The organism is Nocardiopsis sp. JB363 (assembly GCF_900143625.1).
GTDB lineage: Bacteria > Actinomycetota > Actinomycetes > Streptosporangiales > Streptosporangiaceae > Nocardiopsis.
Genome location: NZ_FRFF01000097.1, coordinates 1 through 115,343, shown reverse-complemented (window position 1 = coordinate 115,343; position 115,343 = coordinate 1). Strand labels below are relative to the sequence as shown.

The window sequence follows — 115,343 nt, the reverse complement described above, 5'->3', positions numbered from 1 at the left end:
CCTCGCGTGAAAGGGCTCGGTTCGGTCTGGAGGAAGTCAGCGAGCTGCTTGCGGTTGGCGAACCCGAGGTTCTTGTGCCCGCTGGTGACCATCTGCTCCAAGGCGTTCGTCAGCGCGGTGCCGTAGCCCTGCTCGAGCGTCGCCGCGGCCTCCGGGTTGAATGCGCCGTCGGTGAAGACGGGGAAGTTCACCGTGCCCTCGCCGACGTCGACGCCGATGGTGTTGCGCACACCCACCAGTGCTTCGGCGGTGACGTCGGCCAGCCCCTCCGCCGCCGCCGGGTCCGAGGTCCGCAGATCGTCGAGCAGGGCCTGCGCCAGGCCCAGGCCCTTGTCGGCGATGGCGAACTGCGCGCTCGCGCCCTCGGGCAGGACCTGCACGTCCTCGAACTGCAGGCGCACCGCCACCGGAGTCGAGAAGTTCTTGACCGTGACCATGTGCACCGCCGGGTCCGCGCCCCCCACAGCGCCAATGAACTGCGCGGCGTAGGCCGACCGGCGCTGGACGTACTCGGCGATCGGTAGCGCCAGGCCCGCGCGGACGGTGACCCGCAGCTCGGCCTCGGGCAGAGTGCCGTGAGCGCGCACGTAGTCGCGCAGGGCCTTGGCGGCGAAGACGCCGAGGACCAGGACGGCCGAGAGCTCCTGGTCGGCCTTCGACCGGGTACCAACGACCTCGAACTGGGTGAACTTCGACCCGCGCATCGTCAGCGCAGCCCGGCCCATGGTGCGCAGATCGGAGTGGCCGACCAGGGGAGTGGTGAACGACCCGGAGAACTTGTTGAAGAAGTCGTCGTCGACAGCCACGGTCATCGCGTGGGTGTCGGCCTCGGGGACCTTCGGCATCGACCGGGACGTGCTCGAGACCGCTGAGGGCAGATCGACGGAATCGTAGACCGTCTCGCCGTCCACGGTGCCGCGTACGACCCCCTTGACGTAGCCGTTGCCGACGTCGATGCCGCCGGTGAGCTTCATGCTCGTGTCCTGCGTGCTCATGCTGCGAGGAACCTCTCAGTAGTTGTCGTCGTGGAATGCGCGTTCGTCGCGGCGGACCCTCACGAACCGGTGAGGAAGGAGGCGAGGCCCGAGGGGGCCTGGGGCTTCTTGGTCTTCGGCTCCTCGGCCGGCGGCATCCGATCGGCCCGCTCCTCGGCGTCCTCCGCCTCGTAGCGGGGCTCGTCTACCGGATCGGCCTCGACGGGATCGGGGCCGTCGATCTCGTCGTCGTCAGCGGCGAGCTGCGGCAACTGCGCGAGGGGCTCCTCCTCGCCTTTCGGCGGCCGTCCCCGGCGGGGCTGCTGCTCGACGGGCCGATTGACCACGTCGACGTAGCCGTCGCGCTGGATTGATTCGCGGATGAGCATCCGCATCGAGGTCGACGGATCGTCCTGAAGGTCGATCCACGCCTGCGACGACTCATCGGCGGCGGGGACCGTCAGCCTCACCCGCTTGGGCTCCGGCTTCGCCTTAGCAACCATCTCGAAACCCTCGCGTCGTGATCATCTGTCTCTCCTTCCTCTGCGCTCGGCGACGAGTCGCTCATCGATTTTGTTACTCGCTAAACATCATACTAATGGTCATTAATGGTCAATAGCAATCCATCCATGGCCAGATCCGGAACGGGTGCGGTACCTGCGCAGAGCGTCCCGCACACGGCCGCCCCACGGCGGTCGACCATGTGCGGCCAGAACAGACCTCATCTCGGACGCTTCGCACCCGGCTTTGACCACGACTTCCGAACGCCGTCCATGGCACACCCGGTCATGGCCTGTCACTGGCCAGCCATGGCGGTATTTTGGGCAGGGCGCGAAACGGTCACGCACCAACCCCGGTCACATCACGCCCGGCAGTGATGCACCATCCGGGCGGATCATGGGCTGGTTGTGGTCGAAGAAGAGCCCCGCCCATCAATGGCCACATCATGGCCGGTTCATGGCCGCCGATGACCCGATTCGAACCGGCAATGGCCGGGCGATTCGATATTGGCCATGCATGGCCAATACCTGGGCGTTAAACGACATGCACCCGGCCACGGCGTTGCCGGATCAGGTACACGACGGCTGGAGGTCGCCACAAGGATCGAATTCCGCAACGATCCGGGCACGTCATTGACAAGCATGGCCACATCGATCCCAAGTCCGACCGAATCGTTGCAACGGATGACCTGATCCGGCACGCGAAAACAGGGCCGTTCCGAGGGTGGAGAAGAGTGCTGGAGGCCCTCGGGTGCACACTGACGACGACGGCCGCAGTGAATCTCGCAGCGGTGCCTAGGCGGTGCTGCAGCAGGAGCTCGTCTTCGGTGCCATAACGGCGCAGCCAGAGAAGACGGACATGCCGAAGCGGGGGAGAGGCCCGCGCATGCAACCCGAAGAAGAGTAATATCGCGCTTCCGCAGGGAGGCGATGGATAGCGGTGAAGGAGGTCCGCTTCCCTGCTGAAGTGCTTGCCGGGACAGCCTGCCATGGCACTGATGAGGAGGTGACGACGCGAGTAGTGCGAGGAGGAAGAAAACGAGCGGTGTTTCACCTGGTGAAAAGCACTAATCTGCGGCTGCGACCGCCCGCTTAACGAACCGTCCCTTGCCATGGACGGCGATGACAAGCCCGATTCCCTCCAGTTCAGAGAGGGCTTGACGGGCCGTCCCGCGGGAGACGTCGTACTGGTGGACGAGGGCAGCTTCGCTGGGTAGGGCGTCCCCGGGGGCGAGGTCACCGCTGGCGATCCTCTCCCGCAGTTCGGCGGCGATGCGCCGGTACTGGGAGGGAGGTGGCCCGTTACCGGGGACGCTCTCGCGCTCCTCAGCGGTGCACACGACGCGTCCGGTCCCCGGAATGGCCTTGATCAGTTGCTCCGACTCCAGTTCGGCCAGGGCCCGGCGCACGGTGGTGCGAGCGACGCCGAACTCTTGGCCGAGGGCAGCTTCGGAGGGGAGCCCGTCACCTGGGGTCAGATCCTCGCTGGTGATGCGAGAGCGCAGGATATCCGCGATCTGGTGGTAGGTCCCCCACGGGGTGCGCGGACTCATTGGCGGGCGCGCGAGGTGGCAGCAGGCGGGTCGTGGTGCATGGCAGCACCGTACCGGGAACCGGTCGCGGCCGCGTGAGGGCGCTTCCATCACCGAATACCGCAGCCACCGAATACTGCACCTGCCCCAGTAGCAGCACGCTGGAAGCGGGGCGTTCTCTTCCTCATACGCCCACGTCGATCACCCCGACCGCGCGGTGCGCGACGAGCTTGTGACGGGACAGACATCCCGCTCCGGCGACGACAGGGCGGCAACGGGCGGAACCGGCCTCGGGCGCGGTGCGACAAGGTGCCCGGCAAGGGGGTGAAACAGGCACCGCGACAACGGGTGGAGCGACAAGCCGCGTTGTCAGAACTACGGCTGGAGCAACAGCCGGTGACAACGGATGCAGCGGTTTCGAACGACGACTGCCACGAGAGTTATCCACAGGCTGTGCAGTCATCGCGACGACGAAGAGGAGATCGCGGCAACGCCTGCGGCGACAGCTGCTGCACGATATCGATACAAGGAACGCAGCAGTGGGAGAACAACCGTACGGTCACCCGCTCGTGCCTCGCTGAAGCGAAGAAACCCAGACCGTACGACGATGCCACGGTCGTTGAAACTGCCGTACGCCGATCTGTCGCCATGACCAGGGAAAACCCAACCGTCCGTACACCGCTTCGCGGTCGACAACGGACCGTACGGTTGATGGGTGTACACCACGTTTCCCCTGAAACACGAGCCGTTCCGGTCCTCGGCCAAGGCCTCGGACGCGGAACATGGGAGAGAAAAGGAAAGGGCATAAGTAAAGCTGGCAACCCACCCCTGCGGGGACCCTCGCTGCGCTCGGTCGGGTTGGTCGGCATAGCCGACAGCTTTATCCTCTGGATCCTCGGTCGCTGACGCTCCCTCGGCCTATGCCCATCCGCTGCGCTCTGTAGAAGAATGAGCCGCCTCGGCGCTCGCCCGGTATCCACAGGAAGACGCCCTGCGGGCGCACCCATGAGGGGAATGGCGATCGCCTCGATGGCTGCCAAACGACGGCTCATGGCCAGCACAGCTGGCACGGGAGGAAACAAGAGTCGGCGGATGTGCCCAGACCCCTGGCGACACGACGCCCGCTCCTACTACCGAGAGGTCTCGATGGCTCTCACCAAGAGCCTCCGGGAGAGGCTGCGCGACGACTGCGCGGTCGACCTCGAGACGGGCTGCGCCGTGTGACAGCGTCCACTGCGACCCGACGACTACGAACAGATCTCTGTCGACGGGCAGACGCGTCGCGTCCACAAAGTCGCCTGCGAGCTCCTCGCTCCTGTCCCTGACGTCCTTGTGCTCGATCACGACTGTAGGAACCGCGTCTGCATCCGCCCTCATCCCGATCACCTCGAGCTTGTGACGGGCGCCGAGAGCATCCTCCACAGAGACGAGTTCATGGCCGTCCACGACCGCAAGACCAACTGGCCCCAGGGCCATCCCTGCGGCGACGAGGACCTCCGGTTCAAGCCCAGCGCCAACAGCGGGGCCAGCGCTCGTCGCTGCCGTTGAACCGAATCATTCCGAGAATCATTGACCGAAAGGACGATCCACATGCCGACGCCCTATCTCACGCCCTACGACACTGGGGCCCGCTGCGAGCCCCATGTCTGGCCGACCCCGACGCAACTCGCTCTCGAGAAGTCGTCCCCCGACGCCCGCGCCATCGAAGAGGACCGCTTCGGCAGGGTCGACTTCGACAACGACGAGGCGACCACCGTGTGCACCGTCCACATCGAGCGCGTCGAGGACGGTCGGCACGTCGTGGTCATCGGCAACCTTCGTCACGAGAAGCCGACCATCGTCGTCGACGACAACGGTGCGCGAACCTTCGTCAACGCCCTGACGGACTGAGATCCGATCATGGCTCTCGACTACTCCCACGCGCTCCTCGTCACCGGCTCTCGCGCCTGGGACGACGAGGTCACCATGCGCCGGATCTTCAACGAGGTCTGGACCGACTGGACCGCTCGATGCCCCGTCGCCCGGCCCGTGCTGGTCTCGGGCCATTGCCCTCCCGACAAGCACGGGCGCGGCGCCGACGCCATGGCCGAGCGTCTGTGGAGGTCGGCGGGCCTCGACGTCATCAAGATGCCCGCGGACTGGAAGGCCCACGGCAAGAAAGCGGGGCTGCGGCGCAACGTGGAGATGGTCGACGCCGTGCTCAGGTTCTGCGAGGCGGGTACCGAAGCACGGGCCGCGGCCTTCCTCGACCTCTGCGACAAGGACGGCTGCCCGCGGACGAACGACGAGCAGCTCCTGCCCGTTCGACGGGGCCACTTCTCACACGGCACCGTCCATTGCCGCCGCGCTGCGATGGCCGCCGGGATCGGCGTCGTCGATGTCGTCCGCGCCTGAACAGCGGCATGGACGCAGAAGCCCCGGACCGCCGTCGGTCCAGGGCTTCGCCGAGCCACTAGTCTGTTAGATGGTCTACGAATCGTAGGGATCGTCCTTGGGTGGGCCGCCGTGGGCATCCCAGTACGCCTTGAAGATCCCCTTCCGGATTCTCCCGTACTCGGCCACCTCGTGGCCGTTGTCCTTGGCCCACTTCCGGATCCTTTCCCGCTCCTCTGTGGTCGTGTTGGGTACGACCTTCTTCTTCCCTGGCTCCTTGGACGCCTTGCGCCCCACCTTCATGTACTCCTTCAGCGAAACCTCGAGCTTCTCCCGCTCCTCGGTTGTCAAGTCGACCTCGTACCACTGATCACCGACTCCGAAGGTGAAGGTCGCTGCATCGGGCTCGCCGCTGATGTCTGATTCGATCACTCTTCGAATGGCCATACTGGCGAGAGTAGCCCACGAATCGATGACTGCAAAGACAGGCCTGCAGAGTCGTTGACGAGTGCCCGTTCGTGCTGCTATATGAGCATCTTCGATGCCATGTGCTGCTAGAATCACACCATCGAATCATACGCGCCGACTCGTGATCCGCGCGTGAAGAACCCTCGGATCCGAAAGGCCTTCGCCATGCCCTATACCCCCACCATCGACATCGACGACCTCGCCGGTGTCACCGGCCAGAGCCTCTTCGCCACACTCTGCGCCCGCCGGGGCTGGACCGACGAGTACCTCGCTGCCATCCAGTCCAACGAGCACGACGCCCTCAAAGACGTCGAGACGATGGTCGCCGTGCTCGAAGACGCCCGAGCCTCGGGGGCGAAGGTCGTCATCGCGCCCGACTTCGACATGGACGGCATCGCCTCCGGCGTCCTCGGCTACGCGGGTCTGTCCGAGCTCGGCTTCGACGTCGAGCTGCATCTGCCCGACTACCGTCGCGGTCACGACCTGCGCCCGGAGGACATCGCCGAGATCCACGCCGCCTGGCCCGATACTCGGGTGCTGCTCACCTGCGACGGGGGAGTGAACTCCCACGAGGGCATCGCCGCGGCCAGGTCGCTGGGGTGGACGACGCTGGTGACCGACCACCACGCCGAGCTCAAGCCCGGATCGAGCGCCGACGTTACCGTCGATCCCTGCCGCCTCGATGAGACCTACACGCTCAAGGGCATCTGCGGGGCACACGTGCTCTACCAGGTGATCGAGGCCCATGCGGCCGCCCACCGTCCCGACAAACTGTGGGAGGTCCGTCTGCTGCGGCTCTTCGCCGGCCTTGGCACCGTCTCCGACGTGATGCCGCTGCTGTACGAGAACCGCCAGCTCGTGCGCGACTCGCTCTCGCTGGCCCGCCTGCTGTGGGTCACGCCCCCGAAGACGGTCCCCAACCGGTTCGGCGGCCTCGACCCCGACCTGAAAAGGATCGACGTCGACCGGGCCGTCCTACTGCAGTTGCTGTGCGCCGACGACCACCACCCGGTCTTCCTCTCGGCCTTCGATGGTTTCGCGCTTCTGCTCAAGGCCTTCACCCAGGCGGGCAAGATCCGCGAGGTCGACTCGATCGACGAGGGGCTCTACGGCTTCTATCTGGCACCGGCGATGAACTCGCCGCGGCGCATCGAGGCTCCGCTGGCCCCGTGCTTCGAGGTCTTCACCGCCCCGACGCCCGAGGCCAAGCTTGACGCGGCCTGGGCGGTCATTGAGGGCAACGAGCGCCGCAAGGAGCTCGCCGCCGCCTACACCGAGGAGATCCTCGGTGCCGACCAACCGCTGGCCCCCTGGGTCTACTTCTCCTCGGCCCCGGCGGGCATGTACGGGCTGCTGGCCAGCCAGATGATGCAGCGGACCGGCCACCCGACCGTCGTCGTCGCCCGGCCCGTGCGTCCCGACGAGTTCGTCTCCGGCTCTGGCCGGGCCCCGGAGTGGTTCGACATCATCTCCAGCCTCGAGCCGCACGAGGGCCTGTCGGCCGTTGGTCACCAGCAGGCCTGTGGTGTCAAGGTCGAGCGCGCCGATCGGCTCGCACAGCTGGCCCAGGTGCTGTCCGAAGAGACCCGGCTGGGGATGCTCCGGCTCGACCCCTCGGCCTCGCCCGGCGACCTCGTCCTGGGCACGGCCGAGGGGGCCGACGCTCCGCTGACGGACATGACCCCGCTCATCGAGCTGGTCGAGCGCCTGGGGTCCCTCAAACCCTTCGGCCACGCCTTCGCCGAACCGCGGGTCGAGGTCGTGCTGCCCCCGGTCGACCTGCGCGTCGGCCGCATCGGCTCCGACGCCGACTGCAACCACGAGCGCACCCCCGAAAACGGGGAGGAAGGCAAGCGCGGCTGGTGGGTGTGCTTCCGGTGCAAGAAGCACCTGCGAGTGATCACCCGCGACGGCCTGACCTGCCTGTGGTGGAACGCCGCGGACGAGCACGCCGAGGCGCTCGCGTCCAGGGTCCGCGACGCCCAGCAGGACCCGGGCGCAGAGCCCCTTCGGTTCCTCGCCAAGCTCCAGCTCAACGAGTTCATGGGGGAGACCCGGGTCCAGCTCGTCGTCGACGAGCAACTGGCATGACGGGAGGAGGCCCGGCCATGGCCGCATCAGCGAATCCCGCAGGCCCCCGATCCCGGGCCGGGGCGCTCCTCTGGTGCCTGGCTGTCCCCTTCCTCGTCGTCGGTGCCTACATCGGCCTCGGGCTCGCCGCCGCTCGGCTCGTGGCCGACCCGATCACTGCGACAGTGGTTCTCGGCGCGGTGGTCACGCTCATCGTCGGCCTCTTGCGCTGGAGGCGTCCGGTCTGGTTTGCGTACGAGCCCACTCCCGTCCGGTCGGTGGCCAAGAGCGGAGCCTTCCGGTTCTGGGTGCGGGTAGCCGGTGCCGGGCTGCTGGCCTTCCTAGCCGGCCAGACGATGGGGCTGTGGCTCCACCTCGTCTTCGGCTCGCCGGGCTTCGAGGCCCAAGCCGCCTCCCGACACTCTGCCGGCGTGATGGCGATCATCCTCGCCCTGCTCGTCTCCCCGCTCAGCGAAGAAGCCCTCTTCCGGGGAGCGCTCTACCCGTTGCTGCGCAGGCGAGTGGCGGTCGTCGTCGCCGTGGCCGTCCAGGCTGCGGCCTTCGCGATCATGCACGCCAACATCGTCCAGATCGCCTCGGTCCTGCCCCTGGCAGTGCTCTTGGCGATCGTCTACGAGCGCACGCGCGGTCTCGTTCCCGTCGTCCTGGTCCACATCGGCTTCAACCTCGCCGCAGCTCTCGTACCGCCGGCCTGGCTGGGGTTCCTCGTCCATCCACTGGCCGTGATTCCGCTGGGCGTGGCCTTTGGGCTCGTGCTCATCGGTCTCACCCGCGTCCGCGCCACGGTCGGACCCGCTGCCTGAGAGCGGTTGGGATCCAGGACGAAGTTCCACCTCCTCTCTACTCTTGGTGATGACCGATTCCCCATAGCTGCCGCGCTCGCGCGCGAGGCTGCTCAGGGACTCGGTCGGACCGGGGTGACCGGGCCATCCGGCCACCGGGTGGGTGACTGAAAGTTGTTCATCAGTCATACTCGTGAAGAGAGGAGAGGATCATCATGGCTGTCATCGGACCCTGTGAGTACGACGCGGACGGCAAGCTGCTGCGCCCCAGTGCTTCCGCGATCGGCCGCGCCTACGTGAGCATGGACACCAGTATCGGCGCCGAAGACAGCGATGCCCTCACTCTCGACTGCGGGTGCACACACTTCGCCGTGCTGAACTTCTACGCCAAGAGCCCCGAAGTAGCCGTGCGCCGAAGTAAAAATGGCTTGGCCCGGACGTTCAGCCGCCTCGAGTTCGAGACCGGCTTCCGTAAGGTCAGCGTCGAGCGTTCCACGGGCCGCATCCCGGTCAGTCGCGACTACGTGGTCACCTACAAGTTGATCTACGCAATCGAGACTGACCGATCCTTCCAGACCGTATCCCCCAAAGTAGGATATTCCCGGGACGATGCGTCCCTGTCGGGCTTCAACCTCGCGGACTTCGCTCCGTACTGAGATCCAGCACCCGCAGTCTCTTAGACACAAGAAAGAGGCCGGAGGCTCCCTTCCCACGGGGAGGACCTTCGGCCTCTTTCTTTTTCACGTTCCTGTGCGACAACCACACGAGGGTTAAAGCTGAACAAACCGCCGTTCACCTGAATCCAACTCTACCAGGACATCCATCCTCCTAGCAATGAATCGAACGATCTCGAGAGGCGATTGTCATTCGTGCCGCTCATGGTTGTGATGGATGGGTCGATCGCATGGTCCATGAACTAAGGTATGTCGGCGTCGAGGAAGAGTCATCGCATGGGTCATTGTGTACCACTTTCTCTGGTACATCCATCATTTACGCTCTGAACTGGGTAAACGCTTCTTTCAAAGGGGGTCGCCAGGCGGTGGGTACCACATTGAATTCTCGCCGTGGTACAGGTGTTTACCCAGGTCGAGGTTGTTATTCAGCGCGTTGTACCACACGTACCAAATTTTTCTCACTCTCTTATGGGGAGGTGGCGGCATCTCGTTGGCCCCGGGTCGTCGGTGGGGGTGCGGGGGTCTGCTCACGCGTATTATTTCATGTCATTCATGTGGTACGAGTGGTACAGGGGGTATATAAAGACCTCCTGGCCTGGGGGAGCGGATGTACCACATCAAGAACGAGAAGTGGTACACGTGGTACGAAGTCCCTCCTGTTTCCCTTTTGACCTGGGCAAACGGATGTACCACACCATGGTGCACGTTCTCTGAACCCCCAAGGGGTATCTCCCCCTTGGTGTCCCTGTGTATCGATCCCTCACGAGCGAAGAGCTCTCCGCCGCGCCCTTCTGGCCTGTTGTAGGCGGCTCACGCCGCCTCCGGGCTGGTGATGCACGAGACGTCGCCCGCTCGCGCCCGGACGCCCGTGTCCGGCCTCGATCAAAGCTGCTTCTCGCAGGGCTGGATCGGCCCTGGCTGACGCTCGCCGCATCGCGGCTCGAGGATCCACTGATCATCTCGCAACAATTCAATGCATTGCTAAAGATCATTTAGGTGGCATAGTGTCGGCATTGCGTTCCATTCGATCACGAGACCAATCGGCTTCCCACACCATCGCCGGCAGGTTTCGCCCGCCAGGGAGACAACCTCATGACGACTCCTGACCAGAGCGCATCTGCGTCAGCCGACAACGCCGTCCACGACGTCGAGTCCACCCTCGACACGATCAAGGCCCACTTCGCCGAGACGCAGGCCATCTCGCCGCTGAACCAGGTCATCACCTTCGTCACCGGGGCCTACCTCGCCGATCTCGATCCCGCTCGACCACCGAGGCCGGCAGCCTTGGAGCAGCAGCTGCTGGCCATCGTCAACGGTGTCGTCGTGGGCGAGAACACCAAGACCAACATCAAGGCCATGAAGCTGCCCATGGCCAAGCACCTGACCTCCTGGCAGATCGCCCAGGCCCTCTTGCGCCTGCACCACGTCAAGCGCATCGCCCCCTCCGACAAGGACACCGACCGCGAATACGACTTGCTGGCGATGTACCAGGCCTCGGGTCCGGGCCGCGGGACCTACACGGTCAGCGAAGACGACATCCGGATGAAGGCACGCCGCTACCACGCCGGCCTGACCCTCAACGACTTCAAGGAGGTCATGGCCGTGCTCAAGGAGGACGCGCCACGGACCACCCAGTGCCTGCACCGCGACCTCATCGCCGTCGGCAACGGTGTCCTCCACTACGGCAGCGATCCTGCGATCGAGACCATCGGCGGCGCGGAGTTCTCCTTCGAACCCAAGGCCCTGGCCCCCTTCGACCCGGCCCTGGTCTTCCTGGCCAAGTGCCACGTCGACTACATTCCTGATGCCCCCAATCCGGTCTTCGTCCACCCCGTCGACGGCTCGACCTGGGACATCGTGTCCTGGATCGACGAGCTCACCGACGACGAGGGCGTGGCCGACCTGTTGTGGGAGATCATCGGCGCGATCATCCGCCCACACGTGCGGTGGAACAAGACCGCCTGGTTCTACTCCGAGGCCGGCAACAACGGCAAAGGCACGCTGTGCTCTCTCATGCGCAACCTGTGCGGGCCGCGCTCGCACACGTCGATCCCGCTGGCCGACTTCGGCAAGAACTTCGCCCTCGAGCCGCTGGTGAGGGCGAACGCGATCATCGTCGACGAGAACGACGTGGGCACCTTCATCGACAAGGCCGCCAACCTCAAGGCCGTCGTCACCGGCGACGTCATCCAGATCGACCGGAAGTACCGGATGCCGATCGCCTACCAATTCTTCGGCTTCATGGTCCAGTGCCTGAACGAGTTCCCGCGGGTCAAGGACAAGTCCGAGTCGTTCTACCGCAGGCAGCTGTTCGTACCCTTCTCAAAGTCCTTCACCGGGGCAGAGAAGCGCTACATCAAGGACGACTACCTGCAGCGGCCCGAGGTCCTCGAGTACGCGCTCTGGCACGTCCTGCACAGGGCGGGCACCTCCGAGCACAAGCCCGAGACCTCGGCCGACGTCCCCGGCAGCTACTACGAACTGGCCGAGCCGCCAGCGACGAAGATGGTGCTGGCCGAGTACAAGGAGGCCAACGACCCGGTCCGGGCCTTGTGGGAGGAGTTCCGGGAACGTTTCGCCTGGGACCTGCTGCCGTTCACGTTCCTCTACGACCTCTACAAGGTCTGGTTCGTCTCAGTCTCGCCCTCGGGCTCGCCGGTGTCCAGACAGCAGTTCGTCACCGACCTGGTCGCGATCGTCAAGTCCGACCAGGAATGGCACTGCCCGGACAAAAACCGAAAGATCCGGCCGGGCAAGCCCGACACCGGGCTGATGAGCGAGCCGGAGACCCTCATCGCCGAGTACGACCTCAAGGCCTGGAAGCAGCCCGGCTACATCGGCACGGACCCGACCAAGGTCTCCCGCCCCCTGCTCAAGCCCAACTACCGCGGGCTTCTTCGCCAGACCGTCGTCGGCGACGACGACCAGGACGCCCAGGGCTGAACCGGAACCCTCTCCAGGAGGAAGGGCACCCATGCTCAGAATCGCCAGGTCGATCGCCCGCTCGCAGCTGGTCACCGGCCACGGGCAGACGTTCCTGCTGCCCCGACTCCGCCAGGGCACGGAGGCCCCGCGCCGGCGCGCTCCGCACAACCGGCTCGAGGCCACGCCCACGAAGAACCGGCCTTAAGCCGCATCGAGAAGAAAGGCACGCCACTCATGACCACCGAGAGGACGCCCATCACCGCTGAGCAGTCACTGTTCACCTTCTACGACATCGAGTCGCTGGCCAATGTCTTCAGCCTCGTCGCCTACACGCCGTTTCCCGATGGCGCGGGCACGGTCGAGGTCTTCTACCTCGTCGACGACGCGGGTGAGGGCACCAACCTCGCCGACACCATCGACCACCAGGCCCTCGGCCACCGGCTCTTCGCGGCCAACCCGGGCCTACCGGCATTCCCCGCCACCGCGGTGACGTTCTTCGACCTACGGGCCGAGGCCAGCAACATTCGGCTCGCCGAGATCGTCGGTCTCTCCGATGCCGAGCGAGTCAACGACCCGGCTGAGTCCTCGTCCTACCCGGCGGGTCTGCGCCCGGTCTGCGACACCGACGCCGAGTACGACCCCGCGGCCCATCCGTTCCTCGCCGGGTACAACTCGACGAACTACGATACGACGATGCTCGCCCTCTACCTGCACGAGGCTTTCCAAGCCCCCGAGGGCGACGTCTTCCGGCCAACCACGGCCGCCGAGATGCGCGCGCACAACGACCGGCTCTTCAGCGACGACAACATCGAGTACATGCCCAGGTACCTGGGCTGGGACTCGACCGCCGCGTCGATCCGCCAGGCGATGCTCCACTCCGGGCGCCACATCGACATCGCCCGCCTCAACGAGCTGCAGTGGAAGGTCCCGCTCAAAGGGTTGCTCGGACTTCTCGGCCGCCAGATCAAGGAGTCCGACCGGCTGTCCCACGACACGACGCTGACCGAGCTCGACGACCTCTACGAGCTGTTGGCCTACAACGTCTCCGACTGCCTGGGCCTGGCCCAGCTGTTCGAGGAGCCGACCTACTCCTCGACGTTCGACCTCAAGATCGGCCTGCTCGCCGAGTACCCGGAAACCGTCTACGAGAAGGACTACCGCACCGGCAAGCCGGCGATCGCCCCGTCCCGAGTTCGCCGCAACCGACTGACCATCGACTCGACCTCGGCGAAGTTCGTCGGCCTCATCCTCTCGCCCTACGGCAAGCTCGAGGACATCCCCATGGTGTCCTTCACGTACCCGGCGACGTCGGTGGCCGAGGAGCAGGGCATCGAGCAGGTCGACGTGCTCGCCCAGTGCCAACGCTTCTTCGAAGACGAGGTCGCCCCCGACCGGGCGACGAATCCCGACCAGGCCGAGGCCTACCGGCAGTTCATGGACGTCGTCGCCTACTACCGGTCGATCGAAGGCGAGAACTTCAACGACTCCGACGAGTACCGCAGGGTCCACGGCGACCGCGAGGTCAAGGTGCTCAAGGAGATCGACAAGCTGCCGAACAACCTGCCCTACTTCGACGCCGCAGGCAGGTCGACCTCCTGCTTCGCCACCTTCTCCACCGGCGGCATTCACGGGGCCGAGGCGGACATGAACGCCTATGCCGCCGACAAGCTCGCCTATGCGGAGGTGGAGAACATGCTCCTGCGTGCGCAGTCGACGTTCCCCGATCCGCTCGACTTCCGCGCCGCGGCCAAGCGCCAGCACGAGCTGCTGACGTTGCCCGACGGCTCGCAGGTGACCAAGTCGCTGGTCATCATCGGCAAGAAGTGGCGCAAGCCGAAGAAGGGCGACAACGTCCAGAACGAGCAGCTGGCCCTGGCCCAGGAGCAGGTGGCCGATCCCGAGGAGCTGCTGGCCACCCAGCGACCCAAGGCCGAGGAGCTCAACGTGGTCCTGCCCACCGGCGAGGTGCTCCTCGGCAAGACGGTCCTAGCCAAGCACACGATCTCGAGTGCGACATATCGGCAGGTTCCGGCGACCAAGCAGCCGGGGCTGTTCGTCGAGAACAAGAAGAAGCCGGGCGACCGGTCGACCCGACTCGATGCCAAGTACGCCCGGACCTCGGCCGGCCACGTCATCCACGAGGATTTCAGCTCCTACTACCCGAACCTCCTGCGCAACATGCGGGCGTTCTGGAACCCGGACCTGGGCGAGGATCGCTACGCGAAGATCTTCTTCGACAAGGAGCACTACGGGAAACAGATGAAGGTCCCGGGCATCAGTCCGCAGGAGAAGACGCGGCTGAATACCCTGCGCAACGGGACGAAGCTCATCCTCAACTCGGCTTCCGGTGCCGGGGACACGACCTTCGGCAACTCACCGATCCGGATGAACAACACCATCATCTCGATGCGCATCATCGGCCAGCTCTTCTCCTGGCGGATCGGCCAGGCCCAGACGCTGGCCGGGGCGCGGATCATCTCGACCAACACCGACGGCCTCTACTCCGTCGTCGACACCTCCGGTGGGCCGGGGGCCTTCGACGCCGAGGCCAACAACAGGGTGCTCGCCGAGCAGCAGGCCGCGATCGGTATCGAGATCGAGCCGGACCCGATGTTCCTCATCAGCAAGGACTCGAACAACAGGCTCGAACTCGTCCCGACCGAAGAGGACAAAGCCGCCGCCGACGTTCGCGTCGATCACGTGCCGACCGACCCGGTCGCCGACTGGGAGATCGCCGCGGCCAGCGGAGGGACGCTGGCCTGCCACGCCGGTCCCACGCCCGCGAAGAAGCTCGCCCACCCCGCGGTGACCGACTTCGCTCTTGCCCGCTACCTGCAGACGACCGCGGCCAGGGGAGAGCGGGCCCTGTCGGAGCCCTTCGACCCCGAACTGGGGCGCATGATCCTCCAGGAGGCGATCGATCCCAACGACCCCGTGAAGACTCTGATGCTCTTCCAGAACATCATCACCGCCTCACGGGGCTCGATCACCTATCCCTTCACCGTCGACCCGCTCGGCCGGGACGAGGAGGAAGCCCTTGACGAGGACCTGGCCCTGGCCAACCCGCAGGCCCTACAGACGGTCAACCGGGTCTTCGTCGTCGAGCACGGCACACCCGGCGCCCAGAGCCTGCTCTCGGCCAGAGCGAGGGTCGTGAACGCCGACTCGAAGGACCGACGCCGCGAGCTGGGCGAGGCCCCAGTCAGACGCGAGAAGGAGGCCCTGGCCATCCTGCGCGCTCACGGCTGGGCCGGTGACCGCCTGGAGTTCGGCTCCGCCGACGGGCTCGCGCTCATCCCCGAGGACCGCGATGTCGTCGTCCAGCGCATCAGCGGCATCGATCCCTCGTGGTCGATGGCCGTGCGCAACGACGACCTCCACACCCTCGACGCCCAGGTGCTCGACGACCTCATCGCTTCGCTCGACCTCGAGGTCTACCTGGGGATGCTCGACGCGACGTTCTCGAAAAACTGGAAGAACTCCGCTTAGCGCGCCCTTTCCCTGTGGCCGCCGTAAGCCCCGCTAGCGATCCGTCGTCGTCGGCGAGGGCCGTCCTCGTCATCGGCACGACTATTACCGAAGCAACCCACTCACAGCCGAATCATCTAATAATCGAGTAGAACCAAAGATGTATTGACATTGAATGGTAATTGCCGAAAGGCTTGAATCATGCCCCAGTCCACACTGCCTGTGCGAGCAGGTGACCCCGACACCTCGTGGGCCGCCGTAGAGAAAGCCGTCCTCGGCCGCTCGACGGTCCGTCCCGTCGTCCTCGAACTGCTGCGCGAGCACGGCCCGCTCATCGACCAGTACCACCACCTCGTCGTCACTGACCCGACACTCCGAGGGCCTCCGAATCGGGCATCCACACCCGGCTCAAGGAGCTCGCCGCGGCCGACCTGGTCAAGAAGGACAACGAGAGGGTCGTTTCGACCTTCGCCAATTCGGCCAAGCGCTGGATGGCCGCCGTCTGAGACGTGGCCACCGACCACACGCTTCACGGAAAATACGAACGGCGACAGGGGAGCCCATGACCATCGCAGACCGCGCAGCGTCGGCGACCGACGCCGGCACCATCGAGAACGAGATCGAGGCGTACCTACTCGAGAACTGCAGGACCGTCGGCTTCCTCTGTTGGAAGTTCACCAGCCCCGGCAGGGCAGGAGTGCCCGATCGCGTTGTCATCACCCCTTGGGCCACGGTCTTCGTCGAGGTCAAGCGCCCCGGCGGGCGCCTCCGCCGCCTCCAGCAGGCGATCAGAGCCAAGATGCTCCGCGCTGGCGCGGCCGTCTACGTCGTCGACAGCCGATCGGCCGTCGACGCCCTCGTTGCCGAGCTCGCCGCCGACTGACCACCCAGTTCCCAAGGATCAACACCCCCCATGACAACACCATCACTTGTCGCACGGTTCCACCTGACCAAAGACCCCTCCACCGAGTGCACGATCGCCGCTCGCAAGGACGGTGGGCTCTGATGGCGAAGAAGCGGACCAAATTCGGCCAGCTCACCCACCGCGACCTCAGGGCCTTTGACCAAAGGTCCACAGACCTCGTCCTCGCCGCGATGGACGCCGGCTGCACCGGGCGCGTCTCGTCCAACGGACACGCCATCCTGCACAACAGCGCCGGCCAGACCACGTCGGTGCCGCCCAACTCGGTCTCCCTCAACCGCTCGGCCCAGAACGCCGCCGCCGATCTCAAAAGATTCCTCGAGGGGCACACGACCCAGCCGGAGGCGGCGCCCGCGCCAGCCAACCCCACCTCGCCGATCACCGTCGTCGAGGCCCTCGATCGCTACGGGATGACCTTCTCCAACTGGATGGACACCAACGGCGAACTGAGCCCTAAGGACAAGATTGAAGTCGTGCCCGCTCCGGACGGATCGCCGTTATTCTCCCTGCTGCCCGAGTCCGCTCCGACACCGGTCGAGACGCCCGCTGAAGAAACCGAGGAGGTGGTCTACCCCGTGACCGCCGTCGCCGAAGCCAATTCGGTGACCGGCAAGACCGTGCGCAACCGGCTGCGAGCCGCCGGGGGCCGTGACAAAGACGGGCGCTACCGCGCGACGCCGAGCAAGCTGCTGCGCGCCGGTCTCGACGTGCCCTCTCCGGCCGAGCCGAACCAGACGGAGAGGACCGATGACCAACAAGCCCTCTCCCCTGACGTCGATGCCGCCGAGATCCTCGACCGGATCCGCTCGCTCCTCGGGGAGGACCCACGCGTCCAAGTCCTCAAGGCCGAGAAGGAAGCACTATCCGACGAGGCGATCAGACAAGAGCGCCGTGCCGTCGCCGCCGAGGAGCGCTGTGCCGAGACCGAAAAAGAGCTCGGTGAGACCAAAGCCCGGCTGGCCCTGGTCAAGGAGGCCTTCGAGGCGTAACGGCCCGATCGATTCGTGTGCGGGCCACCCAGGAGAGCCTCTTCGCCGAAAGGTTGGTCGGCATCGCCGAAGCCGATGGTCCTGCAGGTTTCCATCGCAGATTCTGAAGTAGCGAGTGAGTCTGTTCCCGCCAATCACACCGTTGAACCGCGGCGAAACCAACGCCCAACTCCTCGCCGAGTCGGCCTCATTCGTCGCCCTCGACGAGGCCCAAGCACCCACCGCACCACGAAAGGAGGCCGACCATGGCCATCGCGCTCAAACCGCATCAGCAGCAGACGGTTGACTTCATCACCAGCCGCCCGCACTGCGGAGTCTGGGTGGACATGGGTGGGGGCAAGACGCTATCGACCCTGGTCGCGCTCATGCAGCTTCGGCCCGTTGGCCACATCCTCGTCGTCGCGCCCGTGGCGATCGCTCGGTCGACCTGGATCGAAGAGATCGAGAAGTGGCAGATGCCTATCCGCACCCGCTCCCTCATCGTTGACGACAACGATCTGCAGCTGAGCAAGGACGAGCGGCTCGCCCGCTTCGCCGAGATCTCCACCGACCCCCCGTCGATGTACTTCATCAACCAGGAGATGCTCACCCAGCCGTCCCAATCACCCCGGGTGCTCGTCGCCGCCCCTGACACAGCCGACTCCGTGCCGGTCTCCTCCGAGGCGCAGGGCGTGCTCGACCTGGGCCGCGCGCTGGGACCGCTGAAGCAGGATGAACTCGTCTCGGCCGTGAGGGCCGCAGCCGTCGAGCACGGCGAGAAGCCGGCGGCCAAGGCCCGTGTCGCCGCCTGGATCAAGGAGCTGGTCAAGGCCTCCCGACTGGTGCGAGAGGCCGTCGAGTGCCGATCCTGCTCAGGCGAGGGCTGTCGGCAGTGCCGCTTCGGCCTCGTCGATCAGATGCTGTTCGACGAGGCCGGGCCCACCTGGCCGTTCCGCACCGTGATCATCGACGAATCACAGGGGTTCAAGTCCCACTCCTCCAAGCGGTTCCAGGCGCTCAAGGCCATCCGTCCCACCGTCGACCGCTTCATCGAGCTCACGGGCACACCCGCGGCCAACGGGCTCGAGGGCCTGTGGTCACAGATGTACCTTCTCGACGGCGGTGAGACTCTCGGGCACAACATCACCGCCTTCCGCGACCGCTGGTTCACCCCGAAGATGGTCCCCGGCACGAACACCCCGGCCAAGTGGGTGCCCAACCCCGAGGCCGAAGACGAGATTCACCGGGCCATCGGGCATCTGGTAATGAGCGCAAAGAACACCGAGTTGAATCTTCCCGGCCGCACGGTCGAGGACGTGACCATCAGGCTCGCGCCGGACCTGATGGATGACTACAAGTCCTTCAAGAGAGAGCTCGTCCTCGACGTCGTCAGCCAAAACCTGGTGCCCCTCGCGCACGAGGCCTTCGACCAGTGGCTGGCCACGTCCGCTGCCGAGGCCCAGACGGTGGCCGTCGAGCTGGCAGGGCTGACGGGCGACGACCACGAGGACGCGTACCAGGGCCACCTGCAGCGCTTCCTCGACGCCAACCACGTGCCCCTGGTGACCACGGTCGTGGCTCAGAACGAGGCCGTGCTGACGAGCAAACTGCTGCAGTACGCCAGCGGCACGCTTTACACCTCCGACCCGGACGATCCGTCGACCAAAGGCCGCTACGAGGTCGTCCACACCGCCAAGGCCGAGATGGCCGAATACCTCATCCGCAACAACGGCGACTCCCCGGTGCTGCTGGCCTACAACTTCCGCTCCGACAAGGAGCAGCTGCTGGCCAGGTTGACCAAAGCCGGAATCGCCGCCGAGGAGTTCGACGGCTCGCGGACGATGACCCGACGGTGGAACGCCGGTCGAGTTGAGGTGATGCTCGTCCACCCGGCTTCGGCCGGCCACGGGCTCAATCTGCAGGACGGCGGCCACACCCTCATCTGGTACACCGTCCCGTTCAACCTCGAGCACTACCTGCAGATGAACAAGCGCCTCGACCGCCCCGGACAGACACGGCCGGTGATCATCTACCGGCTGCTGACCAAGGGCACTCATGACGAACGGGTGCCCGGTGTCCTGAGGGAGAAGCAGCACACCCAGGACACCTTGCTCGACGCGGTGTCGATACAGCACCGCGACGACCCGAAGCTCGCCGCTCTCAGCGACGAGCTCGCTGACGACATCTGGGCCCTCGCCCCCGCGTGAACGGGGTGTCAAAACGACGGGCGCGGTCCGCAGTTCGACCGGCTTCTGCGAGCCGGTCCGGTCCCGGTCTCTGGCTCCGATCTCCGCCACAGGCGGTCGGGAGCGGGGGTTCTGGCCGGCCGAGCCGGCCCGGGTTCCACAGGGAGACCACAGCGGGCACCGCTTCGCTTCCCACAACGTTCACTACTCGTCACGCAGGAGGAAGGTGTGCCCGTCATGGTCAAGCATGAGGTCCCGACCGGGTACGAGGAGCTGTACAAGGGTGTCAGAACCAAGATCGGCCGGAAACTCCTGGACGCCACGGTGGCGTACCACCGCCAACCGGATTTCGGCTGGGACATCTGGCGCGACCTGGAATATCAGCGGGTTTTCAGGGAATGGACATCGCTTGCGATCACGCCCTTCTCGACGTCGCGTGACGCGGATGCGCTCACCCGGTCAAATTTCCGCGTGATCAAGCGCAAACTGGAAGAGATCGCTCCGTACCACGTGGATACCCAGATGTCGCGTCATTGGGCGGTCGGGTGGACCGAGAACATCATGGTGGACCCGGGCCACACGCAGCTCGCCATGGCCGTTATGAAATGGGTCGAGACACTCGAAGAGTGCAGAATCATTGACGAAGACGACCTCGCTGTGCTGGAGCGGGAGGACTACATGGAGCACCTCCGCTCCGAGGTGCGCTCCGAGATCGTCGAAGAGGTCCAGGATTATCTCGCGACGGTGTACGGCGTGCATGGACTCGACGAACTGTCCTACGAATTGCTTGAGGAAACGTCCGCACGTGTTGAAGCGTCGCGCAAACACCCATGGTTTGCGGACGAAGAACACCCCGAAGACCCGTGCGATGTTTGTGGTCTCGTCCGGGACGCTTCCGTCCACCATGTTCCCGAACCGCCAATTCCGGGGCAGGAAACGCTTCCCGGCGTCTAATGCTGCCTGTGCCACAGTGGTCCCCCGAGTATTCCGGTACGGCGGGGGTCTCGCTGTGGGTGGACAGTCCATCCTGATGTGCTTCGAGGAGTGAATATGGACAAGGACCCCATTGCCGCCGCGCTGGCAGGTGGCGTCGATCCGGAGACCGCTGTTCGGCAGGAGATCCTGCGACACGCAGTGATGAAAAACATCACATGCCCTTACACGAAGCGGGTGCTCGACGTGAGCACCACAGTCCTGGTGGACATGACCAAGTCCGGTGGGAAGAACCCCGTCACCCTGGTGATGCACAGCGAAGCATTCGACGGCCTCGGCGGAACCTCGGGCATTCGGGCGACGATGGCCTCCGCCTTCAGCCACGACCCTGAGAAGATCGTGATCACGGACGGACGTACGCTGACCTGGTAGGACACAAGTCCCACATGATCCTCCAGCCGTGCTGTTGGTACGGGCAACGTCGCGTACCTTCACCTGTGTTCGAAGAGTCGTAACGTACCGGAGTAGGGGTAGGGACTTAGCTGATTGGCTCGGTTAAGGTCTTCGGGAGCGTTGATCCCAGTAGCAGCACGACTCAGGGCAGGTGACGGCGTTCTCCGTGGAAGATCCCGAAAGTGTCAAGTTTGAGGGCCGCGGACTGCAATGCCGGTGTGCTTACTTTCGGGTTATTCGAGCACATCGAATGTAGTGCCACTGAGAGCATAAAAATTCGTTCGAGTGCTCCCCCGGTGTCGGCGCATGCTGGTATCCGGTGCGCCGTGTGGGCTCATGTGCTGTGTGAAATACTGGATTTTCTGGAAACCGTTTCACCGCAGACTGTCAAGAAAGCGAAAATCAAGTTCCCCATAGGGGATTGATGTCCTGCTGTTGGGCTCGATTCCCGAAATTCGATCCCTGTAGTAGAGTGCCAAGATCCTTCTCGAAATCCCAGGCTATAGGAACCATTTCGTAGATCCTCGGGTTGCGTATATTCGGCGCGTCGCTCCTTGGGGTAATAAACTGAAATCCACCAATGTCATATTAAGGGGCATCGGCGGAATCGAAGCATCCTTATAAGTGATGCGGATCACGGCTGGGAGATCGCCGCTCGGGCCCAAGGCCATGCCGGTGGGATATCGAGTATAGCGTTTTCGACGATGTGAGGGCTGCGGTAGGGCGGGCCATGGAAATTTGAAAAGACATATTCCGAGGCAGGAGCGGACAATGACTTTCGAACTGATGGATGATCGGATAGGTGCTGCGGAAGACGAACTGCCGGGTTCCGAAACCGGAACGACGGCCCGTCTGCCTCGCCTGGGAAGAGACCTACTTCGATCACCTTTTCGAGGACTGCGTCAGCGGTAAGGGTGCAGACGGCTTGGCATGTAATGAAGCCGAACTCGCCTTCCTGTTATGTGACGGCCGGCCCGCGCCGACAACGGTGAGTGCTGGGCTGAGCTGACCACGAGCAGGCTGGTCGTCCTCGATGCGGTGCTCGCCCTGCTCATTCGGCAGGAGGTGACGCCCCCGACCCCGACACCGAATTCCCTGCGAACGACCCGGCTGCTCACCAACGGCCGGGTCGTTCGCGTCTTCTACCCAGAACAGGACGCCCACCCCATGACCAGGACGACAGCTGCGGTCCATCGCCGAGAGATCGTCGGGTTACTACGCGCCAATGCCGGGCCCCGCAGCCTCCCCGTGGTTTTCGACGACTTCGTCGAGACGGCCGCGCTGACCTTGCGCAACGCCGTCGATATCCGCGGGCGCGGCGAGCGGGAGGCGCGGTACCTCGCTATCGCCGACCGGTACTCGCGAGAGGAGCTGGACCGCTTCGCCCGCGCCATAGGACTGACCGTGCTGGCGATGGAGGCCAAGCCCAGTGACGTCCTCGGACGCCTCTACATGGAGCTCGAGCTCGGCAACGACCGCCTGGGCCAAGTCTACACACCAGACGACGTCGCCCGGCTCATGGCCGCGATGACCATCGGCGACGTCGTCGACCAGGTGGTCGCCCACGGGTTCGCCGAACTCTACGAGCCCGCCTGCGGGGCTGGCGGGTTCATCGTCGCCATGACCGAAGAGATGGGCGCGCACGGGCTCGACCACCAGACCCAGCTGCACGTCACGGCCGAGGACCTCTCCCGGAAGGCCGTCCACATGATCTACATCCACCTGGCGCTGCTCGGCGTCCCGGCGATCATCCGCCACCAGGACACCCTCACACGCGAGGTCTTCAGTATTTGGCCGACCCCCGACCATCTCCTCGGCGGATGGGGCCCACGACTGCAACGCCGGTCCGACCTCAATGCCAGCGCGGACACTGATCTGACATCGCCGACAGAGAAAGAGAAATGATAAAGAGCATCACTCTCACACGATCGCAGCTTGAGGAGTGGGCCGACCGACCGCTCAGCGGTGACGACCTCGACCGACTCGCTTCAGCGATTGTGAATTCGTCAATACCCGACGCTATCAACGAGATCGTCACAGGATTCGACGACCGTGAAGGCTCTGGTGAGCGTGGTTGAAAGGTGACGTGCCCGCCTAACGGCGGGCACGGGTCAGAGTCGATGGGATCGGAACGCCCTGCGCCCCGATCCCATCGACTCTCGTTCGAGCGCACCCCAGCGAAAAATCCGCGCCCCAGTCGCGGGCTTCGCCGTTTCCTGATGGTCGTCGCTGAAAGACCTGACGATCAGCCCAATGATTTTTCGAAGGGGTATCTACCATGCCTGGACCCACCTGCCTGAACTGCCTTGACCACCCCGGGTGGGCCGCCGACGTCCCCAGAGCCCGCGAGGAGCCCACTGACCACTGCCGCTCCTGCCTCGGCTCCGGCCGCGACCGGCGGTGCCCGCCGGTGCCGGAGGGTTTCTGGGCCCAGATCGATCATCAGCTCGCTCGAATCCGCGACCAGAGGGTATCCGCCTTCGACCAGGTCCGCGCGGTGCTCCTCGACGAGTGCTACGACGCCGTCATCGCCGAGGTCAACCGCAACTTCGTCCGCCGCTTCTCCACCGACCAGGCGTTCTTCGCCGGATCCGGGGGAGAGGAATCGCTGGTGGAGGCCCTCAGTGAAGCTGGCTGGGAGATGACCGCGGTCGAGGCCTCCTACCACTACGTGATGGCCCACCCCGGCACCGACGAAATGCTCACGTACATCGAAGGGGATCTCGAGCGCGGCGGCGCCATGCTCCGCGGTTGATCAACCCATAGAGCGCCAGGGAGGCAGTTCATCGACACGGTGTCGTTCCAATGTCTCTTCGACTGCACCCCGACTTTCTCGCTCACTCCACGAAGGAATCAGCTGTGTCCCTCCACATCGATGCCGTCCACAATCCCACCGTTTTGAAGACCACTGAAGACGAGTTCGCCGAAGAGACCGGTGGCCAGTACGAAGGCGAAGGTGACGCCGAGATCCTCGTCCTCAGATACGACGAGGCCGTGACGATCGAAGGTGACCTTGAGCAGTTCGCCCGCAACGTCTGGGCCGCCGTCTTCGGCCAGCAACCGAACCCGCCCCATGGGCATCTGCACCTCGAACCCGCCGAACCGCGCCCCTGCCCGGTCGAGTACGGCGTGACCTGGGCCATCCAGCAAGACGGCAACCCGCCGATCGAGGCCGCGATCACCGTCTGGCAGAAGTACTTCCGCCGCGGCCCGATCCAGCCCAGCGCCGACGAGGCCTGCGTGTTCACCGTCGTCGACGATGACCGCCGGGTCGACATCGACCTCAGCGATGAGCGCTTCGCACCCTACTTCGACTAAAAGACATCTCACGTGCTTATACACCGCCTTCGACCGCCGAGCCATCGGCACCAGCCCCGACAGGCCCGTCTTCGAAGTGGTCCTCTTCGGTGACCCGTCCCCGGGCGTGGTCGAGCTCTACGCCCTCACCCCCATCGATCCCCTGCTCACTCCGGCCGCCGTCTGGCTGGACGAGCACACCCAGGCCCCGCGGTGGCCCCACCTGCACGCCGAAGGAAGGAGGGCCCCGTCATGGACCTGGACTTCGTGCACATCCTCGCCACCGGTACCGGGCCCGACCAAGCCCATGAACTGCTCGCACTGGCCTGCGACGGACAGGGCCGCCCCGGGGCGGGGATCGTGATGACGATGAGCACGGCCGCCGTGCGTCAGGTCGTCGATGAGCAAATCGGCGCGATCCGCTGGCACCAGGCCAGCGGAGAGGCCAGCGAGATCTACGTGAAACCGACGATGCGCCGCCAGGGGGTGGCGACCGCGCTGTGGAGAACCGCGCGCAACCTGCACATCATGGCCACCGGCGGACGCCCCCTGCGGATCTCGGGGCGCCGTACGGTCCTGGGTGACCTGCTGGCCCAGCGGGTGTGCGACCCGCCGCTCCTGGACGAACTCGTCCTGCCCATGACCCCCGCGAGGAGGCCGCAGGCGCGGGGCAACACCAGCTGGCGCCCGACGACATCGACGCGGCCCTGGACCGGTATCGCTACCTGGATGTACCCGCGCGCCTACTGCGCTCCCACTGCCGAACAGGCCTGGATCCAGCGCTCCCGCGCCCGACGCCGATAAGCCCATCGCCTCTTCCCTGCCGCCTCTGTCCTTCTCCTCGGTGGAGGTGGCCATGCACGTTCCCAAGCTCGCCACCACGCGCCACCCCAGACACCCGGACTGTCGCTGCCAGGAGATCGCTCCGACCCCTCAGCGCACCGCGCGACGCTGGATCACCACGCAGCGGCGCGCTTGCAAGCACGCCGCCCGCCAGTATTTGAAGCGCATCCTGCGCGCGGAAGCGGCTCCGTATCTGTAGATCCCATCCGGGAAAAGAAGCCCACCCTCGGCGAGCTGCACCGTGGGCTGCCTCGACCGCATCTCCGGCCAGGCCGCCTACGTCGGTCGGCCCGAGTCGATCGTTTTCCGCGAGGAGATCCGTCCCGAGCGCTGTTTCGCACCGAAGATCGATGGCGGATCCGATCCTACGAATCGAGCTGATCATGCCCATTCTCACCGAAATCAACGACGAGAACCCGCTTCACATCGTCTCCGCGAAGACCTTCATGCGCCATGCCGAGCAGGTCGCCGCCGACGCCAAGCACCTCGCCGACAGATCGCGCATCGACTACGTCCGGCTGATGCTGGCTCACGCCTTCCCCGGTTACGAGACCGCTGTCTTTCGCCGCGCCTAGGACGAGAACGATCCCACCTTGGTGCGAATCGAGTCATCGGCTGCACCCAGCATCGCCACTGACGGCGATGACAGCGACCTTTCGACTGACCAAAGAGACGCCATCTTCGAGGCCGAGCATCGGATCCGCTTGGTCCACGCAGGCATCGATGACAATCTCGCCGCTCATCTCGATGAGAACGAGCACTCGCACGGCGAGTGGATCGAGCACGCCCTGCCGCTGCATCCCCGTCGCTGAACGAAGGAGCCGCCCTTGGCCACAACAGCACCCATCAACGAGTTGTTCGTTCTCTACCGCAGCCTGGACCATCCCACGCTCCGCGCTCGTCTGGCCGCCGATTTTGACGAGATCGAGAAGCTTGTCGACGAGCACGGCGACCAAGTCGACATCGACGACCCGGTCAAGATGAAGGCCGAGCGGCCCTGACCTCCCTCCACAGATAAGGGCTTTTTACGATGACCGCACCCTCCGACACCGTCGTCCGCGCGACGGTTCTCCGACTCGCGAGCTTCGACGAGGCCGGGATCATCAGCCAGTCGCTGGCGCACACTGGCGGCTTCGATGCGGTGGCGCAGTTGTTGACCGCCGACGACCCTCAAACGGCCTCAGCGCACCTCCCGCACCCGATAGACAAGCAGGCCGTCGAGAAGTTGCGCTCGGACTTCGCCCGCACGGGCGGCTGGGACTCCGGTGCCATCGACGTCGCAGCCATGGCCGAGCACGACGCTCGACTCATCGCCTTCGATTCGCCCGAGTACCCAACACGGCTGAAGAGCTCCGGCACGTCCGCGCCGGTCGCACTATGGGTGACGGGTTCTGGCCATCTTGCCGAGGCCGTCGAGGAATCGGTAACCGTCACCGGCGCTCGCGCTTCGACCCAATACGGTGATCATGTGGCCGAAGAGTTGGCACACGATCTCGTCCGCTCGGGAACCGCCGTGATCTCATCGACGGGCTTCGGCATCGACACCGCTGCGATGCGCGGAGCGCTGATGGCCACTGACTCCGGTGACGAGCTGCCGCGCGCACTCGCTGTCCTGCCTCAGGGCCTCGACATCATCTACCCCCAGGGCAACGCCTCGTTGCACCGTCAGCTCACTGGCAGAGGAATGCTCGTGACCGAAGCAGCGCCCGGTGCCCAACCCACACGCGCGATGTTCCTTCGCCGCGCACGGGTCCTCGCCGCCCTGTCACAGGCCTCGGTGATCGTTGAGGCAGGCCAGCGCTCGGGCGCCTTGGGAGTGGCCGCGCGAGCACACGAACTCGGCCGTGCCGTCGGTGCTGTGCCCGGTCCTACGACCTCGGCAGCATCAGCTGGCACGCATCGGTTGATCAAGCAGGGCACCGCCATGCTCGTGACTGATGCCGACGACGTCCTGGCGGTGATCGATCGATGATCACATACGATCATTGAATCATGAGATAATGGAGGATATGGGAACCTACGACACCTTCCTCGACCCACTGAACGGCGAGGAGTACCAGAGCAAGGCCTTCGGTAAGGGGTTGCGGACATACCGACCAGGTGACGCCGTCACCCCTCGACGAGCACCGCTGAGTAAGGAGGACTACGGAGCCTACAACGCCAGCGAATGGAACCCCGTCATCCCCGGCCTGGAGTCGATCACCCTCCAGTCACGCGTGGAGCACGCCACCAGCGAGAAGTACATCGACATCGCGGAGGGCATCTACACCGGAATCAGCTCCGAGCGAGACATGAACGTCCCACTCATCGACCATTACGGTCGGCTGATCGACGACGACTCCGTCGACTGAGGCGTCAGATAGACCACGAAGCCCCAGTGTTCGACGATGCTAGGGCCGATTTATGAGCCCGATAACTATGTAATTGATGAGTAAATGGGTGATTGAAATGGAGGATTGAGCGGCGAGTCCTTGAAGGAGTGGGGTCACGATGACCAGCAAGAATCGGAGCCCGGTGCAGAACTCGCCGACGAAGACACACATCGTCTACGACGTCAACGTCCTCGTCGACGCCTACCTGCAGAACCCCGATCCCTACGACTGGCCGAGGCTGCCGCCCAAGACCCCGGCCGCGGCCGCCGACTGCGTCGGGGCGACGGACCAGAACGCCGGATTCAGCCTGTGGCTCTCGCCTCACATTCTCAACAACACCAGGCGCGTCCTCGTCAACAAGGAACGCGTCTCCGAATACAGGATCGACGAGTACCTCCACGTCCTCGAGGAGATCGCTATCGCCTCGGGCGGAGATGTCATCGAGCCCCAGCCGGTGCCCGAAGAGAAGGTCCTCGACTGCACCGACCACGAGGACAACTACATCCTCGACCTCGCTCATCTAACAGGAGCCGAGATCATCGTTTCCAATGACGCCGATCTCACCTCGATGTCCGGCTGGCGGGGCACCCCGATCCTACAGCCGCGCAGGTTCGCCTCGTACGTTGACGGCGCATGGCGTCTCAAGCAGCATCAGCTGCCGGAGAAGAGGATCACCGAACGCATGCGGGAGCGCGACTATCGGCGGGCTACGCGCACGGCCAACACCACCGCTGCGATGCTCGACCATCACCCCAAGGAGTTCCACCGCGACCGCGAGCGCTTCGATGCCGACCTTGATCGGCTCGCCGAGATCGTCGATGGCTGGAACCCCGGCAGTGAGCAGATGAAGAAGCGCATCGAGGTCTGGGAGAAGAACATCACGACCTTCGAAAAGCGTGTGGCCGATCTCGACGACATCGTCGAGGGTAAGCCCGAGATCGCTCACTCGGCGCTGGCCGACCTCGGTTCGAAACTCGACTTCGCCCTCGACCGCCTCGACCCGAAACGGCAGGATCGGGGATCTTCCCTCGTCGACGAGTACAAGTCCAGCCCCAATCCGCAGGCGAAGTCGGGAGATGACCAGCTTCAACCGGGGGGCTGACCCGCGAGCAAGGAGACGCCATGTGCCGCCCCCACCGTCATTTCTGGAGGATGGTGCCTGGAGCCGACCGCGAGCCACGTACCCCGTGCATCACCCTCGCTGAGAGCTACGGCGTCGACCTGCCCGCCTGAACAGCCCGTGGCCCCTGACTACACAAACCATCCTGCAACCTGAAGGAGAAATCATGCCAGAATGCCCCCTGTGCGAGACGTGCATCCCCGACGCGGAGATGTTTGACCACGTGAGTGACCACGGTCACGCCGTGGTAGTCGCGTGGGTCGTCGACCAGGCAAGCTGACGTTCCCCACTCCACGCATTCAGCACCACACCCCTGCCGATGAAGGAGTCGGCTCATGAGCAACGACAACACCGAGACCGCCACCGTCTACATCCATGACGGGAGCGCCTACAAGATCGACCGCCTGGGCATCACCCACCCCGGCCAGCGCGGCGAGTACGCGGTCTGCTGCGACGGTCGGCGACTTGCGCGCAGGGGCGCAGCCATCTCTACATGGCCGCGCCCCAGTCGACCTTATAACTCTATGGAATTCTTTCCAGTAGCATGCTTCTTCGTCGCTGTGTCCTCCGATGCAGCGCGCGGTCCCGCGCATTTGACGAAGAAGGACGAATCGTGCCCCTGACCCTCGCGCACAGGCTTGAGAAGTTGTTCGCCGACACTGCTGGCGACAAAGGCCGACCCGTCACCCTCCAGGAGATCGTCGACAGGATGAAGCAGCGAGGCATCGCCACGATGTCGCTGAGCTACCTGCAGCAGCTGCGCTCAGGACAGGCCACCAATCCGCGTGTCCAACACTTGCGCGCCCTTGCCGACGCCTTCGGTGTTCCCCCGTCGTGCTTGGTCGAGGAGGAGGCCGATGTTGCCGAGGTCAGGCTGACCGAGGCTGAGCGCAACATCGCCTTGAGGGTCCGCGGGCTGAGCAACGGGGCGCTCGCGTCCATCAGTTCGATCATCGAGATCGCACGCCGCAGCGAGCGGCTCGACGATGTCCCGGGGGAAGAGAAGAAGCCAGAGCCGCCGAACCGCTGAGATTGATCACCTGACCCGAAGCGATCACGATCGAGTCCCTAGGCCGCGCCATCGGCGATCTCCACGAGCTAAGGGTCGTGGTCGAGCCGATCCCGTCGCGCCTGCGCCACGCCCAGGTCACGGGTCTAGTTGACGTGGTGGGCGAGGTCTCCCACGTCTACTACGATGACCTCTCGCTGCTCAACCGGCTCTAGGCGATCATGCATGAGTACGCGCACATCCTTCACCGCGACGTCGTCGCCAGCGCCCCCGCGATGTGCGCACACCACGTTCAGCGATCCCAAGGAGGCACACGCCGATGCCACAGGCATGGAACTGCTGGCAGAAGTGAGGGTGCGGCGCAAGAGGTTCGACGTCCTCGACCTACTCGGCGGGGCCACCCTGCAGAAACCGATGAAGCCCTCGAGGCGGGCGATGCTACGCCTCATGCCGCCCGCCGACTCGATGCTCAAGGACGTCGTCATCGAGCTCTGCGCCATCCGTAACAGCCTCGACACCAGCCCAGAGTGGCTCGCTGCTTGAGGGGAGACTCCCCAAGATCGTTTCCGCATGTGTGGAAATTTTCCCACACTGTGTGGAAAAAGTTCCACACATATGAAAACTTCGAATCATGGCAAACTACCCCTCGAACCCCGATGGAGACGAGTTCGCTGGCTTCGCCGAGGCCAAGCGGCTCCTGTCGAGCTATCACGGCCGGGCCCGCACGCTCGAGAGGCTCGCTATCACCGACTTCTTTGACGATGAGGCGGTCGTCGCCGTCCACGTCGACAACATCGCCCGCGCCGACAGGGTCTTCCTCACGGCCTTCGACGCCGAGGGGTATCGAGTGGGTAGCGACGTCCTCTACACGGACGAACTGGGCCAGCATCTCGACCTCACCCCGGAATTCGACCACCTCGTGACCGGGCTGGACGTGCGCGCCGGTTCCGAGCTCGCCGCCCTCGCTGACGCCGAGGATGGCTGGGTCATCGACATGGAGGTCCTCCGCGGCTACCATCCCGTCGCCGACCGTCGCGGTACCCAGAAGGCCATGGTCCTCGCCCACCTGGCCGACATGCTCGACGCAGGCGAAGCCCGCGGCTTCGTCCTCGGCTCTCCAGAGCCTCCGGACGAGGACCGGGGAACCCGCGAATCCTAGTATTGCAACGACAAGTTTGCGGTGTGCAGGCCACACACGGTAGGTATCCGTATGTAGTCACTACTGATCTCGGGACCTGGCCTCGGTCCTTCTCCAAGGTTCACCGTGTCCCTCGCGCACTGCTTCCCCTGTGTCCTGTTCTCCGTGATCGCTCGGCGGCGGGCACGCACCATCCAGGTGGCGCGGTCCCCGCCGTATGTGGGGTGTGTGCGGCGGGACCGAACGGTCGAAGCCACCCTTAAGAAGATGGTGGACGCATACCTGCTGCACCAAGAGCATGCCGGGCACACCACGAAGCCCAGGGCGGCCGACCACCCCAACGCCATGGGCGGCATCTATGAACGCGTGGGTCTGCTAGAACAAGGGCCTGGTCGTGGCCGAGCGTCCCCGCCCCGTCGACGGCGAGCACCTGATCAGCGGACCTCGCGTGAGCTCGGCCTTACTCCTGCAGGCCTCGACCTCTGGAGCCACCGGCCCAGGGGTCGTCTTCGTCAAGATCAAGGGGGTCGCCCATCTCAGCGCAGGGGCCGGACCGACTCACGTCGGTCCCGGGGGACGAGCTGTTGGGGCGAGCCCCGACCGCTCGCCACTTTCCGTGATCGACCAGGAGGTCGCCATGACCATCGCCCGTCTGCACGCGCCGGGCCGCCTCTGGCGGATCAAGGACCGCGACAGGCCCACCGACGCCGTCGACATCGGTCCCGGATCGCCATGGGCGACCCCGTTCAGGGTCCGGCGCGACGGCACGCGCCAAGACATCGTCGAGCAGTTCGACAAGTGGGTTCTCCACGCCCCGGACAAGCGCGCGCGGTGGATCCGCGAGCACGTCGGCGAGCTCGCCGGCCGCGACCTGGTCTGCGCCTGCCCCGCCGGGCGCTGCCATGGGGGAGTGCTGCTCACCCTGGCCCACCTCAAGACCTGTCGTCCCGGCCACGTCCCGGCTGTCGACGCCCCCGGCCTCTGGCTGCGGGTGACCGTCTGGGACGACCACGGGCACCTCCACCGGTTCCGCCTGCGGGTCACCGGCCCCGGCCCCGCGGGCACGGTCCTCGAGGCGTCCGGCCCTATGCGCTGGATGGTCGGCAACTCCTGCGCCGTCATCGGCGACTGGATCCGCGCCCGCTCCGGCTCCGCCATGCGCATGGCCGACGTCCACGCCCAGCTCGCCCCTGTTATCAAGAAGAAGGCCCTCGCATCATGACCGGCGTCTTCGCCCCTGAGCTCGACGAGCTCACCATCGCCTATAGGTACGGCGAGGTCGGCGCCTGCAAGATCGGCGGCGGCACCCTCGGCCGCTCCTACGGCGGCCGGTGGGGCTAGCGGCTTACATGCGGCCCGAGCGCCGAGGTCGTCGCGTCCGGTGAGGACCTACGCACCGGGGTGCCCAAGACCCATGACCAGGCGGCACGGATCGTCCTCGATATCTGCGACCGACAGGAGCAGTAGCCCATGGCCCTTCCTCTCCGCGCATCACAGCTGCCCGTCAAGTACGAGCGGTCCCGCGAAGCGCACAGGCCCGGCCAGACCATCTACGAGGTCACTGGATCCGGCCTGTACCGGGTGACCGAGGCCAGCCGCGGTGAGTTCGACGTTGCGACGCTCACACAGATCGGCTGGACCGAACTCATCCGCCTCGACGTGAGCGACGACGTCTTCACCGCCCTCGAGGCGATGCAGGCCTGGCTCGACGTCCAGACCCCGACGCTGCGGCCGGACGACGGGGGCAACCCTCATGAATGAGCCCGATCTGGCCGTCTCCGCGGCCCAGACCATCATCACGGCGCACGCGCTCAAATAGATCAACGAAGCATCGTCGGGGCCTTCGGTCTCGTTCACCGCGATGATCGAGCTGTGCGGTGGCTACAAGCTCGACTGCTTGCAGGACTACTCGCCTGACGACGTCGCCGTGATGAAAGTCGAGATCGAGCGCTTCCGAACCCTGAGTGAAGCGCTCGGCGCACTGCGCTGAAGTCGCACTCCCATAACCGTATCCGCCTCATCCATCGGCCGACCGGATCGCACGACCGCGATCCGGTCGGCCATTTTCGCAGCCACTCATACAAGAACAGATCTCGATGGGATAGATCAGTATAATAATCATTTAAAGATCATTAGATTCATTGCGCGCCTGACCACTGGCTACCCAGTAGAAAGTTGAATCGCACATGGCCAACCACACCGTCCGCGCCGACCAGCTCACCGAGGGCTCCGTCGTCACCATCCGGGGCAAGCTCGCCTTCGCCCGGCTCACCCGCCGCATCGAGGGCGAGGAGCTCGCGAAGGCCAACGCCCGCCGCCGCCGGGCCGGGATGAAGTACGACATCACCAGTCCGTACACCACCGCCACCATCAGTGGCGGTGCCCAGGTCACCTGTGCCGACCCCGACAACCCGACTCTCGAGGAGCAGTACGTCGCCGAGCGCTGCTACACCTCGAAGTTGAAGCCTGAGGACGGCCTCAGTTACTCGATCGATTCCAAGGGCAACAACCTGCCCATCATCGGGAGTCCCGGTGAGGGTGGCTTCGTCCAGGACTTCAGCGGCCAGGAGCTCGCCCACGGGCTCGACGTCACTCTCGTCCTGGAGGTGTACAAGTCAAGGGACCAGGAGAACCGCGGTCTGGGACTGACCCACGTGCTCGTCAACGAGGCCCCTCGCTACTACACCCCCGGCGGCGTCGACGAATCCCAGCTGAAGGCCCGCGGCATCACCTTGGCCCAGCCGATGCAGGCCGTGCCGTCCAACGAGGTCAACCCTGTTGGTGAGGCCGATCCCGTGGGCACCGAGGTCGACGAGACCTCCGGTCTGTCCTTCCCGGCTCCTCAGCCGGCCGGTCAGGTCCAGCGGGCCCCGACCCAGTCGGCTCCGTCCGCGCAGCAGGTCGCTCCGGCCTCCGTCGCCCAGCCGCAGGTCGTCCAGCAGACTCCCTTGCGGGCGCAGTCTGCCCCGGTCCAGGCCGAGGAGACCGCCGAGCAGAAGCTCGCCCGCATCGAAGCTGAGAACGCCACGCTGCGCGCCGAGAACGAGGCGGCCAAGGACGTCGCCTCGGCCATCGGGACTCCGGACCCGAGCAGCCCCTGGGCCCCGCAGCAATCCCAGCCCCAGGCCGGGATCGCCTACAACGGCTGAGCGGACGCGTCCATGACCGATCGGCGAGGCCCCGCGCTGGTGCGCAGAGCGGGGCCTCGTCCTTTTCCCCTGACCACCGACACACGAAGGCAGTCGATGTGACCGTCGATCCACTCGCACTCTTCCCGGAGTTCTACGCCAACCCGACCATCCAGACGTTGGCCCCCGTTCGGCGCTGGACGGTGTCCGGGAGGCTCGGCGACGACCCCGACTCCGGGCACAAGGCACCGATCGACGTCCGCCATCTCCTCGAGGGCTGCCGTCCCGGATGCCAGCACGACGGCCCTCTGCGCGGGGCCTTCTCTCTCGACTCGACCTGCTTGATGAGCCTCAGTGAACTCGTCGCTGCCCTGCCCAACGCGGCCAACCACGCCTACTACCTACAGTCGCACAGCGACGGTGTCGTCGTCGTCGACGTCGAGCCCGACTGCCCGCCCGACCTCGCGGCCGACCTGCTGCGCCTGCCCGGCGTCCTCTGGGCCGAGACCTCGATGTCGGGGCGCGGTTACCACTTGGCCATGCCGCGGCCGAAGAACCTCCACGACTTCCCACAGGCCGCCCACAAGCGAGTCCTGCGTGAGAGGAACGGATGGTTCGAGATCCTCCTCGACCACTGGATCACCTTCACTCGCCGGCCCGTGGCCGCAGGGCTCGCGGGTGACGGGCCGCCGGTCCGCTTCGCCTCGCTCGAGGACCTCTACGCCGCCCTGGCCGAGAACGCCCGCGCCAGCACCGCCGGATCCGCCGGTGAGATCGTCACCGACGAGGACATGCCCGACATTCCCGGCACCCACGACATCGTCGCCGCGGCGGTCGCCGGCTCCGAGAGCCGGCGCAAGGACCTGTCCGACTTCGACCACGATCGCTCTCGCTGGGAGTTCTCCGTCCTCGGCACGCTCTACGCCGAGCAGATCCAGGCGATGAACCTCCATGCCGGGATGAGGCAGACGAGTTACTCGGCCAGCGACCAGGCCTGGCTCCTCTACGCCGCCGCCGTCGAGGTGCTGCCCAAGCGGGCGAAGCACACGGAGACGCGTAACGGGCGGCCCTATCTGCTCGACCGCGCTGCCTCGCTGGTCGCCGATCGGCGGACACGGGCGCGGGAGCGCTCCATTGGTGCTGCCTGAACGCTGCTGGCCAGGCTTTGCCCGAGGCAGGGGTTGGATCGCGAAACGCGATCCGGGGATGGAGGCGGTGCTGGAGCAGGACCGCACCGCCTCGTGGTGAAGGTCTTCGTTCTCAACCACAGAGCCGGACTCGTCATGAGCGGCTCCATGGTCCCAGCCAGCCCGCTGACGTGATCTGCGAACGGTTCTCCGAGAACGCCCGTGCTCTGTCTTCGGCCCTCTGCCTGCGACGCACCTCCCGGTGGTTCAAGAAGCCCTTCTCACCCATGATCAAAGGAATTCACTGTGAAGTTCAACGACACCCTGACCAAGCTCGTCCGGCAATCCCTCGAGATCGGCGCGACGCCTGCGCTCATGGGTGAGCCTGGCATCGGCAAGAGCTCCTTCGTTGAGGACCTCGCCTACAGCATGGACACCAAAGCCTTCGTCCTGCCCTGCAACCAGCTCGCTGACAAGGCCGACCTCACTGGAGCGCGCCTCGTGCCCTACACCAAGGACGACGGCACCGACAGCTACAAGCAGGTCTTCTACCCCCACCAGGTCATCCAGGACGCGATCGACTATGCCGAGGCCAACCCTCGCGAATGGCCGATCCTCTTCCTCGACGAGATCAACCGCACGACCTCGGACGTGACCTCCGGCGCGCTCACCCTGGTGACCTTGCGCCGCATGGGCCATGTCGAGCTGCCGAAGAACGTGTGCATCGTCGTCGCTGGCAACGACAAGGGCACCGTCACCACATTGGACGAGGCGAGCCTGTCCCGGTTCGCCATCTTCCACGTGGAGCCCGACGCCTCGACCCTGATGTCTGTCGTCCCGAACCTGAACCCGTGGGTGAAGAAGGTGCTCACGCAGTACCCGGCGCTGATCTTCCAGAAGTCCACACCGAACGCGATCGTCGCCGATGGCCAGAACGAGGACGACGACGGCAACGTCACCATGGCCGAGCTGTTCGACGGCGGCGAAGAGATGAACCAGCTCACCACGCCGCGCACAATCGACTACTTGTCGAAGTGGCTGAACGCGGCCGACCGTCAGGACTTGGCCAGCCACCTGGCGACCCCGGTCCAGATCGGCGGGCGCGAGACCTCCGAGCTCAACGAGATCATCGAGGCCTACACCGGCGACACCATGTTCACCACCCAGGTGGTGGCCACCATCGCCGAGGACCTCGCCTCGAACTCGGGCCCGGCCGCCGCCAACCGGGTCAACGTCCCGAAGCCGAACTGCTACGCGGAACTCAAGGTCGCGGGCACGGTCACGGAACTGGCCAAGAAGATCGCAGAACTCACCGAGAAAGAGATCTCCGGCGCGTTGCTGTACGCCCTCAAAGAGAACTCGGACAACGCCCGCCTGATCGAGCAGCTGGCGCAGACCGCCACTCGGATCGAGCCGGAGCACACCCGCACCCTCATCGAGATGGTGACCAGCCAGCAGGTCGACCGCCAGAATTTGGAGGCCTTTCTAGACATCGACGCGCCGGTCGCCAATGCGGCCAAGCCCGTCCTGTCGGCATTCCTCTGATCAAGGCTGCACCGTGCGGAGCGGGGAGTGGCTTCAGCCGCTCCCCGCTCTCGCCGGCGGCCCGCAGAACCATCCGCGCATCGCCGCAGCCCCTGACCTCAGAAGGAGATCACCGCGATGACGATTACCGTCACCAATCAGAAGCCGGCCGTGCTCGACGCGATCCACACGATCACCTGCACTGGCGATTATGATCCGATGCCCGCCTTCCAGGAGGCGCTGGTGGACCCGCTGCTCGAGCCGCTAAGCCCGCACGCGCCCGCTTCGATCGTCGACGGGTCCGGCACGGATCTGACCGGCGACGTCCCGGACATCCTCCTGTCCTGCTTCGGCGACAACGTCAACACCAACGCCGAGAGGGCCGCAAAGGAGCTGCTGGGCCAGACGATGGTCAACTACGATCAGGCCACACCCCTACCCGTCGGCGAGCTCCTCGCGGTCCAGGCGGGGCAGCGGAATAAGATGCCCGCACCCGGGCCCCGTGTAATCTACACCGCTCAGTCCGACGTGATCCCTGCGGCCAAGGGACTACTTGCCGGCTCGGCCGACGAGAGCGAATTCTTCGCCTCGCTGGCCTACGCCTTCCACCCGGACACGCTCGGGTTCTGGTTCCAGTCCGCCGCTGCCTTCGACGACTTCCGGGTCTGGCTGTCCACTCAGACCCAAGCTCTGGGTGGCGCGAGTTCGCCGGTGCCGGCGACAACCCTGAAGCTGATCGGCGACTTCGCCAAGCTCTCGCTCCAAGGGCTCACCGAGTCCCTGCTGCTGCGCAAGAACGACTCTGACGGTAACGACGAACTGTCCTTCCCGCGCTTGCTGATGCACATGCTGATGACCTACATCGGCCAGCAGCGCGGCCAGATCTTCGATGTCGGAGTCCTGCCGTTCACGGTCGGCGAGCTGTTCTGCCCGAAGTCCGTGGTCCTGGTCAACGTTGAGGCGCACGCCCGCGCCTCCGCGCCTCAGGTCACGGGGGAGTGGAACCTCATCAACCAGTCGCTGGTCTCGCCGGTGAAGGTCGTCTCGAACTCCGCGCTTTCCAAGCTGACCTCGCTGCCGCGGGCCGCCGCCAAGGCCGCAGCCATAGGAGCGAACCAGCAGCCGGGCCAGCCCGGCTCGCGCTCCGCACAGGTGAAGTTCCGCAAGGCCCCGCCCACGAGGCTGGACCTGTTCAAGGACATCACCCGCGTGCTGCGCCGCATGGGCAGGGTCAACAAGTCGCAGAATGTCTACCGCACCACGAAGAGGACGTTTCTCAAGACGAACAGGCGCGACCCGGACGACTTCAACAAGCCCGGCCGGATCAGCTCGGTGCAGTACATGCCCGACCTGCACGTCTACATCGACACCTCCGGGTCGATCTCTGAGGAGAACTACCAGGAGGCGGTGATGATGCTCATCCGCATCGCCAAGAAGCTGGGCGTCAACATCTACTTCAACTCGTTCAGCCACATCATCTCGCAGGAGACGCTGCTCAGGGTGGAGAACAAGTCGCTGCGCCAGATCTGGAAGGAGTTCCGCCGGGTGCCCAAGGTCACCGGCGGCACCGAGTTCAAGCAGGTCTGGGACTACATCAACGCGTCGAACAAGCGCAAGCGGCAGCTAAGCCTAATGATTACCGACTTCGAGTGGCCGCCCCCATCGGCCCGCGTCGACCATCCGGCGAACCTGTACTACGCGCCGTGCTCGGCCACGGACTGGACCCTCATAGTCCGATCCGCCACGGGCTTCGCCGACGACATGCACCACATCGACCCGTCGATCCGCCAGAAGCTGCTGGGCATGGTGCTCTGACCAGCCGAGCGCACGACTGCGACCCGTAGCGCATCCTGATCCGCCAGGCGGCGCTGCGGGATCGGCCACCTCATCTCTCATCCGCCCGGATCGCTCGCGCCCACCAGCGTCGCGTCGACCCGGCATCCATCGAAGGAGGCCTCGCCATGGGACTGTCCAACTTCACCCAGGGCAACGACGACGCGAGCAGCAGCGGCCCACCGACCGGAGGCATCGGCGTCGGCATGGGCGGCCCTTTTGCCCCGAGCGGCCAGAGCGAGGACGCCGTCAAGGAGCTGCTCGTCGACTACAACGAAAAATTCAAGAACGCCGCCCCGACGCTCTTCCGTGACACGCTCATCGAGCAGACGCTGGCCACCCTCATCAGCAAGAACAAGCCCAACGTCCTACTCAAGGGCCTAGCCGGCGTCGGCAAGACCAAGATCGTCGAGGATATCGCCCGCCGCATCGCCCTCGACGACTCGCTCATCCCGGACCTGCTCAAGGACTGTACGGTCTACGAGCTGCCGGTGACCAACCTCGTCGCCGGCTCCGGCATAGTCGGTCAGCTGGAGGAGAAGGTCCAGGCCGTCGTCGACTTCGCCTCGGACCCCAAGAACAAGGCTCTCCTGTTCATCGACGAGATCCACCAGATCACCGGCGGATCGAGTTCACACAGCGAGCCGACCAACCGCAAGATCAGCCAGATCCTCAAGCCGGCGCTGGCCCGCGGGCAGATGAGCGTCATCGGCGCGACCACCTCGAACGAGTCGCGCGCCTTCGACGAGGACCCGGCCTTCGCCCGCCGCTTCACCCAGCTCATCGTCGACGAGTTGACCGTCGAGCAGACGCTCGCGGTCCTGGGCACCGTCCGGCCCGGCCTGATGGCGCACTACCGCCACCAGATCGGAGTCTCCGACGACGTGCTGGCCGAGACGGTCAAGATCGCCGAGGCGAACTCGAAGGCCAGCGCCCACCGGCCCGACAGCGCCATCACGCTGCTCGACCGTTCGATGGCCGACCGCGTATTGGAGCAGAAGAAGCTCATCACCCAGGCCGAGGCCGCTGGCGACCAGGCCTTGGCGGCGACCCTGCGGTCGATTCCCCAGGTGCCGCTGACAGTCACGCGCGTCCTCGACGTCGCCAAGTCACTGATGACAGGCAACGCCCAACGCCCGGACTTCGACGCCGCGACGCTGCGCACGACGCTGCTCGATCGGCTCCAGGGCCAGGACGAGGTCCTGGAGAAGGTCGCCGACCGCATTGCGCGCGAGGAGCTCGGGCTGTTCCCGACGAAGACCCCACTCACATGCATGTTCGCTGGCACTTCAGGCTCGGGCAAGACCGAGACCGCGAAGATCCTCGCCGAACAGATGACCGGCCAGGAGCCGATCGTGCTCAACATGACGGAGTACCACACCCCGTCCTCGACCGCGAAGATCATCGGAGCGCCTCCGGGTTACATCGGGTCCGACTCCAACCAGGAGCTGCCCTTCGACACGCTCGAGTCCAACCCACACCGCGTCGTCCTGCTCGACGAGTTCGAGAAGGCCGACATGGCTGTGCAGCGACTGTTCCTCTCGGCGTTCGACGAGGGCTACATCCGCAATGCGCACGGGAAGCTGCTCGACTTCTCCAAGGCCGTCGTCATCGTCACGACCAATGCGGCCCGCGAAGCTCTCAGCAGCAGCTCGATCGGCTTCATCTCAGGCCCCAGAGTCGTCTCGCAGCAGAACCTGAACACAGAGCTCGCCAAGCACTTCGAGCCCGAACTGCTGGGGCGGTTCTCGCTGATCGTGGGCTTCAACCAGATCGACAAGGTCGTGTTCCGGCAAATCATGGCTGCCGACTACGAGAGCCAAGCGGCGCGGATCGTCGACGCCAAGCCAAGGCTCGCCCAGGCCCTGCCTACTGCGATGCCCGACGATGAGCTGCGGGCCCTGGCCGAGACCGCCTACGTCGATTCCCAGGGAGCCCGGCCCGCCAACAAGGCGGTCCGGTCCTGGATCGAGGACCGGCTCATGGCAGCCCAGGCTACGAACACCCAGACCAGCGCGGCGATCGCCCGCACGGTCGACCAACGCAAGTGATCACGGCTATCTCCACCGTCAAGTCCGAGGACAGGGCCGAGCAGATCGCCGACACCGGGCACCGGAGTGTGCACGCCGGCGTCCACTGCGATGACTGCCACGAGCTGGGCCGCATGCTCGGCCTGCTGCGCACCGACGCCTCGGGCCGCATCGCCAAGGCGATCCCCGAGGAGTTCGTCCTCGTCGACCGCCGCGACTGACGCCGCCGATCCGTTCTCCGGAGGGTAAGGCGGATCCGCGTGGTCTCCCGCGCGCTCGGGTGTGCACGGGCCTGACAGGGGCCTCACGGCCCCTGCGGGTGGGTGGAGAGGAGCAGAGCCCAGGCTGCCAGGCGGCCTGGGCTCTGCCCCTGACGTGCTCTTTCTCGCCACTCGCCCTTCTCTTCTGATTTATCTGATGCCTTTCTTTGTGCATTAATGGCATCATTAAAATGATGAGTTCAATCATCTTTTTCTTTGGTCATCCCTCTCCGGCCTGCCCGCTGCGTTCACCTAAGGACGGCACCCATGCCTCTGCTGCTCGACGACCTCGACCCGACGAAGGCCAAGAAGGTCGACGCGAAGTTCTTCAGCTCCAAGCTCAACGGCTCGGGCAAAAAGACCGGCCGCCTCAATCAGGAGCTGCGCCCCGTCGACACGACCAGTGTCAAGACCCCTGCCCGGATCGAGCTCAAGACCACGATCACCCAGCACGACATCACGACCGTGACCGTGCCGCTGGCTGGCATCACCCGCCGTGCGTTCGAAACCCTGCCCACCGCGACGCTGCCGACGCCCGCCGTCGACGAGCGTTTCGTTGTCGAGACCGACTCCGATGACTGGGAGGCCGTGTTCGACATGACCCCCCAGGCACTGGTGTTGCGCGAGGACAAGTCCTCCAAGCCGACCAAGCACGAGCTGATCATCCAATACCGCACCGAGCTCGTGCTCATGCGCATCGGCATGATCGAGCCCGAGCGCGTCGTGCGCCTGACCGAGGACACCAACCTCGCCATCATCGACGCCGCGGTGATCCTCGACTGGGACACCAGTCCGATGGAGACGGCCGCTGGCGCGATCTCCCTGGCGCTGGGCCGTCTGGGCATCGCCGCGACGAACCTCAACGCCCTCGAGGCGTGGATGAACGAGTACCCGATCCACGACCGGATCGTGCGCTTGGCCGAGACCTGGTCCTCGGAGGCCATCGCCGCCGAAGTCGACGCCTACATCGCCGACGTCGCCTACCCGGACAAGGATGTGCTCAACGCGCTGGCCATCCAGCTGCGCTACCTCGAGAACTACAGCGTGCCGTTGGAGGCCTACGGCCGCATCCACCGGGCGCTGACCGCGGCCTTCGCCTCCGACGTCGCCCAGGTCCTGGCCAAGCAAAACCTCAACCTGCTGATGAACCACACCCTGGCCGGACTCGACACGATCAAGCCGCAGCTGGCGCGCCTGGTCCCGCCCGATCCACCCCCGGCTCTACCGGAGTACCTGTCACCGCAGCAGGTCGCCTGCGTCTCGACCACCGAACCGCTGGTGATGGTGCGCGCCGGCGCGGGCACCGGCAAGTCTTCGACGATCATCGAGCGCATCGCCCACCTCGTCGGCTGCGGTGTGAACCCGGGCGACATCACGGTTCTGTCGTTCACCAACGCCGCCGCCGACAACATCAAAGAGCGCAATCCCGACGTGGGATCGATGACCATCGCGGCGATGATCAACGACATCTACCAGCTCAACCACTCCGGCCACGACATCTCGAGCATCGACACCATCATCAACTCGCTCGAGATCTTCTTCCCCACCGACCAGGTCGCCGCAGACTTCCGCGCGCGCCTGCTCGACGTGGACAAGAACAAGATCGGGGCAGCGACCTCGCTCAACACTTTCGTCGAAGGTCACTACGACCGGGTCATGGCCATGCTCGACGCCATCGGGCAGACCTCGTTGGAGCTGGAGATCATCATCTGCTACCAGCGCATCGACGAGATGGCTGAGCCCGCCCACGTGGTCTGCCGCCACCTCATCATCGACGAGGTCCAGGACAACTCGGTCTTCGAGTTCATCTACATGCTCAAGTACGTGGCCAAGCACCTTCAGTCGCTGTACATCGTTGGCGACGCGAGCCAGACCCTGTTCGAGTTCCGATCGGCCAACCCCCGGGCGCTGAACACGCTCGAAGGCTCGGGCGTGTTCGCCACCCACGAGCTGACGACGAACTACCGGAGCAACCAAGAGATCCTGGACTTCGCCAACGTCGTCCTCAGCGAGCTGGAGACCAACCAGCTCGCACAGATCCAGCTACGGGCGAACTCACTGGAGGAACCGACCAAAGCCTCGTTCGAGGAGAAGGTCAGGCTCGACTACGTGCACCTGCCCCAGATGCGCGGGTTCCTCTCCAACGAGCTCAGCCCGCTCCTGGCCAACCGGGTGCTGCCGCAGTACGTCGATCCTTGCCTGGCCCGCGGCGAGCAGGTCGTCTTCCTGGCGTTCTCCCGTCGGGAGGTCGCGCTCATGCAGAGGATGCTCGAGTCGAAGTACCCGGACAGGCACGTCGCCTCACTGGTGTCCGAGCGCGTCTTCGCCACCGACATCTTCTCCAAGTACATCAAGTTCTTCTGGAACGATGTCCTGCAGGTGCCGCCGAACAACGCCACGTTCGTCGTCACCCAGGGCATTCGGGACAACATGGAGAAGTTGACGAAGAACACCGGCAACCCGAAGGTCGAACGTGCCGTGCTCGAGTTCGTCTCCAAATGGTGGCTGGAGAACGCCAACACCACTAACGCTTGGGTCAACCTGGTCCACCAGGGCTCCATGCCGTCCACCGAGTTCTTCACCCGCCTGCGCGACAACCTCCTGGCCTTCGAGATCGCCCAGAACGCGGTCAAGAAGTCGCTGACGGAGGCCCGCAACCGGGCGCGCAAGGAGAAGAACCTCGGCGAGAAGGCGGACCTGGTCGTCTCGACGATCCACGGCGTCAAGGGGCTCGAATTCGACAACGCCGTGATTTTGCACAAGGACGACAAGGCGATGGCCCAGGACGTGCGCCGGCTCTACTACGTCGCCTTCACCCGGGCGAAGAAGACCCAGTACGTCCTGTCCTACGGCACTACGGACAAGCCCGTGATCGTGTCGACTCACGAGGCGATCGGCAACCTGCTCGTGGAGCGGGAAGCCGAGGCCACCGAGCGCGAGAAGCGCGCTCGCGCCCTGGCACTGGGCATCGACCCTGACCTCGTCGACGACGAGGAGACCGCCGAGGCGCCCGTGCCGCAGGCCGTCTGACCCCGCGGCACTGGCAGGCCCCGTCGCCGCCGAAGGAGATCCCCTCTGGCGGCGACGGGCAGCCCACCTCTTCTTCTGGTCGCTTACCCCCACGGGACGGACCCCAGACCGCCCATGACCTCCTCGTCGTAGACCGGGGCGGGATCGTCTTTCCACGACCACTACCCGCTGTCGGCCGACAGGTTGTTTGCCGCGCTCGACGTTGTGGTCGACCTGCTTGGACGGGGGAGTCTTGGCCTTCAAGACCACATGCTCCTGAACCGATTCGCACGTGCGAATCGCTCCGACAACGCCTTCAATTCCGTGGTCAAGCTCTGCCGTAGTGGAGCGTGAACGTCTACATGTCCACGCCCGCTGGGAGACCCAGGACGACCCCGACGGCGTCATATCCCCGCCTGACCAGGCGGCCGCCGAGCACGCCTACCGCGCCTACCGCGCCTACCCGCCTACCGCACCCACATGCGCGGCCTGGCGAAGAAGCGGTGGGACGCCTACCGCGCCGAGCAGGCCGCACGCCGCGCCGCGCCACACATAGAAGAGTCCCCGCACCGGTCGTGACCCGGTCGGAGACGTGACGAGAAACCGAAGTTCTCGCATGTTCGATCCTACAGACCCCCGATCCCTCCGCACCCCACAGCGCACGTTCGACCAGGTGACCACCGCGACCGTGCTCCTGGCCCTCATCCAGGAGGACGCGCCCGCCGCACTCTGGGAGCTCGCCCCCGACGGCCGCACCCTGGCCGGTGAGCTGTTCGGTGCCCAAGAGGACCGCCGCCCGGCCATGGTCACGTGGCAGCGCGTCATCGGCACCGGGCCTGTGGTCTCCACCTGCTTGACCGGCCGTGACGAGTACCTCGTGACCAGGGACTCCTACGAGGGCATCTCCGTCACGGTCATCGCCTTCGCTAGTCCCGAACATGCTCTCGCGGAGCGTCTCAAGTGCGCCGCCCAGGAGCTCGACGACGACGTCGACGGCGCCACCCTGACCGGCGTGGGCCTGAGGGTTCTCCTCGAAGGGAACGCCGCGTGATCCCCGCCATCTTCAGCGTCGTCGTGGCGCTGCTCATCCTCGGCGCGGTCGCCCTGTTCGCCCTGTGGGTCGTGCTCGGCGCCGAACGGGACGCCGCCGCCCATCCCGACACGCAGGGGAGGGACCTGTGACCGCGTTCGCTGACCTTGCCTTCGCCGCCATGCCCTGCTCCCTCGGTATTGCCGTCCTCGGTTCCGGCCTTATCGGCTACCGCGCTCGGGGTGTCCGTGTCGACCTGGCCGCCGAACGTGAACTCGTGGCCCGGCTGACGGTCGGGGCCGACGACATCATCGCCGCCGCCCGTGGCGCCCACCACCGCACCGCCGAGGAGACCGACCGTGGCTGAATACCGGTACACCGACCGCGCTGAGCACGGCGAGCCGTCCGCGCACTGGACACCTGAGAAGAACGCCGCCTGGTCCATGCGCGAGCGGGCCGCCGACGCCGTGGTCCAGGCCAACCCGCTGGGCAGCATATTCAGCCCGCTCCCTCAGACGATCCGCGCCCTGCCGCTGCTCCCCAACGGCGGCGACACCGCCGAGGTTGCTCACTCGGGTTACTCACAGCCCGCTAGTGAGCAGCCCACCGAGGTCCACGTCGCCACTCCCGAGGGCATCACCCCCTGCGGACGCGGCCACCACGACGTCACCGTCGCCGCGCTCATCGACGAGGTGACGTGCCTTGAGTGCCTGCGCACCCTCGCCCAGCTCAACGGCACCGCGCGACCGGTCACCGACTACGAGGGTGCCGACTGCCACGACCCGACCGTGTGCACCGATCTCGGTTGCCTGGCCTGCCGGATGTCCCAGCTCGAACGCGACATGCGGCACGTCGAGAGGGCGTTCAGTTCCCGCCTCGACGCCCTGGAGATCGCCGAGAGTGAGCGCACCCAGTCCGCCGGAGCGCCCCGCGCTCAAGTGGCCGGAGGCGGGTTCGCCGAGGAGGAGCACCGGTACTGCGGAGCCACCATCGACCGCTTCGACGGCACCACCTACACCTGCGCCCGCCGCGTCGCCCACGAAGGCGGGTGCGGACCCAAGCGGGTCACTTGACCATCCACCCCGGCCGCCCCGCCCGTCCTGCGGGGCGGCCACCCCACACCACCAAGAAGGCCGACACCGCCAGCAACGCCCTTGCTCCTTGCAGCGCCGGATCGGCCCGTTCGAGATCGGGGACCCGTGGCCGCCCAACGTCGGTACCGCCGCCCACGAATGGCCCGCCCCTGCTCTTGCCGGCGGTCACGACGAACACTGACTTCGACCTCGGCGAACCCGACGGCATGTACCGGCCTGTCAGCCGCCTCATGCCGGTGCGTCCCTCCGACCACCTACACCCTCCTGCGAAAGCGAGTACGCATGCCCGCCACCACGATCGTCTCCTCCGGCGGTGCGTTGCGCCTGTACGACGACTCGGTCCAGACCTTCGACCGGCTCCCCGTCGCGACGTACACGATCCGATTCTCGAAGATGACCGGCTACAGCCTCCACGAGACCAATCCCCTGTCCCCGGGAGAGGAGGCCGTCTACGGCGGCCATGCCACGCGCGTGGGCCGGATCGCCACCGGCTACGCCGCGATGGACCGCTCGCTCGGCGTCATTCTCTCCGGCGACAAGGGCATGGGGAAGTCGCTGATGATCCGCATGCTCGCCGAAAAGATGCGCGAGGAGCACGAGCTGCCGACGGTCCTCGTCCAACACTCGACGCCCGGCCTTGCCTCCTTCCTCGACGAGCTCGGCGAGTGCCTCGTCGTCTTCGACGAGTTCGAGAAGGTCTTCGCGCCGGGCGATGACGACGAGGCCCCGCAGAACCAGTTCCTCTCGCTCTTCGACGGCCTCTCGACGACGAAGCGCCTCTACGTCCTCTCTGTCAACTCGCTCGACCGCACGAGCGACTACATGCTCAACCGCCCGGGCCGGTTCCACTACCACATGCGCTTCGCCTACCCGGGGCCCGAGACCGTCGCCGAATACCTGCGCGACCAGGTGCCCGGGATCACCGAGGCGGAGGTCTCCGCAGTCGTCGAGTTCTCGCGCAAGATCGACCTCAACTTCGACCACCTGCGCGCCATCGCCTTCGAGCTGGGACTGGGGGAGGACTTCGCCGCGATCATCGGTGACCTCAACATCAAGCGCACCAGCCGTCGGGGCCACGATCCCGTCCACGCGGTCATCTCCTGGCCCGACGGCGACACCGACGAGATCGACGGCGAGCTCGACCTCTTCGCCCCCGACGCACTGCAGTCGATCGAGAGCTGGCACTTGGACCTCGAGCTGCGCCTGCGGATGCGCGATGCCCTCCCCACCCCAGACGGTTACGCACTGCCCGCCGGTGCCTTCGAGCTCATCGACACGCGGACCAACAAGGAGCGCGTCGAGGCGGGAGAGGACGACAAGGAGCCGGACCTCTCGGGCGCGTCGGTGCTGCTCCAACGGCCGCCGAAGCATTCGATCGACTTCTAGCGTGCAGTCACCCAACTCGCCCAGTCCCTGCCTGCTCACGCCACTCACAACAGGAAGACCGGTGTCTCCGAAACTTCCGCGACCCGGCGATCGCGTCCGCCTCACCGGCACCATCCCTGAGGACCCGAGCTCGCTGCCGGTCGGCACTGTCGGCACGGTTCTCTCCGTCCATACCGACGTCGGCCAGATCCACGTCGACTGGGACTCCGACCGGGGCCTGATCCTGCTCACCACCGACCCCTACGAGATCGTCGACGACCGCCTGAACTGCCTCAACTGCAAGGGCACGGGCCGGTCCGAGCGCGGCTGGGCCGGAAGCTCATCGCCCGACGGCGAGACCTGCCCGGACTGCCGCGGCACCGGTGTCGACGCCACGCCCTACGGCGTCGGCTACGACCACTGCCCGCACTGCGGCGCGGACTGGAAGCAGCCCCACAACTCGGGCTGCCCGACCCTCCACTGAAAGAGCGGATGCTTCATGCCACGCCCCGTCGACCCCTACGCCCGGGCCTATGCCGACTTCCGCAGGAACACCGAGCACCACGAGCTCCACGTCCTCCATGACGACGGGCTGTATCGACACCTACGCGTCCAAGGCCCCGGTACCCGGATGTGGTCCTGGGACGTCACGACCTGGCCGGGACACCTGGCCACCTCCGGCGACATCGCCAGCGGCCACGTCTTCGCCCGCGAGCCCGACATGCTGGCGTTCTTTTCACACGCAGGCAAGAGCGAGAGCCACTACACCGACGGCGCGCCATCGATCGACGTGGGCTACTGGGCGGAAAAGATCCAGGGCCGCGATCTCGTCGACGTCAAGACGTACGACCCCGACTCGTTCCTCCAGCAGGTGCGTGAGCACCTTGAGGAGCACGACGAGATCGGCACCGAGGCCGGAGAGTTCCGCGACCGCCAGATCGCGCTGCTGACGCACATTCACGAGCTGCGCGGCCTCGACAAGGATGCGCGAGCGCAGCTCTTCGAAGCACACTGGGCCGCCGAGGAGAGCTGGGCCGCCCTCGACGGGCGTCGTACGACCAAGGTTCAAGGCTCGACGCTGCGACAGGGGCACCACGAGGCGGCCCGCTCCACCCTGTCCGCCCTGTCCGCCCTCTGGAGCGTCGACGGGATCGACGACGAGGCCTTCAACGCCCTGATCGAAGAGCACGACTACAGGGAGCTCGCCGACCTCGAGGTCCCGCGTCTGACACCGGCCGAGCGCCGAGAAGAGATCCTCGACGACGCCAGGTCGCACGCCGACAGCGACCCGGAAGCCCACACGTGGCTCGCTGAGCACGAGGACGAGGTCGGCTCCGACACCTGGGAGTGGGACCTGCGCGAGTACGGCGTTCACTTCCTGTTCGCCTGCTACGCGCTCGACCTCACGACGCGCCTGTGGAACGAGCACGTCGAGTGCCGCGGCGTCAATGACACTTACGTGCTCGTCCGTAAGGGCCGGGTGCAGAACCGCCCGGCCCAGCCGGTGATCGACGTGAGCATCCTCGACCATGGAACGCTCGAGACCTCGATGGCCGCCGGTGCCCTTGATACGCGCGAGCGGATCATGGCGGTGCCCCAGGCCCGCGAGGAGCTGCGCGTCACGGTCCACGAGCTCACCGAGCTCGTCCGGGAACACGGCGACGAGAGCGCCCATGCTCACCTCGACCAGGCGATCGACCGGGAGATGGCCGCCTCCGAACGAGCCCTCGACCACCGAGAGATCCACGCCTACTGGGCCGCCGTGCGCGCCGAGCGCGAGGAACAGGCCCTGGCCCGACCCTCATCCGTCCCCGCTCACTCAGGAGCCACCAGGACCACCCTCCTTCGACGAATCCTCGACCGGCTCGGGCTGTGGCAGCCGCCCCCGGTCGCGTCAGTCGAGCAGCCCTCGCCCCGCGACGTCGAGCGCGTGCAGGACTGACGGTGCCTCAGCGATCGCTCACCTCGATCCCAGGAGTCGCCCACGGAACCGAGCCCCGACACGCTCATCGTCATCGCGGCGATCCTGGACGGCCGCTACTCCCAGGACCAGCAGTTGCGCGGTACCGGGTTCTAGATGATCGGCGCGCACGGCATCGCTGATGAGATCGGCTTCCACAGCTCCATGGAGGACGCGGTCCTACACGCCCTGGACCACCACTACCCGTCGCCCGAAGGGGCGACCACGGAACGCACTGACGCCGCCGGTCCCATCCCCCAACAGGACCACCGGCGTCAGTGTCGACCGCCCAGGCCGGGAGCGAAGTAGAGACCCGTGCCCGGCCTGGGCGCGCTTGTCCCACCCGACGAGTCAGGAAGGCAGCAGTCCCAATGTACGAGAACAACCCGCTGTGCGAAACCACTTCGGTCCAGACGCAGCACGATGAGCGGGAGCATGACTTCCTCCCGGCGAACCTCGCCGACATCCCCGGCAAGTTCGATCAGGAGGAGCTGACCCAAGCCGAGACCGTCATCCACCTGCACTACTCGGCGCTCCTCACCGACTGGTGGGTGGCCGAGGTCTGGCAGGACCGCGACACGCAGAAGTGGATGGCCTACGGATACTGGCGTCCCACTCCCGACGCTGCGGCGCTGTGGGACTCCTTCTGCCTCACCGACCTGGAGCGCCTGGTCATCCCCGCGACCGCCGACCCCGTCCTCCAGGTCGGCGATGTCAGCACTGGCGCGACCCCGCGACTGATGGTGAGGCGCGACCTGGAGTGGACCCCCACCCCCGCTCACGGGGTCGTCCCCGGTGTGGAACTGGAGGAGCGCCGTGTCTGAGCTGACCCCTGCACACCTGCACGTCCCTGTACTGCCTCCGACCGTCTTCGGTGACGGACACGAGTGGATGCAGAACCTGCGCTTCGGCTGGAAGCCCGTCCCCGCCTGGGGACGCGGCATGCGAGCCCTCGGTGATTGGCCGCTGGTCATCGTCGTCCACCTCAACGACCAGCGGAACGGCGTTTACGCAGTGGCCACCTACATCAAAGGCGACATCACCTGCCGGGTGTTCACCGACCGGGCCGAGCGCAACGCCGCGACCGACGAGATCGCGGCCGAGCACCGGAGGCTCACCAGCGAAGGGCCGTTCGACCTGCCCCCCGAGGGCAAGCCTCTGCTGACCCAGCATACGGACCTCTCCATCTGGGACCGCTACCTCGCCGAGAAGGACCAGCTTTCCGAGCCGAAGGAAGAGAACCAGTGAGCGGCACCGAGAACTCCACGTCCGGGCTGGTGACGGCGTGCTCCGTCTGCGGCGACCTCATCAACACCATCGAGTTCACGGCTCCGGACGGCGAGCGCACGTGGGTGTGGGCGCACGGGTCCAGCGCGGACCACGATCCGGTCCCCGCCCCGGCCGACACGGCCGACGTGGCGTGTCGCTGCGACTTCTGCTCGGCGCCCAACTGGGGGTGGACCATCCGCACGACCAAGCGCTTCACGGTGGTCGCGGGCGAGGGTGCCAACGGTTACCAGGCGAACGACAACGGCCGCTGGTCGGCCTGCCTGCCCTGCAAGCGCCACGTGGTCAACCGAGACGTGGCACGCCTGCTCCACAGGGCCATGATGGAGGTCCGCAAGTCCTTCCCTGGGGAAAGCCAGGAGTTTTACCGGGCGGCGCAGAAGGAGCTCGAAGGCTTCTACACCGGGTTCTTCCTCGCCGAGCCCGGCGAGCCCGAGCGGACCGTCAAGTGAAGGCCACGGCGGTGTCCAAGGTCCTCATCGGAGTGGACGGCACCGTGACCCTAGGACTGACCGGCGAGGTCGGGGACATCGAGATCACCGTCCCCCTGTCCTACCTCGCGACCGTGGCCGATTCCCTGATGGCCGACCGCGAACTGGCCGTCCAGCTGGACGACGAGACCGCCGCTCTGGCGGTGGCGTGTCTGTACCGGGTCCGCGCCATCCACACCCGACTCTGATACCGACCGGCCCCGGTCGCGCCGTGCGCGCGGTCGGGGCCTCCCCTTGAGGAGCACCACAGCATGGTGAAGATCGACAACGATCGACTGCCCGGCCTGCCGAACGTCTGGTACTGCGACGACGGCTACGACTGGATGGGCAAGCTGTCCGACGACTGGAAGGTTATCCCCAACTGGCAGGGGGAGGAGATGGGCGACTGGCCCTACGTGATCGTGGCGGCCTGCGACGACCCGCAGGCCGACGTCTACGGGTACGCCCGGTACGTCGAGGGGGACGTCATCCTCGGCGCTTACGACTCTCACCGCGAGCGGGATAACGCCCTGGAGAACTACCACCTGTGGCAGATGGGCAGGAAGAACACGTGAAGCCCAAGCGCATCCGGGTGGTGTTCACCGTCGATGCCTCCGCTGACCGCTGGCAGACCGAGGAGCTGAAGACGCTGATCGCGGTGGCCATCTCCGAAGCCGTGCCCGAGGAAGTGCCCGGGGCGAAGATTCGCTGGCACTCGCTCGGCGGAGCCAAGCCCGAAGTCGTGGAGACGGCTGAGATGTACGGGCGCTCGGTTCGGCGTCAGATGGAGCTGGACGCGAACGACTACTGGTCCTGATGGACCATTGACCCCGTCCACGAGTAGATCTTCTCGTTGGTCGGGGCATCTCAGACCTGGCCTCGCTGACGGACCTCCGCCCATCACCCGCGCGGCTGAGCCCGTGCGGAGTGGGTGGAGTGGTGGTCATGGCATAACACCCGAGGGTTGTCCTCATCGCGCAGTTCGTTCGGGACCTGCTGGAGGTCAAGTCGAAGCAGCCCTGGGGCTCACTGCAAGCCCCACCCTGCCGGAGAGAACCGGTGACCACGTCACCGAGCGCGCGCCGGTTGACCGCGATTTGACGGGCGCCCGCCTCGATCCCAGGAGCCGCCCGTGGCATCAAGCCCCGACTCGCTCATCGTCCTCACGGCGATCCTTCTCATCTTCGTCCCGCTCGCCGTCATCGCCCACGCGATCGGTCGGCGTCGCAGGTGGCGCGACCCCCAGCGCCTGTTCACCTGGGAACAGAAGAGGACCCTCCTCGCCCGAGCCCGCTGGCGCTGCGAGCACAAACACCCCCTATGGCTGCGCTGCCGGGCGACGACCGGGCTCCAAGCCGACCACATCGTCCCGTGGAGCAGGGGAGGAGCGACCGCGCTCCTCAACGGGGCCGCTCTCTGCCAGCGGCACAACGCCCGCAAGTCGAACCACATGCCGTCGCCCCTCTACCAGTGGCGACTGCGCCAGCGAAGAAGGAAGTACTCATGACCAACGGAGACGACTCACAATTCATCGGAACGAGCGGAGCTCAGAGATTTACCCACATCGTTAACGCTGCAGGGGATCGAATCACCGGCAAGCTCGACTACGCCACCGAGGCCTACGTCACCGATGGCGGAACGTACGTCATCGCCTCGACGACCATGATCAACGACGACGAGCGTTCCCACGACCTCGTTGCCGTCCTGCCGTTACCCATCGAGGACACCCGAGTCGTCGTCTTGCGTCCGACCGTCAACCCTGATCTCGTCGATGCGCTGCGCACAGAGCTCGACCCGCAGGACGACGACTCGGGGACCAACGCTCCCCGCCGCGAGTTCGAGGACTCCGAGGCACTGGGTCATGCCCTTGAGCACATCGGTGACCCCGACACCCCGTCATGATCACCGCCGTCGTTGATGGCCAGACCCACGAGTTGCGGGACCGCTTCGACGCCTCCCTCCGCTCGTCTCTCGCCGACAAGGAGAACTGACATGCCCGAGCCCACTGCGTACACCCACCACCAGATCTCCGCAGCCCTCAACCGAGCTGTCGAGGACATCACCGATGCCGCGCGCCTGCCCGATGTAGGCACGATCGACGCGCTCAACCTCCTGGTCAACGCAGCGACCCACTACCTCGAGCATCCGGACGACGGGCTCGCCGAGGCGGTCGAGGTGGACTACGACGCCACTCTCGACGAGGTTCTTGGCTGGATCTCGTCCTGATCGGCCCAGCCGGCCCCCCGTAACTCGATCGAGGACCACCGCGATCACCGATCCCCCACCGTCGCGCTTGCCTTCGCCTGCAGGTCACGAAGGAGAACACCGTGCCTGACTACACCGTCTATCTCCGCGACAGCCAGATCGCCGCCTCGCGCGTGCTGCGCGTGGGCGCGGCCGCCGACCGCATCGCGCACGTGTGGACCAACGCCACCACACACGAGGCCATCACCGCGCACCCGGTCTCCGCCACCACCCCGTTGCGGGCCCTGGAGCAGATCCTGGAGGAGCTGTGCTGGCCCGCAGGTGGACCGCGCCCTGGCGGCCAAGTTGATCGCGCGGACTTATGTCCTGGGCGCCCACAATCACCTGCACATGGCGGTGGGAGCCCGGGGCGTGATCGCCGCCTACGGCAAGCGGACCTACGTCGAGGACGTGATCGAGCACACCGATGAGCTGGCTGATCTCCTCCAGGACGCGGCCGAGATCGAGCTCGGCCTGCTGTCCCTGGGGCAGGCCTAGCACGCCGACCAACGCTGGAAGCTGGTCGGCCCCTGCGGCATGTGCGCGGTGGAGTCCAACCCGCGCTGCCGGTTCTGCGCCTAGAACACCGACCCCACGACAGAAGAAACACTGCAAAGCGGGCGAAGCAGAAACGCCGCCCGCGAAACCGAGCCAAAGAGGATCCCATGTGCGACACCGAAGCCGTGGTGTGCAGCTGCGTCTACGAGTTCATCGAGGCCGGATTCGGTCCGCGGATGCCCGAGCCCTCCGCGCCGAAGCAGCGCCCCCTCGACCTCCCTCGGCGAGTGATGGGCGTGGGCGACGTGCTCATCCTCGGCGACCCCTGGGGTGACAGCGGCCACGAGGAATGGGAGATCGTCCACATCATCTCCGAGCACGCCTGCTACGAGCACAGCGAGGTCAATTCGCAGGCGGACCTCAGCGACAACCACGTCCACCGGTTTCGCCGCGACGACTGCCCGATCCGCATGCTGAGCCCGAAACTCACCGGCCACTACAACATCCACGCCCTGGGCGATTCACTGGCCACCGAGGGCCTTGGACACGCGCATCCCTCGCCTGAACAGAAGCAAAATCTACGTTAGAAATTCCGGGGTCAGACCGTCCCCGACCTCACACGAATAGACCACGATGCCCCCTCTCAGCGCCCCCAGCTCGCCACACTGGCCAGTGCCGATGCCACCGCACGCCTGGAAGTAAGCACCGCACGCCTGGAAGTAAGTCACCCCAACACCCTGCGCAGTCTACGCAGCGCCGGGCTGGCCACCCAGGTGTGCGGCGACCAGGACCGGCCCATGCGCCCCACGATCTGGCGATCTCCGACACGGGTGTGCGAGCGATGCTCACCACCGCACAGGCACGTTAAGCCGCAGAGAAGGCCAACGTCACGGTCAATGAATGGTCCATCGCCCGCGTTGGTTCCCACAGGCCCATCGCAGGCCGGGTCAGCGCGATCTCCTGCCATCGGCAGCGGACACGACATCCGCGTCGTGCTGGTCCCCGAACAGAGCCCTTCCATCAACCATCGCGCCCTTCGAGCCCGCCCCGCGCACGACTGCGACGGATTCACCCTCAACGAGTACAACGCCGACTTCGTCACGACCCGCCCAGTCCTAAGACCCCGGCATTCGAACGGAGATTCTTGTGAGTACCAAGGCCGAGCGCGCCGCCCTGATCGAGATGGCCCTCAAGGAGTGGGGCGTCGTCGTGGAGATCCTCACTGAGCAAGGTGAGGTCTGGCCGTACACCGACCCCACCCGGTGGGGGGCGGGATTGACCAGCGCGATGGAGCGCGTCAAAGCCTTGACCGAGGCCTGCGCTGTCATCGGTGCCGACGACGCCCGCGACATTGGGCGTCTGGCCGACCTCTACGACCGTATCCACGGTCGTTGACCGCTTCCCCCGGTGTCGGGGCGCGTCCACCGTCGCGCCCCGACATTGGTTGCGGTTTTGTCTGATGCGGTTCGCTCTCTGACGAAAGGTCGATCCCATGTGCTCGAAGTACGTCGACACCCCGAAGTTCGCTACCTGCCCGGCGACTTCCCCGGCGCACCCCCCGCAAGGCCCACGTCGTTGAGGAGAGCAGAGACCGCACGCTGATCTGCTGGATCTCCTACCCCGCCACCGGCGCTATTCGGGAAGTGAGCGCTTCCTCGGTGTAAACCGACTTCGCCGCCGCCCGGCGTGCCTACCGGCCCCTCGGGCGAATTCTCGACCTCCGATGGGGCGCGCCCCACCCCAAACCAACACGCGCCACGGCCAAGAACGTGGAGTTGGAGGCGAAGTACGAGCGCGCCCGCCAGGGCCGTGAGCGCTACTGGGGCAAGTTCATCGCTGCCCGTGCGCTGTCTGAGCAGCGTCGCTACAGGTCGCCTGCAAGAGCTGGCCGAGCCCGGCGAGGAGTAGTCCAGGATTCCCGGGGCGGGCCTGTGCCGTGAATAAATGCACAATCTGCACAAGAAAGAGTCGATGTGAGCACTTTCGCCACCCCCCGTGACCTGATGCTTTCCCTGATCGCGCACCGGATGAGGGCCAGCCTCGAAAGGCGGTGGATGGACACCTCGATCCAGGATCTGCCCTGGTGCGGTCGCTGTCGCATCGACATCGACCTCATCACCAGCCAGTGCGAATGCTGGCACGACAACACCAACGCACCTCTCACCCACTGGCCCAGCCAGGCGAAGGGTGCCAACACCCCGCCTTACACCCAGCCCACGCAAGACCGCTGACTCCCGGCCACCGTCGCGCCTGGGGGCAGTGCCCGGGAGCCACCTCCACCACCTCACCAGGACCGAACAGGAGATATGACATGGCTGATGCCGATTCCGAACTCGTCCATCGCATCATCTCCGAGCTCGGGCTCGGGGCCGAGCAGCTGACCCTGCTGACAATCCTGCTCGACCCCGCCAACGACCCGTATGAGTCGGCGACGAGCGCCCAAAACATGCTCAACGAGTTCGAGGCCTTCACCGGCAACGATCCTTCGGAGGCGCGCGCCGTCGCCGAGCGCCTGCGCGCCCACCACGACCGCGCCCAGGGCCGGACGGGTGCCCTCGAGTTCGAGTTCGTCTGCGACGGCGAAAGAAGCATCGATGGTGTCAACATCATGACCGCGCTGGGCACCTCCGGCACCTGGTTGGCTATCAGCGAGGACAGCAAGTACTTCTTCGCCGACCGCTACGAGCTGTCCGGCCTGCCCGCTGCTCTCAAGCTCGCCGAGAACATCACCGACGAGTACGAACGCCTGATGGAGATCGCCTCGCGCGTTGCCCTCACCGAGGCACCCGGTCGGCCCACGGCCCTGTCCGAGCTGCCCGACGGCCTCTACGCCTCTGGCGAGCACACCTGGCAGAAGACCGGTGCTGACTGGACCCCCGTCCTCGAGCCCGGCCAGATCCCGGACGACGTGCCGACCGGGCCGGATCCCCACGGTCTCAAACGAGTCCAGTGGGTGCATTCACCGGTCAACGCCGTCGCCGACGACTGACCCATCGACAAGGGGGCCCTGAATCCCGCCAACGATTCTGTGCCTGTGGCCGACCATCGGCCAGGGCAGTACCAACTCGACTAAGTCCTCGATGAGACCGCCGAGGTCAACGGTCGTATCACCGATCCGTAACGGATCGTGTTGTGTCATCGATCATTGTGAACCTCGACCCCGGCCCCGGTAGCACTGCGCTACCGGGGCCCTTCGCCCGGCGTTGCCCGATCCCCGGATCGACCGCCAAGAAGTGGAACACCGCCAACCGATGCTGCCAACCCCTGGGCGCCCACCTCGACACCACCTCGACCACACCCACCACCGAGAACCAGTCTCCGACCCCCCAACAGCTTCCCGTTCTGAAAGGCACACCGAGATGGGCGACCCCACCACCCCGGCGTTCCGGCCCGGCGATCGCGTCCGCACCCTCCCTACCGACGACGAGACCCCCGCCGGGTCCCTGGGCACCGTCACCGAGCACTACCCCCGCCGACCTGGATTCTTGGACGGGTACGGCGTCCTCCTCGACGACGACCCCACGGGCCTATCCGCCCATTACGACACCCACGAGATCGAGTCTGCCCCGGCCCCGGACGACCCCGCCGAGGAGGCTTGTACCGATGGATGACCACACCCTCACCGGCGCCAAACTCGCCGCCCTCGGCGCCACCGACGAACAGATCGTCGACATGGGCCCCACCCTCGCCCGAGTCTGCTCCGAACGCGCCGACGCCGCGATCATGGCCGCGAAATACGACGCTGTGTGCGAGCGCTTCGCAGATCTGTACCGCGAGGTCGTGATCCTCCGCCGCCAGGTCGGGATTCTGGAGGGCCAGCTCCACGACCGGGACGCCCGCATAGCCGAGTTGAAGGCCAAGCTCCACACAGAGGAGACCGACCGTGGCTGACCGCGCTCTCACTCCTGACGAGATCGCCCTCATCGACGCCACCGTCGACCGGGTCAACACCGAATGCGCCGACGCCGCGACCATGGCTGCCCGCTACGACGCCGCCTGTGTCCGCCTCGCCGAACAGCACGACGAGAACGTGAAAATCCGCCGCCGCATCGAGGCCCTGGAAGACCAGCTGGCCGACGCGCGGGCCAAGACCGCCCGGGAGTCCGCGCTCGTCTCCGAGGCCCGACACGAACGGGACACCATCCGCCAGGAGACACGGGGCCTTCGCCGCGAAGCCGCCGACCTCATCACCGGCGACCGTTCCGATGCCCTGCACTGGGCCGCCCGCCAGCTCCGGAAGACCCCGATGCCCACCGCGCTCACCGGGCCCTACTGGTACGGGCAGGGCTGGAAGGACGCCATCGACCACCTGGAAGACGCCCTCGCCGGAGTGCCGTCGGACGCGCAGACCGAGATCGCCGAACAGGCCGCCGAGAACGCCCGCCTCCAGGAGCTCGCCTACCGCCGGTGGATCGCCTGGCAGTCCGCCCGCCGTCGAGCCAGCCGCCCCTGAAGCTGATGCGCTTCAGGAAGAGCGACGATTCCGCCACCGCCGCACTCCGCGCCCAGCTAGCCACGACCACGACCCCACACCGCGGCGAGACCCACCCCGGAACCGAACAGAACACCACCCGATGAGCAACACCCACGTAAAGAACCTTGCTGGCATCGCACTGGCTCTCTCCGGCCTGGTCCGTGTGTGGAACGCCCGGATCCGACGCAGCCTGTTTGCCGTTGCGATCTTCCGCACTACCACCCGCGCCGGGGGACGCCCGATGCCCTTCGGCGTCACCCTTACCCTCGGAGACCGCTCCGCGGAGGTCGCTGTCATCCACCTGACCGACCCCGACACCGCGCACACCGAAGTCGCCGCGCTCCTACGCCGCGTCGCTGACCACCTCGACCCGGCTGTCCCTGGCGGCGCTCAGAGCGGCGACACCGAAAGCTCGTAGACCCACCCCGCCCCGGGACGCACCCGTCCGCGCCCGAGGCCCACGAAACGAACGGATTCTCAATCACCGTGTCAAGCCGCCACAGGCCTGACCGGCCCCGAGCACGCCCAGGAGCAGGACGGCGTAGCTGTTGGCCAGATCCACCGCCCACCGCACCTGGACGTCTTCTTTGACGGCCTTGGCGGTGAGGACCTCGATACCGCCCTGGCCATTGCGGACCAGCTTGGACCACAGCACCCGCACCCGCAGCGCGGATTACGAATCCTGAGGAGCACCCAATATGTTTCACCCCGACGACCGCGTCCGCACCACCATCACCCTCACCTCCGCCCCAAGCTTCCCACCCGAGCACGCCATCCCTGCGGGCTCCCTCGGAACCATCACCAGCATCAACGGCCGCGGCGAGTACATCGTCGTGATCGACGACCATGTCTACACCGAGGGCCTGAACTTCTCCGCGGACGAGATCGAGGCCATCTGATACTCATCTACATCACTTTGTCCGGTCACATCTCAGTGGCCCCGGCGATCAGGGATGGGTATTGCCCAGTGGTCACCCATGCCCTTGTTGTACTGCTCTGAAGCCCCGGTACCATTCGCACTTCGTTGAGTCCATGGTTGATCCATCTTCTATATAATGTCCATTTGGTAGATCATTGAATGGATGGAAGGGGGAGTGATGCACGAGGATGAAATCGACGCCGACGGGGGAGGGGCATGCGAGCGGGCAGTCGGGCAGGGGAGCCTGAAGCAGCGGCTGCGCTGGCCGCCGTGATCGTCGTCGCGTCCGCGTGGCGTCTGCTACGTGGTGGTGCGCATCGACTTGCTCGCCCCGCTCCTGGCCTAGGTCCCTTCGGTCAAGGCCTTCGTGGCCGGGTGCATCGAGGGGCCCGGTGCGTTTGGAGGGCCGTCATCGTCTTTTTCTTGTCCAACCTCGGCATTATCGCGATCCTCGAAGAGGACCTGAGGGTGAGGTTCTGATGCTCCGCAAATTCCGCTTCATCGTCGGCCTCTGTGTACTGGCTGGCGTCTCTGTCGCAGGTGTGATCGCCTGGGTCACCGGCTTCTTCTCCCGCCTCGCCGCCGACCTCTGGAGCCGACTCCTGGACCTCATCGACGGCTTGAGCGCCAGCGGCATCCTGGCCAGTGTCGGAGTCGGCACCGCGATGCTCGTCATCGTCCTCATCGCCGTCATGGCCATCACGGACCACTGAACCCGCCCAGAAAAAGCAGGAGCCCCGAGGAACGATTCTTGGGTTCTAGCGGTGGTCGCAACACCCTGACTTTGGGGAGGTTGCGACCACCGTGTCGTTCACCAAGCAGGAACTGGCCCGTCTGCGAGCACAGTTCCTGGAACAGATGGCCAAGACCGGGAACGTCACCGAGATCGCCCGATCACTCGGTATCAACCGCAACACCGCGTTCGGGTGGGCACGCAAGGCCGGGCTGCGCTCCCAGCGTCAGCAACGACCGCACCCGGCTCGAGGCGAGTACGAACGCCTACGCAAGGACGCCGTGCCCCGCCGCGAGGCCGCACGACGAGCAGGGATCAACGAGCGCACCGCCCGAGACTGGGACCACGGGGTCCGCAAGTCCCGTAACTCCAGGTTCTATCCCGATGGGCGGCGGGTGAACTACTCCACTAGGCAGACCACCATAGAGTCCATGGACAGTCCCGCACCTACCGTGGCCACGCTCGAAAAGCAGGTCGATCCGCGTTTTTTGTCCCTGGCTGACCGCGAGAAGATCGCGGACCTGGAGCGGGCGGGGTGGAGCCTGCGAGCGATCGGCCGCGAACTGGGGCGCCCGCCCTCCACGATCAAGCGTGAGATCGACCACCACCGCAACACGGACGGCTCCTATGGTGCCTATGCGGCTCAGCGCCGGGTGGTCGCCCGCAGAGCTCGCCCCAAACCGGCCAAACTGGCTGCTCCTGGACGCTTGCGCGGCTACGTCGCCACCGGTTTGCGGGAACAATGGTCACCGGAGCAGATCAGCAACCGGCTCGTTGAGGACCACCCCGAGGATGAGGACATGCGTGTGAGCCACGAGACGATTTACCAGGCTCTGTATGTCCAGGCGCGTGGCGGGCTCAAGCGTGAGGTCGCCGCGGCGCTGCGCACCGGCAGGGTCCGACGCAAACCCCACCGCTCACCCGAGCAACGCCAGCACCGGTTCGTCGATGAGATGGTGATGATCAGCGAGCGTCCCGCCGAGGTGGCCGATCGTGCTGTCCCGGGCCATTGGGAGGGGGATTTGATCACGGGTGCGTACAACAAGTCCGCGATCATCACCCTGGTCGAGCGCTCCACCCGGTACGTGATGCTCGGGCACCTGCCCGGTGAGCACACCGCTGAGGCGGTCGGAGGTGTGCTGAGCGAACTGGTCGGGTCGCTGCCCGAGCACCTACGGGGATCGTTGACCTGGGACCAGGGCAGTGAGATGGCCGGCCACAAGGCGTTCAGCGTGGCCACGGGGGTGCCGGTGTTCTTCTGCGATCCGGCTTCTCCCTGGCAGCGTGGGTCCAACGAGAACACTAACGGGCTGCTGCGTCAGTACTTTCCTAAGGGCACGGATCTGTCGGTTCACGGCCGGTTGGATCTGGAGCACGTAGCGCACAAACTCAACGGTCGCCCACGCAAGACGCTCGGCTGGAAAACCCCAGCCGAGCGTCTGACTACACTCGTTTAATCAACGAGGTGTTGCGAGGACCCCTTGAATCCGCCATTCCTCGGGGCTCCTGCTTTTTCTCTCTGCCGGCTGAGTGGCCCTCCGTAGTTCTCACACTACGGCGAACTCGCGCTGGGTCTCGGTGATTCCGTCGAGCACGCCGTGGCAGGCGTCGAGGCTGCGGTTGACGCTGCGCGAGGCGGAGAACTTCAGCACCGAGTAGTCGCCGACGTTCTCCTTGCCGAAGCGGACCTTGTGCCCCTTGTGGTCCTGCCTGTAGAACCGCCCGAAGCCATTGAGTACGACCACGTCGCCTCCGGCCACGGAGTCGATGAGTTCACCCATGAGCGCCTGGTGGGCCTGGCTCATCGTCTTGATCGACAGCCCCGACCTCTTCGCCGCGCGTGAGATGAATTCGCGCTTGTTGATGCGCCGGCCCGTTCCTGTTTCCATGGCCTGCTCACTGCTCCTCGACATCGCATCCTTCCTTGAAGGCCAGTCTGTCCGACTCGAATGACGATGCGCAGGACCCAAGATATCCTGTTTATCATCGATGAATGGTCATTCCATCTCCGGTCCCAAATCGCTGGACTGCTTGTCCCGGTACGACACCGACTCGACCCGCACCTCGCCGTCATCTCCCGTGATCACGCGGTCCTTCCTGTTATCGAAGGCCTCCTGCTCCTTGATTCGATGAGCGGCCTGGAGCCGGGCCTGCACGTTCATCTGCCCGAACTCCATCATCGAACTCAGCGACTGCTTCAAACCCGTCTTCATCACCCCCTGTCGCCGCTGCATCGCCTGGCGCTGCTGGGACCACCGCGCCCGGTCGTCGGGCTTGACGTAACCGAACATCTCGGCGAACTTCGAGCCCCGCGGCTCGTTGTGCTGCTGCATCGCCTCTTCCGACATCTCTCCTACCTCTCCTCTCGCGCTTCATCCCCCGACCCCTCAGACCGGTTGGGGATCCTCATGGGCGGCGTCGTAGTCCCGGGCCGACTCATACGCCGGGCCCCCGTCTGCTCCGGCGTAGTACGGTCGTGGCTTCGCCTTCATCGCGATGATGAAGTCCCGCGGGTTGTCCGCGGCGTCCTTGAGCACCACCTTCCAGTCGGGGCCGAACTGCTCGTGCATGAGGTCTTTGACCTCCGGGCACTGCTCGGCGACCTCATCCATAGCGTTGGCGTAGGCCATCGAGTACGCCGCCCGCTGGGCCTCGGGTTCGACGCCGTCGACGGTCATCGTCGCCATCATCACCTCGGATTGCTCGACGGCCATGCGTACGCCGGCGGGGACCCCGCGCAGGTCCATGCCCTGCCTGCGTCCGGCAAAGCCGACCATGTACCCGATGGTCATCTCCCGGAAGCGTTCGCCGTCGGCCCTGCCGTCCTTCATGTCCTTGCTCACCGCGTCGGCGAACGAGATCCGCATCGTCTCGGTGACCGCCGAGCTGTGCTCATCGCGCGTCATCGGCGGGCGCAGGGAGAAGGTCGCCTCGCGTGGCATCCTGACGCCGATGTGGTTCGCCCAGTTCCCGCGCCACTGCTCATCCCGGGCCCCGGTGGCCCCGTCGGTGCGGTAGTCCTTGGTGATTCGTGCATGGGCAGTGCCCTTGAGCATCGTCCACAGCTCCGGCTCGTGCTCCATCCGCGCCCCGACCATCTTCTTGATCCGGTCGACGACGTCCTGGCGTTCGAGGCCGTCGTCCTCGAACTGGGCCCACAGGTGCGAGCGCAGCTCCTTGTAGGACTCGTAGATCTCCTGCGATTCCGTCTCCGGTTCCCGCATCTGGACGAAGGCGTTCTCCATCAGGCCCAGCTCCGTCAGCGCTGCCGACTCCGGGGTGTAGAGCTGCCGCTGGCCGCGCTCACGATAGAGCAGGTCGTCGTAGCGCTTGCGCCACTTCCTCGACAGCTGGGCGCGCGCGTCGGTCGAGCCGACCAGCCGTGCCCTCTTCTTCTTGTCGACGACCCCGCTGAAGAAGTCCCTGCGGCGCTCGATGCCCTTCTCGGCCGCGCCGACCCTCGAGCGGGTCTTGGTGTCGATGCGGTCCTGGATCTTCTCCCTGAGCCGGTCCACGTGCGGGCGAGTCTGGTCGCGGAAGTCCTCCGACAGCAGCGCCATCGACGCCATCATCCCCACGGTCTGGATGACCGAGTTGGTGTTGACCCCGCGCGAGAGCGGACGCAGGCAGCTCTGCACCATCATCTGCACGTAGACCTGGTGCATGGCGTCGAGCCGCTTGGTCGCCTTCTGCTCGGTGAAACCGGGCACGAAAATCTGCGCCCGCCGGAGCGAATCGAGGTACTCCTCGCCGGCCATCCTCGCCTCGCTGCGCAGCTTGAGCAGCCGTTCGCGCTCGCTCGCCTCCGGGTCTTCGGTCGCCGCCCGCTCCTCGTCCCTGGCCCGCTGCTCCTCGTGATCAACGATCGTGGCCTGCACGCTCTCGCTGAAGAACTCTCGCGCCTTCTTTCTGCTCTCCTCCCACACACGGCGGGCCCTCTGCCCGGTCGTCGGCCGCTCCTCGGTGAACTCGGCATCGATCGGCTCCTCGTCGGCCGGTCCCGGCCACGGGGAGTAGACCGCCCCGACCTCCGGGGGCGGTTGTGCTTCGGCTCTCTCGGCCGTCCACTCATCGGCGTCGATCCGCCCCTGTGCGTCGACGGCCATGGGCGTACGGCCCACCGGTACCGTCTCCACGTCTGCCAGGCGCTTGCGCCCGCTCATGTCAGAACCCCATTCCTTCGTCACGCCCGCCCGCCACGGGCTGCTCGATGTCGATCGAGGGCGTGTACTCCGGCCGGACGCCGACCACCACAGCTTGGGCCGAGCGTCGATTCGCCTGGCGCGTGCGCGCCTGATCGATGCTGTCGGCGAGCACGTCGCGCTTGAGCACGGCCGTCTCCACCGTCGGCGCTTCGACACCCGTCTCGGCCTCGGCCGACCGGGCCCGCGTTCGGGCTGTGGGAGCCGGGGCGAACTGCTCGTTGCCCGGTCCGTCGTAGACGTTCTCCCGGGCCGCGGCTGCGGACACGAGGGTCTCGAAGTCACCGCCGTAGGCCATGCGGTCCATGACGGTGCCGACCAGCGACTTGTCTTCCTCAAGGTTGCGCACCAGGCCCGTGTCCGGGGCGGTGAGGGCCTGGGCCACTCGCTGGACGTACTCGGGGTTGACCCGCACATTGAAGCCGTCGGGGGCTTCGTAGAAGGCCTGGAACTGTTCGGCCCACTCTGCGGTGCTCGCCTGCACCGGCTTGCCCTCGATGAACGCGGGCTTCCACTGCCCAACGCCGACGTGCTCGAGCTTTCGGCCCCGCCACAGGTCGCGTCCTGGGCCCTGGAGCATCTCGTACTTGTGCCGGGCCTCGGTCGCATCGTGCTTGGCCTGGAGGATCGACTGCGTCACTGGGTAGGTGACCTCGAGGACGGCCTTGAGGTCCTCCCCCCGCAGCGCGCGCACCGCCCGCTGGCTGTAGGAGCCGCCCAGACCGGTGCCGTGGGCCTTGATCGCCGTGGCGAACATCGATGCCTCCTGGTCGGCCTGCGTGATGCCCGGCACTCCCTGCTCGTCGCCGAGGTTGCGGGCGTAGTCGGCGAGCTTGCGCTCGTTGCCTTTCGCGCCGGTCTCGACGCACACTTCGTGGAGGCTCTGTAGGTGCGTCTTCAAGCTGCCGAACCGCAACGCAGAGCCGAACTCATGACGCTGGGCGTACCGGTAGAAGTCGCTGAGCCGACGGGTCAGGTCCACGTTGCTGTCGTGGTTGCGTCGAGCCACGCTTTCGTTCATGTCAGGATCGTCGTAGTTCGGCTCGACAGCGTTAAGGTTCGCCTCGCCGCTGAGCTGGGCTAGGCCATTCTGAAGGAACGGGTCCTTGGAGATTGCCACCTGAGTGTCCAAGGAGACCTGCATTGCAAAAGGGTGGGTCCCGCGCTCGCTCACCACTCCGGTGTCGAGCAGGTTCGCCGGCACCGAGAACTTGGTCATCGCCTCGTCCTTGGCAGCCTGCGAGTGGAGCTTGACCAGCGCCACGGCGTCGCCGTCGAAGTCGCCGTCGAAGCACTTGTCCATCACCGGGTTGATCGCCGCGCCGGTGAGCCGCTCGTCGAGGGCCACACGCATGTAGCGCACGCCCGAGTCGCGTAGGACAGGGTCGCGCCAGACCAGGGCGTGGTCGCCCTCTTCAAGGTCGAGCCGAGCCGCTTTATCCGGAGACAGTGCCACCTGGTCGATGTCCAGCCGGGGGTCGGCTGTCCACACCATTGTCGCCGAGTTCGACAGCCGCGAAGCCATCAGCCCGGTCTTGAAGACGTTGTTCTTGCCGGTAAGTACCCGCGAGGTTACGTCGGCGGTGATCGCCTCGAAGGAGCGCTGGGCCCGCTGGACGGCCGTCGACATATCCGCCAGCAGCTTTGAGCGCTTGTCTGCGGTGAGTCGCTCGTTCGTGAGCTTCTCCTGCATGAACCGGTACCGGCAGGACTCGACGAAGACCTCTTGGTAGGACCGGGTGTAGTCGTGCATCACCGAGGTCCCGTCGTCGAACTCCTGGCCGCTGCGCAGGTGCGAGGAGAGCACGGGCAGCTTCCAGCTGGTCGCCGAGACCTGTTCGGTCTGCTCATCGGTGGGGAAGGTCAGGGCGAAGGGCAGCTCGAGATCGCCCCCACGGTCGCCGATAAGGTCGCCGAAGGACTTGCGCATCGCAATGGTGTTCAGCCCTGGCGTCCGGGTCGATCTGCCTGGTTTCGTGCGGACGAGCTCGGGCATCGGAATGAACCGGCGCGCCGGCGATTCCTCGCCGGGCTCGGCCTGGCCGACCACCCGCAGCGCTCCGTCGGCGTCCATGTCGAGGCCCGCTACCTGCAGGTACTCGCGCACGTTCGACTCAGGGCCGGTGTTGTGCCCGTAGAACTCCCGCATGATCGCCGGGCAGTCCTTCGACCCCAGCGCCCATGCGAGCTGACTCGAGGCCTTACGGCCGCGTCCGGCCTGGATAGCCTCATCGTCGTAAATCTTCGTCTTTTCGTCGACGGCCATGTGGGTGACCACGAAGCGCATCTGGCCGACACCAGCCTCGGCCGCAGCGCTCGGGAACTCGCTGAGCTCTTTCCCGCGCATCGCTGGAGCTATCAGCGTCTCGACCTCGCCGGTCATGAGCTCTCGGGCCGATCCTGCGTTGCGGCGCGAGATCAGCGAAAACGGGCTCATCACCACGTCCATCTGTGGGTTCTCGCGGAACCATGCGACCTCCTCGGCGATGCCCTGTGCCTCGGCGTCCTCGATACTCATCGACCGATCGACGATGAGCGAGACCACGCCCTTGTTGCCGTGCAGGTCGGAGAGCTTGTCGCCGACGACGAGGTCGCGCAGCTGCCCTTCGGCACCGCGGATCTGGTGGGCCGCGGCGAACTCCTTGGACACGACGATCGGGTCGTCGGCCGTCCAGCCGCCGAAGGTCATCATCGCCGTGCCCACAGGCCCGGTCACCTTTGACGACTGCATGATCGTCGAGACCGTCATCTGCTGGCGGTCGAAGGGGTCGTAGCTCAGAGTTTCCAGCTCGGACCGGGTCATGAGTGGGGCGCGGGCACCGGTGAGGGTTTCTGGGTCGCCGGGCACGATCGAGCCGTTGGGGGAGACCTCGGCGTCGGTCGTGAGGTAGCGGACGATGCCCTGGTTGGTCGCCCCGCCGGTCATCACGGGGTCGAAGTAGCCCTCCGGCGCAGAGACGCGGTTAGCGCCGGTGCCAGTGAGCACCGTCATGTTCCGGCCGCCGGTGAGCGCCCAGGCGTCGAAGTGGTTGTCGTCGGCCGGGTCGGTGCGGTCCCGCCCGGCCCGGTACTCGGCGTAGATGGTCGAGCCGGCCTTGACCTCGTTGCTGTAGCGGATCCGCTTCGTCTCGGTCGAAAGGATCGTCTCGATCCACGGGTCCACGCGGGCGCTGACCTCACCAGTGGCGGGATCGATGCTCAGCTCGGTGGCCCGCTCGATGAAGTTGGTTGGGTACTTGGTGCCGTAGAGCTGCGAGTAGACACTGTTGAGACTCGCCGGCTCGCCGACCTCGCTGCGAGTGGCCACAAGGTCGCCGACGATCTGGTGGGCGATGCGCTCGTGGACGAGCTGTTCGTAGCCGCGCAGCACCGTACGCTCCTCGACTGAGGTCGGCCGCTGCCCGGGCGTCTGGGCTCGAATTCGCGCCTGGTAGCCAGGCACGATGAGCGCGTTCTCGCCGGAGGCGAACCGCGTGACGATCTCGCCGTGGTCGCCGACGTCGAAGACCTGCCCGATCTGGCCGGACACCGGTACCCGCGACCCGCCGCGACGCTGCTTCTCGGCGGTGTAGGAGATCACGCCCTTGTCGTCGATGAGGATCGGGCCGGGCGCGGTGCCCGAGCGGGCCAGCGAGTCGTGGACGGTCATGCCGACGCGCTGGATGAACTCCGACGGGTGGGTTCCGATCGGCACAGCCGTCTCGGCGTTGAAACGGACCAGCCGGTCTTTGAACCGCGTGGTCTGGAAGCCGGTGCCCATCATCTCCGCCGGATCGACCTCGGCCCGGCGCAGCGCCGCGGCGAGGTTGTCGAGGTTCGACCACTGGCCGACCGAGCTGGTCATGTACTTGGCCACCCGGCTCGGGTCGAAGCGTTGGTCGCCCCACTCACCGTCGATCTGGTGGGTCTCGGCCTCCCAGGTGCCGATGAGTTCGAAGGGCACGTCGGCCGCGTGGTCGCGGATGATCTCCTCGGGCGAGCCGCCGTAGACGAGGTTGCCCAGGCCAGCTTCGGCGGACTCGCCAATGGCCTCGAGCCTCTCGGCGTACATCTCCTCGGTCGCACCCGGTCGCAGCAGCGAGGTCTGTTCGCCGGTGAGCACGTCCCAGTAGGAGCGCTGGATCGCGGCGACCTCGGCGTCGGCTGAGTACTCCGGGGGTTCGAACTCGACGAGGTTGAGGCCTTGCGAGTGGTGGGCGTGGAACGAGCCGATGATGCCCTCGACGTCGAGGGCCGACTGCAGGTTCACCCGCGCCGACTCCACAGCCGCCCGGCCGTAGGCCTCGGCCGCCTCGGTGTCGACGAAGTAGGTCGGCAGTGTCCGCGAGGTGTTCTCCCGCCGCAGCAGGACCTTCGAGCCCGAGCCGCGCGTGTAGTCGTCGACGACGAACATCGACACCTTGTCGGTGTAATAGGCATCGGGGACCTCGATGGGGCCCGAGCGGCTCGACTCCGTGTGCGTGGCGCCCAGCACCCCGGCAGTTGCTCCTGGGACGTCTTTGCGCCAGACGGGCTGCCCCTGGGCGAAGCGCAGTAGGGCGACGGCCTCGTCAGGGCTCGCCGAGTGCAGAGCCACGCCGCCGTTGATCCAGTGGTTGGTACTGTAGCGCGAGACCAGACCGTTGTCGTAGATGCGGGCCCCGGCGAAGTCCTCCGACTCTCGGGACTCGGTGAGGCGGATCTCCAGGCCCGTGTCCGCCAGGACGGCCTTGATCTGGCCAGGGTTGATGTCGCGGACGACCTCGTAGGCGGTGCCCTGGGCCTTGAGCTCGTCGAGCACGGCCACGGAGCGGGCCACGGCGGCCTGGGACATGAAGCGGTTGCGGTCGATGCGCCCGGTGTGCGGATCCCGTCCGCCGTCGAGGACCCAGCCGCGGACCTGGTTGTACTCGGCCTCGCTCATCTTGTCCATGAGGGCGGTCAGCCCCGAGGCGTCGTCGTAGGTCATCGCCCGACCGGCCTCGACGATCTTGCCGTCGTCGATGCGCCACAGCATCGCATTGCCGTGCTGCGGGGCCGCGACCCGGTTGACCTCGCCGCCGGTCATCTTCGTCACGGCCTCGTCGGGCAGGTAGGACAGCGCGGTGCCCCCACGCTTGATCGTCGCCCGCTCGGCCCACTCGGGGTCATAGGGACTGATCGGCAGCCGCGCCGACTTCGGGTTCGTTTCGCCGCCGATGCCGGTGGCCCGACTGAAGTCCCGCTGCAGCGCTCGGTAGCGCTCGTCGGCAGCGGAGTGGTTGCCGAACTGGGGCTCGTAGCCGCGCACCGACTCGCCCAGTGCCTGATCGATGGCGCTCAGACAGTCCCGAATGCCCAGCTTGGGATGGGCCAGGCGCTGGGCCGTCGCTGGCAGGCCCTCGGCCTCGAGGATCCCCGGGAGCCCGGCGAGGATCCCGTCGACCCGGGACCGGATGGCTCTGGCCTGGGAGATCGGCACGATCTCCGACGTCTGCCCGCGGGCGTGGTCGATGGCCCGGTAGAAGACGAATTCGTAGAAATATCTCCGCAGGCCATGCGCGGACTTCATGTCTCTGCCTCCTCTGGGGCTACGGGTTGCATGATCATGTATAGTCTATTCGACTGATCATTGACAGTCATTGATGACTTATTTTGGTAGGTATATCAGTCATCATTGGTCGTCGATTCCCGTAAGTCCCAGAGACGACTGAACGTCCCCGGCCGCGTCCGGCTCGGGGACGCCCCCTCAGCGACACCGCGCTACGCCGGATGGGACTCCTGGCGCATCTCGACGGCCATGGCCCGGTCAAACGCCCCGTCGGCAAGCACTTCCCACGACTCCAGCGAAGCGAGGTACTGGTAGAAAGCTGAGTGGATCTTCACCGTCGCCAGGCTGCGCAGGTCTTCCTCGGTCAGCTCCTGCTCAGCGAAGGCCCTGGAGCCCTCGTCGTCGAGGTGACCGTTGATCCGCTGGGCCGCCTCGGAGTACGTCGCCGAGCGCATCGGCGAGATGTAGGCGACCGACCCGTCGGTACTGCGCAGCTCACCGTCGCCACCGATCGAGAAGTGCTCATCGTCGTGCTGCATCTCGAGCATCACGTGCTTGTAGGCCTCGGCCAGCGGCACATCGAGCGTCTTGAGCTTGGCCACGCCGTTGCGATGGACGAGCATCTCCTTGCTCACCAGCCCCTCGGCGTAGATGCGCTCCTCGCGCCTGGACTCATCGGCCTCGAGGTCGTGGACCTCGGCGGCCAACTCGACGTTCTCGATGAACTGGTCGTCGTCGAACATGATCGAGGCTTCGTAGTCGTCCGGGTCCATCATCACCGCCGCGTCGGGGTCCAGACCCTGGTCCTTGGCCGCCAGGCCGCGGATGATCTCCATGACTTCGTCGGCGTAGAGGTCAGGGTCGAGCCGGGCGATCTCGATGTCCTCGTAGCCATAGGCGTCCTGGTACTGCTGCTTGGCCTCACCGGCCCACATCGCCTGGGTGATCCGCTTGTCGAGTAGCTTCTTGAAGTCCGGCTGATTGAGCTTGACGTCGAAGTCGACGGCCGTCGACAGGGTCGGGATCGTCTGCAGTGTGTACTCGTCGTGACCGGCGTGGCGGATCGTGTTCTTGAACAGCCGCCAGCTCATCGGCAGGATCGTCTCGTTGCGATTCCACACCGGCGCGTCGCCGGCGCGAAAGACGATGCTGTTGCGCTCGGGGATGAAGTACATGTCGTTGAACTTGATGAGCGGCTCCTCCTGTGTGCTCATCGTGTACGACACGGCCCCCTGCGTCTTGCCACCGATGACCTTGTTCATGTCCTGCGTGATCTGCTTGGAGTCGCGGTAGACCCGGTGGGTCTTGCCGCTCATCTTCTCCAGCGTCTCGAGCATCGAGTCGTCGGTCGACTTGAGGAAGATGATGTTCGAGGTGTTGCCCTGAACGATCTTGTCCACGGAGTCCCCGTAGACGTCGCGAAGCTGCTGCAAGGTCTGAAGGATGAGCGTGAACTGCTGTTCTTGGCCGAGGCCGATGGACAGCATCGTCTGGAAGCTCTGAATGCCCTCGCCATCGCTGGACAGGTTGCCGAGCTCGTCGAGCATGAATCGGGTCTTGTACAGCGGCTTCTGGTTGCTCTTGGTCATGTAGCTCTTGTCGAAATTGAGGTCGACGAGCTGCTTGATGAGGATGAGCACGATCTGGGCGTACTTGGTCAGGTGCGGCGGCGTCACCAGGAACACCGCCTTGGTCTTCTCCGAGTACCGCACCATCGTTTGCTGGATCGCCCGCGCCCTGCCCTGGACCCGCTCGGGTACGACCGAGTCAGCCAGATTGAGCTTGTCCTGCGGATACGTCGTGTTCGACGACTCGAACGACAAGATCGTCCCGTCGGCCTTGCCGCCCTCGCGCACCGGGCGCAGCTCGCGGATGACGCCGTCCTTGACAATCTTCTCGCCGGTGACCTGCTCCTTGACGAAATGCCGGCCGTTGAGCGAGAGCTGGTAGCTCTTCTTGAAGTAGAAGTAGAAGGTGCGCACCAGCATCTGCTTCTGGGCGTCGACGAGCTCGAGCTTGACCCAGGCCTCGTCAGTGGGGAACTTCCCCTCGAAGTAGTACCGGGCCCAACCCTCAGGCGTGACGACGTCCTGATGGTCGAAGTCCTTGCCCAGCGACGCGGAGAACATCGGGTCGGAATAGGCCGACCATTTCGCCAGCATCTCGCGCATGAGATTGTCACGCTTGAGATAGTTCTGCGAGAACCGCACGCCCATCCGTCGCGGGAACGACAGGCTGCCGAAGTCGGTCGTTTGTGACGGTCGGCCCGAGGTCAGGCGCGAGATCGTCGGGTCGGAGAAGAACGACATCGCGGTCAGGGCGATGCCGTAGACGCTCGCGATCATTTTCTCGGCTCCGGCCATCGCGCGCAGCGCGTTGTCGGCGTTGCCGATGAGGGTGCGCACCGTGTTGGTCGGGAGGGCCGCGGTGGCGTTGAAATACAGTGTGAGCATGTCCTGCTCGGGCTTGCCCTCCCACAGCGGCGACTGCGCCTCGACCCGGCGCTGTTCAGCTTGCAGGCCCTCCTCGTCGTTGTCGAACTCGCCCTTCTTCACCCGCTTCTCGAGCTCGACCTCCGGGTTCTTCATCTTCTTCGAGGTCAGCTGGACGAACATCTGGTAGCAGTTGTAGAGCGTGACCTTGCCCCACATCTCGTCGAGGCGCTGCTCGAGGGCCTCCGGGGGCATGTCGGTGGCCATGGTGAACTCGCGCAGCTCTCGCTCCTCCTCCATGTAGAAGTCGATGAGGCCGTAGGCCACGCGTTTGGATGAGTTGCCGGCGGCCTTGGGCCACACCGGGTCCTCCCCGCCGGAGACGGGGAAGAAGACGTCGGCAATGTTCTCCACGTATTGAGCGCACTTGGTCGAGTCGCCCTCGCGGGCGGCGTCGGCGGCCATGCCCAGCGGGTTGTAGATGTTCGTCTTCACCGGGTTGATGAGGTTGAACTGAACCGGCTCGAACCCGCGCATGACGAAGGGCACGTAGTTCTTGACCAGCAGCTCGCCCTTGGGGTCGTTGATGATCATGTTCGACGGCCGCTTCTCCCGGCTCCACATGTCCAGGGTCGGCTCGATGATCGTCTGACCCTTGCCGCCTCGGGTGATCGCCAGGACCATGGTGTTCACCGGAGCGGTGTCGACGATGTAGGTACCGGCCGGGCGCTGGACCTCGTAGCCGGGGAACGTCCAGTCGTCCATGATGAGGTCGGCCACGGTCTCGTATTTCCCGAGCTTCCCCTGCGCCTTGCCGTCCGGGTTGTACGGGATGACGGTGGTGTCGAAGCGCTTCCGCAACGCCTTGCCATCGCCGCCCTTGACGTCGGGGACGCCGGAAGCCTCGAACAGAGCCTTGCCGAAGTCCTCATCGATGAGCGGGACGGTCCGGGTCTTGACGTTGCCGTCGGTGTCCTCAAGGGGGTCGCCGGCGTAGTAGAGGATCTCGCCATCCTCGTCGACGATGTCGTCCTCGGCCCGCTCGACGAGATCAACGGTACCCAGGCCCTTCTTCTTGAGCATGGTGTGGCTGATGACTGACGAGACCTGCACGGCCGAATGCGCACCGGCATCGGGGAAGTAGTCGAACTTCTCCATGATCTCTTCGGGCAGCGCGATGTGCTGGTCGTTCTGGTGCTGGTTGATGTCGTCGGTGTCGTGCATGAGGTTCTCGGCGCTGACCCGTCGGGTCACCAGGGTCGAGATGACCAAGGCCACGGCCAATCCCGTGCCCACCGTCATGAACAGCTTGAAGCCGGTCACGGTCGCCAGCTGGGCCCCCACGGTCGTCGTCGCGGGCTCATCGGTGCCCTTCGTCTCGGACTCCTCCTGGTACCAGTCCGGCTTCGGTACCTCTTCGGCGCTGCCGTAGCACTTCCCGCCGGGGTCCGGCGACCCGGTCTCGGTGATCTGCTTGTAGCACGTCACCGACGTTCCACCCTCACTAACCTGGGTCTTGACGTGGTAGGGCTGCTCGGCCGGAGCGCCTATGCTGACCCCGCCCAGGGCACCGAAGACTCCGATGAACAGGGTGGCCAGGATCGAGTAGACCAGCCAGGCCAGCGCGAAGACGGCGGCGCCGGTGATGGCCGCCCCGATGAATCCCGGGGTGCGCGAGCGCCGGGTGCCCAGCGTCGACCGGTCGAGCTGCTGGTCACCGTGTACGTCCCTGTTGCTCAGCGTCTCGTCCGGCCGCCTGGCCCTGATCTTGTCCCAGGTGGAGGCGGTGGGCCGCTTGGCTCGCAGTGATTTCAGTCCCATGGCGTGCGAATCCTGTCCTGCGTTCTCGGATGCCCTTCTGATGCCGACGGCGGTGCCCGGTCCACCCGGAGCACCGCCGTGGCTTCCGTTCCATGCGCTTCGTCGCCCCTGCCCTCAGTTGGTCATGAGCGTCCCTGCGATGAATCCGACCCCCAGGCCGAGGATCACAACGCCGACGATGATGCTCAGGATGAGCCAGCTCGCGTGCCGCTGAAGCACCGCGAAGCGCTCGAGATTCTTGTCGGCGGCGTCCCGATCGGCCATGACCGCCTGCAGACGACGGTCGGCGAACTCCTTGGCGCGGGTCTCGATCACCGCGTTCTCCTCGCGCAGGTCCTGGACCTGCTTGGTCAACGTCTCGGTCTTGGCCCGCTCCACCGACAAGTCCTTGTCCCACTCGGCGTCGCGCTCCTTGATCCTCGTGATCGCCTCCTGGCGGGCGAGGTCGAGCTCGTCCTCGGACCGGCGAATCCGGTCGGCGTGCTCGGACCGCTGGGCCTCGAGCGCGGCGGCATGCTCGGACCGGGCCGCAGCCAGCTCGTCGGTGCGCGCCAGCTGCTCGGCCAGGGCCTCGGTCCGGGCGATGTCATCGCCCCGGTGATCGGCGACGATCCGGCCGACCTCGTCCTTCCAGCGGTCCAGGCGATCCTGCTCGGCAGTGAGGTTCTCGTTCTGCCGTTCGGCGAGCACCTTGAAGATCTGCGTCTGGCCGACCTGGAGCTTGAGGCTGGCGTCGTTGCGCCGGATCCGCAGGATCTCCTGCAGATCGTGGGCGTGAGCGTTGCTCATCTCCCGATCGATCTCGACGACCGCATCGGCCTGGTGCCTTTCGACCCGGGCCTTGTTGCGTTCCCGGTAGTGGGCCTCGGCATCTTTCGCGGCCTTCTCCGCGAGCACCTTCACGTGCTCCTCGTAGTCGGCGACGATCCGGGCCTTGGCCTTGCGGACCTTCTCGTCCTTCTCCGAGACCCTCTCGGCATGCTTGGCCTCGATGCTGTCCATGAGCTGCTTGTAGCGGCTGTCCTCGCGATCGGTGGCCAGCACACGGATGACCTGCTCGATGTGCGTGGACATGAGGTTGACGTAGAGGGCCCGCAGCTCGTCCTCGTGCTGGTAGCGCAGACCGGCCAGGTCGGCGTTGGCCTGCCGGCTGAGCTGGGCGACCTGGTCGCCCAGCCACTCGCTCGCGCCCTCGGGCACCTCGAGCTGGACGGCCGGGGCCCCGATCGAGAACGTGCGGTTGAACTCGTCGAGTCGGATGCCCAGATCCAGGTCCTCGGGCAGGAAGCGCCGAGCCAGGCCGTTGCGGACGGTCTCCTGGTCGTCGGCGTAGACCTCCTCAGCTGCCTCGACGGGCATCGGCTCGTCCACGGCGGTGTCGTCTTCGTCGATCTCGTCGATGCCGAAGCCCTCGTCCCTGGGGTTCTCCGTCGCCACGGGGGCTTCGGAGGCCGGTGCGGGCTCGCCGATCGGCTCCGGTTCGGGGTCCTCTAAGTCGGGCTCCTCGTCGGCGGTCAGGGCGTCGACGACCGGCGCATCATCATCGTCGTCAGTGGGGGAGGCGTCCTCGTTCGGCGAAGCGAAGATCTCGTCGCCGTCCTCGTCCGCGGGCGTGTCCACGACGTCCGTCGCCTGCGTCGGATCAGAGGCTGCGGGATCGGTGGGGTTGGCGCCCGACAGCCCCGAATGGTCGGCCCAGGCCTGCCGTCCCACCGCCTGCTCGAGGCTGAGGGTGTCAGCGGCGACCTGTTGCGTCTGGGGGAAGGTCGCATCACCGACGAACTCGACGTGCAGGTCCCCCCCACCGGTCTCCCAGACCACGGCCCAGGAGTACTCAGCTTCTGTGAGCAGCGAGTACTCGTCCATCCGCTGGAGCGTGGAGACGCTTGGAATGATGCCGAAGACCTCTTCAGCGAGCATCTCTGCGGTGGCGACGGTCTCGATCGCGTCATTCTCGATGAGTTTGATGATCGAGCCCTTGGCCTCGTCCCGACTCTGACGGCGATTGAGCCCGCCGACGGCCTCAGAGGACAGGCCGAGCATCACCCAAGCGGTGCCGGAGGGGAAAGCGAACTTCTCGTTCTTCTTGAGCAGGTCCACGACCCCCGCCGTCGCGGTCTCGTGTACGACCGAGGACAGCAGTTCGTCCGGCTTCTTCTTGCGCTCTTTCTTGCGTCTGGCCGCCGTCATGCCTGGAATGGCCATGGATGTCGATCCCCTCACTGGACGAAACACAGTTTGACTGGTTCATTAACGATCCTATCGTTCGTGTCAGTGAATAAACAATAAAAGAACCATTATATGGTTCCATTGGATGAGTGATGTTCTGCTGTGCGTGGCCCCGAGCCGCAGCCCCGACGGTCCGGTCACAGTCACGCCCTGGTCGGCCCCGCCCACAACTTGCATCTGCGCGAGAGTCAGCCGACGAGGCCATCGCCCTGGCTGTCTGCCGCGAGGATCCCTGCACCGCCGAACAGCACGCCTTCCTGTGGCGCGTCCGCGGCGCATGCGACTGCTTCACCATCGATCGCGAGTGACTCAGGTGACGCTTGCGAGGTGTCACGAAGCACCGCTCTCAGGGGTCCCCCTTGGAGAGCCGTCCTCACCGAACGCTCCACAACCATGAGTGCCGACAAGGAAGGTAAAAACATGAGTGCATTTGACGCCCACAGGCCGGCCCAGAGGGAGATCGAGGCTCTCTACAGCCGAGTCGCTCGTGAGACAGAGGACGGGCGGGTCCGCCAGCTGGTGGGCGTCGATCGGCCGGTGTCCGAGTAGGAGGCTGAACAGGCCCTGGAAGATCTGTTTGCCCGCTGGGCAGGCCTGCCCCACGCTCACAGGACCACCGGGGAGGAGTAGACCTCACACATGGGAGCGACCTGCCCTCACGGTGTTCACCGTGAGGGCAGGTCGCTTCACGTAGCACGACTGCCTCGTCCGCCTCAGGTGAAAGGGAGGCGAGAGGCCGACCTACAAAATTCAGCCTCGATGGGCGCTGACGACGATGCGCGCATCGGACTTGAGCAGGTGCTTGTTGTCGCTGACGAGCTTCCCTGCGACCTCGACCCGAACCCGTCGTTCGGCTGGGTGCTCGTTGATGAACGTCGCGATGCTGGTGGTCACCTCGTCAGTGAGCTTGGCGACCACGGCGCGCGCGCCGCCGGCGTCGGAGTCCGACTCGCCTTTGTCTTCGACGAGGTATTGCAACACCTTCTTGGAGACGTCGACCCGCACGTTGTGCTTGACGGCGACCTCCTGGACGACCCCGCGCAACTTGCCAGCGACGATCTTCTTCTGGGTCTCCTCCGACAGCGGCTGGAAGGGCACGATTGCGTCAATGCGGCCCAGCAGCTCGGGTGGGAAACGGTTGCCTCCGGTCGTCTGCGAGATGGAGCGCCGGATGAGCTTCTGATACTCGACAAGGTTCTCGCCGGAGCCGGTGTCAGAGGAGGCGTAGTTGGCGATCGTCTTGTAGATCTCGGAGCCTGCGTTGGTGGTGAGCACGATGTAGGCGTTGAGGAAGCTCACTGTCCGGTTGTTGTCGTCGGAGAGCCGGCCGTCGTCGAGGACCTGGAGCAGGATGCGCGTGACGATCGAGTTCGCCTTCTCGATCTCGTCGAAGAGCAGCACGGAGTAGGGCCGGTCCCACACTCGCTTCGTCAGCTCCGAGCGGAATACCGCGTAGGATTCCTCGCTCGCGTACTCGGTCATGTCGAATCGGATGAGGTGTCGCTCGTCGTCGCCGAAGATAAGGTTCGCCAGCTGCTTGACCGTTTCCGTCTTACCAGTGCCTGTACTCCCAGTGAATACAAAGGAAGCTCTCGGCTTGCTCTTGTCATTGAGGTCGGCCACCGACAGCTGCAGGCGACGGGCGAGCATGCTCGTGGCAAGGTCCTGGCTGAACACCCGTTCGTCGAGCTCGGCCTTGATCCTCGCCCCGTCGACGCGGACGTCGACGTTGTTGCCCGTCGACTCCATGATCACGTCGGCGAGCAGCTCGCGGTCCATGGCCCGGCCGGTGATCCGGTGCCAGCCGACCATCGAGTCGAGCACGAGGATCGACTTGCGCGGCTGAGAGCTGGCCGGGACGTAGCGCTGGGTGTACTCGTAGATCTGCTGGAAGATGTGGTCGTCGTAGAACTGATCGGCGACCCCGTAGCGCCCGGCCATCCCCTTGAGGATCTTGACTGTCGTCGCCTGGTCCGGCTGGGAGAGGTTGATGCGCTGGAGGCGCTCGACGAGCGGCTGATTCGACGAGATGTGCTTGTGGAACTCCTCATAGGTCGTCGCCGCGATGATCCGGATCCCGCGCGTGCCCGAGGCCGCCAGCACCGGTTTGATCGCCTCGGTCGCGGCGTCGGAGAGCTGGATGATCTGGTGGAACTCGTCGATGAAGAGCACGAGTTCTTCCTGTTCGACCTGGTGGAACTCCTCGGCCTCGTCGAAGAAACGCTTGAGCAGGGCGGCCATCTGCTGGCCGTCGCCTGCCTCGGCGATCATCCGTGCGGGGTCGACTTCGAGGTAGCGGCGCTGCGAATCCTGGACTGACACCGCCTGGACGAGCGCGGTCTTGCCCGTGCCGGCCTCGGCCAGCAGCAGCACGTTCGATAGCTCGGGCCGCGCCATTCCCGCCATGACCTGCATCTGCTCCCGCTTACGGCCGACAATCTCACGCTCGGCCGGCTTGAGCGGGTCCGACAGCTTCGACAGGGTCGGGTAGGCCGCATCGAGCCTCTCGGCGTTGAACATCTACCGGATCGCCCCCCGGCCATTTGGCTGTTTCAATTGAAAGACTAGTAAAAACACTATCATAATAGACTATCAGAATAGCCCTATGAAATGATTTGTGGAGCGACTTCCTAGGGTTCTTTGGGTGCTCTTCAGTCGTCGTACTCCCGGCCGACGCCCTGCTGGCCCTGGCCCTCGAACCGGTAGTCGTACGTCTCCGAGACCGGTCGACCTGCCGATTGCGTCCGCGGTGCGGTGTCCGACAGCCACTCGTCGGCCGCCTCGGGCTCGGCCTGGGCGCGGGACCGGTTCGCCATCTCCGCACGCGCACCGCAGTAGGCACCGGTGGCCGCTCCCTTTCTCGCTGCGGCGGCGACGCCCTTGGCCTGCGTATCGGAGGCACGCGCCCGGTCAGCGGCGGTGGCCGTGTCCCTGAAGCTCTCAGACTGGACCGTCTGGTCGACCTTCGAATCCTTGATCCGCTGGTTGACCGGCGGCTTCTTCGTCGGCACTTCCGCGCTGTCCGGCTGGGCTGGCCGCGTCTCGCCGCTCGCCTCGGCCTGCTCGATCTCCCTGACCGTCCGCACGTTCTTGGCGAGTTTGGCGTTGACCGCGCCCCGACGACTCCGCCCAGCGGCATCGCCGTGGCGAAGGCTCGACCCGGGTTCCCGGCCTTTCTCGCGGTATTGGCCTGGCCCACGCTCGCCCCGGCAGCCGCTCCGATCGCCGTCCCGGCTCCCGTGCCGAGGCCCGGCTGAGGTTCGTTGACCGCCTGCTGACGGCCGGTCTCGTCGATCTCGAACTTGTACGGGTAGGTCTCGGACTCCGGGGCCTGCTCGGTTGACATGGGATGCACCGAGTCGTCCTGCCAGGCCTTCGCCGCGTCCATCAGTGACGGCATTTCGATCTGTTCGGGTCCCATGTCGTGTCTCCTCTCACAGGCATCAGCCCTTCGAAGTGGGCGAAGACCCGCACCCCGGGAATGCATCCCTGGTGCGGGCCTTCCGTTCGTGAGCCCGGTCCCGATCAGCCGATCGAGGGCTCCGGCTCGGCGACGGGCGCCGCGGGGGCCGGGATCGCTTCGGGCTGGGCGGTCTGCGCCTGCTGGGTCTCGGCGGTCTTCTCGGCCTGACGGGCCCGCTTGGCCGCCTTCATCGACCCGAACTGGTCGTTGAGGGTGTTCGGCTCCATCTTGAAGTCGGACTGGCCGATCTCCTTGTTGGTGTTGATGATCAGGCCGTCCTTGGCCGGCATGACGCTGGCCTTGACCGCGAAGGCCGCGCCGATCGGCTCGCCGTCCTTGTTGGTCACGGGCTCGACGTTGGGCCCGGCGGCGGCCTTGATCTTCTCGAACTGATCCATTGAGTAGCCCGCGCCGTTGTTGTAATAGGTCTTGCCGTCGCGCTCCTGCTTCAGCGAGATCAGGTGGAGGTTGCTCTGGCTGGGGCCGCGAGGGTCCCTGTGGTCGACCATCGCGTCGAGGAACTGGCTCTTGCCGTTCTTGGTGACGTTGTTGAAGTGGGTCTTGACGATGAGGTTGATGTTGGTCATCGCACCTTCGCCCGGGAGGTAAGCCATGATCGTTCCCTTTTATTCAATCCGCCTGAAATCAGGTCGGTCGTGATCAGTGACATCGTCCGAATCGATCAACTGAGTCGCTATCGAACACTTCTCACAGTAGTACCACTATAGATCATTGGCAACAATTAAATGATGTCTCTTAGTCTTTTGTTGGGGTCGATCTGAAGGAGCCATGTTGACGATCCTGGTTGACATCGGAGGGTGCGGTGCTCGCTTCGAGTGCGGCCTGGTCGACCCGGGCAGTAACCCGCACCGCCAGCTCGGCGTCGAGCGAGGACGCCTTCGACCGGCGGGCCGCTTCGGCCCACTCTTGCTCCGCCCGCAGCTCGGCGATGCGCGAAGGCAGGACAAACTTGCCGGTCTCGGCCCGTCCCGCCGACAGCGCCCGCGCCGTGCGTGTCATCGCCGCCACGTCGTCGACGGGCAACTCGACGATCGTCGCTGACTGCCCTGAGCCCTCGAGGTAGTCCATCGCCGCCAAGACCAGCTGCCTCCGAGTCCGTGCCGCGGCCAGGAACGCCCGTCCGGCCCGCTGCCCGACCTCTACGTCGGAGACGAAGTCGTAGCCGAGGTGATGGAGGTCGAGGGCCTTGACCTCCGCGAAGTCGTGGCTGACCCCCTCGGCGATGACCGACTCGTCGACGCCGAGCTCGAGAACGAGACCCGATCCCGCCAACCGGCTGCGCAGCTCGGCGACCCGCTCGTCGTAGACCCGCTTCATCGTCGCGATCCGGCCGTCGAGGACGGCTCGCCCAGCTCTGCCCTGGGTCAGGTGCCGGCCCCCGGGCTGGTCGTAGACCTCCCGGCCGATCCGCTCAGCCTCCTCCACGTCCTTCATCCGCGCCAGCGAGGCGTCGGCACGCAGGCTCATCAGAGACAGGAGTCGGGCACCGTAGTCGGAGAGGGCCTGCTGCTCCTCGTGCCAGGCACTGGAGTCGGCGAGGAAGGGCAGGAAGTGCTGGTACTTGGCCATCACCTGCTCGTGCCAGCGCTGCTCGAAGCGGTAGTGGTCGTAGAGGGGGCGCGAGTCCACTGCGGCGACGTCGACGGCGTCCGAGCGCTCCCAGCGCAGGGCGAGCCTGCGGTTGTGCTCGGCCTGGCGGCGGTGGTGGGCCAGGCGCGAGGAATAGCTGCGCAGACGGAAGCCGAAGTGGATAAGGTCGCTCGCCCCCTCGCCCTGGGCCTGCTCGTCGGCGGCAGCGACGGCCATGCGCTCGTAGTCCATCCCCATGAGCTCGAGCATCGGGGTGCGCACGGTCAGCTCCTCGGTGGACATGGCCCGCAGCAGCTGGTAGACGCCGTTGACGGCGCGCTCGACGATCTGGGATCGGCCACGGTCGATGAGCGCCTGCCACTGCTCGGTCGACAAGTCCTCGTTGGCCCGTCGGCTGTCGGCGTAGTCGCGGATGCGCTCCATGGCCGCCGGCATCGGCGAGCCGGGGCGGACCAGCTGCTCGGCTACCAGTTCGGTCACCAGCGCATTAGCCTTGCGCATCGACGCCGCGTTCGACCCGGCTCGCCACAGACTCCGGTCGACCGGCAGACAGGCGAAAACGAACTGCGGCAGGGCCTCGGACCGGATCCGGTCGTGGGCCCAGCGCTTGATGTAGGTCGTGACGTTGCGCCGCTCATAGCCGATCGCGCTGGACAGGTGGGCCACGGGCTGCTTCTCGTCGAGCCAGGCGTCGATGCCCCGGCGCAGGCGGGCCTTGTGCCGGTCGAGCAGCTTGCCCTTTTGCGTGCCGTCCTTGGCTCGCCGCCCCGGGCCGGCGTCGACCATGGCCAGGTGGCAGTGGACGTGCTCGGTGTCGACCTGCACGACCCCGACGTAGCGGAGGTCGTCGTAGCCGCCGGTGCCCGAGGCCATCCTCTCGAGCCCGTGCATGATCGCCATCCTCAGCTTCATCTGATCGAGATGGCCGCGGTAGTCGCCGGCCTTCTCACAGTGGAAGTCGGGATCGACGATGCCGTGGCGCTTGAGGTAAGCCTCGTCGAAGGACAGCACGGTCTTCATCACCGTGTGTCCGCCCTCGAAGAGGCGCTGGATGTCGGCGCTGGCGGACCCCAGCTGCTCGTCGGACAGGGACATCGAGCCGTAGCCGAAGGCCACGCCCCCGTCTCCCTGGGCCTGGCGCATCTCGTACTTTGCCTCCCGGCGCGAGGGCATCCGCTCCACCGCCGAATCGCGCGCCATGTAGCGCAGGATGAAGTCGTCGGTGCGCAGGCGCTGGATCGGTGCCAGGGACTCGGTCGCCCCTTCTCTGGCCATGTACCGGGCCACGTACGCTCCCGGCGTCCCGCCGCGCGAGCCCTTGCCTCCGAGCAGGGGGACACTGAACTCGTTGACCACGACGATGTCCGTCTTCAGTGGCATGGCCCTGGTCCTCCCTTTGATGGGACCAACTCCGGCCCGCGAATGAAGTCCACGCGTTCCGGGGCTGGTCGGTCTGGTGTCGCGCCCGTGCGAGCCTCAGTACTCCCGCCCGTCCTCGCTCGACGCCTGATCGAGCTCGGCGGCGCGGGCGGCGACTTCGGCCTTGCGTCGCTCGAGCGAGGACGGGCCGGTTGCGGGGATGGCCTCGTCGCCGAAGCCGAAGTCGACGTCTTCCGGGTCCGCCTCGACCGGCTCGCGCACCGGCGACGGGGCCATCCGCCCGGCCCTTTCCCGGTCGTCGTCCTTCTTGCCCTCGTCGCTCTCGACCAGCGAGGACGCCACCTGCTGAGCGTAGAGGTGCTCGGGCGTGCCCTCCTCTGCGGCCAGTCCGGCCTGGAACGCCTGGCGCTCGGCTTCGATGGCGTCCTCGATCTCCCGCCTGCGCCCGTCGAACTCGTCGACGACCGTGAGCTCGGCGACGGCCTCGCGGTCCTCGCGGACGGACTCGACGTCGTAGACGTCCTCGCCGAAGAGACTGTCGAGCTCGCCGGAGCGGATGTCCACCGTGCGCTTGTCGGCGACTTCGACCCCAGAACGGGAGAAGTCGTCGAAATAGGCGGCCAGGTCGTAGCCGGAGGTCTCCAGGCTGGTGGGCAGGTCGCCGCGGCGGTGGACGTGGGCGAAGACGACCGGCAAATGGCCACCGTCGACGCCGGGGTCGGGGGCGAGCACGACCGCGTCGATCTCAGCTGGCAGCTCCCATTCCACGCCGGTGACCCGGCCGTCGGGCACGCGAAAGCCGGGTTGGAAGTAGCCCTTCTGAGCCAGGTGGACGAGCTGGGCGTCGTCGAACTCGTAGAACACGTCGATCTGCTCCGAGCCGACCGGGTACGTCAGCTCGGTCAGCCCGTGGGGCATCCCCTCGGGCAGTGCGATGGTGCGCATCTCGCCGATGCCGTGCAGGTAGGGCCGGTACTTCTGGTCCTGGCCGTGGTGGGCCAGCTCGATCGTGTTGATGAGCACTCCGACCGTGGCCGGGATCCGCTCGAAGCGCTGGGTCTTGACCCCTCTCAGGTTGAGCACGCGCTCGGCCCACACGTCGGCCATTGTCAGTCCTGCAGTCCGCATCATTTCCTCCGCTTCCGGTTCCTCCGCTTGCTTCCACTGCTCGTGGTGGTCTTCTCCCGCCCCGGGCGGGCGCGCTCAGGACCGTCGGCCTCGGACTCCGGCTGCGCGCGCATCCGCTCGATCTTTCGTGTCCCGGCCCGCCACAGGGCCCGCATGATCGTGACCTCGCCGATCATGAGCATCCCGACGACGAACAACAGCGGCACCAGCCACACCGCAATGAGGCCGTCGACGCCCACGCCGGGCGCGGCCGCTCCCGACTCCATGTGCAGCCACGCGCCCAGGGCGGGCACGAGCGAGGTGGCGGTCGTGAATATGAGTAGCCAGTCGAAGACGAGGATCGAGGCGCGGATGAACCCGGCCTTGGCCCAGTGCTTCTTCTTTGTCGCCCGACTCTTGGGCTTGTTCGCGCCCTTGAGGTCGTCGAGCAGTCGCCTGCCCAGGCTCGGGCGGGGCTCTTTGTCCGGCAGGCCCGAGCGGGGGGCGTAGTCCGTCTCCTCGGTATCGGTGGTCGTCCTGGTGCGCTCGGCGGTCAGTGTCATCGCGTCCTCGCCCCTTTTGTTCTTCGTCGTCTTGGGTGGGCGTCCGTCAGTCCTCGCCGTCTCCTGCCGAGGGCTCGATCGTCGGCTCAGCACTCTCGTCCTTCGTCGCTCGGCTTCCGTCCGCGGCCTCCAGCCCCGCCCGGCTCGCGTTTGAGGCTCGGTAGGCCACGGCCTCGGTGAGCGCGCCATCCTGCTTGGTCGTCGCGGTCACAAAGACGAACTGGGCCCCGTCCTCGTCCGGCTCGAGCCGTGCCAGGGCGGCGTAGCTGTAGTCGAGGCCGCTGATGCCCGCGACCTGGATGTCGAGGTCGGTCAACCGGTAGTGCCGGCCCTCACCCGTGGCCATCCATTCGGGCGTGAACTCGGTGAGCGTGCGCGAGTCCGGTCCGAGGACGTCCCAGCGGGCATCGAGGCTGATCTGCTCATCGCGCACTGACCTCGACGACGCCGGTGCCTCGGCCAGCGAAAGCACGAAGGTTCTGATGACCCTCCGGTCGCGCTTGATCCTGTCCGCGTCGATCCCGCCGAGCTCGGCGAGCAGCTCGGAGTGCCTGGTTGCCAGCTCGCCCTCGGCCCCCTCCTTGTCCTCGACCAGCCCGGCCTTGATACCCGCGGCCTGCTCGGCCGACGAGGCCTGGTCGCCGGGGCTCAGCGCCATGACCAGGCTGGTCACGGACAGTGCCAGGAGGCTGGCGCAAATGCTGAGGAAGACGGTGTTGGCGCGCTTCTTCACCCACGCGCCCAGGTCCTGCTTCATCCCTGCTTCACCTCCACGCCGCGGGCTGCACCCTGGACCGTCATGCCGGTGCGGATCTCCGAGAAGGTCTGGCCGGTGAGGTCGTAGTCCGCCGACGCCCAGGCGAGCACCGCCGGGTCCTGGCCCTTGGCGGGGTGGCGCTCGATGGCCTGCCAGGTCACCGGGATCATCCCGGTGACCTCGACGGTGGTCGGAGTCGCCACGATCCACTCGAAGCCTGAGTCGAAGCTGGCGGGGATGCCCACGGCTTCCGGCACCGAGGCGTCGGAGGCGAGTAGGTACCAGGGGTCAAGCGCTGAGGCGTCGACCGAAGGCGTGAACAGGGGAGTGAGGTCGCGGCGGTTCGAGGCCACCAGCACGGGGTCGAGCACACCGTCGGCGGCCTCGATCCGTGGCGTGAGCTGTCGGTAGTCGTTCTGCAGGGCCGCGACTCGGTCGGCCGAGGCCATCGCCTTGACGAGTCCGCGCTCGGCGTCTCGGACCTTGGGCAGCTCTTCAGTGCGGGCCTCGGCGAGGTGGATCTCCTCGCGCAGGCCGAAGATCTCCTTCGCGTCAGCTCTGCTCACTTCGGGACCGATCGAGCCAGAGGAGCCGAAGGCGAGCACGCCGGCGACGAGGGCGATCACGACCATGATCACTCCGGTCACCACGGCGTGGGTGGCCAACAGCTGTTCGTCGTCCTCCGAGCCCTCGTGTGAGGGCCCGTCTCCGTCCGGCCCCTGCTTCGCCTCGACTCGCCTGTTGGCGGGCGTGACGAAGGTCCGCCGCGGCGCGGCCTCGGTCATGTCCTCATCGGCGGCGGTCCTCTTCGCTTTTGTTGACACCATTCGTTCCTCGACTCACTCTTCCACTCACTTGCCATGCTAATCGTATAAAGATCAATAATTTAATGATGGATAGATGGCTATCAGCTCGATTGAGTCCTCTCCGAGGGAGGGACTCCCGTCAGCGCCGTGACCTCTCCCTCACCGTCGACGGTGATACGCAGAAGCATCCGCCTCGTCTCGGTCGGCGTTGCCCCGTCGGAGCCAGGAAGCACGTTGCTCGAGCTGACGTCGATGTCGGCCACCACGGCGTACTCGTAATCCGTGCCGATGACCCTCGTCGAGTCGACGTCGACGTCCTCGCCGAGGGAGAAGACCAGGCCCACGGCGTCGATGTAGTACTGGCTCGTGCGGTCGACGACGGTGCGGGTCGCCGGCGGCATGAACTCGGTGAGGAAAGGACCCTTCTCATCGAGGCCGAAGCTGTCGACGAGGTCCGCCCGGGCCGCCTCGTAGGACTTGCCGTCGTCCCAGGTGAAGGCCGTGACGAGCACGTCGTCGATGACCGCCCGGTCGGCGGCCAGCCTCGACTTCGTCACTCCGAGGGCCTCGTAGGTGTTGGCCTCGGCTGCCTCGTCATCGGCGACCCGGGCCGTGGCCAGCCGCCTTTCGAGGTCAACGATCTCCCCGGACTGGGCGTCGAGTCCGCGGCTGCGCTCCATCTGCTGCAGCCCGGCCCCGATGCACGCGGCCACGAGCACCGTGGCGGTTATGAGCACCCAGAGGTTGCGCCGGAGAAACCCCGGTCGGTCAGTCATCGGCCGCACGCTCACTTCGTCCCCCGTCCTTCTCCGGGGTCTTCTTCGGCGTGATGCCGGACTCATCGGCGCTCAGGTGCTCGGCGCCGGCGGTGGTGACGACGAGATCGAGATCGACGAACGTGCCCGTCTCGCCGTCGAAGTCGGCGCTCGCCCACGCCAGAACGTCCTCGGTCTTCGTGTCGGTGCACGTCCACACCGCGTGGGCCAGGCTCTCCTCACCCACGACCGGCATCGCCGACTCCACAGCCCAGGTCGAGGCCGACTCCGGCGACGGGGTGCGCCCGTCATGGCGGACGTACCAGGCGTAGCGAGGATCGATCGTGCCTGGGCCGTGCGAGACGGCCGTTGACCACTGGTAGGCCTCGGCGTCGTCGAGGACGAGGGTTTCGTCGGCGAAGTATGGTGACAGCGTTCGGCGGTGCTCGGCCACGTCCTCCATCTCCGTACTCGGAGCGCCGTCGCCGAGTGCGGGGGCCGATGCGGCCCTGAGGTAGAGATCGATGAAGCCCTGTTGCTCCTTCGCGACTGACTCGGCCTTCTCGGAGACGTCTGTGGCCAGAGCGGTGAGCGCGGCCTTGGACTCCTCGTGGTCCCGGGGCTTCTCGGCTTGGGCGACTTCGTGCGTCAGTGATGCGATCCGCTCGGAGTTCTCGGCCTGCTGGGTCCGGTAGTCCTCCTCGGACACGGCCGCGACCGCGAGCAGGGCGAGGACTACAGCACCGATGGTGGCCACGCCTGCCTTGCGTAGGGCACGGGCGTTGTCCTCGGGCGTGCGCGCGGCCAGCTGCGCCCGCTTCTCGATGGCCCAACCGTCAAAGGCCGACTCCAGCTCTGCGCCGGTCATCCTCCGCACAGGCCTGCGGTTGGCCGCGATGGCCTTCAGCTTTGCCCTCACCGACAGGTCCCGGTCCGAGACGGTCCCCTCGTCCGCGTCCGGCTGCGGGCCGGCATCCTCGTCCCTACTCACACTCGATCCTCCATGACGATCCGTTCTCATCGAAAGATGACTTGATTGTACCGTGAAAGACTATTTGAGTCCGAGTGGTGCGACCGTTCGATATCGAGGCGCGAAAAGGCCCGTGACCGCTCGAAGCGATCACGGGCCCGAGGACGCGGCCTGCGCTCGATCAGACCTTCACCTCGCCTCCCTCGATGCGGTCGGAGAGGTCGGTGAACGACCAGCCGGCGTCCTTCCATTCGCTGGCCTCGACCCACCGGGCACGACCGGGGAAGGCGCAGTACGCGGCCTCGCCGATGAGGATCCGATCGCCGTCGACGCCGAGGACAATGCCCGTGTGACCGGCAGCCGAGGAGTTGCCGTGGGAGAAGACCGAGTACGGGGTCGGCGTGTCCGAGGCCTTCGTGCCCAGCAGCTGAGCCATGACACGGGCGGTGTCCTTGCCGTTGTTGCTCGCGTACCCCTTGTCCCACTGCGCGTACTTGTGCACGAAGTACCACGAGAACGAGGTGCAGTTCTGCACGTAGGAACCGTTACACTTGGCCGGTCCGCCTCCGCCGGCGAACGCCTCCCCCAGGACTCCGTCGGCCTCCTCGTTGTACAGCTCCATGAGCTTCTCGGCCGTCTTGAGGTCAATGCCGCTGTCCTTGAGGCCGACCGAGCCCTCGCCCCCACCGTCGGAGCCCCCGCCGGAGCAGGAGACGGTCGAGACCGGGGCGACGTCGGTGACCGAGCCGGACGAATTCCAGCTCACATGCGGGTGATCCATATGGTTCTGCGTCGGAGAGCCGCGGTCCCCCATCGGCTGCCAGTCGGTGTCGCCCTCGCTGAAGTTCCAGATCCGCTGCTGCCAGATCACGTACCGCACATCGCCGAGCTCCTCGTGGTTGTCGATGACGTACTGCGCCAGCGCGTCGCCCGTCTTCTTGCCTTCACCATCAAGCGCGACCATGAAGTCCACGGCCAGTCCGGCGGGGTGACCATGGGCTTCATCGTCGTACGAGGAGCCGCCGCTGCGGTAGCCGCCAGCGCCCTCGAGACCGGACCCCGGCCCGTCCTTGAACTCCGAGTAGATGAGGTCAGCGGCCCCCTGTACATGCGACTTGACCTGCCCGAGGTCGAGCTGCTCGGGGCCATCGCTGACGGGCTCGACATCGATCGAGTCGGAGCCGGTACCCTCCTCCCAACCATCCATAGCCTCGAACCACCTCTCGGCCGCCTCCTGGCGAGCGTCGAGGGCGGGCACGCCAGCTCGCTCCCACTGAGTGAGGAAGTACTCGGCCGCCTCCGACGGCGAGCCCTTCTTCTCGGAGACCATGCCCTTGATGATCGCCACGTCCGAGGGGTTGTCGCCGTCGGGATCGGTCATGAACGACAGCTGGATCTCGATGTCGTACCACTCGCCGCCCGCCGCCTCGGCGTACTCCTGCAGCTTGATATTGCGGCCAGCCGTCCACTGGCCCAGGCCGATCCCGTAGTTCGTCCCACTGCGGTCGAGCTTGGCTTCCTTCTTCGGGCCGAGCTCGTAGGGCTCGTCATAGATACCCTCGACGCCGGTCGGGTCGAGCTCGGATTCGATTTCCCAGTTGCCAAGGATCCCGGCGATGTTCTCATCGGGCATGCCCATACCCGAGAGCACCTCGTACACCGCCTGGGCGTGCGCCTCCTCGTCCGGGTCGATATCGCCGACACTGATCGGGCCTGACCCGGTGTTGACAATGCAGCTGTGAGAGGAGCGCCCACCCCCGTCTCCGTGCGCCGCCGCCTGGGAGTCGATGATCGCGCTGGCGAGCGTGCCCGCCACCAGCGCGATCGCCGCGACCGTGGCCACGCCTGCCGATGCGGTCGCCGCTGCAGGGGCGATGGTGACGCCCACGACAGTCGCTACGACGCCGGCGATGGCCGAGCCGACCGCGCCGAAGACGCCGCCGATGGCCGCTCCGATTATCTGCGGGATCGCCAGCACCCAGGCCAGTAGCGACTGTAAGAAGCCCAGCGTCGCCGCGGCGAGCTGCATCATGAGCATCTTCAGCCACTTGAGCAGGGCCGTGAGTGCGATGAGGGCCCCGGCCGGAGGAGCGGCGGCGACGCCGCCGGCCACGGCGACTCCCTTGGCCACCTTCGAGCCCGGGGACTCCTGGTCCTCCTGCTCGCGGGCATAGCCGGTCCCGCCCGCGCCGAGAGCCTTCTTCCCGCCCTTGATCGCGTCCTTGCCGCCCTCGACCGCGACTCCCTTGGCCGCGCCGATGACAGCGCCGGGTACCGCCCCGACCCCGCCTGCGGCCGCGCCCTTCGTGGCACCGCCGATCGCGCCGGAGACGGCCGAGCCGGCATAGCGGCCCGCCTCCCTGCGCCCCTTGGAGCCGCCGTCGCCCTCGATCGCCTTCTGCGCGGCCGATCCCGCGAGTTTGGCACCGGCCCCGTCGAGGCCCTTCGAGGCCTTGTCCAACGCCTGAGCGCCGTCGGCAGCCTTGGTCGCCGATCCCGCTGCCCGGCCGGCTGCCGACGCGCCTTCTCCTGCGGGCTGCACGCCGTTCGAGCCCCCGTCTCCCGGCAGGGGCTTCGACCCGACTCTGGCGGAGTGGCCGGGGCTCCCGGTCGAGGCCGGAGCTGCCGGGGTGGGCCCGAGGCTCTTCGCGCCCCGACCTGCCCCGCCGGACTGCGCCTGCTGAGGCCCCAGCCCCGGCGACGTGCTCGACCGCGATTCCCTGGGCGGGGAGGGCGCGGGAGCCTGGCCGCCAGGAGCCGACGCGTTCTGCCCGGAACCGGTCGGCTCGTCCGTGCCCTTCGGCCGCCGCGTGGCCATCAATGCTCCTTTCCGGCTCCGTCGGGCCGAAGGTCAGTAATTGATGAAGAGGGACTGCTCATCGCTGTTGGCCGAGCTGTTCGACTGCACGTCGCGCAGATCGACGTCGAGGGCCAATAGGTCGAACAGGAGGCTCGACTGGTACTCGTTCTTGGCGGAGTAGTAGTCGACGTAGGCCTGCGAGAGGTTGTTCATGACGTTCGTCAGCGGCCGCATGGTCACGTCCGAGGTGCGGTAGTCCTGCGCCAGCGACGACCCGTCCGAGAGCGTCCACTCGATGTCGTCCACTCCGAACTCGCGCTCGTCCGTGCTCTCGACCGACTTCTGCGACAGGAACTCGCCATAGCTCTGACCGACCGGGACGAGGACGTCGAGGTAGCCGTCGTAGACATTGCCCGACCGCCAGTTGAAGTCGAACCCTCCGGGCACGACGGTCTTCGTCGTCAGCGCCAGGTTCGACTTGCCGTTCTCCGACTCGGACTTCGACCCACCGGTGACCTCGTCGCCGGCGATGAAGCCGGGCACCTGCGGCGGGCGCAGGAAGAGGCCGTCGACTTTCGTCGTCTCGAGGTCCGTGGTGTAGGAGTCGATGCGCGACAGTGCGGTGCGCATCTCGACGAGCTTGGAGTCCAGGGCTGCGCGCGCCGTCTGCTCGTCCGACTTCAGGACCACGTCGTAGAAGGCCCGGGCCGGGGCGAAGGTCGCCGCGTCGAGCGAGGCGATCGTCTCCGCCTTCCGCGCCCCAGGGTTGAAGAAGACCCGCCACTGGTCATGCTGGGCGAAGGACTTGTCCCCGGCCAGCTCGTCGGCGGGCTCGTCGTCGGCCTCCCTGAACGACAGTTCCTGGTTGGCCCGCATCGTCAGGTTGAGCACCTGCTGAGCGAAGGGCTCGTCGGCCTCGAAGAGGACGCCGACGTAGCCGGTGGAGCCGAAGACGTGGAAGGAGGAGGAGATACCCGGCGTCGAGACCGTCTCAGTATTGAGATTCTCGTCAGAGCCCATGAGGAAGCCCTGGTAGTCGGCGGCGTTGTAGGAGATCTTCGCGCCCTTGTCGAAGTGCATGATCAACAAGGCCTTGTTTCCCAGCTCATTCGTGTACACACCGTCGACGTCGCCCTTGAGCTTCGTCTTCGACGTCGTGAACGTGGGGGTGTACACCGAGGTGTCGGTCAGGGCCTCCTTGCCGGAGTTCCAGGCGGCGAAGGCTGACCCGCCGAAGACGGCCACTGCTGTAACTGCGAAGATCCCGCACACCACGCCGAAGCGCTCCATCGTGTGGTGCGAGTCGAGCTTGAACCTCTTGCCGAAGGCAATGATCGTGTCTTTGAACGCCATGTCCGTCTACACCCCTGCGCCGCTTTCCCTCTCGATGTGCGAATGGCGGATCGGGTGGGCTGAGGCCGCATGGCCCCGGCCAACCCGACCCGATCGCTGATGGCCCGTCTCGTGGTCCCGGTCAGTTCCAAGTGGAGGCGATGACGGACCCGCCGCCAAGCTCCTCGATGGTCTGCTGACCGCCGGACCCGACGGTCTGGACGATGTTGAAGCCGCCGGTGAAGAGAGCGCCGCCGACGAGCACGAGGAGCGCGATCTTGCCCCAGCCGGCCTGCTGCTGCTCCTTCTGCGGGCTGGCGATGAGCTTGAGGATGAGTACTACGGCGCCCCAGATGAGCCCGACGCAGCCGAGCAGGATCAGCAGGGAGCCGCCCCAGCCCTGAACCGTGCCGGTCGCGTTCTGCAGAAAGCTGCCGATGTCCCAGGCCGCGCTCGGCAGCGGGATGGTTTGCACCCCCGCTTCGTTGATCGTCGTCATGATGTCTTCCTCTCGCCTTTCCGTCTCCGATGCACACCTGACAGGACACCGATTGACATGGGCGGCTCACTCGCCTCATCCGCAAGCATGTAATGACTACATACTCGTGTCTGTCTCTCATTTAATTGACCAGGCGTGGGTGGGCTCTCCTCGGTCACATCGTCGGTTGTCCCGCTATTTCCCTCGTTCACGTACGCGTTCTCAACCGCAAATCTACATCATTCGAGTGGTGATCAATAGTCGATTAGATAGTTCTATCCAATCGACAGCATGATGATCGAGGTGGGAGGTCTGCCTGGGTGGGCATGGTCGAGGTGGCAAGTCAGTGCGCCCGGCACACGGGAATGTGTGTACAGTGCGATTTGCTCACTGCCGTGCCGCCTGCGCATCACTCTTGAAAGAGGCCATCGACCGATGACACCCATGCCGTCCGACTTCTTCACCCGCCGCCTGCGCACTGAGCGCGAGCGCGCCGAGATCAGCCAGGCGGAGCTCGCCCGACGCATGGCCGCCGTCCTCGGAACCAAGGTCGACCCCTCGGCCGTGACCCGCATCGAGCAGCAACAGAGGGCCGTGCGCCTCGACGAGGCCGTCGCCGCCGCCCAGGCCCTCGACTTGCCCCTGGTGATGCTCCTGGTCGAGGACCCAGCCGCAGAGAACCAGCGGCGTCTGCACGAGTACCTCACCGAGCTCGCCGCCGTAGAGGGCCAGTGGAACCGCTCGCGGGCCGAAATCGACCGGCTCACCGTCGCCATCAAGGCGCTGACCGACGAGCGCATCCAACTGGCCCGCGCCCAACCGTCCACACCCCCGCTCGACCCGGAGCTGGCCGAAGCAATCGACGCCCGCGTCCCTCTTGACGAAAGCGAGCGCCGCGGCTGGGAACGCGAGGACTGAGGCCTACAGGCCCAGCCTCATTACGGAGTTGCGCGCCGCTGGGTTCCACTCACGGTCGTAGACATCGACCGTCTCGGCCTTCTTCCACCTGCCAGCGCGCATGATCTCCTCCGTGCTCGCACCGTTGCGCCTGGCCTGGGTCACGTGCCCGGCCCGTAGGGAGTGGAAGCCGTAGGTGCCCGGGTCCATACCGGCCTCGGCGATGCGGGTGCGCAGCATCGTGTGCAGGGCGTCGCCGGTGACACCGCGGCCGTGGATGGTCGCCAACCTCCGGTTCCGGTAGGTCGCCCGCAGCAGGGGAGTGGGTGAAGCCAGATCCGCACTACTGACAAGACCCGGACCGCCGTCCCTGCCGCACACGTGTTCATCGATCTGGTAGCCCAGTAGCAGCCGCATCGTCGTTCGCTGGTCACCATCGGCGACAAGCAGGGCGACCCAGCGGTGGAGCGTGCAGACTGCGCATGTACTCGGCATGCTGCCGTAAGGGAGGACGACGACGTCAGGGGCGGAGTTGTCCTGGTCGGCCTTCGTCGCCCCCACCCGAATATGGACCCCGTCGCGCTGGTGGAGCTCGAGGTCGTCAAGGGTCAGGCCCGCCGCCTCAGACCGGCGCAGAGCGCCAGCAAAGCCGAGCCAGACCGCCACGCTGTCGCGGGCAGCCGATACACCCGCCGGGTAGACGTCGTGGTCCATCGCGGTGATGACTCGCATGACGTCATCGAGTAGCAGTGGTCGCTTCCGCTTCGGCCGCATCGCCCGCAGCTTCGCCAGGCCGCGAACCAACCCACTGACTCCGCGGTGAGCGGTCGGGTCGAGTGCGCCCGAGCGCAGATGGGCATCGGCAATGCCTGCCAGCCGCTGCCGAATCGTGGCCACCGACCACCGGGGCCCACCAAGATCGTCGAGTTGTACCGACATCCATGCCACGTACCAGCGCACCGTCTCCGGATGCGCTGGCATCGCCTCGAGGTCGTGCACGGAGCAGAAAGCCGCGAAATCCCGCCAAGCCCCCGCGTAGGCTCGCCGAGTGTTCGCCGAAAGGGTGTGTGTCTCTAGGTCGCGAGAGACAACCTCGAGCTCACGCAACTCGTCGTTGATCTCTGGCTCCAACGTCGACACAGGCGCAGACACGGCGGCGAGGATGGAAGTCTGACTCATGACTCCAGTTTCTCTGACTAAACAGGTCCCTCCGGTGGCCTCTACACCCTGTTCCTGCTAACTGCGCTTATCAGGGCATGGACGACAGAGACCGTCGCGTGAGCCGCTGACGACGGATCGAGAGTTTTCGACGATCCCTTTCGATTCATCTCCGAGGCGAACTGGTCCCCGCTCCCCGACCCGTCCATGCCCGATGCGTACCGGGAGCCTGTTTCCCGGTGGCAGTCTCGGACCATGAGCAGAATCACACCCCTTGGCCTCTGGGTCGACTGGTGCGCCGTGACCGGGACTTCGCTCGAGGACCGCGATCCTGTAACCCTCGACCGCTTCGCGCGCCAGGCCAGCCCTTCTCAGCGTGTGCTCGCCGCCCTGCGACCGATGCGAGTCCTTGACGGTCCGGCCTGGCCCGCCGAGCACAGAGGAGACACCGGTTCTCTGCATCGCCTTCTGGCCCGCGGCACCGTGCTCGGCGACCACCCTGACGTCGCCTGGCTGTCTCGACTGCGCCTGCGCCGGCTACTCTTCGCTGGTGTCCTCCTTGCCCCGGCCTCGCATGGTGGGCTGGGGCTGTCCCGGCCGCAGAGCCAAGCCTTGACCCCGGACCGGCTCCAGCGGCTGCGGCCGACCATCGCCCACACTGAGGGCGCCAACGACTGTCCAGCCTGCGCGGTCTGGTCGTGGATCGAGGTCATCGGGGCCAACTACGACTGGTCACGCTCCCTCATGCGCAACGTCATTCGCCGCAGGAGCGGCCACAAAACGGCTCATCAGCACGAGCAACCCGACCCATATCCCGACTGGCGCATGAGCCCGGTGATCCTGGCTGGCATCGACCGCTGGGGCTGGATCGAGCCTTGGACCCCGATGCATCCTGCGTCGATTTCCAGACTCGTGCGCGCGATTCGTGCGCTACTCGACGGACCTGCCCCCCAACCTGCCCCCGCCGTTGCCTATACCTCCGCACCTCCACCCCGACAGATCGACCCTGAAGAGGAGGCCGAGATCCACGCCCGGGCTGACGAGATCCTCGCCCGAGTCGAGGATGCGCTCGCGGAGTTCGGATAGCCTCGAAGGCATGGGATTCGACTGGGAAGGCATCCTCGGTGTGCACGGCGCGAGCCTGGCCGAAGCCTACGACGCCACCGCCTCTGCCGAGGTCTACGACGAGCCGATGGCCGAACTCGAGGACTACGGCCCGATGCCCAGCCTCGTCGTTGACGAGGACGACGCCTGAGCCCTATCCCCTACACGGAGTCGAGTCTGCGCACCGAGTCGCGCAGGGCGTCCTCGCCGGCGCGGGCGTAGTGGTTGAGAACGCCCGTCGAAGCGAATCGTCTAGATCCTGCGCGCGACCACGGCACCGACCTGGCCGAAGCAGTTCCGCGACGACACCGGCAGTCTGCGTCGAGTGATCAGACGCAGCTCGATCATGATCAACAATCCTGACACTCATTGGGTGCTGAGGCAGCAGCTGCGCCGAACGATGGTCGCCGCGGTCTTCATCGCCCCGACCACCCACGGCAGCCTGAGCTTGAGTCGTCACCAAGCACTGAGACTGGCCCCGACCGAGCTGAGTCGATCACGCACCGATGATCGCTGGGGCTGATCGACCCGTACTTCCCGATGCACCCGTCATCGCCGTCCATGATCATCTCCGTCGTGCGTCAGCTACTCGTTGGGCCCGAGCCAACACCGGCACCACCACCTCAGCCCCGATCGCCGGTCCGTGAGATCAACTACGACGAGAGGGAGATGATCTTCGCCCGGTCCCATGAGGTCATCGCCCGAGTGTCAGCGATCCTCCGGGAGTTCTCATGAGATCGACAACCTGCGTTCCCGAGGCGCTTCACCCTTGACTTCAGAATCGGACATCACCCGTGATCACCCATCATCTCCAGAGCGAACCACTCCACGCATCGTTTCCGGACACTGTGCGGGATCCTGTGCGGTATTTGGTTCATCCTGGATCTCCGCCGCCACATATGACCAGGCAAGAGGCCTATGGAGTGATCGCCAAGTCAAGATCAACTGGGTCTGGATGCCGCCGTGGGGTCCGGACAAGATCACCGACGATGGTCGGGACCAGCTGCGCATGCTGGGCTTCAACGTCTGACTCGTGCGGACGTGCACGCGGGCCGGGACCCTTCGGGGCCCGGCCCGTACGTGTGTCCGAAAGGGACACCTCGCTCAGCAGCGGTCGAAGGGGACCCGGGCCAGTTCCTGGACCCGGTGGGCGACCTCGTGGGCGTTGCGCGCCGGGCGACGGAAGGGGATGCGCACGTCGTGGTCGCCCTCGGGGCTCTCCAGACGCAGGCGCAGGCCGTAACGGTCCACGCCCAGAGGCCGAGGGCGGCCGTCGGGCAGCGGCACGGGGCAGTGTTGGACCACCGCTTCGAGCAGATCGGCGTGGTCCTGCTCCAGATGACGCAGCCACGGGCCCTCCCAGCGGTCGAAGGGGTCGGGGTTCAGGGCGGTGAACTCCTCCGTGGCCAGTACGTGGCAGCCGTCGTGGTCGGAGTACACGACCAGGTGGGGACGGAGCACGATCATGGTGCGCCCGTGGCCCAGGTCGAGGAGGCGTTCGTCGGGGTCCCGCTCCAGCACGGCCAGGGCGTGGTCGCGGGCCTCGGCCGCGGGCGGCAGACGCAGGTCGCCGTTGATCCACAGCAGGGAACGGGTCCGGTCGCGCAGGTCGACGGGGGCGGTGTCGGTGAACTCGATGGTGGCTTCGAGTCCACCGGAGTCGATCTCGTTCAGGACGCGGTGTTGGTCCGGCACCAGGAGGGTGATCTCCCCGTCGGGACCGGTGTGGCAGGCGGGTCCGGTCAGGTGCAGGGAGACGTCGGAGGTGGTGACGGTCGCGGGGTTGGGGCGCGCCAGGACCGAACGGGCCCGTTCGGCGGGGGACGGCGCCAGGATATGCGGGAACAGCAGGATCACCTCAGCTCTCTTAGGTAAGGCTAACCTATATCTTCCTGGGTCATCCTGTCACGCCGCCCGGACACGACGAAGGCCCACGGCCGGAAGACGTCCGGTCCGTGGGCCTCGTGTGGTCGTTGTCAGTGCGTGGCGAACATACCCGAACGCAGCTCCCCGGCGATGTCCTCGTCACCGCGCAGGGACAGCACGTCCAACAGGGCCTGGGGGGCGGCCAACGACTCGTCGCCGTTGTCGGTGATCCTGCGGGAGAGGATCTTGAGTGCGTCGTCCGTGGCGGCCGGGGCGGTGTAGCCGATCAGGTGCAGTGCACGGGCGTAGGGGGAGCGCTCGCTCAGATCGGCCACCGGGAGCTTGCGCGCGTCCAACCTGTCACCGGAGACCGTGATGAAGATTCGGTCGCCCGGCTGTGCGGCCTGTCTGCGGAGCAGGGGCCGCAAGGAGTCGAAGGCCGGCTGGTCGCGCCAGACCAGCACCAGCAGGTCCGCTCCGGGGGCGGTCAGGCACAGCAGACGCCCGGGTTGCAGTCCCAGGTGCGTGGCGTACCCGGCGGGCACGGCCACCGGGGCGCCGTTGAGGTGGTCGGCGGTGATGTCGATGCGGTGCCACCAGCGGCCGTCGGGGGCGCGGAAGCACCGGGCCGACATCGCGGGTTCGCTCGCACCGTGATGGGACGGAGCGGGGGGCGCCATCGGCTGCTGATGCACGGGCGGAGGCGCCATCTGCGTGTGCGGTGCCACGGATGGGAACGCGCCCGAGTCGGGTCTGTACCCGGAGGTCGGGTCGGGCCCGCCCATGGGGGCCTCGGCGGCGGCCTCCGGACGGCGCCGGATGGGCAGACCGTTCTCGGTGGTGCCCGAACCCTCGGGGGAGTGCTCGCCGCTCGGAGACTCCATGGGCACCGAGGTGTCCACGAGGACTCGGCCCTCGCGCAGGTTCACGCCCGGGGTGCTCAGCAGCCAGGCGCGCAGCTCCTGCTGGCGGATGCCGATCCGACCCAGCCGGATACCGGCCTCGGTGAGGTCGGGCGCGTCGCCCAACATCTCCCGGGTCTGCCGGCGCAACCGGTTGGGGTCGTCGGCGATGAGCCAACCGTTGTGCATGCGGCGGTCGGTGAACAGGGTGATGATCACCCGCCACAGCGGAGTGTGCAGGGTGGGCACGTCCACGGGGTGGTCCGGGTGCGCATTGATGAGTCGGTCGATGGTGGTCGCCGAGCCCAACTGTTCGGACAGATCGCGCAGGTGCTTGGTGATGCTGGCGCCCTCGGGGGAGGACAACCAGCGGAGCAGTCGCTCCTCCACCTTGCGTTGGGCGCCGCGAATGTCGGTGACGTCCACCGCGATCTGTTCCGAGAGCACACGGATGCTGATGGGGTCGGTGGCGAAGAGACGTTCGGCGGCCACCGTCCGCTCCAGGTCGGGCCAGGAACGGAACATCTCCTCGACCGCGTCGACCAGGGGGTGCTGCCCCAAAGCGGGGGCCGGACGTTCCTCGGGTTGCTCGGGACGCAGCTTGGGACGGCTGAAACTGGGTCGGCGCAGGGTGCGGCCCGGACCCAGCAGGGAACTGCGGAACTGCGAACGGAGGTCGCCCACACCGCTCTCGGCCCCGGGGCGCTCGGGAGCGGGCTCGGCGGTGTCACCGGGGATCATCGCGGCCGAGCTCACCATGCCGCCCAACGGCGTGTGCGACGGTGGGGGAGCGGCGCTCGGGGTCGGCGCCATCCCCGAGGGGACGGCGCCGGTGTCCGGTTGTTCGTCCTCGCGCTGGGCACGCAGGGCCCGTAGGGTGCGGATGGCCCGTGTGGCCGGGGATTGGGGCGGAGTCGTGTCGGCCCCGTTCGCGGAGGAGCCGGAGACGTCATACGCGCCGGTCGCCGAGTCGAGGTAGTCGAGGGCGTTGCGCACGTGGTCGGGCGCGGACTCGGGCAGCCAGTGCGAGATGGTGCGCACGGCCTCCATCATCAGGGCGGGGGAGGGCGTGGGTCCGCTGGGCAGCTCGCAGCAGGGCTGTAGGGCGCGCCAGGCGATCGTGCTGACGATGTCGAGGACACCGCACTGGGTCGGTCCCCACTCGTGGATCTCGCGCGGGGTGGCCGCGATGAGTTTTTCCCAGTTCCCGGCGGTGGTCATGACCGCCCCGCGTACGGGTTCGGAGAGTTCGCCGCAGTCCACCGCTCGGCCGCGCAGACTGGGCAGGAACTCCGTCAGGGGTACGTGATCCCACTGTTCGAGGGCGAGCCGGGCCAAGCCGTGGGCCAGCCAGGGCGGACCGGCGATGTCCAGAACACGGGTGAGGGGGAGGGAGTTCCACCAACCGTCGATCAGCCGGTCGTGTTTGAGCAGGGATGCCACGTCCGGCGACCTCGACCAGCGCAGGGCGGGTGCGAGGTCGACGAGGCAGATCGGAGAGACGGCGTTCATCCGCTGGGGACCTCGACCTCCTGGTGTCTGCACGTGAATTGAGGAGGAACCGCACGGGCCTTCGGTTCGATGCACCACAGTACGCGCCTCGGACCATGAGGGAGACAGGCCCTGGAGAACGCCCCGGCCCTGCCACGAGAGGAAGCAGTGGACCGAGGGGCGGGGGTGCCGTGAGCACTTGACGAGATCGTACGTGGCCGGAGCGCACATGGGTAGCCCCGATGTGATCCGGTCGACTCCGGTGAGTATCGGCCACGGTGTGTGATCACTGTGGCGATGGAGATCCATGACGGCACCGTGACACCGGATGTGATCCACCTCATGAGTGATGTGCGGCTCTTCTTCGACTTATCGGACGTTGTTCCGAGAGCGACCACCTACGGGTGTCCGTGTCCGTTCGGGCGTGAATAGTGCACCAAGGTGCTCTGGACACGTGACCTCCCCACAGGTGCCGAACACACCGGATCCGACGTGCCGACGTCGGACGCGGGTATGCTGGCCGGGCACTGTTCTCGCCCGAAGCGCCCACTTCGGCCGGGTGGCCGCAACCGCCCCCGGGGTGGCCACGGTGCTCGGACATCACGGGCCGGCGGCACACCGCGCCCCACCAAAACTTCCGTTACCGCGCACCCCGGTGTTCGGCAGGCGTGGAACGGTCGATTCGGATGATTGGTTGACGTGACAGACCTTGAGATGAATCCCCCTGCTGCCGGTGCCACGGACAGACCGGAGCTCATCCGGTCCTACGTGGCCATGGGTGACAGCATCACCGAGGGGATGGAAGACGACAGTGGGCCGGGCGGCGCCTACCGGGGCTTCGCCGACCGTCTCGCCGAACACCTGGGCAGCCTTTCCCCGGACTTCCGTTACGCCAATCTCGGCGTACGCGGCCGGCGGATGAAGCACATCTTCGGTGAACAGCTCGACCAGGCGCTGGAGTGGAAACCCGATCTGGTCACCGTGTTGGCCGGCGGCAACGACGTGCTGCGGCCCGGCCACGACCCCGACGAACTCGCGGAGCACTTCGAGTGGGGGGTGCGCCGGCTACGGGACGAGGGCATCCGCGTGGTGATCCTGGCGGGCCACGACACCGGGTGGATCCCTTTTCTGCGCGTGTACCGAGGCCGTATCGCGGTCTTCAGCATGCACATGCGCGCGGTCGCCGAACGCACCGGCACCGAGATCGTCGACCTGTGGGCGCTCAACGCCCTCAACGACCCTCGGGCCTGGAGCGACGACCGGCTGCACCCCAACGGCGCCGGTCATCAGATCGTCGCGGCCCGCACGGCCGACCTGCTCGGGCACCCGATGGGACCGCCCGAGTCCTGGACCGATCCGTGGTCCACACCGCCCCAGCAGCTCCCGCGGATCCTGCGCCGCAGGGAGAGCCGTCGCTGGGCGCGCCAGTACGTCGTACCGTGGCTGCGCCGTCGTGTCATGGGCCAGTCCTCCGGGGACGGCCTGCTGGCCCGCCGCCCCGAACTGGAGTTCCTCCACGACGAGGAGACCCGCGAGCGGTTGCGACGAGAGCTGAGCGAGGCCGGGGCCGACACCCACTACAACGACTTCTCGGCCGGCGACGCGGTCCCCATCAGCAGCCCCTCGGGGACCAAAGGGCCCGAACCGTCGCGGTGAGCGTTCGTCGCCCCCGACCATCTCGGCCGGGGGCGGCTCACTACCGGGCCAGGGACTGGATCAGGTCGCTCACGTGCACCAACCCCAGGCACTGGCCGTAGGTGTTGGTCACGATGAGGTCGTCGTAGACACGTTCGCGGTCCCGACCCGCCACGCGCAGCGCCGCGATCGCCGACATCCACGCCGGTACCGTCCGCGGTGATTCCGCCAACCGCAGCGCCGGACGTTTGGCGTGCAGGGCGTGCCCGTAACGCCCGGTCACCGACAACAGGAAACGGGTCCGGTCGATGACCCCCGTGGGCCGCTCCCTGTGGTCGATCAGGATCACGCTGTTGAGCGCGGTGTCGGCGGTGAACGCCTCCAGCACGTGCTCGCCGGTCGACTCGGAGTCGAAGTCCAGCGGTGGCACCATGAACTCGGTGACCCGGGGCCCCCTGTCGGTGTCGTCCAAGGCGGTGGCCGCCGGTTCGGGCACGGGTGTCACCTTCTCACCGGGACGCCAACCGGGTGCGGTGAAGAACGTCCCGCTGCCCAGGCGCACCCCGCACGCGCGCAGTCGCACGATCTCCTCGCCCCGGGTCACTCCCGCGCCGAGGGCGTACACGCCGCTGCTGCGACCGATCCGGGACAACCCCTCGACGATGCCGCTGTGGCGCTGATCGGAGTCGATCCCCGACACCAACGCCGGATCCAACCGGATGAGGAACGGGAGGGCCTCCAACACCATGTCCGGTCGGGCCATCGCGGTGCCGAAACCGCAGCGGAACCCCACCGAACGCAGCCCGGCGACCCCGGACAGCACGATGTCCCGAGGCAGATCCACCAGATCGGGGGTGAGCATGAGGGTGACGTCGCGTGGGCGTCGACCCGCCCGTCGCAAAGCGCTCTCGGCCAACGCGGGAAGACCCGTGCCGTCGGCCAGCACCACCGACGGCAGCGGCAGCACCAACGGCAACAGGCTCTCCGCGCCGCCCACGGCGCGCACCAGAGCCGACAACCACTCGGCGATGAGCGCGGCCGAGCGGCCGGACCCGTCCGGACGACCCAGACCCTCCGGCACCGGGGCGACGACCTCCACGGCCACCACCGCGCCGGAGTCCAGGTCCACGATGGGACGGAACGAAGGTCCCCGGCGCTTCGTCGACCCGTGCGCGGGGGCGCCGGGGGCCGGGAGTGTGTGTTGGGAGTGCAGGGTGGACACACCACCATGGTGACCCGCGAGGTGGACCGACCTGAAGCCCTGTGCGCACCTGTTCAACCGTTCTTGAACCGGGCGGTGCCGCGTGTTCACGCTCGGGCGGAAAAGTTCGCGGACACGACTGTGGGCGCCACCGAGAGTGACGCCCACAGAGGAGGGAACGGGTGCTCGCTCGCGCGGATCAGACGCGATGGAAGGCCAGCGCGATGTTGTGCCCGCCGAACCCGAAGGACTCGTTGATGGCGGCCACGTCACCGGACGGCATGTCCCGCGGCTTGTCGCGGACGATGTCCACGGCCACCTCGGGGTCCAGGTCGGTGATGTTGATGGTCGGGGGAATCAGACCCTCGTGCAGCGCCAGGATCGTGGCGATCGACTCCACCGCGCCCGCGCCGCCCAGGAGGTGGCCGGTCATGGACTTGGTGGAGGTCACCGCGACCTGGTCGGCGGCGTCCCCCAGAGCCGCACGGATCGCCCGGGTCTCACCGACGTCACCCGCCGGTGTGGACGTGGCGTGCGCGTTGACGTGCACGATGTCGCTCGGCTTCAGGTCGGCGTCGGTCAGCGCCTGGGTGATGGCGCGGGCCTGCCCCGCACCCTCGGGGTCGGGCATGACGATGTCGTGCGCGTCGTTGGTGTAGCCCACACCGGAGACGTGCGCGTACACCTTCGCGCCGCGCGCGGCGGCGTGCTCGGCGGACTCCAGGACGAGGATGCCGGCGCCCTCGCCCATGACGAAACCATCACGCGAGGAGTCCCATGGGCGGGAGGCGCCCTGCGGGTCGTCGTTGCGCGTGGACAGCGCGCGCATGGAGGCGAAGGAGGCGATGTTCAGCGGGTGGATGGCCGCCTCGGTACCGCCGGCGATGACGATGTCGGCCCGCCCGGCGCGGATCATGTCGACCGCGTTGGCGATGGCCTCGGCACTGGAGGCGCAGGCGCTGACCGGGGCGTGGGCGCCGGCGCGCGCGGTGAACTCCAGGGCCACGGCGGCCGCGGGACTGTTGGGCATGAGCATGGGCACGGTGAACGGGGAGACCCGCTTCCAGCCCTTCTCACGGAAGGTGTCGTACTGCTCCAGGATGGTGAGGATGCCGCCGATTCCGCTGGAGACGACCACACCCAGACGCAGGGGGTCGACCTCTGGAGCGCCGGAGTGGTCCCAGGCCTCCTGGGCGGCGATGAGCGCGAACTGTTGGGTGCGGTCCAGGCGCCGCAGCCGGGGCCGCGGCAGCTTCTCGGAGGGCTCCTGCGCGATCTGCCCGGCGAAGTGCACCGGGAGCTTGTCGTGCCATTCCTCCGGCAGTGTGCTGATTCCGGAGCGGCCGTCGAGGAGCGCGGACCATGTGGTCGCAACGTCACCCCCGAGGGGGGTGGTGGCGCCGAGGCCGGTGACGACGACATCGGTCTTAGGCATGATCCGATCGCCCTTCTCGTGGGTCGTTCCCGGCCGGGGCCGAGAGGCGTTGCGGATGAGATCTGCCCCGGGTGGGGCGGGGCCGCCGGGACGGGGTGTGTTCCGGCGGCCCGGCGAAGCTACTTCTGGATGAAGTTGACGACGTCCTGGACCGTCTTGAGGTCCTTGAGCTGGTCGTCGGGGATCTCGACGCCGAACTTGTCCTGGGCGGCGACGGCGATCTCCACCATGGACAGCGAGTCGATGTCCAGGTCGTCCACGAAGTTCTTCTCGGGCGTGACCTCGGAGGGCTCGGTGCCGACGATCTCTTCGATGATCTCGCCGAGTCCGGCCAGGATCTCCTGCTCGCTGAGAGCCATGTTCTGTTTCTCCTTGTTCGACGTTCGATGCCGGGGAACGGCCCCGGTGTGCGCGGGCGTAGTGTGTCCGATCCCTCAGGGGATACGGATCACCTGAGCGGCGTAGACCAGGCCCGCTCCGAAACCGAGGGTGAGCACGATGCTCCCCGACGGCAGTTCCCCTCTGTCGACCATGCGCGAGAGCGCGAGTGGGATCGACGCGGAGGAGGTGTTGCCGGCGGTGACGATATCGTGCGCGACGCGTGCCTGGGGCGCACCCAGCTTGCGTGCGATCGATTCGACGATCCGCAGGTTGGCCTGATGGGGGACGAAGGCGGTCAGATCGGAGGGCTCCACGCCCGCCCGCTCCAACGCCTCCAGGGCGACCTTGTACAACTCGGTGGTGGTCCACCGGAAGACGGCCTGCCCCTCCTGATAGAGGTACTTGCCCTCACGCAGGAAGATCTTGTCGGCGCGTTCGCCGGACGAGCCCCAGACCACGGGGCCGATGCCGTGCTCCTCGGCGGCCGAGACCACCGCGGCGCCGGCGCCGTCGGCGAAGATGACACAGGTGGAACGGTCGTCCCAGTCCACCCAGTCGCTGAGCTTTTCGGAGCCGATCACCAGCACGTTGTGGGAGCTGCCGCCCCGGACACTGTCCGAGGCCAACCCCATGGCGTAGCAGAAGCCCGCGCAGGCGGCGTTGACGTCGAACGCGCCCGGGGCGACGATGCCGAGTTGGGCGGCGACGCTCGCCGCGGTGTTGGGGATCTGGTCCTGCGCGGTGCAGGTCGCCACGATCACCAGGTCGATGTCCTCGGGGGACAGGCCGCTGGAGGCCAAGGCCTTTCCACCGGCGGCCACGGCCATGCTCAGGACGGTGTCCTCGGGCCCGGCGATCCGTCGCTCCTTGATCCCCACGCGACTCTGGATCCACTCGTCGTTGGTCTCGACGCGTTCCGCCAGGTCGGCGTTGGTGACCACGTTGGAGGGCTGGAACTCGCCGAAGGAGCGGATCGCGGCGCCACCGGGGGTGCTGGGGACGTTGAACATGGTCAGCCTTCCTGCTGGGAGTCCGCGGTGCTACCCGCGTGCTCCTTGATGAGGGTGCCGGCGCGTTCGAGGTCGTCGGGGGTCTTCACCGCGAGGAGCTCGATGCCGCGCAGGGCGCGCTTGGCCAGCCCGGTGAGGGTGCCGGCCGGGGTGAGCTCGATGAGGGCGGTCACTCCGAGGTCGGCGAGGGTCTGTGTGCACGCGTCCCAACGCACCGGGGAGGAGATCTGCGACACCAGGCGATCCAGGTACTCCGTGCCGCTGTCGACCACGGCGCCGTCGGCGTTGGACAGCAGACGCACGGTGGGATCGGACGGGCTCGTCCGGAGAGCGGCCTCACGCACCCGCTGCGCGGCCGGGGCCATGTGCTCGGTGTGGAAGGCTCCCGCCACCGACAGCGGACGCATACGGGCGCGCTGGGGCGGGTTCTCGGCGAACGCGGCCAACTGCTCGGTGGTGCCCGCGGCCACGATCTGACCGGAACCGTTGTCGTTGGCGGGGGTCAGCCCCGCCGCCTCGATCGCGGCCAGGACCTCCTCGCGGACACCGCCCAGGACCGCGGTCATGCCGGTCTCGGTCCGGGCGGCGGCGTCGGCCATACCCCGGCCGCGTTCGGCCACCAACGCCAGCGCTTCCTTGGGGGAGAGCACACCGGCGATCGCGGCCGCGGTGAACTCACCGACGCTGTGACCCGCGACGGCGTCCACGTGCGACGGGTCGGCGGGCAGCGGCGCCTCGGGGGCGGACAGCTGTTCGAGCACGGCGTTGGCGGAGGCCAGCCCCGCGGCGACCAGCAACGGCTGGGCCACGGCGGTGTCACGGATCTCGTCCGCGTCCGCGGTGGTGCCGTAACGCACCAGATCGAGCCCGGCCACCTCCGACCACGAAGCGAACGTCTCGGACATACCGGGAAGTTCGAGCCATGGGGAGAGGAAACCGGGAACCTGGGCACCTTGGCCGGGAGCAACGATTACAAGCACGACATCAACCTTGCCCTGTGGGAGATCGCCAGTTGGATGGGGAGGGACACGAAGTTCGATCGAACTCGTTTGTAGAGGATCCACAAAACCGGCTCGGGGACACGCGCTCGGCCCCCGAAACCAGTGGAAGAGGTCACCTTTCTCCGACGGTACGCGTTCCCACCGGGAGATCGCCCACCCGCCTCCCGACGAAGGGTGACCGTCGACACGGGGGTGAGACCTCGGGGAGGTCGGTGCGGGATGCGAACCTAGGAACGTGAACACCGAAGCCAGGCACCCCGAGGACGACCCCGAGGACGGCGCGGACGCGTCGACCCCAGCAGAGCCGGACGAGATCCGCATGGAGACCGTGCGTCGCCTGGAGCGCTCCATGGGAGCCCTGGGCACCGCGGCCGTGTCCCGAATGGAGGAACGGCTCTCCTGGTTCCGCAGGATGTCCGCGCAGGACCGTTCCTGGATCGGGTTGGTGGCCCAATCCGGGGTGGCCGCCTTCGTGGACTGGTTCCGCGACCCGGGACGAGGCCGTCCCGCCATCACCGTGGAGGTCTTCGGCACCGCCCCGCGCGAACTCACCCGTTCGGTCTCCCTCCAACAGACCGTCGACATGATCCGGGTGGTCATCGAGGTGGTGGAGGGGGAGGTCGACGATCTGGCGGCCCCCGGCGGCGCCCAACAACTGCGCGAGGCCATCCTGCGTTACACGCGGGAGGTCGCGTTCAGCTCCGCGAAGGTCTACGCCCGCGCGGCGGAGGCCCGAGGCGCCTGGGACGCACGCCTGGAGGCGCTCATCGTCGACGCCCTGCTGCACGGGGACCGCGAGGACGGGTTGCGGACCTGGGGGTCGGCCCTGGGCTGGTCGCACACCCCGGTGATCGCGATCGTCGGTGACCTCGGCGACCAGGACGGCGGCAAGGCCCTGGAGGACCTGCGCGCCGCCGCCCGAAGGCTCGGTCACGACGTACTGGCCGGTCTCCAGGGAAGCCGGGTGGTCGTCGTCGTGGGCGTGGGGGACCGTTATCCGGTCGAGGACCTGCCCGCCGCGGGCGCCGAACCGCTGGCCGGACTCTTCGGCCCGGGGCCGGTGGTGGTCGGACCCGCCGTCTCCGATCTGCGGTCGGCCGGGACATCGGTGCGCGCGGCCGTCCAAGGGCTGCACGCCGCGGTGGCCTGGCCCGACGCGCCCCGGCCGGTGCTCTCCGACGACCTGCTGCCGGAACGTGCCCTGGAGGGCGACATGGAGGCGCGCCACCAGTTGGTGCGGGAGGTCTACCTGCCGTTGCAGGGGGCCGGCTCTCCCCTGCTGGACACGCTCTCGGTATACCTGGAGCACGCCTCCTCACTGGAGGCGACCGCGCGCATGCTCTTCGTGCACCCGAACACGGTGCGCTACCGCCTCAGCCGCATCGCCGAACTCACCGGACACATCCCGTCGGACGGTCGAGGCTCCTTCGTCCTGCGTATCGCGGTGGCCCTCGGAAGATTGTCCGAAACCCGATCCTGAGGAACCATCTGGCCGGAATCAGCCAGTGTGGGGAGGGTGGCCGAGATTCGCCGTAACCTGATCGTTGCCCGGTGAATCGGCTCACTTATGGAAGTTTCACCAGCGTCGGGTATGTGTGTTACTGACCGTGTGCGCCCGGGGACCACGTGAAAGAGATAGATTTGATACGGGCAGGTCGCGGGTCGAACCAAGAGGCGATGAAAACCCTCGGGCGAGGTTCCCCGCACCGCTCCGTCACGACGTTCTTGGGGGGTCCAACGCAGTGGTCGAGCGACCGAGGAAGAGGTTTCGGGTACTACGCCCGGTGATCGATTTCGTCCTACAGCCCACACAGGAGGGCGAGCTCCGCAGACGGGTCCTGTTCTGGGTCCCGGCGCCGCTCCCCATCCTGGGGCTGGTCTACCTCCTGGTGGGAGGTGCCTTCTCCGCGGCGGGCTGGACGATCCTGCTGGCCGCCTGTGTGGGTGTGGCCGCCATGCTGTTGGCCACCGTCGTGCAGCCCACGCCGCTGCCGGAAGGGCTGGCGCCGCCGGTCTCGGCGCGGCGGTCCCTGCACCGCTTCCGTCAGTTCACCCAGCTCAGACTGGCCCTGGCGTTGGCGCCCATGGTCATCGGCGCGTGCGCCGCGCTCATCGGCGGCGGCATGTACCCGCTGTTCGCCGTGCTGGCCCTGGCCTGGCCGCAGCTGCTGCTGGCCATGCCCACCTTCTTCACCATCACACGGGCCCGTCGGGCGATGGAGGCCTGGGGCACCACCGCCTACCTGTGGCACGCCCTTTCGCGTCCGGCCAAGGTCACCTGGCCCATCGCCACGCCCCTGGCCCGCTCCTACCGCGCCTGGCGCACCGAACGTGCTCGGCGCCTGGCCCAGCAGAAGATCCAGGACCAGGAGCAGGACAAGGCCTGGAAGGAGGCCGTGGCGACCGAGCGGGCCAACCCGACCGAACCGACCAAGCCCTCCGCGAAGACGAACAAGTCCGAGGAGGGCACGCTGCAGCGCACGCGCAGGTTGCAGGCCCTTCCGGAGGAGGACGCGGACAACGAGCCGACGGCGCTCATCCCGAACCTGGAGTCCGGGAAGAACGAGTCGGGCCAGGGCGGGGCCGAGAAGGACACGCCCGCCGAATCGGCCAAGAGTGACGCGATGCCCTCGTCTTCGGGATCGAACGCCACGGTCGGCCGGGCCGACCGTCAGATCCTGGACCCGTCCGGCGCCCTCGGTCTGGGCGTGCGCAACCGGCGCCGCGGTCAGGCCAACCGCCGCCCGCCCTCGCACAAGCCCTAGAACGACCACCTGTGGCGGTCGTCCCGGTTCGGGAGGACCGCCACACGTGTGTTCGGCTCCGGCTACAGCTCCACCGAACGTCGGACCTCGGGCAGGGCCGCGTCACCGCCCCGCGGGCAGTGGTACCAGTGCGCCCGCGCCTCCGGCCCGTCGAAGGCCACTTCACCGATGGTGTTGCCGAAGTAGGGCTTTTCGGCCAACCGCCACCGCAACGGACCGCGCCGCACACCGGACAGCCTGGTCATGACCACGCCCGCCAGGTGGAAGGGCGCGCTCGCCGACAGGGCGGCCGCCCGGCGGAAGTTGACCGGCAACTGGTTGCACAGCGCCGAGGACACCAACTGGGTCACCCGGGAGGTCGTTCCCCCCGAACGGGGGTGCGCCCGCGCCAGGTAGGAGAAGTGCACGTCCCCGCTGAGGAGCAGCACCGTGGCCGGTGCCGGACCGCGTTCTCCACGGGCCACCTCCAGCACCGCGTCGGCCAGCCGGTGGAAGGAGTACTGGAAAGCGCCCCAGTGCTCCAGGTCCAAGGCCTGACGCAGCTTCTCCGCGGGCCTTCGCGCGGCCGAACCCCAGGCGCCACCGCACACCGCCTCGTTCCAGGCCTCCAGGTTGTGCACCGCGGGCGGGAGGAGCACCGGCACGGTGGAGGCCACCACCACGTGTTCGGGGCCGCCGGTGAGGTTCTCGTCGAGCCAGGCGTGACCCTCCGGCCCCAGGATCGATCGGGAGCCGTCCGAGGGGTCGCCCTCGCCCAGCGCGCGGCCGCAGCGGGCGTCGGTCACCAACACCCGTACGTCGCCGATGTCGTGGCGATGGCTCCACCGGTAGGAGGAGGGTTCGGCGTGCGCCCGCCAGGCGAAGTCGTCGACCGCCGCACCGGCGTCCTCACCGCGCTCATCGTGGTCCTTCAGCTCCGCCCACAAGGGGTCCTTCGCGCGGGCCTCCGGGGAGAGATTGCCCACGTGCTGGTACACCCAGTAGGCGCCCAACCCGCTGGTCACCCGCGTCCGCCACCAGGGTCGTTCGTCCATGGACCGACGCCAGGCCGCGGAGGTGTTCCAGTCGTCGCGGATGTCGTGGTCGTCGAAGACCATCAGGGTGGGGACCGTCGACAGCAGCCACCGCACCTGCGGGTCCGACCAGGCCTGCCGGTACAGCTCGGCGTACTCGCCGTAGCGCACCACCTCGTCGTCGGGGGCGCCGTCGTCGTCCTGTTCGCGCACCTGGTGCAGGAAGGCGCGCATCGGTTCCTGGAGTTCGTCCGCGTACACTTGGTCACCGATGAGCATCAATACCAGATTGCCCTCCACCGGCTCGGCGGCCAGTCTCCGGGCGGTGGCGCGCAACAGATCCGGGCCGTACCGGACCAGCCCCTCGGGGGTGTCGCCGGTGGGGGTGTGACAAGAGCCGTACAACAACCGGGTCGGCGCCGCCTGGTCCAGGGTGCGCACGACGCTCGGCGGCATCGGACTCTCGGGTTCGGGCCAGACCCGGTCCTCGCCGAGAAAAACTTCGTAGGTGAGGGCGGCGCCCGAGGGCAATCCCTCGATTTCGCAGACGGCGTAGTGGTGACCGTGGACCGTGAAGGTCCGTGTGGTGGAGACGACACCGTTCTCCAGCCGAACCCGCACGTCACAAGGGGAATCGGTCTCCATCCACACCGTCGCTGTGGAGATTCCCACATGCCGCAGTTGCGGACCCAGACGTAACGAGACAGTCACCCTTTCCCCTTCTTTCGTTAAGTTCGGTGCACGTTGACGACGAGTATGGCCCCTACCGGAGGGTTCCGTCATCCACAGGTTCACGGCGGATGGTTGCACCCGGGCCCGCGCTGCGCGATGGTGGGCGCTATGCGGACACAGATCCTTGAGCTGCACACCGGTGATTCGGAGAGCATTACCGATATCACCGGACGGTGTGGTGACTTCGTCGCCGAGACCGGCGGCGACGGACTGCTCAACGTCTTCGTCCCACACGCGACGGCGGGCGTGGCGATCATCGAACTGGGCGCCGGGTCCGACGACGACCTTCTCGCGTCCCTGGACGACCTGCTTCCGGCGGACGACCGCTGGCGCCATGCGCACGGTTCCCAGGGGCACGGGCGATCGCACGTCATGCCTGCTTACGTCGCACCACAGACCACCGTTCCGGTGGTCGCGGGAAGACTCGAACTGGGGACCTGGCAGTCCATAGCCGTCGTCGATCTGAACGTGGACAACCCTGACCGCAAGGTTCGGCTGTCCTATCTCAAGGCCGATTGATCGGCCCGGGTAGTGGCCCGGCGTGTGCGTGAGATCGCCCGCGCGTTGACGGGAGAAGGCACTACCGTGTGAACTAAGCCATCAGCGATGGCTACGGACCCACGCGACGGGCGGCGAAAAGCCCGACATCGTTGTGACAACTGCTTCGGCAGGCAAAATTGACAAGAACCATCTGTGGAGGAGAACTTTCGTGAGCGCGACCGCGGGCCAGGCACAGAGCGAACGCGGCTTGGCTGACCGACTCGGATTCAAGCCGGGTCAGGTGGTGCAGGAATTCGGTTTCGACGACGACGTCGACGAGGGACTGCGCGCTTCTATCGCTGAATTCACCGGCGAGGCGCTGGTCGACGAGGACTACGACGGCGACGTCGACGCCGCACTGCTGTGGTGGCGGTCCGATGAGGAAGGCGACCTCACCGACGCCCTGATGGACACGGTGACCACCATCGCCGACGGCGGGACCATCCTGGTCCTGACGCCGAAGGCGGGACGTGATCTGCACGTGTCCCCCAACGACGTCGCGGAGGCGGCCGGGACCTCGGGGCTGTCCCAGACCAGTGCGGTCAGCATCGGTCAGGAGTGGTCGGGCACCCGCCTGGTCGTCCCCAAGCGGTAACGGGCCCGGAGCCCGGCGTCGCGTGCCCGTACCAAAGGGTGCGCGACGTGGCAGGGCGCCCGCCGATCGGCGGGCGCCGGCATCGGCCTGCGCGCCGAACCGAACGAAGGTGAACATGAGTCACATCACCGAGGGCGTCACCGCCCCCACGTTCACCCTTCAGGACCAGTACGGCCAGGACACCGCCCTGCCGCGCGGAGAGACCGCACTGTTGGTCTTCTACCCGTTGGCCTTCTCCGGGATCTGCTCGGGTGAACTCGCGGACCTGAGGGAGCACCACGCCGAACTCAAGGAGCTCGGCGTCACCGTGCTGGCGGTCTCGGTGGACTCCACCTTCGCCCTGCGCACCTGGTCGGATCGGGAGGACTTCCCGTTCGCGCTGCTGTCGGACTTCTGGCCGCACGGCGCCACGGCCCGGGCCTACGGGGTCTTCGACGCCGAACGCGGTATCGCCCGCCGAGGAACCTTCCTCATCGACGCCGAGGGCACCGTCCGCTGGTCGGTACTCACCCCGACCGGGCAGGCCAGGGACGTGACCGAGTACCTGGAACGGGCCCGAGCGCTGAACGGATAAACCGGGCGCGAACAGCCGCGCGAAGCGGTATGCTCTCTCGCGAAGCACCGGGCGCGTAGCTCAGTTGGTTAGAGCAATTGCCTTACAAGCAATAGGCCAGGGGTTCGAGTCCCTTCGCGCCCACTCGACTCCGAGACGACCCGGCTCGGCGGACTTCGTCCGCCTCGCCGGGTCGTCTCGTCGTTTCAACGGTCAGCCGGTGATGGTCCAGGTTCCCCGGCGGTGGTTGCGGGCGTTCCCGTCGGGGTCGTATCCCCCTTCGGCGTTGCCCGCGACGTCCACCGAGAACCAGTGCACGGTGGTCGTCTCCTCGATGAGCAGGGTCTCCGTCTCCCCGCGCACCCCCGACAGCTCCAGCTTGGGGGAGTCGAAGGTGGGGCGGCTTCCGTCGAGCGTGTAGTGGATCTCGGCGGGTTCGGTGGTGTCGAAGGCGACCTCCACCGGGCCTCCGTGCTCACCCGGCCGCGGTGAGACGTCCGAACGCGGGCGCACCCGGTCGCTTTGGTGGTCCAAGGCCACCTCCAACATGCCGTACAGCCCGTTGGCGTACTCCATGCCCTGGGCGTGGGCCTCCTCCCACGGCGGCTGGAACCCGGCCTGGCCCAGCTCGAAGTTCCACGCGAAGACCCCGTGTTCGTACCAGAGGTGGTCGCCGGAGTTGCCCGCCGCGGAGTACAGGACGTCGATGATCGGTCCGGTGCGGGCCGGGGTCACCACGGTGCCGCGGTGTTCCTTGATGGCGCCCAGGATGCTCGCGGAGGACTCCCAGAAGTAGGCCTCCTCCATCGCGCTCGGCCGGGGCGTGGACACACGCCCGTCGGCGATGTAGGCGCCCGGGGACCACATGAAGTAGTCGCCCGAGGAGTGGATGTTCATGGAGAAGTCGATGTTGTCGTGGGTGTCGACCAGCCACTCCAGGTTCTGGTTCTCCGGCTGCGACATCGGCCCCAGGTCCTCCGGCCCGGCGAACGATCCGCTGGTGCAGTTGAAGGAGGCGCCGGAGTAGCCGTCCCACAGGGTGTAGGACCCGTAGTTGCGGTTGTTGTCCACGCCCCACTGCGCGCCCTGCTCCACCGCCCACTGGTCGCGGGAGCCGTCGGTGTCGCAGTAGTTGGTCATGTTCTTGCGGTGCAGCGGCACGTCGTAGAACGAGTAGTTCGCGCCGTCGGGGTTGAACGAGGGCATCAGGAAGATGTCCAGTTCGTCCACCAGCTCGGTGGTGGTCTCGTGGATCCCGTAGTTGTGGACCAGGCGTTCGGCGGTCTCCAGGGCCACCAACGGGGTCTGCCACTCACGGGCGTGCTCCTGGGAGTAGCCCAGTACGCCCGTGCTGGAACCGTCGCGGTCGGCGCCGATGCGCAGCGCGTACACCGGAGCGGGTTCGCGGGAGACCTCCGCGGGGGCGTTGAGGAAGTCCTGGGCCTGGACCCTCTCGGCCCGCACCACACCGTCGCCGTCGTCACCGCGGTAGGTGAACGCCCGCACCAGATCGTCGGCGGCGTCGTTGATCGCGGCCACCGCCTCGGACGCGGTCGTGGTGATCTCCCCGTCGCCGTCGGTGGCCAGGTGGACGATGATCTTGTCTCCGCTCACGTCCACCGACAGTTCGGAGTCGGACTCGTAGGGGTCGTGCAGGTCCACCACGACGTCGTTGCCGCCCTCGTGGCCGTAGTCGAGCGTCTCCACGATCACACCGCGGTCGGCGTTCGCACCGTCGATGCCCACGCCGAGGAGCGCCTGGGCGTGCCGGCGGTACCCGTTGGTGCGGTGCGGCAGCTCCACGACCTCGGCGATGTCGGGGAAGTCGGCCGCGATCTGGTGGATCCGGTCGTAGAGTTCACCCGGTGTCATGTACGCGTTGAGGAAGTCGGTGCGCGGCAGCGGGTCGTCCGGAGCGTCGGGGTCCGGCAGCCACTCGGTGACCTCCGCCTCCGCGGTGCCGCCGTGCGGACTGCTCACCCGGATCCGTCCGGGCCGTTCGTCCACCTCGCCCTGGCCCCGGTGGTACATGTACACGCCCACGTCCATGAACGGAGCGAGGGTCTGGGTACCGCCGTCACCGATGTCGGTGCCGGGCCCGGCGTCACGCTCCACGGTCAGCTGGAAATTCTCGTCCTGACCGGCGGAGGAACGCACCTCGACGGAGAGGAAGTCGCCGGCACGCCCCTCGAAGTAGTCGGCCCGCAGGATCTCCAGGTCGTCATCGGAGGAGCGGGTGCCCACCCCTTCGTCGGGTTCGTTCTCGGCCCGCATCCGTTCGATGGTGGCCTCGCGTTCGTCGAGGCGCTCCTCGGCGTCGGACTCGGTGTAGACCACGTCACCGAAGTCGAACCCCGCGTCCTCGTACACGTCCTGATCGAAGGGGCCGATCACCACCTGGGCGAGGAACCCGCCCTCACCGGCCGGGTCCAGCTGTGCGATGTCCCCGCCCAGCTCCACGAGCCGGTCCAGTTCGTCACGGTCCTCCAGGTGGACCTCCACCACCGACGTCTCGTCGAGATCCAGAGCGTCCTCGTCGGCCGCCGCCGGCACCGCCATCGGCACCAACAGCGCGAACACCGCACCGACCACCATCCCGGCGCGGCCGATCCGCCGCGTTCCGGTCGTTCTCTGTGACAGTCCCATCCAGGTCCTTCTCGCTCGGCGCGGAGCGGGCGGTCACCCGACATCCACGACACATGACGCCACCGCCGGTCGGGCGGCGACGCGGACGGGAACGGACGAACGGACCGCGGGACCACGAACAGCACTCACACCGTCGTCGGGACGTGCAGGGGGAAGGCTGGAAGGTCGGAGTCGGGGGATGTGGGGGCTT

113 protein-coding genes, 1 tRNA gene and 2 pseudogenes (1 of these 116 running past the window's edge) are annotated in these 115,343 nt (G+C 66.5%); 82 read left to right on the top strand and 34 right to left on the bottom strand.

Translation table 11 applies throughout. The annotated features are described in order from the left end of the window. The 3 genes from BQ8420_RS14515 to BQ8420_RS14505 all read right to left on the bottom strand — a co-directional run. Positions 1–995 carry the 5' portion of a hypothetical protein gene (locus BQ8420_RS14515; RefSeq protein ID WP_087099352.1) on the bottom strand. The gene continues 310 nt to the left of window position 1, outside the view, so only the first 995 of its 1,305 coding nucleotides appear in the window; its start codon is at positions 993–995; its stop codon lies off the left edge, out of view. Between the two features lie 59 nt (positions 996–1,054). After that, positions 1,055–1,477 carry a hypothetical protein gene (locus tag BQ8420_RS14510; protein WP_087099350.1) on the bottom strand — a complete coding sequence of 141 codons (423 nt, stop codon included), beginning with the start codon at positions 1,475–1,477 and terminating at the stop codon, positions 1,055–1,057. 1,064 nt (positions 1,478–2,541) lie between these two features. Further along, complete coding sequence (locus BQ8420_RS14505; protein WP_087099348.1) at positions 2,542–3,027, bottom strand: GntR family transcriptional regulator; 486 nt, start codon at positions 3,025–3,027, stop codon at positions 2,542–2,544. Positions 3,028–4,056: 1,029 nt separating this feature from the next. Here BQ8420_RS14505 and BQ8420_RS31940 point away from each other — a divergent pair. From BQ8420_RS31940 to BQ8420_RS14490, 4 genes and pseudogenes are all read left to right on the top strand, one after another. Continuing rightward, positions 4,057–4,230 carry a hypothetical protein gene (locus BQ8420_RS31940; protein WP_160049316.1) on the top strand — a complete coding sequence of 58 codons (174 nt, stop codon included), beginning with the start codon at positions 4,057–4,059 and terminating at the stop codon, positions 4,228–4,230. A 9-nt stretch (positions 4,231–4,239) separates the two neighbouring features. Further along, a pseudogene (locus tag BQ8420_RS33215) lies at positions 4,240–4,404 on the top strand (hypothetical protein); the annotation flags it as partial. Positions 4,405–4,596: 192 nt separating this feature from the next. After that, positions 4,597–4,896, top strand: a complete 300-nt coding sequence (locus BQ8420_RS14495) for a hypothetical protein (protein WP_087099344.1) — start codon at positions 4,597–4,599, stop codon at positions 4,894–4,896. Between the two features lie 9 nt (positions 4,897–4,905). Continuing rightward, entirely contained in the window at positions 4,906–5,400 is a 495-nt protein-coding gene (locus BQ8420_RS14490; RefSeq protein ID WP_200815937.1) for an SLOG family protein, read from the top strand. Positions 5,401–5,475: 75 nt separating this feature from the next. On the opposite strand, the gene BQ8420_RS14485 is transcribed toward BQ8420_RS14490, so the two are convergent. Continuing rightward, the gene (locus BQ8420_RS14485; RefSeq protein WP_087099340.1) at positions 5,476–5,826 is read right to left on the bottom strand and encodes a histone-like nucleoid-structuring protein Lsr2; all 351 of its coding nucleotides are present in this window, start codon (positions 5,824–5,826) and stop codon (positions 5,476–5,478) included. Between the two features lie 186 nt (positions 5,827–6,012). Between BQ8420_RS14485 and BQ8420_RS14480 the strand changes: the two genes are divergently transcribed. The 62 genes from BQ8420_RS14480 (at position 6,013) to BQ8420_RS14200 (ending at position 58,779) form a co-directional block, all read left to right on the top strand. Continuing rightward, complete coding sequence (locus BQ8420_RS14480; RefSeq protein WP_087099379.1) at positions 6,013–7,938, top strand: DHH family phosphoesterase; 1,926 nt, start codon at positions 6,013–6,015, stop codon at positions 7,936–7,938. 17 nt (positions 7,939–7,955) lie between these two features. Continuing rightward, positions 7,956–8,741: a CPBP family intramembrane glutamic endopeptidase gene (locus tag BQ8420_RS14475; RefSeq protein WP_160049315.1), complete on the top strand. Its 786-nt coding sequence runs from the start codon at positions 7,956–7,958 to the stop codon at positions 8,739–8,741. 194 nt (positions 8,742–8,935) lie between these two features. Next, positions 8,936–9,376: a hypothetical protein gene (locus tag BQ8420_RS14470; protein ID WP_087099336.1), complete on the top strand. Its 441-nt coding sequence runs from the start codon at positions 8,936–8,938 to the stop codon at positions 9,374–9,376. A gap of 1,110 nt (positions 9,377–10,486) precedes the next feature. Continuing rightward, a complete protein-coding gene (locus tag BQ8420_RS14465; RefSeq protein ID WP_087099334.1) occupies positions 10,487–12,337 on the top strand; it encodes a phage/plasmid primase, P4 family in 1,851 nt (616 codons plus the stop codon). A gap of 31 nt (positions 12,338–12,368) precedes the next feature. Beyond that, complete coding sequence (locus BQ8420_RS31935; RefSeq protein ID WP_160049314.1) at positions 12,369–12,524, top strand: hypothetical protein; 156 nt, start codon at positions 12,369–12,371, stop codon at positions 12,522–12,524. Between the two features lie 29 nt (positions 12,525–12,553). After that, positions 12,554–15,808 (top strand): hypothetical protein, encoded by a 3,255-nt coding sequence (locus BQ8420_RS14460; RefSeq protein WP_087099332.1) that lies wholly within the window; start codon positions 12,554–12,556, stop codon positions 15,806–15,808. A gap of 541 nt (positions 15,809–16,349) precedes the next feature. Beyond that, on the top strand, positions 16,350–16,670 hold the full coding sequence (locus BQ8420_RS14455; RefSeq protein ID WP_087099330.1) for a VRR-NUC domain-containing protein: 321 nt from the start codon (positions 16,350–16,352) through the stop codon (positions 16,668–16,670). 122 nt (positions 16,671–16,792) lie between these two features. Then, on the top strand, positions 16,793–17,698 hold the full coding sequence (locus BQ8420_RS14450; protein ID WP_087099329.1) for a hypothetical protein: 906 nt from the start codon (positions 16,793–16,795) through the stop codon (positions 17,696–17,698). A 245-nt stretch (positions 17,699–17,943) separates the two neighbouring features. After that, the gene (locus BQ8420_RS14445) at positions 17,944–19,884 is read left to right on the top strand and encodes a DEAD/DEAH box helicase (RefSeq protein ID WP_087099327.1); all 1,941 of its coding nucleotides are present in this window, start codon (positions 17,944–17,946) and stop codon (positions 19,882–19,884) included. 216 nt (positions 19,885–20,100) lie between these two features. Beyond that, positions 20,101–20,817 carry a hypothetical protein gene (locus BQ8420_RS14440; RefSeq protein WP_143847278.1) on the top strand — a complete coding sequence of 239 codons (717 nt, stop codon included), beginning with the start codon at positions 20,101–20,103 and terminating at the stop codon, positions 20,815–20,817. Between the two features lie 96 nt (positions 20,818–20,913). Then, positions 20,914–21,228, top strand: a complete 315-nt coding sequence (locus BQ8420_RS14435; protein WP_087099323.1) for a hypothetical protein — start codon at positions 20,914–20,916, stop codon at positions 21,226–21,228. A 1,059-nt stretch (positions 21,229–22,287) separates the two neighbouring features. Beyond that, entirely contained in the window at positions 22,288–23,154 is an 867-nt protein-coding gene (locus BQ8420_RS14430) for an N-6 DNA methylase (protein WP_235006211.1), read from the top strand. Between the two features lie 373 nt (positions 23,155–23,527). Then, the gene (locus BQ8420_RS14425; protein ID WP_143847276.1) at positions 23,528–24,004 is read left to right on the top strand and encodes a hypothetical protein; all 477 of its coding nucleotides are present in this window, start codon (positions 23,528–23,530) and stop codon (positions 24,002–24,004) included. Between the two features lie 104 nt (positions 24,005–24,108). Next, complete coding sequence (locus BQ8420_RS14420; RefSeq protein WP_087099318.1) at positions 24,109–24,567, top strand: hypothetical protein; 459 nt, start codon at positions 24,109–24,111, stop codon at positions 24,565–24,567. Between the two features lie 231 nt (positions 24,568–24,798). Beyond that, the gene (locus tag BQ8420_RS14415) at positions 24,799–25,350 is read left to right on the top strand and encodes a GNAT family N-acetyltransferase (RefSeq protein WP_235006209.1); all 552 of its coding nucleotides are present in this window, start codon (positions 24,799–24,801) and stop codon (positions 25,348–25,350) included. 389 nt (positions 25,351–25,739) lie between these two features. Further along, positions 25,740–25,964 carry a hypothetical protein gene (locus BQ8420_RS14410; RefSeq protein ID WP_087099316.1) on the top strand — a complete coding sequence of 75 codons (225 nt, stop codon included), beginning with the start codon at positions 25,740–25,742 and terminating at the stop codon, positions 25,962–25,964. An 18-nt stretch (positions 25,965–25,982) separates the two neighbouring features. Beyond that, on the top strand, positions 25,983–26,201 hold the full coding sequence (locus BQ8420_RS14405) for a hypothetical protein (RefSeq protein ID WP_143847274.1): 219 nt from the start codon (positions 25,983–25,985) through the stop codon (positions 26,199–26,201). A 15-nt stretch (positions 26,202–26,216) separates the two neighbouring features. Continuing rightward, positions 26,217–26,390 carry a hypothetical protein gene (locus tag BQ8420_RS31930; RefSeq protein ID WP_160049312.1) on the top strand — a complete coding sequence of 58 codons (174 nt, stop codon included), beginning with the start codon at positions 26,217–26,219 and terminating at the stop codon, positions 26,388–26,390. Positions 26,391–26,419: 29 nt separating this feature from the next. Continuing rightward, positions 26,420–27,361, top strand: a complete 942-nt coding sequence (locus tag BQ8420_RS14400; protein ID WP_087099312.1) for a DNA-processing protein DprA — start codon at positions 26,420–26,422, stop codon at positions 27,359–27,361. Positions 27,362–27,398: 37 nt separating this feature from the next. Then, positions 27,399–27,740, top strand: a complete 342-nt coding sequence (locus BQ8420_RS14395; protein WP_087099310.1) for a hypothetical protein — start codon at positions 27,399–27,401, stop codon at positions 27,738–27,740. A 139-nt stretch (positions 27,741–27,879) separates the two neighbouring features. Next, positions 27,880–28,863 (top strand): putative toxin-antitoxin system toxin component, PIN family, encoded by a 984-nt coding sequence (locus BQ8420_RS14390; RefSeq protein ID WP_087099307.1) that lies wholly within the window; start codon positions 27,880–27,882, stop codon positions 28,861–28,863. A gap of 353 nt (positions 28,864–29,216) precedes the next feature. Next, complete coding sequence (locus tag BQ8420_RS14385) at positions 29,217–29,504, top strand: hypothetical protein (protein ID WP_087099305.1); 288 nt, start codon at positions 29,217–29,219, stop codon at positions 29,502–29,504. Next, the gene (locus BQ8420_RS14380; RefSeq protein ID WP_087099303.1) at positions 29,495–29,911 is read left to right on the top strand and encodes a hypothetical protein; all 417 of its coding nucleotides are present in this window, start codon (positions 29,495–29,497) and stop codon (positions 29,909–29,911) included. Before BQ8420_RS14385 ends, BQ8420_RS14380 begins: the two co-directional genes overlap by 10 nt. 309 nt (positions 29,912–30,220) lie before the next feature. Next, positions 30,221–30,433, top strand: a complete 213-nt coding sequence (locus BQ8420_RS14375) for a hypothetical protein (protein ID WP_087099301.1) — start codon at positions 30,221–30,223, stop codon at positions 30,431–30,433. Between the two features lie 88 nt (positions 30,434–30,521). Beyond that, positions 30,522–31,049 carry a hypothetical protein gene (locus tag BQ8420_RS14370; protein WP_200815936.1) on the top strand — a complete coding sequence of 176 codons (528 nt, stop codon included), beginning with the start codon at positions 30,522–30,524 and terminating at the stop codon, positions 31,047–31,049. 616 nt (positions 31,050–31,665) lie between these two features. Then, positions 31,666–32,250 (top strand): DUF4326 domain-containing protein, encoded by a 585-nt coding sequence (locus BQ8420_RS14365; RefSeq protein WP_143847272.1) that lies wholly within the window; start codon positions 31,666–31,668, stop codon positions 32,248–32,250. After that, on the top strand, positions 32,247–32,369 hold the full coding sequence (locus tag BQ8420_RS33050; protein WP_255404875.1) for a hypothetical protein: 123 nt from the start codon (positions 32,247–32,249) through the stop codon (positions 32,367–32,369). The genes BQ8420_RS14365 and BQ8420_RS33050 overlap by 4 nt, the downstream gene beginning before the upstream one ends. Before the next feature lie 129 nt (positions 32,370–32,498). After that, entirely contained in the window at positions 32,499–32,789 is a 291-nt protein-coding gene (locus tag BQ8420_RS14360) for a hypothetical protein (RefSeq protein ID WP_087099298.1), read from the top strand. Positions 32,790–32,889: 100 nt separating this feature from the next. Further along, positions 32,890–33,018 (top strand): hypothetical protein, encoded by a 129-nt coding sequence (locus tag BQ8420_RS33045; RefSeq protein ID WP_255404874.1) that lies wholly within the window; start codon positions 32,890–32,892, stop codon positions 33,016–33,018. A gap of 196 nt (positions 33,019–33,214) precedes the next feature. Continuing rightward, positions 33,215–34,177, top strand: a complete 963-nt coding sequence (locus BQ8420_RS14355; protein ID WP_087099296.1) for a hypothetical protein — start codon at positions 33,215–33,217, stop codon at positions 34,175–34,177. A 98-nt stretch (positions 34,178–34,275) separates the two neighbouring features. Next, positions 34,276–35,304, top strand: coding sequence for a hypothetical protein (locus tag BQ8420_RS14350; RefSeq protein WP_087099294.1), 1,029 nt, complete (start codon positions 34,276–34,278; stop codon positions 35,302–35,304). A 285-nt stretch (positions 35,305–35,589) separates the two neighbouring features. Beyond that, complete coding sequence (locus BQ8420_RS14345; protein ID WP_087099292.1) at positions 35,590–36,828, top strand: AAA family ATPase; 1,239 nt, start codon at positions 35,590–35,592, stop codon at positions 36,826–36,828. A 117-nt stretch (positions 36,829–36,945) separates the two neighbouring features. After that, positions 36,946–38,622, top strand: coding sequence for a hypothetical protein (locus BQ8420_RS14340; protein WP_087099290.1), 1,677 nt, complete (start codon positions 36,946–36,948; stop codon positions 38,620–38,622). A gap of 146 nt (positions 38,623–38,768) precedes the next feature. Further along, a complete protein-coding gene (locus tag BQ8420_RS14335) occupies positions 38,769–40,691 on the top strand; it encodes an AAA family ATPase (RefSeq protein WP_087099289.1) in 1,923 nt (640 codons plus the stop codon). Beyond that, entirely contained in the window at positions 40,688–40,891 is a 204-nt protein-coding gene (locus tag BQ8420_RS14330; protein ID WP_087099287.1) for a hypothetical protein, read from the top strand. Before BQ8420_RS14335 ends, BQ8420_RS14330 begins: the two co-directional genes overlap by 4 nt. 306 nt (positions 40,892–41,197) lie before the next feature. Continuing rightward, positions 41,198–43,960, top strand: a complete 2,763-nt coding sequence (locus BQ8420_RS14325; protein ID WP_087099285.1) for a UvrD-helicase domain-containing protein — start codon at positions 41,198–41,200, stop codon at positions 43,958–43,960. 595 nt (positions 43,961–44,555) lie between these two features. Further along, a complete protein-coding gene (locus BQ8420_RS14320; RefSeq protein ID WP_087099283.1) occupies positions 44,556–44,990 on the top strand; it encodes a hypothetical protein in 435 nt (144 codons plus the stop codon). After that, positions 44,987–45,121 (top strand): hypothetical protein, encoded by a 135-nt coding sequence (locus BQ8420_RS33040; RefSeq protein WP_255404873.1) that lies wholly within the window; start codon positions 44,987–44,989, stop codon positions 45,119–45,121. Before BQ8420_RS14320 ends, BQ8420_RS33040 begins: the two co-directional genes overlap by 4 nt. Beyond that, positions 45,118–45,336: a hypothetical protein gene (locus BQ8420_RS14315; protein WP_087099281.1), complete on the top strand. Its 219-nt coding sequence runs from the start codon at positions 45,118–45,120 to the stop codon at positions 45,334–45,336. Before BQ8420_RS33040 ends, BQ8420_RS14315 begins: the two co-directional genes overlap by 4 nt. Continuing rightward, on the top strand, positions 45,329–46,042 hold the full coding sequence (locus tag BQ8420_RS14310) for a hypothetical protein (protein ID WP_087099279.1): 714 nt from the start codon (positions 45,329–45,331) through the stop codon (positions 46,040–46,042). Before BQ8420_RS14315 ends, BQ8420_RS14310 begins: the two co-directional genes overlap by 8 nt. A 303-nt stretch (positions 46,043–46,345) precedes the next feature. Beyond that, on the top strand, positions 46,346–47,449 hold the full coding sequence (locus BQ8420_RS14305) for an AAA family ATPase (protein WP_160049311.1): 1,104 nt from the start codon (positions 46,346–46,348) through the stop codon (positions 47,447–47,449). A 61-nt stretch (positions 47,450–47,510) separates the two neighbouring features. Next, complete coding sequence (locus BQ8420_RS31925; RefSeq protein WP_087099274.1) at positions 47,511–47,912, top strand: DUF4314 domain-containing protein; 402 nt, start codon at positions 47,511–47,513, stop codon at positions 47,910–47,912. 15 nt (positions 47,913–47,927) lie between these two features. After that, positions 47,928–49,370 (top strand): hypothetical protein, encoded by a 1,443-nt coding sequence (locus BQ8420_RS31920; RefSeq protein ID WP_087099272.1) that lies wholly within the window; start codon positions 47,928–47,930, stop codon positions 49,368–49,370. A gap of 135 nt (positions 49,371–49,505) precedes the next feature. Continuing rightward, positions 49,506–49,697 (top strand): hypothetical protein, encoded by a 192-nt coding sequence (locus tag BQ8420_RS14290; RefSeq protein WP_087099270.1) that lies wholly within the window; start codon positions 49,506–49,508, stop codon positions 49,695–49,697. A gap of 62 nt (positions 49,698–49,759) precedes the next feature. Beyond that, entirely contained in the window at positions 49,760–50,212 is a 453-nt protein-coding gene (locus tag BQ8420_RS14285) for a hypothetical protein (protein WP_087099268.1), read from the top strand. Beyond that, positions 50,205–50,636: a hypothetical protein gene (locus BQ8420_RS14280; protein ID WP_087099266.1), complete on the top strand. Its 432-nt coding sequence runs from the start codon at positions 50,205–50,207 to the stop codon at positions 50,634–50,636. Before BQ8420_RS14285 ends, BQ8420_RS14280 begins: the two co-directional genes overlap by 8 nt. Beyond that, positions 50,633–51,127, top strand: a complete 495-nt coding sequence (locus BQ8420_RS14275) for a hypothetical protein (protein WP_087099264.1) — start codon at positions 50,633–50,635, stop codon at positions 51,125–51,127. Before BQ8420_RS14280 ends, BQ8420_RS14275 begins: the two co-directional genes overlap by 4 nt. Continuing rightward, entirely contained in the window at positions 51,124–51,354 is a 231-nt protein-coding gene (locus BQ8420_RS14270) for a hypothetical protein (protein WP_087099262.1), read from the top strand. Before BQ8420_RS14275 ends, BQ8420_RS14270 begins: the two co-directional genes overlap by 4 nt. A 63-nt stretch (positions 51,355–51,417) precedes the next feature. Further along, a complete protein-coding gene (locus tag BQ8420_RS14265; protein WP_087099260.1) occupies positions 51,418–51,720 on the top strand; it encodes a hypothetical protein in 303 nt (100 codons plus the stop codon). Then, the gene (locus tag BQ8420_RS14260) at positions 51,717–51,962 is read left to right on the top strand and encodes a hypothetical protein (protein WP_087099258.1); all 246 of its coding nucleotides are present in this window, start codon (positions 51,717–51,719) and stop codon (positions 51,960–51,962) included. Before BQ8420_RS14265 ends, BQ8420_RS14260 begins: the two co-directional genes overlap by 4 nt. Positions 51,963–52,277: 315 nt before the next feature. After that, positions 52,278–52,652 carry an HNH endonuclease gene (locus BQ8420_RS14255; RefSeq protein WP_087099256.1) on the top strand — a complete coding sequence of 125 codons (375 nt, stop codon included), beginning with the start codon at positions 52,278–52,280 and terminating at the stop codon, positions 52,650–52,652. After that, positions 52,649–53,047 carry a hypothetical protein gene (locus BQ8420_RS14250; RefSeq protein WP_087099254.1) on the top strand — a complete coding sequence of 133 codons (399 nt, stop codon included), beginning with the start codon at positions 52,649–52,651 and terminating at the stop codon, positions 53,045–53,047. The genes BQ8420_RS14255 and BQ8420_RS14250 overlap by 4 nt, the downstream gene beginning before the upstream one ends. 90 nt (positions 53,048–53,137) lie before the next feature. Further along, positions 53,138–53,371, top strand: a complete 234-nt coding sequence (locus tag BQ8420_RS14245) for a hypothetical protein (protein WP_087099252.1) — start codon at positions 53,138–53,140, stop codon at positions 53,369–53,371. Between the two features lie 300 nt (positions 53,372–53,671). After that, positions 53,672–53,887 carry a hypothetical protein gene (locus tag BQ8420_RS14240; protein ID WP_087099250.1) on the top strand — a complete coding sequence of 72 codons (216 nt, stop codon included), beginning with the start codon at positions 53,672–53,674 and terminating at the stop codon, positions 53,885–53,887. 167 nt (positions 53,888–54,054) lie between these two features. Continuing rightward, the gene (locus BQ8420_RS14235) at positions 54,055–54,474 is read left to right on the top strand and encodes a hypothetical protein (protein ID WP_087099248.1); all 420 of its coding nucleotides are present in this window, start codon (positions 54,055–54,057) and stop codon (positions 54,472–54,474) included. Between the two features lie 559 nt (positions 54,475–55,033). Next, complete coding sequence (locus BQ8420_RS14230) at positions 55,034–55,282, top strand: hypothetical protein (RefSeq protein WP_087099246.1); 249 nt, start codon at positions 55,034–55,036, stop codon at positions 55,280–55,282. Between the two features lie 578 nt (positions 55,283–55,860). Further along, entirely contained in the window at positions 55,861–56,118 is a 258-nt protein-coding gene (locus BQ8420_RS31915) for a hypothetical protein (protein ID WP_087099244.1), read from the top strand. An 80-nt stretch (positions 56,119–56,198) separates the two neighbouring features. Next, positions 56,199–56,876 carry a hypothetical protein gene (locus tag BQ8420_RS14220; protein WP_087099242.1) on the top strand — a complete coding sequence of 226 codons (678 nt, stop codon included), beginning with the start codon at positions 56,199–56,201 and terminating at the stop codon, positions 56,874–56,876. Positions 56,877–57,246: 370 nt separating this feature from the next. Beyond that, on the top strand, positions 57,247–57,498 hold the full coding sequence (locus tag BQ8420_RS14215) for a hypothetical protein (protein WP_087099240.1): 252 nt from the start codon (positions 57,247–57,249) through the stop codon (positions 57,496–57,498). Beyond that, positions 57,491–57,778: a hypothetical protein gene (locus BQ8420_RS14210; RefSeq protein WP_087099238.1), complete on the top strand. Its 288-nt coding sequence runs from the start codon at positions 57,491–57,493 to the stop codon at positions 57,776–57,778. Before BQ8420_RS14215 ends, BQ8420_RS14210 begins: the two co-directional genes overlap by 8 nt. Then, the gene (locus BQ8420_RS14205; RefSeq protein ID WP_087099236.1) at positions 57,771–58,340 is read left to right on the top strand and encodes a hypothetical protein; all 570 of its coding nucleotides are present in this window, start codon (positions 57,771–57,773) and stop codon (positions 58,338–58,340) included. The genes BQ8420_RS14210 and BQ8420_RS14205 overlap by 8 nt, the downstream gene beginning before the upstream one ends. Positions 58,341–58,461: 121 nt before the next feature. Beyond that, the gene (locus BQ8420_RS14200; protein ID WP_087099234.1) at positions 58,462–58,779 is read left to right on the top strand and encodes a hypothetical protein; all 318 of its coding nucleotides are present in this window, start codon (positions 58,462–58,464) and stop codon (positions 58,777–58,779) included. A gap of 63 nt (positions 58,780–58,842) precedes the next feature. Here the strand turns inward: BQ8420_RS14200 and BQ8420_RS14195 are convergent, their stop codons facing one another. Next, on the bottom strand, positions 58,843–59,016 hold the full coding sequence (locus BQ8420_RS14195) for an IS110 family transposase (protein ID WP_143847264.1): 174 nt from the start codon (positions 59,014–59,016) through the stop codon (positions 58,843–58,845). Between the two features lie 43 nt (positions 59,017–59,059). On the opposite strand from BQ8420_RS14195, the gene BQ8420_RS14190 reads away from it, so the two are divergent. From BQ8420_RS14190 to BQ8420_RS14180, 3 genes are all read left to right on the top strand, one after another. After that, positions 59,060–59,260: a hypothetical protein gene (locus tag BQ8420_RS14190; protein WP_087099230.1), complete on the top strand. Its 201-nt coding sequence runs from the start codon at positions 59,060–59,062 to the stop codon at positions 59,258–59,260. A gap of 499 nt (positions 59,261–59,759) precedes the next feature. Further along, positions 59,760–59,993 (top strand): hypothetical protein, encoded by a 234-nt coding sequence (locus BQ8420_RS14185; RefSeq protein ID WP_087099228.1) that lies wholly within the window; start codon positions 59,760–59,762, stop codon positions 59,991–59,993. Between the two features lie 451 nt (positions 59,994–60,444). Then, entirely contained in the window at positions 60,445–61,470 is a 1,026-nt protein-coding gene (locus BQ8420_RS14180; protein WP_369825506.1) for an IS30 family transposase, read from the top strand. A 90-nt stretch (positions 61,471–61,560) separates the two neighbouring features. On the opposite strand, the gene BQ8420_RS14175 is transcribed toward BQ8420_RS14180, so the two are convergent. From BQ8420_RS14175 to BQ8420_RS14150, 6 genes are all read right to left on the bottom strand, one after another. Then, positions 61,561–61,926 carry an HU family DNA-binding protein gene (locus tag BQ8420_RS14175; RefSeq protein WP_200815935.1) on the bottom strand — a complete coding sequence of 122 codons (366 nt, stop codon included), beginning with the start codon at positions 61,924–61,926 and terminating at the stop codon, positions 61,561–61,563. 84 nt (positions 61,927–62,010) lie between these two features. Continuing rightward, complete coding sequence (locus BQ8420_RS14170) at positions 62,011–62,361, bottom strand: hypothetical protein (protein WP_087099226.1); 351 nt, start codon at positions 62,359–62,361, stop codon at positions 62,011–62,013. Between the two features lie 39 nt (positions 62,362–62,400). Next, a complete protein-coding gene (locus BQ8420_RS14165) occupies positions 62,401–64,176 on the bottom strand; it encodes a hypothetical protein (protein WP_087099224.1) in 1,776 nt (591 codons plus the stop codon). 1 nt (position 64,177) lies between these two features. Then, on the bottom strand, positions 64,178–69,745 hold the full coding sequence (locus BQ8420_RS14160; protein WP_087099222.1) for a hypothetical protein: 5,568 nt from the start codon (positions 69,743–69,745) through the stop codon (positions 64,178–64,180). 191 nt (positions 69,746–69,936) lie between these two features. Next, on the bottom strand, positions 69,937–73,977 hold the full coding sequence (locus BQ8420_RS14155) for a type IV secretory system conjugative DNA transfer family protein (RefSeq protein ID WP_087099220.1): 4,041 nt from the start codon (positions 73,975–73,977) through the stop codon (positions 69,937–69,939). A gap of 114 nt (positions 73,978–74,091) precedes the next feature. Next, positions 74,092–76,182, bottom strand: a complete 2,091-nt coding sequence (locus tag BQ8420_RS14150; RefSeq protein ID WP_143847262.1) for a hypothetical protein — start codon at positions 76,180–76,182, stop codon at positions 74,092–74,094. Positions 76,183–76,626: 444 nt separating this feature from the next. Between BQ8420_RS14150 and BQ8420_RS33035 the strand changes: the two genes are divergently transcribed. After that, positions 76,627–76,755, top strand: coding sequence for a hypothetical protein (locus BQ8420_RS33035; RefSeq protein ID WP_255404872.1), 129 nt, complete (start codon positions 76,627–76,629; stop codon positions 76,753–76,755). Between the two features lie 201 nt (positions 76,756–76,956). Here BQ8420_RS33035 and BQ8420_RS14145 read toward each other — a convergent pair whose 3' ends face one another. The 13 genes from BQ8420_RS14145 to BQ8420_RS14085 all read right to left on the bottom strand — a co-directional run bounded on the left by BQ8420_RS14145 (position 76,957) and on the right by BQ8420_RS14085 (position 92,249). Beyond that, positions 76,957–78,726 carry an AAA family ATPase gene (locus BQ8420_RS14145; protein ID WP_087099216.1) on the bottom strand — a complete coding sequence of 590 codons (1,770 nt, stop codon included), beginning with the start codon at positions 78,724–78,726 and terminating at the stop codon, positions 76,957–76,959. A 131-nt stretch (positions 78,727–78,857) separates the two neighbouring features. Beyond that, positions 78,858–79,292 carry a hypothetical protein gene (locus BQ8420_RS14140; protein ID WP_087099214.1) on the bottom strand — a complete coding sequence of 145 codons (435 nt, stop codon included), beginning with the start codon at positions 79,290–79,292 and terminating at the stop codon, positions 78,858–78,860. Positions 79,293–79,731: 439 nt separating this feature from the next. Then, positions 79,732–80,283: a hypothetical protein gene (locus BQ8420_RS14135; RefSeq protein ID WP_087099212.1), complete on the bottom strand. Its 552-nt coding sequence runs from the start codon at positions 80,281–80,283 to the stop codon at positions 79,732–79,734. A 142-nt stretch (positions 80,284–80,425) separates the two neighbouring features. Next, positions 80,426–82,660, bottom strand: coding sequence for a relaxase MobL (gene mobL / locus BQ8420_RS14130; RefSeq protein WP_087099210.1), 2,235 nt, complete (start codon positions 82,658–82,660; stop codon positions 80,426–80,428). A gap of 96 nt (positions 82,661–82,756) precedes the next feature. Further along, a complete protein-coding gene (locus BQ8420_RS14125; RefSeq protein ID WP_087099208.1) occupies positions 82,757–83,767 on the bottom strand; it encodes a hypothetical protein in 1,011 nt (336 codons plus the stop codon). 20 nt (positions 83,768–83,787) lie between these two features. After that, entirely contained in the window at positions 83,788–84,330 is a 543-nt protein-coding gene (locus BQ8420_RS14120; protein ID WP_087099206.1) for a hypothetical protein, read from the bottom strand. Positions 84,331–84,376: 46 nt separating this feature from the next. Next, positions 84,377–85,087 (bottom strand): hypothetical protein, encoded by a 711-nt coding sequence (locus BQ8420_RS14115; protein WP_087099204.1) that lies wholly within the window; start codon positions 85,085–85,087, stop codon positions 84,377–84,379. Next, on the bottom strand, positions 85,084–85,911 hold the full coding sequence (locus tag BQ8420_RS14110) for a hypothetical protein (RefSeq protein WP_235006206.1): 828 nt from the start codon (positions 85,909–85,911) through the stop codon (positions 85,084–85,086). Before BQ8420_RS14110 ends, BQ8420_RS14115 begins: the two co-directional genes overlap by 4 nt. Positions 85,912–85,994: 83 nt before the next feature. After that, positions 85,995–86,669, bottom strand: coding sequence for a hypothetical protein (locus BQ8420_RS14105; protein WP_143847259.1), 675 nt, complete (start codon positions 86,667–86,669; stop codon positions 85,995–85,997). Next, positions 86,662–87,639: a hypothetical protein gene (locus BQ8420_RS14100; RefSeq protein WP_087099198.1), complete on the bottom strand. Its 978-nt coding sequence runs from the start codon at positions 87,637–87,639 to the stop codon at positions 86,662–86,664. The genes BQ8420_RS14105 and BQ8420_RS14100 overlap by 8 nt, the downstream gene beginning before the upstream one ends. Positions 87,640–87,799: 160 nt before the next feature. Next, a complete protein-coding gene (locus BQ8420_RS14095) occupies positions 87,800–90,160 on the bottom strand; it encodes a phage tail tip lysozyme (protein WP_143847257.1) in 2,361 nt (786 codons plus the stop codon). Positions 90,161–90,469: 309 nt separating this feature from the next. Beyond that, complete coding sequence (locus BQ8420_RS14090) at positions 90,470–91,771, bottom strand: hypothetical protein (protein WP_087099194.1); 1,302 nt, start codon at positions 91,769–91,771, stop codon at positions 90,470–90,472. A gap of 121 nt (positions 91,772–91,892) precedes the next feature. Then, positions 91,893–92,249, bottom strand: coding sequence for a hypothetical protein (locus BQ8420_RS14085; protein ID WP_087099192.1), 357 nt, complete (start codon positions 92,247–92,249; stop codon positions 91,893–91,895). 414 nt (positions 92,250–92,663) lie between these two features. Between BQ8420_RS14085 and BQ8420_RS14080 the strand changes: the two genes are divergently transcribed. After that, positions 92,664–93,146 (top strand): helix-turn-helix transcriptional regulator, encoded by a 483-nt coding sequence (locus BQ8420_RS14080; protein ID WP_087099190.1) that lies wholly within the window; start codon positions 92,664–92,666, stop codon positions 93,144–93,146. Positions 93,147–93,149: 3 nt separating this feature from the next. Here BQ8420_RS14080 and BQ8420_RS14075 read toward each other — a convergent pair whose 3' ends face one another. Continuing rightward, the gene (locus BQ8420_RS14075) at positions 93,150–94,304 is read right to left on the bottom strand and encodes a tyrosine-type recombinase/integrase (protein ID WP_087099188.1); all 1,155 of its coding nucleotides are present in this window, start codon (positions 94,302–94,304) and stop codon (positions 93,150–93,152) included. A gap of 234 nt (positions 94,305–94,538) precedes the next feature. Between BQ8420_RS14075 and BQ8420_RS14070 the strand changes: the two genes are divergently transcribed. From BQ8420_RS14070 to BQ8420_RS32740, 4 genes and pseudogenes are all read left to right on the top strand, one after another. Further along, on the top strand, positions 94,539–95,369 hold the full coding sequence (locus BQ8420_RS14070) for a hypothetical protein (RefSeq protein WP_087099186.1): 831 nt from the start codon (positions 94,539–94,541) through the stop codon (positions 95,367–95,369). A gap of 10 nt (positions 95,370–95,379) precedes the next feature. After that, positions 95,380–95,538, top strand: a complete 159-nt coding sequence (locus BQ8420_RS31910; RefSeq protein WP_160049310.1) for a hypothetical protein — start codon at positions 95,380–95,382, stop codon at positions 95,536–95,538. 222 nt (positions 95,539–95,760) lie between these two features. Continuing rightward, a complete protein-coding gene (locus tag BQ8420_RS31905) occupies positions 95,761–95,910 on the top strand; it encodes a hypothetical protein (RefSeq protein ID WP_160049309.1) in 150 nt (49 codons plus the stop codon). 402 nt (positions 95,911–96,312) lie between these two features. Then, positions 96,313–96,417, top strand: a pseudogene (locus BQ8420_RS32740) (metal-sulfur cluster assembly factor); the annotation flags it as partial. 74 nt (positions 96,418–96,491) lie between these two features. Here BQ8420_RS32740 and BQ8420_RS14060 read toward each other — a convergent pair. Continuing rightward, positions 96,492–97,244 carry a DUF2470 domain-containing protein gene (locus BQ8420_RS14060; RefSeq protein WP_087099184.1) on the bottom strand — a complete coding sequence of 251 codons (753 nt, stop codon included), beginning with the start codon at positions 97,242–97,244 and terminating at the stop codon, positions 96,492–96,494. Positions 97,245–97,363: 119 nt separating this feature from the next. Next, positions 97,364–99,667, bottom strand: a complete 2,304-nt coding sequence (locus BQ8420_RS14055; RefSeq protein WP_087099182.1) for a hypothetical protein — start codon at positions 99,665–99,667, stop codon at positions 97,364–97,366. Between the two features lie 693 nt (positions 99,668–100,360). Between BQ8420_RS14055 and BQ8420_RS14050 the strand changes: the two genes are divergently transcribed. Then, positions 100,361–101,302: an SGNH/GDSL hydrolase family protein gene (locus BQ8420_RS14050; protein ID WP_200815934.1), complete on the top strand. Its 942-nt coding sequence runs from the start codon at positions 100,361–100,363 to the stop codon at positions 101,300–101,302. A gap of 40 nt (positions 101,303–101,342) precedes the next feature. Here the strand turns inward: BQ8420_RS14050 and BQ8420_RS14045 are convergent, their stop codons facing one another. From BQ8420_RS14045 to BQ8420_RS14025, 5 genes are all read right to left on the bottom strand, one after another. After that, complete coding sequence (locus BQ8420_RS14045) at positions 101,343–102,503, bottom strand: EAL domain-containing protein (protein WP_087099178.1); 1,161 nt, start codon at positions 102,501–102,503, stop codon at positions 101,343–101,345. A gap of 178 nt (positions 102,504–102,681) precedes the next feature. Further along, the gene (fabF, locus tag BQ8420_RS14040) at positions 102,682–103,917 is read right to left on the bottom strand and encodes a beta-ketoacyl-ACP synthase II (protein ID WP_087099176.1); all 1,236 of its coding nucleotides are present in this window, start codon (positions 103,915–103,917) and stop codon (positions 102,682–102,684) included. A 119-nt stretch (positions 103,918–104,036) separates the two neighbouring features. Further along, positions 104,037–104,276: an acyl carrier protein gene (locus tag BQ8420_RS14035; RefSeq protein WP_067605459.1), complete on the bottom strand. Its 240-nt coding sequence runs from the start codon at positions 104,274–104,276 to the stop codon at positions 104,037–104,039. Positions 104,277–104,351: 75 nt separating this feature from the next. Beyond that, positions 104,352–105,308 (bottom strand): beta-ketoacyl-ACP synthase III, encoded by a 957-nt coding sequence (locus BQ8420_RS14030; protein ID WP_087099174.1) that lies wholly within the window; start codon positions 105,306–105,308, stop codon positions 104,352–104,354. 2 nt (positions 105,309–105,310) lie between these two features. Further along, a complete protein-coding gene (locus BQ8420_RS14025; RefSeq protein ID WP_087099172.1) occupies positions 105,311–106,213 on the bottom strand; it encodes an ACP S-malonyltransferase in 903 nt (300 codons plus the stop codon). Positions 106,214–106,544: 331 nt separating this feature from the next. Here BQ8420_RS14025 and BQ8420_RS14020 point away from each other — a divergent pair, with 331 nt between their 5' ends. Next, the gene (locus BQ8420_RS14020; RefSeq protein ID WP_087099170.1) at positions 106,545–107,789 is read left to right on the top strand and encodes a CdaR family transcriptional regulator; all 1,245 of its coding nucleotides are present in this window, start codon (positions 106,545–106,547) and stop codon (positions 107,787–107,789) included. 304 nt (positions 107,790–108,093) lie between these two features. Beyond that, entirely contained in the window at positions 108,094–109,074 is a 981-nt protein-coding gene (locus tag BQ8420_RS14015) for a hypothetical protein (RefSeq protein ID WP_200815931.1), read from the top strand. A 62-nt stretch (positions 109,075–109,136) separates the two neighbouring features. On the opposite strand, the gene BQ8420_RS14010 is transcribed toward BQ8420_RS14015, so the two are convergent. Continuing rightward, positions 109,137–110,732, bottom strand: a complete 1,596-nt coding sequence (locus tag BQ8420_RS14010; RefSeq protein WP_235006204.1) for an alkaline phosphatase D family protein — start codon at positions 110,730–110,732, stop codon at positions 109,137–109,139. Positions 110,733–110,927: 195 nt separating this feature from the next. Here BQ8420_RS14010 and BQ8420_RS14005 point away from each other — a divergent pair, with 195 nt between their 5' ends. The 4 genes from BQ8420_RS14005 (at position 110,928) to BQ8420_RS13990 (ending at position 112,651) form a co-directional block, all read left to right on the top strand. Continuing rightward, a complete protein-coding gene (locus BQ8420_RS14005; RefSeq protein ID WP_087099164.1) occupies positions 110,928–111,338 on the top strand; it encodes a secondary thiamine-phosphate synthase enzyme YjbQ in 411 nt (136 codons plus the stop codon). A gap of 190 nt (positions 111,339–111,528) precedes the next feature. Beyond that, positions 111,529–111,954 (top strand): DUF3052 domain-containing protein, encoded by a 426-nt coding sequence (locus tag BQ8420_RS14000; protein WP_087099162.1) that lies wholly within the window; start codon positions 111,529–111,531, stop codon positions 111,952–111,954. A 115-nt stretch (positions 111,955–112,069) separates the two neighbouring features. Further along, a complete protein-coding gene (locus BQ8420_RS13995; protein WP_087099160.1) occupies positions 112,070–112,528 on the top strand; it encodes a peroxiredoxin in 459 nt (152 codons plus the stop codon). Positions 112,529–112,577: 49 nt separating this feature from the next. Beyond that, positions 112,578–112,651 (top strand) — tRNA-Val (locus BQ8420_RS13990). A 69-nt stretch (positions 112,652–112,720) separates the two neighbouring features. Here BQ8420_RS13990 and BQ8420_RS13985 read toward each other — a convergent pair. Further along, positions 112,721–115,153, bottom strand: coding sequence for a M14 family metallopeptidase (locus BQ8420_RS13985; protein WP_087099158.1), 2,433 nt, complete (start codon positions 115,151–115,153; stop codon positions 112,721–112,723). Between the last annotated feature and the right edge of the window lie 190 nt (positions 115,154–115,343).

Bases quoted from the DNA above. Each gene is read 5' to 3' on its own strand.
- BQ8420_RS14465 (WP_087099334.1), top strand. From the start codon at position 10,487: ATGACGACTCCTGACCAGAGCGCATCTGCGTCAGCCGACAACGCCGTC.
- BQ8420_RS13995 (WP_087099160.1), top strand. From the start codon at position 112,070: ATGAGTCACATCACCGAGGGCGTCACCGCCCCCACGTTCACCCTTCAG.
- BQ8420_RS33035 (WP_255404872.1), top strand. From the start codon at position 76,627: ATGAGTGCATTTGACGCCCACAGGCCGGCCCAGAGGGAGATCGAGGCT.
- BQ8420_RS14135 (WP_087099212.1), bottom strand. From the start codon at position 80,283: ATGGCTTACCTCCCGGGCGAAGGTGCGATGACCAACATCAACCTCATC.
- BQ8420_RS14360 (WP_087099298.1), top strand. From the start codon at position 32,499: ATGGCCCTTCCTCTCCGCGCATCACAGCTGCCCGTCAAGTACGAGCGG.
- BQ8420_RS14470 (WP_087099336.1), top strand. From the start codon at position 8,936: ATGGCTGTCATCGGACCCTGTGAGTACGACGCGGACGGCAAGCTGCTG.
- BQ8420_RS14395 (WP_087099310.1), top strand. From the start codon at position 27,399: ATGGGAACCTACGACACCTTCCTCGACCCACTGAACGGCGAGGAGTAC.
- BQ8420_RS14445 (WP_087099327.1), top strand. From the start codon at position 17,944: ATGGCCATCGCGCTCAAACCGCATCAGCAGCAGACGGTTGACTTCATC.
- BQ8420_RS14305 (WP_160049311.1), top strand. From the start codon at position 46,346: ATGCCCGCCACCACGATCGTCTCCTCCGGCGGTGCGTTGCGCCTGTAC.
- BQ8420_RS31940 (WP_160049316.1), top strand. From the start codon at position 4,057: ATGGCCAGCACAGCTGGCACGGGAGGAAACAAGAGTCGGCGGATGTGC.
- BQ8420_RS14035 (WP_067605459.1), bottom strand. From the start codon at position 104,276: ATGGCTCTCAGCGAGCAGGAGATCCTGGCCGGACTCGGCGAGATCATC.
- BQ8420_RS14510 (WP_087099350.1), bottom strand. From the start codon at position 1,477: ATGGTTGCTAAGGCGAAGCCGGAGCCCAAGCGGGTGAGGCTGACGGTC.
- BQ8420_RS14390 (WP_087099307.1), top strand. From the start codon at position 27,880: ATGACCAGCAAGAATCGGAGCCCGGTGCAGAACTCGCCGACGAAGACA.
- BQ8420_RS14165 (WP_087099224.1), bottom strand. From the start codon at position 64,176: ATGAGCGGGCGCAAGCGCCTGGCAGACGTGGAGACGGTACCGGTGGGC.
- BQ8420_RS14385 (WP_087099305.1), top strand. From the start codon at position 29,217: ATGAGCAACGACAACACCGAGACCGCCACCGTCTACATCCATGACGGG.
- BQ8420_RS14475 (WP_160049315.1), top strand. From the start codon at position 7,956: ATGGCCGCATCAGCGAATCCCGCAGGCCCCCGATCCCGGGCCGGGGCG.
- BQ8420_RS14355 (WP_087099296.1), top strand. From the start codon at position 33,215: ATGGCCAACCACACCGTCCGCGCCGACCAGCTCACCGAGGGCTCCGTC.
- BQ8420_RS14115 (WP_087099204.1), bottom strand. From the start codon at position 85,087: ATGAAGCAGGACCTGGGCGCGTGGGTGAAGAAGCGCGCCAACACCGTC.
- BQ8420_RS14335 (WP_087099289.1), top strand. From the start codon at position 38,769: ATGGGACTGTCCAACTTCACCCAGGGCAACGACGACGCGAGCAGCAGC.
- mobL (WP_087099210.1), bottom strand. From the start codon at position 82,660: ATGCCACTGAAGACGGACATCGTCGTGGTCAACGAGTTCAGTGTCCCC.
- BQ8420_RS14370 (WP_200815936.1), top strand. From the start codon at position 30,522: ATGGCAAACTACCCCTCGAACCCCGATGGAGACGAGTTCGCTGGCTTC.
- BQ8420_RS14265 (WP_087099260.1), top strand. From the start codon at position 51,418: ATGGTGAAGATCGACAACGATCGACTGCCCGGCCTGCCGAACGTCTGG.
- BQ8420_RS14025 (WP_087099172.1), bottom strand. From the start codon at position 106,213: ATGTCCGAGACGTTCGCTTCGTGGTCGGAGGTGGCCGGGCTCGATCTG.
- BQ8420_RS14410 (WP_087099316.1), top strand. From the start codon at position 25,740: ATGGCGGATCCGATCCTACGAATCGAGCTGATCATGCCCATTCTCACC.
- BQ8420_RS14400 (WP_087099312.1), top strand. From the start codon at position 26,420: ATGACCGCACCCTCCGACACCGTCGTCCGCGCGACGGTTCTCCGACTC.
- BQ8420_RS14010 (WP_235006204.1), bottom strand. From the start codon at position 110,732: ATGGAGACCGATTCCCCTTGTGACGTGCGGGTTCGGCTGGAGAACGGT.
- BQ8420_RS14145 (WP_087099216.1), bottom strand. From the start codon at position 78,726: ATGTTCAACGCCGAGAGGCTCGATGCGGCCTACCCGACCCTGTCGAAG.
- BQ8420_RS14220 (WP_087099242.1), top strand. From the start codon at position 56,199: ATGGCTGATGCCGATTCCGAACTCGTCCATCGCATCATCTCCGAGCTC.
- BQ8420_RS14185 (WP_087099228.1), top strand. From the start codon at position 59,760: ATGCTCCGCAAATTCCGCTTCATCGTCGGCCTCTGTGTACTGGCTGGC.
- BQ8420_RS14150 (WP_143847262.1), bottom strand. From the start codon at position 76,182: ATGGCCATTCCAGGCATGACGGCGGCCAGACGCAAGAAAGAGCGCAAG.
- BQ8420_RS14120 (WP_087099206.1), bottom strand. From the start codon at position 84,330: ATGACACTGACCGCCGAGCGCACCAGGACGACCACCGATACCGAGGAG.
- BQ8420_RS14215 (WP_087099240.1), top strand. From the start codon at position 57,247: ATGGGCGACCCCACCACCCCGGCGTTCCGGCCCGGCGATCGCGTCCGC.
- BQ8420_RS14245 (WP_087099252.1), top strand. From the start codon at position 53,138: ATGCCCGAGCCCACTGCGTACACCCACCACCAGATCTCCGCAGCCCTC.
- BQ8420_RS14075 (WP_087099188.1), bottom strand. From the start codon at position 94,304: ATGAGTCAGACTTCCATCCTCGCCGCCGTGTCTGCGCCTGTGTCGACG.
- BQ8420_RS14055 (WP_087099182.1), bottom strand. From the start codon at position 99,667: ATGAACGCCGTCTCTCCGATCTGCCTCGTCGACCTCGCACCCGCCCTG.
- BQ8420_RS14440 (WP_143847278.1), top strand. From the start codon at position 20,101: ATGGTCAAGCATGAGGTCCCGACCGGGTACGAGGAGCTGTACAAGGGT.
- BQ8420_RS14080 (WP_087099190.1), top strand. From the start codon at position 92,664: ATGACACCCATGCCGTCCGACTTCTTCACCCGCCGCCTGCGCACTGAG.
- BQ8420_RS33050 (WP_255404875.1), top strand. From the start codon at position 32,247: ATGACCGGCGTCTTCGCCCCTGAGCTCGACGAGCTCACCATCGCCTAT.
- BQ8420_RS14450 (WP_087099329.1), top strand. From the start codon at position 16,793: ATGGCGAAGAAGCGGACCAAATTCGGCCAGCTCACCCACCGCGACCTC.
- BQ8420_RS14455 (WP_087099330.1), top strand. From the start codon at position 16,350: ATGACCATCGCAGACCGCGCAGCGTCGGCGACCGACGCCGGCACCATC.
- BQ8420_RS14495 (WP_087099344.1), top strand. From the start codon at position 4,597: ATGCCGACGCCCTATCTCACGCCCTACGACACTGGGGCCCGCTGCGAG.
- BQ8420_RS14485 (WP_087099340.1), bottom strand. From the start codon at position 5,826: ATGGCCATTCGAAGAGTGATCGAATCAGACATCAGCGGCGAGCCCGAT.
- BQ8420_RS14155 (WP_087099220.1), bottom strand. From the start codon at position 73,977: ATGGGACTGAAATCACTGCGAGCCAAGCGGCCCACCGCCTCCACCTGG.
- BQ8420_RS14005 (WP_087099164.1), top strand. From the start codon at position 110,928: ATGCGGACACAGATCCTTGAGCTGCACACCGGTGATTCGGAGAGCATT.
- BQ8420_RS14425 (WP_143847276.1), top strand. From the start codon at position 23,528: ATGCCTGGACCCACCTGCCTGAACTGCCTTGACCACCCCGGGTGGGCC.
- BQ8420_RS14290 (WP_087099270.1), top strand. From the start codon at position 49,506: ATGATCGGCGCGCACGGCATCGCTGATGAGATCGGCTTCCACAGCTCC.
- BQ8420_RS31910 (WP_160049310.1), top strand. From the start codon at position 95,380: ATGGGATTCGACTGGGAAGGCATCCTCGGTGTGCACGGCGCGAGCCTG.
- BQ8420_RS14170 (WP_087099226.1), bottom strand. From the start codon at position 62,361: ATGTCGGAAGAGGCGATGCAGCAGCACAACGAGCCGCGGGGCTCGAAG.
- BQ8420_RS14505 (WP_087099348.1), bottom strand. From the start codon at position 3,027: ATGAGTCCGCGCACCCCGTGGGGGACCTACCACCAGATCGCGGATATC.
- BQ8420_RS14375 (WP_087099301.1), top strand. From the start codon at position 30,221: ATGGAACTGCTGGCAGAAGTGAGGGTGCGGCGCAAGAGGTTCGACGTC.
- BQ8420_RS14250 (WP_087099254.1), top strand. From the start codon at position 52,649: ATGACCAACGGAGACGACTCACAATTCATCGGAACGAGCGGAGCTCAG.
- BQ8420_RS14340 (WP_087099290.1), top strand. From the start codon at position 36,946: ATGACGATTACCGTCACCAATCAGAAGCCGGCCGTGCTCGACGCGATC.
- BQ8420_RS14180 (WP_369825506.1), top strand. From the start codon at position 60,445: ATGGACAGTCCCGCACCTACCGTGGCCACGCTCGAAAAGCAGGTCGAT.
- BQ8420_RS14190 (WP_087099230.1), top strand. From the start codon at position 59,060: ATGTTTCACCCCGACGACCGCGTCCGCACCACCATCACCCTCACCTCC.
- BQ8420_RS14285 (WP_087099268.1), top strand. From the start codon at position 49,760: ATGTACGAGAACAACCCGCTGTGCGAAACCACTTCGGTCCAGACGCAG.
- BQ8420_RS14175 (WP_200815935.1), bottom strand. From the start codon at position 61,926: ATGTCGAGGAGCAGTGAGCAGGCCATGGAAACAGGAACGGGCCGGCGC.
- BQ8420_RS14030 (WP_087099174.1), bottom strand. From the start codon at position 105,308: ATGTTCAACGTCCCCAGCACCCCCGGTGGCGCCGCGATCCGCTCCTTC.
- BQ8420_RS31935 (WP_160049314.1), top strand. From the start codon at position 12,369: ATGCTCAGAATCGCCAGGTCGATCGCCCGCTCGCAGCTGGTCACCGGC.
- fabF (WP_087099176.1), bottom strand. From the start codon at position 103,917: ATGCCTAAGACCGATGTCGTCGTCACCGGCCTCGGCGCCACCACCCCC.
- BQ8420_RS14490 (WP_200815937.1), top strand. From the start codon at position 4,906: ATGGCTCTCGACTACTCCCACGCGCTCCTCGTCACCGGCTCTCGCGCC.
- BQ8420_RS13985 (WP_087099158.1), bottom strand. From the start codon at position 115,153: ATGGGACTGTCACAGAGAACGACCGGAACGCGGCGGATCGGCCGCGCC.
- BQ8420_RS14480 (WP_087099379.1), top strand. From the start codon at position 6,013: ATGCCCTATACCCCCACCATCGACATCGACGACCTCGCCGGTGTCACC.
- BQ8420_RS14235 (WP_087099248.1), top strand. From the start codon at position 54,055: ATGTGCGACACCGAAGCCGTGGTGTGCAGCTGCGTCTACGAGTTCATC.
- BQ8420_RS14160 (WP_087099222.1), bottom strand. From the start codon at position 69,745: ATGAAGTCCGCGCATGGCCTGCGGAGATATTTCTACGAATTCGTCTTC.
- BQ8420_RS14200 (WP_087099234.1), top strand. From the start codon at position 58,462: ATGAGCAACACCCACGTAAAGAACCTTGCTGGCATCGCACTGGCTCTC.
- BQ8420_RS14105 (WP_143847259.1), bottom strand. From the start codon at position 86,669: ATGACTGACCGACCGGGGTTTCTCCGGCGCAACCTCTGGGTGCTCATA.
- BQ8420_RS14365 (WP_143847272.1), top strand. From the start codon at position 31,666: ATGACCATCGCCCGTCTGCACGCGCCGGGCCGCCTCTGGCGGATCAAG.
- BQ8420_RS14210 (WP_087099238.1), top strand. From the start codon at position 57,491: ATGGATGACCACACCCTCACCGGCGCCAAACTCGCCGCCCTCGGCGCC.
- BQ8420_RS14325 (WP_087099285.1), top strand. From the start codon at position 41,198: ATGCCTCTGCTGCTCGACGACCTCGACCCGACGAAGGCCAAGAAGGTC.
- BQ8420_RS31920 (WP_087099272.1), top strand. From the start codon at position 47,928: ATGCCACGCCCCGTCGACCCCTACGCCCGGGCCTATGCCGACTTCCGC.
- BQ8420_RS14090 (WP_087099194.1), bottom strand. From the start codon at position 91,771: ATGGCGTTCAAAGACACGATCATTGCCTTCGGCAAGAGGTTCAAGCTC.
- BQ8420_RS14085 (WP_087099192.1), bottom strand. From the start codon at position 92,249: ATGACGACGATCAACGAAGCGGGGGTGCAAACCATCCCGCTGCCGAGC.
- BQ8420_RS14435 (WP_087099323.1), top strand. From the start codon at position 20,914: ATGGACAAGGACCCCATTGCCGCCGCGCTGGCAGGTGGCGTCGATCCG.
- BQ8420_RS14070 (WP_087099186.1), top strand. From the start codon at position 94,539: ATGAGCAGAATCACACCCCTTGGCCTCTGGGTCGACTGGTGCGCCGTG.
- BQ8420_RS14050 (WP_200815934.1), top strand. From the start codon at position 100,361: ATGAATCCCCCTGCTGCCGGTGCCACGGACAGACCGGAGCTCATCCGG.
- BQ8420_RS14415 (WP_235006209.1), top strand. From the start codon at position 24,799: ATGGACCTGGACTTCGTGCACATCCTCGCCACCGGTACCGGGCCCGAC.
- BQ8420_RS14320 (WP_087099283.1), top strand. From the start codon at position 44,556: ATGTTCGATCCTACAGACCCCCGATCCCTCCGCACCCCACAGCGCACG.
- BQ8420_RS14125 (WP_087099208.1), bottom strand. From the start codon at position 83,767: ATGGCCGACGTGTGGGCCGAGCGCGTGCTCAACCTGAGAGGGGTCAAG.
- BQ8420_RS33045 (WP_255404874.1), top strand. From the start codon at position 32,890: ATGATCGAGCTGTGCGGTGGCTACAAGCTCGACTGCTTGCAGGACTAC.
- BQ8420_RS14460 (WP_087099332.1), top strand. From the start codon at position 12,554: ATGACCACCGAGAGGACGCCCATCACCGCTGAGCAGTCACTGTTCACC.